Here is a 115,343-nt window from a genome sequence, read left to right as displayed (position 1 = left end):
GCGATGTGACCAGCGTGGCGCCCGACAGCACCATCCGCGAAGCGGCAGAAATGATGGACGACCTCGACGTGGGCGCCCTGCCCGTCACCGAAGGCCGGCGCCTGGTCGGCATGGTCACCGACCGCGACATCACGGTGCGCGCCACCGCTGCCGGCCTGGGGCCGGAAGAAACCTTGGTCAGCGAAGTGATGACCGAGGATATCTGCCACTGCTACGAAGACCAGGACGTGGACGACGTCATGCAGGACATGCGCGACATCCAGGTGCGCCGGGTGCCGGTGGTCAGCCGCGACGAGCACCTGTTGATCGGCATCGTGGCGCTGGCCGACCTGGTGGACGCCGGCGCCGGCACCGACGCCGAGGACACTGCCGCCACGCTGCGCGATATTTCGTCGCCCGAACCGACCGGCGAGGCCCACCTGCGCAGCTGACGGCCCTGCGCGTTCTCGTGTAACGAACGCTCTCAAGCGGGCGGATTAGTGATAATCTCCCACGCTTCGACTCGGCTCGCCTGCGGGCCTTGTCATCTTTACACGAGGCTGCAAACGATGATCAAGACAAAACTCGCGCTGGCGGCGGTGATGGCGGCCCTCGCCTTTGCCCCGGCCAGCGCCGCAACCCAGAAAAAATCCGGCAAGACCAGCAAAACCAGTAAAAAAAGCACCGTCAAGCATACTGCGGCCAAGGCCGCTCCCGCAGCGGTGCTGGCCGAGCGCTGGCAAGACCGCCAGTTCGATTTGCTGAGCAACCAGTTCCTCAACGCCCAGTGGCGCATCGACTCGGAAAGCGCGATCTACGCCGGCAAGTACGATACCGCCGCCACCCTGTTCATCCCCGACCAGGCCGGCATCGCCAGCGAACTGGCCTTCATCGACGAATGGCTCGACCGCTTCGGCAAGGTCAACGCCAAGCAGCTGGCGGCCAAGCAGCGCACCGATCTGCAACTGCTGCAGAACAAGCTCGAGGGCGACCGCTGGCGCCTGACCACGCTGCGCGAATACGAGTGGAACCCGGCCAGCTACAACGTGGCCGGTCCCTTGGACCTGATCCTCAATACCGAATACGCGGCGCGGCCGCAGCGGCTGCGCACCCTGCTCAAGCGCATCACCAGCATTCCCGCCTATTACGCCGCCGCGCGCGCCAACATCGTCAACCCCACGCGCGAGCACACGCGCCTGGCGATCAAGCAGGCGCCGGGCGTGAAAGCGGTGCTGGTGGAAGCGAACAAGACGGCGCAGACGTCGATCCTGAACGCGGCCGAGAAGCAGCAGTTCGCGCTGCGCGTCGATGCAGCGCTGGCGGCGGTGGACAACTACGTTGCCTACCTGACCGAGCGCGAAAAGCTGATGACCACGAACGGCCGCCGCAGCTTCCGCCTCGGCAAGGAACTGTACGAGAAAAAATTCGCCTACGACATCCAGTCCGGCAGCACCGCCGAACAGACCTACCAGAAGGCGCTGGCCGCGCGCGAAGAGCTGCTGGCCAATATGGACCGCCTGTCCGACGAACTGTGGGACAAGTACCTGCCCGGCGTGGCCAGGCCGGCCGACCGCTATGCCAAGATCGGCATGATGATCGATAAGCTGTCCGAGCGCCACGTGGGGCGCGAGAACTTCGTCGCCGAGATCCGCCGCCAGATTCCCGAGCTGCAGGCCTGGGTGATCCAGCACGACCTGCTCACGCTCGATCCGGCTAAGCAGCTCGAAGTGCGCGCCACCCCGGCCTACCAGGCGGGCGTGGCCGGCGCCAGCATCGACGCGCCCGGCCCCTACCGTCCGCAGGACCGCACCTATTACAACGTCACCCCGCTCGACGGCGCCACGCCCGAAGCGGCCGAGAGCAGCCTGCGCGAGTACAACCACTGGATCCTGCAGATCCTCAATATCCACGAAGCGATTCCCGGCCACTACGCCCAGCTCATCTACGCCAACAAGTCGCCCTCGATCGTCAAATCGATCTTCGGCAATGGCGCCATGGTCGAAGGCTGGGCGGTGTACGGCGAGCGCATGATGCTTGAATCGGGCTACGGCGACAATGCGCCCGAGATGTGGCTCATGTATTCGAAGTGGAACCTGCGCAGCGTGACCAACACCATCCTCGACTACAGCGTGCACGTGCTGGGCATGACCGAGGACCAGGCCATCGATCTGCTGACGCGCCAGGCCTTCCAGACCCGCAGCGAAGCAACCGAAAAATGGCACCGGGTGCAGGTGTCGTCGGTGCAGCTGACCAGCTACTTCAGCGGCTACAGCGAAATCATGGCGCTGCGCGAAGAACGCAAGCAGGCGCTGGGCAGCAACTTCAATCTGAAGCAGTTCCACGAACAGTTCCTCAGCTACGGCAGCGCACCGGTGCGGGTGATCCGGGAACTGATGATCAACAAGTAATCAGCCGCACAATGCAAAAGCCCCGCAGTTCACCACTGCGGGGCTTTTTTGCCAGCAGGGCAAGACGCTGCAACGCGCTTGTGGCGAGGCGCGGCGTCGCAGACAGTGCGCTAGCACGGCAAGACGCCGCAACGACGCCACGGGCGCGTTTCAGCAGTCATCAGGCCTTTTCTTCGGGGGCGGTGGACATCTTCACGAACATCGGCGCAACGATCAGTCCCAGTTCGAACAGCAGCCACATCGGAATGGCCAGCGAGAACATCGACATCGCGTCCGGCGGCGTGACGATGGCGGCCACCACGAAGGCGCCCACGACCGCGTACGGACGGATTTCCTTGAGCTTGGCCACCGACACCAGCCCGGTGCGCACCAGGATCACCACCACCACCGGCACCTCGAAGGTGGCGCCAAAGGCCAGGCACATCGACATCACGAAGTCGAGGTAGTTTTCGATATCGGGCGTGACCGCGATCGACGTGGGCGAGAACTGGGCGATGAAGTGAAACACGCGGCCGAACACGAAGAAGTAGCAGAACGCCACGCCGGCCATGAACAGCAGCGACGACGAAATGACCAGCGGCGCCACCAGGCGCTTTTCATGCGTGTACAGGCCGGGCGCAACGAACGCCCACATCTGGTACAACACCCACGGCAGCGCGATGATAATACCGAGCACGAAGGTCACCTTCATCGGCACCAGGAACGGCGACGTCACGCCGGTGGCGATCATCTTCGAGCCCAGCGGCAGCGAATTGATCATCGGCTGGGCGATGAAGTCGTAGATCTGCGCCGGACCTGGCCAGAAAAACAGCGCCAGCACCACCACCGCGATGCCGATCGATGCCTTGACCAGGCGGTTACGCAGTTCGACCAGATGGGAGATGAAGGTCTCTTCGCCTGAGTTTGGGGTAGTCATCAGTAAAACGAGTTCCGGGTATTGTCACGAGGGCGGAACCGCGCCACGCGGGCCGCGCCCGACGTCACGTGCAGCTTGCCGCCGTGGCGTTGCTTGTACCAGGCCGGCACGGCCGAACTGCGGACCAGCTTTTTGCGGCGGAATTCACGCGCCTTGCGCGCCAGGTCGTCGCTGCTGACGGTGGAAAACGCGACGGGGGCCGACGAGATGTCCTCGATGGCCGGTGTGTCGTGCCAGGCATTCTGCACATCCTCGAGGTTTTTCGAAATCGAGTTTTCGACCTCGCTCTTGATGTCGTGCGCCGCTTCCTGCACTTCCTTCTGCAGGTTGCGCAGCTCTTCGAGCTCGATTTCGCGCGTGACTTCGGATTTGACGTCGTGCAGGTAGCGCTGGGCGCGGCCGTACAGCGTCCCGGCCATGCGTGCCACCTTGGGCAGCTTTTCGGGGCCGATGACGATCAGCGCAACCACGCCGATCACCGCCATTTTGGTAAGACCGAGATCGATCATAGGACAGAAGCGTCAGCTCGCGCGGCCCGGCATGGCAGGCCGCTGCGGCTTACAGCTTGTTTTTCTCTTTGACGTCGACGTCGATGGTGCTCGGGGTGACCGGATTGACCGGTGGCGCAGGTGGCGCAGGTGGCGTTACCGGCTTGTCCTCGTCGCTGCCCTTGACGCCATCCTTGAAGCCTTTGACAGCCTTGCCAATGTCGGACCCCATATTGCCCAGTTTTTTGGTGCCGAAAATCAAAATCACGACCACCAGCACAATCGCCCAGTGTATCCAGCTCATCGAACCCATCTTATTCCCCTTGGCGGCGCAGTGCGCCCGTTATCCGTTGATCCATCGTTCATTCAAGACTGCCAGCGACAGTATACGTCAAGCGCCGACCGTCATGTGTCTGTCATGCAGCCAGCCTAACGTTCACCGCGCCACGGGTGGGCGCCGCCGATCACGTGCAGGTGCAGATGGTACACCTCCTGTCCGCCGTCGGGTCCGCTGTTGATGACCGTCTTGAAGCCGGCCGCCGGCCGGCCCTGCTCATCATAGCGGACCGCGCAACCGAATTCTTCTGCAAGACGGGGGGCCAGCGCCAGCATTTTACCGAGCAGCGGCGCATCCTCCAGCGTGCAGTCGGACAGCGTGGAAAAATGCTGTTTCGGTATCACCAGCAAATGCACCGGTGCGTGCGGGTTGATGTCCTTGAACGCGTACAGGTCATCGTCTTCATAGACGGCGGTCGAAGGAATTTTCTTTTCGGCTATCTTGCAAAACAAGCAGTTTTCCATGGGGGCTCCACAGTATCGTTGGCTGCCGAGTCGTCATCCCTGCGCATTCGGGATCGCATTTGCGCGAGCAAACGTGACGCGGCGAAATTGGATTCCCGCCTGCGCGGGAATGACGGATGTCAGGTTAGTGGTGCTCATCCTTGCGTGCGTTTTTTTCTGCGATGCCGGACACGCCTTCGCGGCGCGCCAGCTCGTCGAGCACCTGCTGCGGGGTCAGGTCGAACTGCGCCAGCAGCACCAGCGTATGGAACCACAGGTCGGCCACTTCGTACAACACTTTGTCGGGCTCGCCGGACACGCGCGCGTCCTTGGCGGCCATCACGGTCTCGGTGGCTTCCTCGCCGATTTTTTTCAGAATGGCATCGTCGCCCTTGGCGTACAGCTTGGACACGTAAGAGGTGGCGGGGTCGCCGCCGTTGGCCAGCTTGCGCGATTCCATCAGCGCGGCCAGGCGGTCCAGGATAGTGCTCATCGGCTTAACTCGTTTTCGGTTTGGTGTAGATGTCGGCCGGCGCCTTGATGACCGGCTCGGCGTTGTGCCAGTCGCCGCCTTCGGCGTCGCCCTCGAATTTCTGGTAGAAGCACGAGTGACGGCCGGTATGACAAGCGATGCCGCCGGCCTGCTCGATCTTGAGCAGCACCACGTCTTCGTCGCAGTCGAGGCGGATTTCCAGCACTTTTTGCGTGTGGCCCGATTCCTCGCCCTTGTGCCACAGCTTCTTGCGCGAGCGGCTCCAGTACACGGCTTCGCCCAGCTCGACCGTCTTGGCCAGCGCGTCGCGGTTCATCCAGGCAAACATCAGCACGTCGTTGCTGCCCGCTTCCTGGGCGATGACGGGCACCAGGCCGTTTTCGTCCCAGTGGATTTTTTTCAGCCATTTGGCCTTGGCAAGGCTGTTCTGTGGGGTGGACATGTGGTTTCCGCTGTGACCGTTAATCGAGGCGCATCGGGATGCCCTGCTCTGCCATGAAGCGCTTGGCTTCCTGCACCGTGTGCTGGCCGTAGTGGAAGATGCTGGCCGCCAGCACCGCATCTGCCTTGCCGAGCTTGATACCGTCGGCCAGGTCCTGCAGGCCGCCCACGCCGCCCGAGGCGATCACGGGAATGCCGATGGCGTCGGACACGCCGCGCGTCAGGCCCAGATCGAAACCGGACTTGGTGCCGTCGCGGTCCATGCTGGTGAGCAGGATTTCGCCGGCGCCCAGCTGTTCCATCTTGATGGCCCAGTCGATGGCGTCGATGCCGGTGGCCTTGCGCCCGCCATGGGTAAACACTTCCCACTTGCCGGGCGCCACCTGCTTGGCGTCGATCGCCACCACGATGCACTGCGCGCCGTGTTTTTGCGACGCCTCGTACACCAGCTGCGGGTTCGACACGGCCGACGAATTCATGCTGACCTTGTCCGCGCCGGCGTTGAGCAGGCGGCGCACGTCGGCCACCTCGCGCACGCCGCCCCCGACGGTGAGCGGAATGAAGACCTGCGAGGCCACGGCCTCGATGATCTCGAGGATCAGGCCGCGGTTGTCGCTGGTGGCCGTGATGTCGAGGAAGGTCAGTTCGTCGGCGCCCTGCTCGTCGTAGCGGCGGGCGATCTCGACCGGGTCGCCGGCGTCGCGCAGCTCGGTGAAGTTGACGCCCTTGACCACGCGGCCATCGGTGACGTCAAGGCAGGGGATGATGCGTTTGGCAAGCATGTCAGTCTTCCGGGTAGTCGGGCAGGTCGCCGCTCAGTTCGTCGGCGCGCAGTTGCGCTGCGGCCAGGTCGATCGTGCCTTCGTAAATCGAGCGGCCGCAGATCACGCCTTCGATGCCTTCGTCCTGCACCGCGCACAGCGCTTCGACATCGCCGATATTGTGCAGGCCGCCCGAGGCGATGACCGGAATCTTGACCGCTTGCGCCAGCTTGACGGTGGCCTCGATGTTGACGCCGCCCATCATGCCGTCGCGGCCGATGTCGGTGTAGATGATCGCTTCCACGCCGTACGCTTCGAACTTCTTGGCCAGGTCGATCACTTCGTGGCCCGACATCTTGCTCCAGCCATCGGTGGCGACCTTGCCATCCTTGGCGTCGAGGCCGACGATGATGTGGCCCGGGAAGGCGCCGCAGGCGTCGTGCAGAAAGCCCGGCTCCTTGACGGCAGCCGTGCCGATGATGACGTAGCTGATGCCGGCGTCGAGATAGCGCTCGATCGTGTCGAGGTCGCGGATGCCGCCGCCCAGCTGCACCGGGATTTCATCGAGGTCGTTCTCTTCCGCGAACTCCTGCACCACCTTGAGGATGGCCTTGACCGCGCCTTCGTTCTTCGGCTTGCCGGCAAAAGCGCCGTTCAGGTCCACCAGGTGCAGGCGGCGCGCGCCCTGCTGCAGCCAGTGCAGGGCCATGTCGGCCGGGTTTTCCGAGAAAACGGTGGCAAGTTCCATATCGCCTTGCTTGAGGCGAACGCAGTGACCGTCTTTGAGGTCGATGGCAGGAATGAGCAGCATGATAGGTATGGGGTCTGGGGGAGTTAGGATTAGGGGTTCCAGCGAACGAAATTACGGTACAGCTGCAGACCGGCCGCGGCGCTCTTCTCCGGGTGGAACTGCGTGGCAAAAATATTATCACGGGCGACCGCGCAGCTGAACGGCGCGCCATACACGGTTTGGCCGACGGTATGGGCGTGCTGTTCCGGCTGCGCGTAGTAGCTGTGGACAAAATAAAAATAGCTATTGTCCGCAATGCCATCCCACATCGGGTGAGACGCGTTTTGACGCACTTGGTTCCAGCCCATTTGCGGCACCTTGAAGCGCGAACCGTCGTCCTGCAGCTGGCCGTCGAGCTGGAAGCGCACCACCTTGCCGGGCAACAGGCCCAGGCCGGCGGCGTCGCCCTCCTCGCTGCCGTCGAACAGCATCTGCTCGCCGATGCACACGCCCATCAGCGGCTTGCTGCGCGCCGCGGCCAGCAGCGCGTCCTGCACGCCGGACTCGCGCAGGCTGCGCATGCAGTCGGGCATGGCGCCCTGGCCCGGCAGCACGATGCGGTCGGCGCTGTCGATGTCGGCAACCGTGCCGGAGATCAGCACCTCGGCCTCGGGCGCCACGGCGCGCAGCGCCTGCGCGACCGAGCGCAGATTACCCATGCCGTAATCAACTACTACGATTTTTTTCATGATAGTGGAGTCTTACAGAGTGCCCTTGGTCGAAGGGATAACGCCGGCAGCGCGCGGGTCGCGCTCGGACGCCATGCGCAGCGCGCGGCCGAAGGCCTTGAACACGGTTTCGCACTGGTGGTGGGCATTGGTACCGCGCAGGTTGTCGATGTGCAGCGTGACCAGCGCATGGTTGACGAAGCCGCGGAAAAATTCCAGCGTCAGATCGACATCGAAGCTGCCGATCATGGCGCGCGTAAACGGGATGTGGTACTCGATGCCCGGCCGGCCCGAGAAGTCCAGCACCACGCGCGACAGCGCCTCGTCGAGCGGCACGTACGAGTGACCGTAACGGACGATGCCCTTGCGGTCGCCAATCGCCTTGGCCACCGCCATGCCCAGCGTGATGCCGACGTCTTCCACCGTGTGGTGGTTGTCGATATGGGTGTCGCCGGTCGCCTCAACCTCGAGGTCGAACAGGCCATGGCGGGCGATCTGGTCGAGCATGTGGTCGAGGAAGGGCACGCCCGTGTTGAGCTGTTGCTTGCCGGTGCCGTCGAGGTTGATCGAGACGCGCACTTGCGTCTCGTTGGTATTGCGGGTGATTTCTGCGGTGCGGTTCATGAGGGGGCTCGCGAGGTTACTCAGGCTGCCAGCGATGCGGCGAAGGCATCGAGGAAGGTGGCGTTTTCTGCCGGGGTGCTGACCGTGATGCGCAAACAGTTGGTCAGCACAGCATGCATTTTACTCACATTTTTTATTAATACCTTGTGAGACAGTAGTTTGGCGTTGATGGCCTCGGCATCGGGCACGCGGACCAGGATAAAGTTCGCCGCCGACGGGAATACCTGCACACCGGGAAATTTTGCCAATGCAGCCATCAGATCGGCGCGTGCGGCGCGCAAGGCGGCCGCCTGCTGGTTCAGTACCCCGACGTGGTCGAGCGCGAATTCGGCCGCTGTCTGGGTCAGCACGTTGATGTTGTAAGGAGGCCGCACTTTGTCGAGCTGCGCCAGCAGCGCGGGCGCCGCCGACATGTAGCCGAGGCGGATGCCGGCCAGGCCCAGCTTCGATACCGTGCGCATCACGACCAGGCTGTCGTACTGCGGCAGGCGGTCCATGAAGGTCTGCTGGGCGAACGGCTCGTAGGCCTCGTCGACCACGGCCAGGCCGAAGCCGTCCAGCGCCTCGATGATGGCGACGATGTCGCTGTCGGCAAACAGGTTGCCGGTCGGGTTGTTCGGGTACGACAAGAACACCAGCGCCGGCCGGTGTTCGGCAATCGCCGCCAGCATGGCCGGCAGGTCGAGCGTGAGGTCGGCCTTGAGCGGCACGCCGACGTAATCCATGCCCGCGTACTGCGCCGAGCGCGCATACATCACGAACGACGGCGTGGGCGAAAGCACCACGGCGCGCCGGTCCTGGCGCGCGCAGGCCATGCACAGGATCGAGATCAGTTCGTCCGAGCCATTGCCGAGCATGACGTCGTAACCGGCCGGCACGCCGAGCGTGGCGCACACCTTCTGTTTCAGGGTATCGTAGGACGCGACCGGGTAGCGGTTCAGGGTGGCGGCAGCCAGGCGCGCACCGAGTTCCTGCAGCAGGGGCGCCGGCAGCTGGTACGGGTTTTCCATCGCATCGAGCTTGGTATAGCCGCTCGCGTCGGCCACATGGTAGCCATGCATGGCGACGATGTCCGGGCGGATGGCTAGGGCGATGAGGGTGTCGATGGCGGACATCTGGCAGGGCTCCTGTTCAGGCTACGATTAACGGTCGTTTGGCGGCTGCCCTGGGCTTGGCAACGGCGATTTTTCTGGGTGCGGCTTGCGGTGCAGCCTTGGGGACTGCCTCGGCTGCAGTCTTTGGTGATGCCTTGGCTGCGGTCTTTGATACTGTCGCAGTTGCTGCCTTCGTTGCTGCCTTCGTTGCTGCCTTGGTGACGGCCCTTGGTGCGGCTTTCGCTGCAGCCTTTGCGGCCGGCTTTGCGGGCGCCGGCTTCTTCTTGGCCACCGGCGGCAGCTCCAGCGCCGCCAGCCGTGCATCGATGATGGCGCAGTAGTCGGGATTGAGTTCGAAGCCGACGAAGCTGCGCCCGCAGCGGCGGGCGGCAATTGCCGTGGTGCCGCTGCCCATGAACAGGTCGAGCACCACGCCGTCGGGCGGGCACGAGGCCTTGATCATGCGCTCGATGATTTCGAGCGGCTTCTGGGTCGGGTGGTCGGCGCGTTCCGGGTGCTCGCGGTGCAGGCGCGACACGCTCCACAGATCCTTGGGGTTGTAACCGACTTCGAGCCACTTGGCGCCGATAAAGATCGAGCGCGAACGCGCCTTCTTGGTCTCGGCATCGTACGGAATCCGCACGGCGTCGAGGTCGAAATAATAATCCTTGCGGCGCACGAAAAAACCGATGGTGTCGTGCACCGACGAAAAGCTGCGCACGCTGCCGCCCATCGACGGCACGCGGCGGTCCCAGATGATCTCGTTCATCATCGTCATGCGCTGTTTCAGCAGCACGAAGATCTCGGGCGAAAAGCGCCACGTCAGAAAGATGTACAGGCTGCCGTTCGGTTTGAGCTTGGGCAGCGCCGCGTCGATCCACTGCTCGGTCCAGCGCAGATAGTCATCGACCGTCTGCTGGTCGGACGCGTTGCCGTAGTCCTTGCCCAGGTTGTATGGCGGGTCGGTCAGGATCAGGTCGATGGAACCGTCGGGGATGCGGGCCAGCCCGGCCAGCGCATCCTCGCAAAAGACCTGGTTGCGCCACTTGTCGGTCATTGCGTGTCGGTCCCGGCCTGCAGGCGCAGCTCGGCGCTGCGTGCGTGGGCCTGCAGGCCTTCGCCATACGCCAGTGCGGCCGCGATCTTGCCCAGGGTCTGGGCGCCCGCTTCGCTGACGTGGATGATCGACGAGCGCTTCTGGAAATCGTAGACGCCCAGCGGCGACGAGAAGCGCGCCGTGCGCGAAGTCGGCAGCACGTGGTTCGGGCCGCAGCAATAGTCGCCCAGCGACTCCGACGAGAAGCGGCCGAGGAACATGGCGCCCGCGTGGCGGATCTTGTCGGCCCACTGCTGCGGGTGTTCGGCCGAGATTTCCAGGTGCTCGGCAGCGATGCTGTTGGCGATCGCGCACGCTTCGTCCATGTCGCGCACCTTGACCAGCGCGCCGCGGTCGGTCAGCGACGTGCGGATCGTATCCTGGCGCGGCATGGTCGGCAGCAGCCGGGCGATGCTCGCCTCCACCCGGGCGATGTAGTCCGCGTCCGGGCACAGCAGAATGGCCTGCGCCAGTTCGTCGTGCTCGGCCTGCGAGAACAGGTCCATCGCCACCCAGTCCGGGTCGGTGGTGCCGTCGCAGATGACCAGGATTTCGGACGGACCGGCGATCATGTCGATGCCGACGATGCCGAACACGCGGCGCTTGGCAGCGGCCACGTAGGCGTTGCCGGGACCGACGATTTTATCGACCGGCGCGATGGTCTCGGTGCCGTAGGCCAGCGCGGCCACCGCTTGCGCGCCGCCGATCGTGATCACGCGCGTGACGCCGGCGATCGCGGCAGCAGCGAGCACCAGCTGGTTTTTCACGCCGTCCGGGGTCGGCACCACCATGATGATTTCCTGCACGCCCGCGACGTGGGCCGGAATCGCGTTCATCAGCACCGACGACGGATAGGCGGCCTTGCCGCCGGGGACGTAGATGCCGACGCGGTCGAGCGGCGTGACCTTCTGGCCGAGGATGGTGCCGTCAGGCTCGGTATAGGTAAAACCGTTCAGTTCCTGCTTTTGCCGTTCGTGGAACACGCGGATGCGCTGCGCGGCCACCTCGAGCGCTGCGCGCTGGGCGGCGGGGATGCCGGCCAGCGCCGCCTGCAGTTCGGCCTGGCCGATCTCGAAAGCGGCCATGCTGGCGGCGCCGCCGTCGGGAATGCGGTCGTAGCGGTTGGTGTAATCGAGCACGGCGGCGTCGCCGCGCGCCTTGACGTCGGCCAGGATGCCGGCCACGGCGCGCTCGATCGCCTCGTCGGTGCCTGCTTCAAATGCCAGCAAGGTGTGCAGGGACGTCTGAAAATCGGCTTGGGTGGAATCGAGCTTGGTAATCTGAATCGACATGATGGCTTCCGGCGTGTCAAACAAGGAGGTTATTTTTTGGCCGCGCGCTCGAACGCTGCGAGAATCGGCTGCAGGCGCTGTCGCTTGAGCTTCAGGGCGGCCTGGTTGACGATCAGGCGCGACGAGATGTCCATGATCGCTTCCACTTCCACCAGGTCGTTGGCGCGCAGCGTGTTGCCGGTGCTGACCACGTCGACGATGGCGTCGGACAGGCCGACCAGCGGCGCCAGTTCCATCGAACCGTACAGCTTGATCAGGTCGACGTGCACGCCCTTCTTGGCGAAGTGCTCGCGCGCGGTCTGCACGAACTTGGTGGCCACGCGCAGGCGCGCGCCCTGGCGCACGGCGGTCTCGTAATCGAAACCGTTCTTGACCGCCACCGACATGCGGCAGGCGGCGATATTGAGGTCGATCGGCTGGTACAGGCCTTCGCCGCCATGCTCGAGCAGCACGTCCTTGCCGGCCACGCCGAAGTCGGCCGCGCCATGCTGGACATAGGTCGGCACGTCGGTGGCGCGCACGATCAGCACGCGCACGCCGGGGTCGTTGGTGGCCAGGATCAGCTTGCGCGACGTCTCGGGATTTTCAGTGACGGTAATGCCGGCCGCTTCCAGCAGCGGCAGGGTGTCGTCGAAAATCCGGCCCTTGGACAGGGCGAGGATCAGTTGCTGGTTGTCTGGAAATGCGTTCATGATACGGTCCGTTTTTTTAGTGATCGCCCGCTCCGTCGTCCCCGCGCAGGCGGGGACCCAATTGGATTCCCGCCTGCGCGGGAATGACGTGCTGGCGTCCAGGCTGCTGCCTTACTTGATGCGCCTGATGTTCGCGCCCACCGCCGACAGCTTCACTTCCATCTGGTCGTAACCGCGGTCGAGGTGGTAGATGCGGTCGATCAGCGTTTCGCCGCGGGCGGCCATGGCGGCGATCACCAGCGACGCCGAGGCGCGCAGGTCGGTTGCCATCACCGGCGCGCCGACCAGCTGCTCGACGCCCTTGATGAAGGCGGTGTTGCCGTCGGTCTCGATGGCCGCGCCCAGGCGGTTCATCTCCTGCACGTGCATGAAGCGGTTTTCGAAGATGGTTTCGGTTACGCGGCTGGCGCCATCGGCGATGGTGTTGACCGCCATGAACTGCGCCTGCATGTCGGTCGGGAAGCCCGGGTATTCGGTGGTGCGGAACGTCACCGGGTGCGGGCGCTGGTCCATCTGCGCGCGGATCCAGTTCTCGCCCACGGTCAGTTGCAGGCCCATTTCGCGCAGCTTGTCGAGCGCCGCATCCATGATGTCCACGCGGGTGTTGCGGATCGTGATGTCGCCGCCGGTGGCCGCCACTGCGCACAGGAAGGTCGCCGCTTCGATCCGGTCCGAGATCACGGCGTGCCTGGCGCCGTGCAACTCGGCCACGCCCTGGATCACCAGGCGGTTGGTGCCGATGCCCTCGATCCGGGCGCCCATGGCCACCAGCAGGTTGGCCAGGTCGGTCACTTCCGGTTCGCAGGCGGCGTTTTCCAGCACGGTCTCGCCGTCGGCCAGGGTGGCGGCCATCAGCAGGTTTTCGGTGCCGGTGACGGTGATCATGTCGGTGACGATGCGCGCGCCCTTGAGCTTGGCGCACTTGGCGTAGATGTAGCCGGCCTCGATGTGGATCTCGGCGCCCATCGCCTGCAGGCCCTTGATGTGCTGGTCCACCGGACGCGAACCGATGGCGCAGCCGCCCGGCAGCGAGACCTTGGCCTGGCCGAAGCGCGCCAGCAGGGGACCGAGCACCAGGATCGAGGCGCGCATGGTTTTCACCAGCTCATATGGCGCTTCGAGCTTGTCGATGGCCGCACCGTTGAGGGTGACCTTGTCGGTGTCCTGGCTGACTTTCAGGCCCGTCTGGCCCAGCAGTTTCAAGATCGTGGCCACGTCGTGCAGGTGCGGCACGTTGGACAGTTCGACGTCGCCCGACGTCAGCAGGCCGGCGCACAGGATGGGCAGGGCGGCGTTCTTGGCGCCCGAGATCGTGATGTCGCCGTGCAGGCGGTGACCGCCTTCAATGAGAAGCTTGTCCATGCTTAGCCTTGGTATTCTTCCGGGGTGAGGGTTTTCATCGACAGCGCGTGGATTTCCTCGCGCATGCGGTCGCCCAGCGCCGCGTACACCAGCTGGTGGCGCTGGATCGGACGCTTGCCGGCGAACGCCGGCGACACGATGATGGCCTGGAAGTGCTGGCCGTCGCCGTCCACTTCGAGGTGCGTGCATTCGAGCCCGGCCGAGATATAGCCGTGGATCAGTTCTGGAGTGGTAGCCATGATGGGGTCCTGTGTTAAATCTGTTATCTGTAGTTGACGCATGGTGTTCAGCTTATGTTCAGCTTAGTGACGCAGCCGGTAGCCGCTGCGCAGCAGGCGGATCGCCGCCAGCGACAGCACCACCAAGAAGGCCGAGACGATGGCCAGGCTGGTCCAGGGGCTGGTGTCGGACTGGCCGAAGAAGCCGTAGCGGAAGCCGTCGATCATGTAGAAGAACGGGTTCAGGTGCGAGACCGTCAGCCAGAACGTCGGCAGCGAGTGGATCGAGTAGAACACGCCGGACAGGAACGTCAGCGGCATGATCAAAAAGTTCTGGAACGCGGCCAGCTGGTCGAATTTCTCGGCCCAGATGCCGGCGATCAGGCCCATGGTGCCGAGGATGGCCGCGCCCAGCAGGGCAAACACGATAATCCACAGCGGCGCTGCAAAGCTCATGTGGGCAAACCAGGCGGTGACGGCAAACACGCCCAGGCCCACGGCCAGGCCGCGCACCATGGCGGCGATCACGTAGGCCGAGAAGATCTCCCAGTGCGACAGCGGCGTCAATAGCACGAACACCAGGTTGCCGGTGATCTTGGACTGGATCAGCGACGACGACGAATTGGCGAACGCGTTTTGCAGCACGCTCATCATCACCAGGCCCGGAATCAGGAACGCGGTGTAGCTGACACCCTCGTACACCTGCACCCGCCCTTCGAGCACGTGGCCGAAGATCAGCAGGTACAGCATGGCGGTCAGGATCGGCGCGGCCACGGTCTGGGTGGCAACCTTCCAGAAGCGCAGCGTCTCCTTGTAGACCAGGGTGCGGAAACCGCTCGAGATGAAGTTCATACGGTCCCCTTGTCCATGATTTGCAGGAAGATGTCTTCGAGGTCGGCCTGCTGCAGCTGCATCTCGTCGATCACGGCGCCCGACTCGCGCAGGCGCGCCAGGATGCCCTCCACTTCCGCATACTCGTTGATGCGCAGGCTGTACTTGCGGCCATGGTCGGACACCTCGGGGTGCGTGACCAGGTGGCGCAGGTCCTCCGGCAGGTCGCCGGCCGTCATGTTGACGATCAGCTGCGAGCCCGAGATGCGGCGGATCAGCGCCGCCATCGAATCGAGCGCGACGACCTTGCCGCTTTTGAGCATGGCCACGCGCTTGCACATGGCCTGCGCTTCTTCCAGGTAGTGGGTGGTCAGCACCACCGTGTGGCCTTCGCGGTTCAGGCGCGAGATGAACTTCCACAGCGTCTGGCGCAGTTCCACGTCGACGCCGGCGGTCGGCTCGTCGAGCACGATCACGGGCGGCTTGTGCACCAGCGCCTGCGCCACCAGCACGCGGCGCTTCATGCCGCCCGACAGCGCGCGCATATTGGTGTCGGCCTTGCCGGTCAGGTCGAGGTTGTGCATCACCTCGTCGATCCAGGCATCGTTGTTGGGCAGGCCGAAGTAGCCCGACTGCAGGCGCAGCGTTTCGCGCACGGTGAAGAACGGGTCGAACACCAGTTCCTGCGGCACCACGCCGAGCTTGCGCCGTGCGGCGCGGAAGTCGCCGGTGACGTCATGGCCGTGGATGCTGACCGTGCCGGCGTCGGGCCGGATCAGGCCGGCGATGATGGAAATCAGTGTGGTCTTGCCGGCGCCGTTCGGGCCCAGCAGGCCGAAAAACTCGCCCTCCTCGATGGTGAGCGACACGCCGCCCAGTGCCTGGAGCGACTTGTAGCGCTTCTCGACATTCGTTATTTGGATTGCTGACATTCTCGACTTTAGGTTGTGCGGCGGCAGGGCCGGCGCTGGGTGCCCGCCAGCGGCCAAAACGGCGTGTGGCGGTGAATCCGGGAGCGCCACAGCTTGTAGCCGCGGCAACGTTCAATTATAGGGGAAATTCGGGTCGGTCGAGCCGGACCGGCGGTTATCGCAACGCTGACGACGGCGACCAGGTGTTACGGCCGGCGGCAACGGGAAGGGCGGAGGTCAATGATGGTGATGCTGGTCGGCAGGCGCAGCGGCCATGGCGACGGTGGTGTCTTGCGTTTCTTGTTGATCCGGAAATACCAGGCCGCACACGCCATACAGCTTGGTCAGGTTTTTCAGCGACGCCGGCAGGTTGCGCAGCGTGAGCTGCGTCCCGGCCGCGCGCGCGGCGCGCTGCCAGGACAGCAGGACCGACACGGCCACCGAGTCCACCGCTGTAACGTTGCTTAAATCAAACGTCCGCTGGCCGGCCTTGATGGCGGCCAGGCCGCGCTCTTGCGCCGCAGTGGCGTTGAGCACGGTCAGGGACGTGAGCGATTGCAGGTTGTCGGTGGCGTCGGTGGTCATGGCGGTGGCTTGGTACTGACTGGTGAGGGACTGGTTACTTGCCTGGCGTGGCAGGCTTGGTCGTGAGCGGCTTGCTGGCCAGGGACTTGTTCTTCTCGGCCAGGGTCTTGATCAGACCGTCGATGCCGCCCTTGTTGATCTCGGACGTGAACGTGCCCTTGTAGGTTTCCACCAGCCACGCGCCCATGACGTTGATGTCATAGATCTTCCAGCTGTCGCCAGCCTTGGCCACGCGGTAGTTCAGCAGTACCGGGTCGCCACGCGACATGTTGACTTGCGAGCGCACTTCGACGTCGGTGTCGGCCGCGTCGGCACGCAGCGGCTTGAAGGTGATGGTTTCGTTCTTGATCTGCGACAGCGCGCCCGAGTACGTGTACACCAGCAGCGTGCGGAACTGGTCCGACAGCGCTTTCTGCTGCTCAGGCGAGGCCTGGCGCCAGAAGCGGCCGGCCGCCAGCGCGGTCATGCGGTTGGAATCGACGTACGGCAGGATCTTGTTTTCGACCAGCGACATGATTTTTTGCTGGTTGCCGGCCTGGATATCCTTGTCGGACTTGGCGGTGTTGATCACGTCTTCGCTGATGCGCTTGACCAATGCATCGGGCGCCTCGGCCGCTTGCGCGTTCATGGTGAAACCCATCGTGGCGACGGCGGCGACTGCTATCAGTTGTTTGATCAGATTCATCGTTTATCTACCTTTAGTAAGTTCTTCGGGTCACAAGCTGGTGTCAATGTGCAGCTTGGGGGTCAGAGTTTAACGCGTTCGGGGCAGATTCCGCTGACACGGTTGGCGAAGTTTCCAGGGCGGCAACAGTTTGCACGGTGCTGACGGCAGGGGCAGCGTCCGCTTGCGGCGTAGCCGGCGCTGGTGCCTGGGCCGGTTCTGCTGCTGGCGCTGGCGTTGCTGCCGGAGCGGGCACTGCTGCCGGCGTCTGCTCGGTTGCCGGCGCCGGCGTTGCTGGGTCTGCGGCCGGTGCAGCTGGGCTGGCCGGGGCTGCTTGCCCGTCGGCCGGCTTGGCCGCGCCGCCGTCGTCTTCGCCATACGGATCGGCGTCCTGCTTTTTCTTGCGGGGATTGCCGTCCGGGAAGACCTGGTTTTCACGGCGCTGCAGATAGCCGTCGCGCATGAATTCGTAGCGGTCCAGGGCTGCCGCTTCAAACAGCGAACCGGCGTCCAGCAAACCGGCGCGGGTATCGACCAGGTTGATGCCGGTGCCGATGTTGCGCACGTGGACCGGGTCCTTGTAGCGCCACAGGTTGCCGGCGAAATCGGCCGGCAGGGCCACCGTGTCGCGCACGGTGGACGGCCCCAGCAGCGGCAACACCAGGTAAGGTCCCGGTTCCAGGCCCCAGACGCCCAGGGTCTGGCCGAAGTCTTCCTTGTGCTTTTCCAGGCCGGCCGGGGTGGCGATGTCGAACAGGCCCAGGATGCCCAGCGTGGAGTTCAGCGCAAAGCGGGTCAGGTCGGTCATGCCGTCCTCCCCCTTGCCTTGCAACAGGTTGTTGACGGCGCTCCAGGCATCGGAAATATTGCCGAAGAAGTTGCCCACGCCCGTTTGCACGAACGACGGCGTGACGTCGCGATAGACAGTAGCCACCGGCTTCAACGCGTAGGTATCGACCTTGTCGTTGAAGTTGAACATGGCGCGGTTATAGCTTTCGTAGGGGTCGCGCGGGTTGGGGCCGGCGCAGCCGGCCAGCATCATCGCGGTTCCCAGCACCAGCATGCCGGTGCGCAAGGCGTTTTTATTGCTTTTCATTTAGTCGTCCTTTTTACCTTCGGCAGCCTTGCTGTAGATGAACTGATTGATCAGGTCTTCCAGCACGGCAGCCGACTGGGTCCGTGCGATTTTGTCTCCGGCGACCAGGTTTTTCTCGTCGCCGCCGGCTTCGATGCCGACATATTGCTCCCCCAGCAGGCCAGCGGTCAGGATCTTGGCCGAGCTGTCCTTGGGGAATTTATAACCCTCATCCATGTTCAGGGTAACGAGCGCCTGGTACGTCTTGTCGTCGAAACTGATGTCGCCCACGCGGCCGATCACCACGCCCGACGCCTTGACCGCTGCCTGCGGACGCAGGCTGCCGATGTTGTCGAACTTGGCCGTGATGGCATAGGTCTTACCGAACGACAGGGAGCCGGTATTACTGGCCTTTAACACCAGAAACATCAGGGCCGCCACGCCGATGACGATAAACAGGCCGACCCAGACATCCAGAGATTTGCGTTGCATAACTATCCTCGTTAATTCTCATTAATCTTACAACTATTTGCTGAACATCAGCGCCGTCAACATGAAGTCCAGCCACCAGACCATCAGCGACGAAATCACGACCGTGCGGGTGGTGGCGCGCGCCACGTCTTCCGGCGTCGGCCGTGCCTGGTAACCCTGGTACAGCGCGATGAAGGTGATCGCCACGCCGAACACGATGCTCTTGACGAAACCGTTGAGCACATCCTTGAACAGGTCGACGCCGCCCTGCATCTGCGACCAGAAGGCGCCCTCGTCCACGCCAATCAATTGCACGCCGACCAGGTAGCCGCCCATCACGCCCACCGCGCTGAAGACCGACGCCAGCAGCGGCACCGAGATCACGCCGGCCCAGAAGCGCGGCGCCAGCACGCGCTGGATCGGATTGACCGCCATCATTTCCATGGCCGACAGTTGCTCACCGGCCTTCATCAGGCCGATTTCGGCCGTCAGCGAGGTGCCGGCGCGGCCGGCAAACAGCAGCGCAGTGATGACCGGCCCCAGCTCGCGCGTCAGGCCCAGCGCGACCAGCAGGCCCAGCGACTGCTCGGCGCCGTACTTGTTGAGCGTGTAATAGCCCTGCAGGCCCAGCACCATGCCGACGAACAGGCCGGACAGGGTGATGATGACCATCGAATAATTGCCGATGAAATGCAGCTGCTCGACCAGCAGGTGCGGGCGGCGGAAGATCAGGCCCGGCGACAGGCGCAGGATTTCGAGGAAGGTGCGCGCAGCGAAGCCGATGCCCTCGACGAAATCGCGCAGCGGCGCACCGAGCCGTGACAACAGGTTTTTGACACTCATGCTTTGACTCCCAGGCCCAGGTCGTCGGCCAGGGATTTGCCGGGATAGTGGAACGGCACCGGCCCGTCCGCTTCCGCGTTGACGAACTGGTGCACATACGGGTCGGTGGACGCCATCATGTCGGCCGGCGTGCCGTGCGCAACAATCTTGCCCTGCGACAGGAAATAAACATAGTCGGCGATCGCGAAGCACTCCTTGACGTCGTGCGACACCAGCACCGTGGTCGAGCCGAGCGCCGTGTTCAGGTTGCGGATCAGGTTGGCGGTGACACCCATCGAGATCGGGTCGAGGCCGGCGAACGGCTCGTCGTACATGATCAGTTCCGGGTCGAGCGCGATCGAGCGCGCCAGCGCCACGCGGCGCGCCATGCCGCCCGAGATTTCTCCGGGCTTCAGTGCCGCGGCATTGCGCAGGCCGACCGCGTGCAGCTTCATCAATACCAGGTTGCGGATCAGTTCTTCCGGCAGATCGGTGTGTTCGCGCAGCGGGAAAGCGACGTTTTCATAGACGGTAAGATCGGTAAACAGCGCGCCATGCTGGAACAGCATGCCCATCTTGCGGCGCAGCAGGTACAGCCCGGCCGTATTGAGTTTGTGGACCACCTGGCCCTGCACCTTGACCTGGCCCCGGCGCGGCACCAGCTGGCCGCCGATCAGGCGCAATACCGTGGTCTTGCCGCTGCCCGAGCCACCCATGACGGCGATCACTTTTCCACGTGGGAAATCCATGCTCAGTCCGGACAGGATGGCCCGTTTCCCATATGAGAAGTGTAAATCGCGAATTTCGACTAGATTGGACACGACGGAACTCTTTATTTTTGATGCCGTATTGTAGTGCAGAAAGGTCAATCCCTGCTGAAAGCACCTGCGTGCGTGGCAAAGTGACCAATGATGTATCGCAGATAATACAGTACTACTGAACACAAAGTCAGCAATTTACAGCAAGCGCGATTTGTTACACGTTCGGCATGCGCTCAAGCGACAAAAAACCCGGGCCGCGCGGGCGTGGCCCGCCCGTTCCCGGGTCTGGCGACAGGGTGTCGCGGTTCAGCGCGGCAGTTCCGAGCTGCCCATCAGGAATTCATCGACCGCGCGTGCGCACTGGCGTCCTTCGCGGATCGCCCACACCACCAGCGACTGGCCGCGCCGCACGTCGCCGGCAGCAAACACCTTGGCAGCCGAGGTTTTGTAGCAGCCTTCGCCATCGGTGGTGGCCTTGGCGTTGCCGCGGCCATCCTTGTCGACCCCGAAGGCGTCGAGGATGCTGGCCACCGGCGAGACGAAACCCATGGCCAGGAACACCAGGTCGGCCTTCATCTCGAATTCCGAGTTCGGCACTTCGACCATCTTGCCGTCTTTCCATTCGACGCGGCACGCCACCAGTTTTTCCAGCTTGCCGCCCTTGCCTTCCAGGCGCTTGGTGGCCACTGCCCAGTCGCGCTCGCAGCCTTCGTCGTGCGACGACGAGGTGCGCAGCTTGGTCGGCCAGTACGGCCATACCAGCGGCTTGTTTTCCTGTTCGGGCGGCATCGGCATCAGTTCGAACTGGGTGACCGAGGCGGCGCCCTGGCGGTTCGAGGTACCGACGCAGTCGGAACCGGTATCGCCGCCGCCGATCACCACCACGTGCTTGCCGGCCGCCTTGATCTGGTCCTTGACCTTGTCGCCGGCATTGACCTTGTTTTGCTGCGGCAGGAAGTCCATCGCGAAGTGCACGCCCTTCAGCTCGCGGCCCGGCACCGGCAGGTCGCGCGGCTGCTCGGCGCCGCCGGCCAGGACCACGGCATCGAACTCTTTTTCCAGGTCTTCGGGGAAGATGGTTTCCTTGGCCCAGTTGTTGACGTTGGCCGGGAAATCCTTGCCGATCAACACGCTGGTGCGGAACACGACGCCTTCGGCTTTCATCTGCTCGATGCGGCGGTCGATGTGCGACTTTTCCATCTTGAAGTCCGGGATGCCGTAACGCAGCAGGCCGCCGATGCGGTCCGACTTTTCAAACACGGTCACCGCGTGGCCGGCGCGCGCCAGCTGCTGGGCCGCCGCCAGGCCGGCAGGACCGGAACCGACCACGGCCACCTTCTTGCCGGTCTGCCGGGCCGCAGGCTGCGGCACTACCCAGCCGTGTTCCCAGCCTTCGTCGATGATCTTGTGTTCGATCGACTTGATGCCGACCGGGTCTTCGCTGATGCCCAGGGTACAGGCGGCCTCGCACGGCGCCGGGCAGATACGGCCGGTGAACTCGGGGAAGTTGTTGGTCGAGTGCAGCGTGTCGAGCGCCTCGCGGTAGTTGCCGCGATAAACGAGGTCGTTCCAGTCGGGGATGATGTTGTTGACCGGGCAGCCATTGTTGCAGAACGGGATGCCGCAATCCATGCAGCGCGCGCCCTGCACCTTGGCTTGCTCGTTCGTCAGGGGGATGACGAATTCGGCGTAGTTTTTCAGCCGCGTGGCAGGGGGCAGATAGCCTTCTTCCTGACGCTGGAATTCCATGAAACCGGTGATTTTACCCACGATTAAATCCTTTAGTTATTAGCTGAACCGAGGCTGTCCACAACCGTCGCTGCGGATCGCCGCGCCGTCACTGCCGCGCAGGCGGGCATGACGGACCTTGGGCTGCTGGATCGTTATGCCGCCACCGGCTGCACCACCGCCGCGTCGTTGGCCTTGTCTTCGGCCATCTCGGCCAGCACGCGCTTGTATTCGCTCGGGAAGACCTTGACGAACTTGCCGCGGCTGTCGGCCCAGTTGTCGAGCAACAGGCGCGCGCGGGTGCTGCCCGTGTGCTTGAAGTGGCGCTCGATCAGGCGTTTCAGGATGGCCTCGTCCGACTCGCGTCCGAGGTCCTTGTTCAGCACGTGGAAGGTGGCGCTGTCGGCGGCCTGGTCCTTGGTGCTCAGCACGCGCTCGAGCGTGACCATCGCCGTGTTGCAGCGCGAAGCGAAGTCGCCGTCCGGGTCGTACACGTAGGCGATACCGCCCGACATGCCTGCCGCGAAGTTGCGGCCGGTGGCGCCCAGCACCACCACGGTGCCGCCGGTCATGTATTCGCAACCGTGGTCGCCCGTGCCTTCGACGATTGCCGTGGCGCCCGAGTTGCGCACCGCGAAGCGCTCGCCGGCCACGCCGTTGAAGAACGCTTCGCCGCTGATGGCGCCGTACAGCACGGTATTCCCGACGATGATGTTGTTGACGGCCCAGCCGCGGAACTCGGTATTCGGCCGCACGATGATGCGACCGCCCGACAGGCCCTTGCCGACGTAGTCGTTGCCCTCGCCCACCAGGTCGATCGTGATGCCGTGCGCCAGGAAGGCGCAGGCCGACTGGCCGGCCGTGCCCTGCAGCTGGATATGGATGGTGTCGTCGGGCAGACCGGCGTGGCCGTAGCGCTGGGCCACTTCACCCGACAGCATGGTGCCGACCGTGCGGTTGACATTGCGCACCGGCGAGATGAACGACACGCGCTCACCCTTCTCCAGCGCGCCTTTCGCTTGCGCGATCAGCTTCAGGTCGAGCGCCTTGTCGAGGCCGTGGTCCTGGTCCATCGTGTGGTAGATGGCCTGGCCGCTCTGCACGTCGGGCTGGTGGAAGATGTTGGAGAAATCGAGGCCCTTGGCTTTCCAGTGCGAGATCGCTTTCGACTTGTCGAGCAGGTCGACCCGGCCGATCAGTTCGTCGTACGTGCGGATGCCGAGCTGCGCCATCAGCTGGCGCGCTTCTTCGGCCACGAAGAAGAAATAGTTGACCACGTACTCGGGCTTGCCCGAGAACTTGGCGCGCAGCACCGGGTCTTGCGTCGCCACGCCAACCGGGCAGGTGTTCAGGTGGCACTTGCGCATCATGATGCAGCCCTCGACCACCAGCGGCGCCGTGGCAAAGCCGATCTCGTCGGCGCCCAGCATGGCGGCGATCACCACGTCGCGGCCGGTGCGCATCTGGCCGTCGGCCTGGACGCGGATGCGCGAGCGCAGGCCGTTGAGCACCAGCGTCTGCTGGGTTTCGGCCAGGCCCAGTTCCCACGGCGTGCCGGCGTGCTTGACCGACGACAGCGGCGAGGCGCCGGTGCCGCCGTCATGGCCGGCCACCACCACGTGGTCGGCCTTGGCCTTGGTGACGCCGGCAGCGACGGTGCCGATACCGACTTCCGACACCAGCTTGACCGAGATCGAGGCGCGCGGGTTGGCGTTTTTCAGGTCGTGGATCAGCTGCGCCAGGTCTTCGATCGAATAGATGTCGTGGTGCGGCGGCGGCGAAATCAGGCCCACGCCCGGCACCGAGAAGCGCAGCGTGGCGATGTATTCCGACACCTTATGGCCGGGCAGCTGGCCGCCTTCGCCCGGCTTGGCGCCCTGCGCCATCTTGATCTGGATCTGGTCGGCCGAATTCAGGTAGGCGGCCGTGACGCCGAAGCGGCCCGAGGCCACCTGCTTGATGCGCGAGCGCAGCGAGTCGCCTTCCTGCAACGCGATATCGACCACCATCTGTTCCTGGCCCATGACCGAGGCCATGGTCTCGCCCTGCTTGATCTTGATGCCCTTGAATTCCTGCACGTAGCGCGACGGATCCTCGCCGCCTTCGCCCGTGTTCGATTTGCCGCCGATGCGGTTCATGGCCACGGCCAGCGTGGCGTGCGCTTCGGTCGAGATCGACCCCATCGACATGGCGCCGGTGGCAAAGCGCTTGACGATTTCCTTGGCCGGCTCTACTTCCTCGAGCGCGATCGCCTTGCTCGGGTCGATCTTGAATTCGAACATGCCGCGCAGCGTCAGGTGACGGCGGCTCTGGTCGTTGATGATCTGCGCATATTCCTTGTAGCTGGAAAAATTGTTGGCGCGCGTCGAGTGCTGCAGCTTGGCGATCGCGTCCGGCGTCCACAGGTGGTCTTCGCCGCGCACGCGGAACGCGTATTCGCCGCCGGCGTCGAGGTTGTTGGCCAGGACCGGATCGCTGCCGAAGGCGGCCGCGTGCAGGCGCAGCGCTTCCTCGGCCACCTCGAACACGCCGATCCCCTCGACCTTCGACGAAGTGCCCTTGAAGTACTTGTCCACCAGCGACTTGTTCAGGCCGACCGCTTCGAAGATCTGGGCGCCGCAGTACGACATATAGGTCGAGATGCCCATCTTCGACATCACCTTCATCAAGCCCTTGCCGACCGCCTTGGTGAAGTTGTAGATCGCTTTTTCGCCCGACAAATCGCCCGGCATGCCGTGCGCCAGGTCGATCAGGGTTTCCATCGCCAGGTACGGGTGGATCGCTTCGGCGCCGTAGCCGGCCAGCAGCGCGAAGTGGTGGGTCTCGCGGGCCGAGCCGGTTTCCACCACCAGGCCGGTGGAGGCGCGCAAGCCCTTGCTCACCAGGTGCTGGTGGATGGTGGACGTGGCCAGCAGCGCCGGAATGGCCACGCGGTCGGGGCCGATGCTGCGGTCGGAGACGACCAGGATGTTGTGGCCCGATTTGACGGCGTCCACCGCTTCCGCGCACAGCGAGGCCAGGCAGGCTTCCACGCCTTCCTTGCCCCAGGCCAGCGGGTAGCAGATGCCGAGCTCGTACGACTTGAACTTGCCGCCCGTGTGCAGGCTGATATTGCGCAGGCGCTCCATGTCGTCGAAGCCGAGGATCGGCTGCGACACCTCGAGGCGCATCGGCGGGTTGACGTTGTTGGTGTCGAGCAGGTTCGGCTTGGGGCCGATGAACGACACCAGCGACATCACCATCGCTTCGCGGATCGGGTCGATCGGCGGATTGGTCACCTGCGCGAACAGCTGCTTGAAGTAGTTATACAGCGGCTTGAGCTTGTTGGACATCACGGCCAGCGGCGAATCGTTGCCCATCGAGCCGGTCGCTTCTTCGCCTGCCGCAGCCATCGGCGCCATCAGGAATTTCAGGTCTTCCTGGGTGTAGCCGAATGCCTGCTGGCGGTCGAGCAGCGACGGCACGGCTTTTTCGCCCTGGGCCGGGGCGGCGGTCACGGTGGTGCCGGCGCCGTACTTGGCGCGGTTGTGCGCCAGCTGGCTCTCGCTGAGCTTGATCTCGTTGAGCTTGATGCGCACGGCGTTGATCCACGCCTTGTACGGCTTGGCGTTGGCGTAGGTGTCCTTGAGCTCCTTGTCGTCGATGATGCGGCCCGCTTCGAGGTCGATCAGGAACATCTTGCCCGGCTGCAGGCGCCATTTCTGGATGATCTTCGATTCCGGGATCGGCAGCACGCCCGATTCCGACGCCATCACCACCAGGTCGTCGTCGGTGACGATGTAGCGCGCCGGCCGCAGGCCGTTGCGGTCGAGCGTGCCGCCGATGTAGCGGCCGTCGGTGAAGGCCATGGCTGCCGGGCCGTCCCACGGCTCCATCATGGCGGCGTGATATTCGTAGAACGCGCGGCGATTGTCGTCCATCGTGCCATGATTTTCCCACGCCTCCGGGATCATCATCATCATTGCCTGGGCCAGCGGGTAGCCGGCCATCAGCAGCAGTTCGAGCGCATTGTCGAAGCAGGCGGTGTCGGACTGGCCTTCGTAAATCAAGGGGAACAGCTTTTTCAGATCATCGCCGAGCACGGCCGACTTCATCACGCCTTCGCGCGCGCGCATCCAGTTGAAGTTGCCCTTGACGGTGTTGATCTCGCCGTTGTGGGCGATCAGGCGGTACGGGTGGGCCAGCGGCCACTCGGGGAAGGTATTGGTGGAGAAGCGCTGGTGCACCAGCGCCAGCGCCGACACGCAGCGCGCATCCTGCAAGTCCTTGTAGTAGACGCCGACCTGGTCGGCCAGCAACAGGCCCTTGTAGACGATGGTGCGGGCCGACATCGAGGTAACAAAGAATTCCTTGCCGTGGATCAGGTTCAGCGCCTGGATCGCGTGGCCCGACGACTTGCGGATCACATACAGTTTGCGCTCGAGCGCGTCGGTGACCATGATGTCGGCGCCACGGCCGATGAAGATCTGGCGGATCACCGGTTCCTTGTCGCGCACGGTGGGCGACATCGGCATGTCGATATCGACCGGCACGTTGCGCCAGCCCAGCAGCACCTGGCCCTCGGCGCGCACGGCGCGCTCGATTTCCTGCTCGCAGGCGATGCGCGAGGCGTTTTCCTTGGGCAGGAACACCATGCCGACGCCGTACTCGCCCGGTGGCGGCAATTCCACGCCCTGCTTGGCCATCTCGTCGCGGTAGTACTGGTCCGGGATCTGGATCAGGATGCCGGCGCCGTCGCCCATCAGCGGGTCGGCCCCGACCGCGCCGCGGTGGTCGATGTTTTTCAGAATCATCAAGCCCTGCTCGACGATGGCGTGGCTCTTGTTACCCTTGATGTGGGCGACGAAGCCGACGCCGCAGGCGTCATGTTCATTGGACGGATCGTACAGACCTTGGGCTTGCATGAGAACTCTCCACTGGCAGATTTGGCGATGAGCATCGAGAGTAGAACAATCCCATACAAAAAACAATGACAATAATTAGGGTCGGAGTCGAATTAAATTATTAAATATTCTTAAAATTTTAAATTGGGGACAGAGTAGATGGCGTCCGAAAAAAACCGCAGCGACTGAATTTACTGCGGCGCTGCGGCGGTTTTTATGCGTTTTCTTGCTTGATCTTGGCTGGGCGCCCGCGCTTGGCAGGCAGTACGCGCCGCTTGACCTGATTCTGTAGCGCGGCCTTGAACTGGTCCGAGCCTAGCGGCCAGCCCTTGAGCAGGGCGTTGCCGATGCGGGCCAGGTCCTCGTTGCCCAGCACGGTATCGAACAGCGCCACGTAAGCAGCCTCGCGGTCGAATGGCGTATTGCCCAGCGCCCAGAACTTCGGATGGTCGACGATCAGCCCGTCCGGGCGGATGCCGGCGTGGTGACAGTAGCTGGACCAGCGGTAATCTTGCGGACGGGCGACCAGGCTGCTGCGCACCGGGTTCGATTCGATGTAACGGCTGCACAACATGAAATAGGCGTCGGCGTCAACCAGCGAGGTTTTGTAGCGGCCGTTCCACAAGGTGCCGCTGCGGCCGTATTTCTGGTTAAAGTAAGGCACGTAATAGCGGCCGACCCACTGCATCATCTGGCCCAGGCCGTCTTCGTCGGCAGGCGTGACCAGCAGGTGCAGGTGGTTGGGCATCAGCACATAGGCGTGGATCTGCACCTTGTAGGTCTTGGCCGCGGCGCGCAGCCAGCCGAGAAAGGCCAGATAATCGTCGTCGTCGTGGAACACCGCCTGCCCGTTATTGCCGGTCTGGATCACGTGATGGGGCTGGTGGGGAACGATGAGACGGGGCAGGCGGGCCATAATCGATGCAGGGTAATGCGCCCCGCCACGCCGGGCATGGCGCCGGGCGCGACAATCAGGACAGGTTGAAGCTGGCCGACAGGCTGTAGCCTTCGCCATAGGCGCTGCGCAGCGGCAGATCCTGGCCGAGACCGGTGCGGGCCTTCTTGCGCAGGCGGTACACCAGCATGTCCACCCGGCGTCCGGCATCGGGATCGTCGCCGCCGATGCCGGCCACGATCACCTGGCGCGGCACGGGGCGGGTGTTAATCGTCAGCAGGTGCAGGAAATTGCATTCCTTTTCCGTCAGCGTGATGGCCGTGCCCTGCAGTTCCAGCTGGCGGGCGCTGACGCGCAAGGTCCACTTGCTTGGCGCCGGCGCCGTTTCCTGCGGTCCTACGCGGCGGTCCAGCGCCTCGATGTGGGCGGCCAGTTCCGGGAACTTGATCGGCTTGGTCAGATAATGGTCGGCGCCCAGGCGCAGACCGAGGATGCGGTTGTCGAAGGCCACGCGGCCAGTCAGCACCAGCAAGCCGATCTGCGGGTACAGCTGGCGCATGCGCGGGATGACGTTGAAACCGTCTTCGTCGGGCAGACCGAGGTCCAGGACCACCACGCCCACGTTGCCATGGCTTAGCGCGGTCCACATATCGCTGGCGTTATTCGTGATGTGCACTTCGTGCTGAAGTTCAGTCAAGAAATCCGCCATTTCCTCGGCGTAGTCCAGATTGTCTTCCACGATCAGTATTTGCGTCATTGATGCGCCATTCGATGTTTTACGGACAAACTGCCCAGTGTGCTGCGTTGTTTCAGCCTGTATCTGAGGAATTATCACTGTTGCTACCCACTCGCGCAAGGCTTTTCCCGGGCTTGGCGGCTGCCGGCAACCAAATCCGGAATTCCGCGCCGCTTTCAGAAACATTTCGCACACTGACGGTACCGCCATGGACATCGGCAATCGAACGCGCCATGTACAGGCCCAGACCGGAGCCGGCCACGCCGGCGGCATTGGCGCCGCGCGTGCCGCGCCCGAAGATCGTGTCCAGTTCGGCCTCGGGCACCCCGGCGCCCTGGTCGCCCACCAGGAATTCGACGCCGCCCTCGGGCGCCATCCTGCCGCTCAAGGCCAAGGGCGTATCGGCCGGCGTGTACTTGATGGCGTTATCGATCAGGATGTCCAGGCACAGGCGGATCCCGGCCGGGTCGCAGCGCATCCATTGCGGCAGCGCCCCGATATGCAGGTCCACCCGGGCGCGGCGGGCGCGCGCGGCGTCGGCAACCGACTCGAGCAGGTTGGCCGGAGAAATCTCGTCCGGTTGGCGGGCGCGGCCAATGCTGGCCATGCGCTCGGGCGACAGGTACTCGTCGAGCATGGCCAGCATGCGATCGACCGCGGTCTGGATCTTGCGGTAGCGCTTGCGCGTGCCTTCGTCGTGGTGGGTGCCGGTCATTTCCAGCCGCTGCACGGCGCCGTCGATGGTGGACAGCGGCGTGCGGAATTCGTGCGAGAGCATCGACGCGAACTTTTTCTGCTGGTCGGCCAGTGCGCGCCGCTCGCGCAGGTCGCGCACCACGCCCAGCACCGAGACCGGCACGCCGTCGGCATCGAGCATCAGCGTCGATTCGATGGCCACCGGTACCGGGTGGCCGTCCGCGTGGGGCAGCTCGATTTCGCGCAGCACGCGACGGCGGCTGAGGTCGCCAGACTCGTAGCGTTCGAGCCGGGGCGCCAGTTCCTGCGCCAGGTCCCAGGCCAGCGGCCGCGCCGTCTCCAGCGTATAGCCGAACTGGCTCAGGGCGGCCTGGCTCAGCCAGGTGAGTTCGCCGCTGGCGCAATCGATCATCCAGCTCACTTCGCCGCTGTGGTCGAGCAGCTGGCGATAGCGCGCCGCCTCCTGTTGCGACGCGCGCAGTGCTTGTTCCAGCTGAGCGACGGTGGCCATGCTTACTCGACCAGCGGCGCGAAGATCTGTTGCAGGTCTTCTTGCGTGAGTGCCATTTTTTGCGACTCCCCTTCTGCCAGGATCGATTGCGCCAGGTCCGATTTCTTCTGTTGCAGGATCTGGATCTTTTCCTCGAGCGTGCCCTTGGCGATCAGTTTATACACGAATACCGGCTTGTCCTGGCCGATGCGCCAGGCACGGTCGGTGGCCTGGTTTTCCGCGGCCGGGTTCCACCACGGATCGTAGTGGATCACGGTGTCGGCTGCCGTCAGGTTCAGTCCGACGCCGCCAGCCTTCAGGCTGATCAGGAAAATCGGCACGGCGCCCTGCTGGAACGCCGCCACCTGCGCGCTGCGGTCCTTGGTGTCGCCGGTGAGCAAGGCGTACGGGATGTCGCGCGCCTCGAGTTCCTGCTCGATCAGTTCCAGCATGCTGGTAAATTGCGAGAAGACCAGGATCTTGCGCTTTTCTTCGAGCAGATCCTCGACCATCTGCATCAGGTCGGTGAGCTTGGCCGAGCCGGCCGCCTGCTTCTTCGACGACAGCGACTTCACCAGGCGCGGATCGCAGCAGACCTGGCGCAGCTTGAGCAGCGCTTCGAGGATCACGATCTGGCTGCGCGCCACGCCCTTGCGGTCGATTTCGTCGCGTACTTTCTGGTCCATCGCCAGGCGCACGGTTTCGTACAGGTCGCGCTGGGCGCCGGTCAGTTCCACGCGGCGCACCATCTCGGTTTTCGGCGGCAGTTCCTTGGCCACGTTGTCCTTGGTCCGGCGCAGCAGGAAGGGCTTGATGCGGCGGTTCAGCAGCGAGCGGCGCAGCGGATCGTCCTGGCGCTCGATCGGATGGCGGAACACGGTATTGAAGCCCTTCTCGTCGCCGAGCAGGCCCGGCAGCAGGAAGTGGAATTGCGACCACAGTTCGCCCAGGTGGTTTTCCAGCGGCGTGCCGGACAGGCACAGGCGGTGGCGCGCGCGCAGCAGGCCGGCACTCTGGGCGGCCTTGCTGCGGGTATTCTTGATGTAGTGCGATTCGTCCAGGATGACCAGGTGGAAATCATGCTCGCGCAGCTTTTCCTCGTCGCGCGGCAGCAGCGCGTAGGTGGTCAGCACCAGGTCGGCCCCCTCGATCTGGTCGAATTGCGCCATCCGGTCCTTGCCCTGCAACAGCAGCACTTTCAGGTCGGGCGCGAAGCGGGCCGCCTCTTCCTGCCAGTTGCCCATCAGGCTGGTCGGGGCGATCACCAGCGCCGGCGCGGTCAGGCGCCCTGCTTCCTTTTCCACCAGGATGTGGGCCAGCGTCTGCACGGTTTTGCCGAGGCCCATGTCGTCGGCCAGGATGCCGCCGAAATTGTATTCGCGCAGGAACTGCATCCACGACAGGCCGTCGGTCTGGTAGTCGCGCAGCGTGGCGCGCAGGCCGGCCGGGGTGGCGATGCGCTTGACGGCGCCGAACTGGTTCAGGCGCGCGCCCATCTCGCGCAACGCGTCGCCGCCGGTCCACGCCATCTCGACGTTGCGGGCCAGCTCATCGAGCCGTGCCGCATCGAGCGTGGCCATGCGCAGCGAGGTCTTGATCTTGTCGTTGAAATACAACTCGCCGAGCGTGCCCAGGATGGGCTTGATGCGCGCCCACGGCAGCGCCACCCGGGCGCCGTCCGGCAGCGTGGCCAGCATCTGGTCGTCGTCGCCGTGGTGGGCGATGGCCTTGGGCGTAAAATCGTTCGGTGCGCTGCGGATCAGCTGCACCAGCACCGGCAGCAGCGGCACCCGTTCCTGGTCCACCAGGATGCCCAGTTCGAGGTTGAACCAGGTCCGGCCGCCATCGGCCTCGTCGGGCGTGACGTCGGCGTACCAGTCGCCGACGTCGCGCAGGTCGTAGCGGTACTTGGCAGTCTTTTCCAGCTTCCAGCCCGCTGCGTTCAGTTCGGCCAGGCCGTCGCGCGCAAAGCGTATCCACTCGGCCTGGTCGGGCAACAGCAAACCACCCTTGAGGCTGCTGAGCGGCAGCGTGGTGGGCGCGGTAAACGCGCGGTCGGTCAGCATGGCCAGCGCCGCCGCTTCGGCCGCCTGGTCGCGCTCGATGATCTCGGTGACGTCACCCTTCTGGCGCACCACGCGCTGCGACGGGTCGAACGACACGCGCTCGCCGTCGTAGTCGAACGAGAGCACGGCAAAATCGTGCCAGCGCTGCAGCGAACCGTCGGCCAGCATGGCAGCGTCGAGCGTGAGCACAGGACGCGGCTTGACGTCGTCGCGCAGGCGCTGCGGCAGCGGCTGCGGCAGCGGCATCAGCTGCTGCAGGCCGTGGGCCAGCAGCAGTTGCGAGACGCGCATTTTTTCATGGTTGGTCAGCAGCGGCGCCTGCGCCACCAGCGCCTGCAGGTCGGCCAGCGGAATCTCGGTGCCGCCCTGGTTCAGCTGCAGCACGCCGCAGGACAGGTTGTCGATATACCACGGCGGATCGGTGGGCAGCATGTAATCGACCTGGTCGGCGCCGGCCTGGCCCGCATGGCGGGCGCCCGGCGCCGGCTGCACGGCCCAGCCCAGGCGCAATCCCTTGCCCTCTTCGCGCCACGCCAGGTTGGCTTCGCGCAGCACGCCGCCCTTCAATGGATAGACCAGGCCGTTGCCGACGTCGGCCCAGGAATTGGCCCACAACAGCTTGTCCTGCTCGGCCAGCATCTGCAGCAGCGCCGCGCCGATCTTGCCGCGCGGCTCGGTGGCCGAGCCGGTCTGCGAATTCTGGCCGCTGCGCATCGCCACGAAAAAGCGCACCAGGTCTTCGTCGCCGGGCACCAGGAAATTGGGCGGCGCCGACAGCAGCGAAAAGATTTCGCTGACCGGCGTGGCGGCCGCCACGTCGCCGTTCGAGCGCAAGCGCGCCTTGTACAGGCACAGCGCCACGTGACGGCCGCCGCTGGTGGGCGCGAGCACATAGATCAGGCGGTACTGGGTCTGCTTGGGGTCGGCATCGACCGGCGGCGGCGTGAGCTTGGCCTTCGGATGCGCTGCCGCGTCCACCCGCTGCAACCACGTGGCGACAGCGTACGAGAGTTGATTCGCTGGCGGCGTCAAACGTGCAGGGACGGCCGGCGCTGCCGGCGCGGCAGGAGCAGCTTTTACTTCGGAAGCGTCGTCGCGGGTAAAATCCATGGGTCGCATTGTTGTTCTAGGATGGTTCAAATACGGCAACAGGCGATATTATCAGCCATACACGGGTTCGTGTTTGCGGATTCTATCGAAAACCCGCTGTTCCATTGGTGTTTCGGCACGCTTAGCGGCGCAGGTGGTCCGGTTGCGCCACTGATTTGCGCTGTCAAGACTGGCAGATTGGCCCAGATTGCGTATGATTCCGGGCTTCACTGCTCAGGATGCCCCACATGTTGCCTTCGATCGAACAACGCCTCGCCCTGGAACTTGCCGCCAAACCGGCCCAGGTGTCCGCCGCCATCGCCCTGCTCGACGAGGGCGCCACCGTGCCCTTCATCGCGCGCTACCGCAAGGAAGCGACCGGTGGCCTCGACGACGTTCAGCTGCGTCTGCTGGAAGAGCGGCTGCGCTACCTGCGCGAACTGGAAGACCGCCGCGCTGCCATCGTGGCGTCGATCACCGAGCAGAACAAGATGACGCCGGACCTGCTCGATGCGGTCATGCACGCCGCGGACAAGACCCGCCTCGAAGACTTGTACCTGCCGTATAAACAGAAGCGCCGCACCAAGGCCCAGATTGCCATCGAAGCAGGCCTGGCGCCGCTGGCCGACGGCCTGCTGGCCGATCCCACGCGCAATCCGGACACCGAGGCGGCCAACTACCTGCGCGAACCGTTTACGACGACCGACGGCAACAATCCGGGCGTGGCCGATACCAAGGCTGCGCTCGACGGCGCGCGGCAGATCCTGATGGAGCGCTTTGCCGAAGACGCCACCCTGCTGCAATCGCTGCGCGAATACGTACAGGAGCATGGCATTGTCCAGTCGAAGGTTATTGAAGGAAAACAAGAAGAAGGCGAAAAATTCGCCGATTACTTTGATTATTCGGAACCCCTGGCCAGCGTGCCGTCGCACCGCGCGCTGGCGCTGATGCGCGGCCGCCGCGAGGGCATACTCGATGTCGCGCTGCGCCTCGACAGCGAACCGGAAAAACCGAAGTGGGACGCACCGCACAACCCGTGCGAGAGCCGCATCGCCGCCCGCTTCGGCATCAAGCCGCAGGGCCGCCCGGCCGACAAGTGGCTGGCCGACACCGCGCGCTGGACCTGGCGCGTAAAAAGCTTCATGCACCTCGACACCGAGCTGATGGGCGCACTGCGCGAAAAATCCGAGCTCGAGGCGATCAATGTCTTCGCGACCAACCTGAAAGCCCTGCTGCTGGCCGCGCCTGCCGGCCAGCGCGCCACCATCGGCCTCGATCCGGGCCTGCGCACGGGCGTCAAGGTGGCGGTGGTGGACGCCACCGGCAAGGTGGTCGATACCGCCGTCATCTATCCGCACCAGCCGAAAAACGACTGGGACGGCGCACTCCATACGCTGGCCAAGCTGGCCGCCAAGCATCACGTGTCGCTGATTGCGATCGGCAATGGCACCGCCTCGCGCGAGACCGACAAGCTGGCGCAGGACCTGATCAAGCGCCACCCCGAGCACAAGATGAGCAAGATCGTCGTCTCCGAAGCCGGCGCGTCGGTGTACTCGGCCTCGGAATTCGCTTCGCGCGAATTGCCGGACATGGATGTGTCGCTGCGCGGCGCGGTCTCGATCGCGCGCCGCCTGCAGGACCCGCTGGCGGAACTGGTGAAAATCGATCCGAAGTCGATCGGCGTGGGCCAGTACCAGCACGACGTGTCGCAGACGCAACTGGCGCGCACGCTCGACGCCGTGGTCGAGGATTGCGTCAATGCGGTCGGCGTCGATGTGAATACGGCGTCGGCGCCGCTGCTGGCGCGGGTGTCGGGCCTGTCGGCGTCGGTGGCGCAGGCGATCGTCACCTACCGCGATGCGAAAGGCGCGTTCACCTCGCGCAGCGCCCTGAAATCGGTGCCGCGCCTGGGCGACAAGACCTTCGAGCTGGCCGCTGGCTTCCTGCGCGTGACCGGCGGCGACAATCCGCTCGATGCGTCGGCCGTGCACCCGGAATCGTATCCGCTGGTGGAAAAAATCCTGGCCGACATCAAGAAGGATATCAAGGGCGTGATCGGCGAAGCGGCGCTGATCAAGTCGCTCAATCCGGCCAAGTATGCGGACGACAAGTTCGGCGTACCGACCGTCACCGATATTTTGAAAGAACTGGAAAAACCGGGCCGCGATCCACGCCCGGAATTTACCACCGCCACCTTCAAGGAAGGCGTCGAAGAGCTGCGCGACCTGCGCCCGGACATGATCCTCGAGGGCGTGGTGACCAATGTGGCCGCGTTTGGCGCGTTTGTCGACATCGGCGTGCACCAGGACGGCCTGGTCCATATCTCGGCGCTGTCGAACAGCTTCGTCAAGGATCCGCACACGGTGGTCAAGGCCGGCCAGGTGGTCAAGGTAAAAGTGCTCGAAGTCGATGAAAAGCGCAAGCGCATCGCCCTCACCATGCGCCTGACCGACAGCGCGCCGCAGCCGGGCAGCCAGCCCCAGCAACGCGCCGACCGCCACGACCGCAAGAGCATGGGCCAGCACCAGAAACAGGCTGCCCGCGAACAACCGGCCAGCGGCACCATGGCCGCCGCGTTCGCCAAACTGCGCGGCTAAACCGGCAGCGATACGCGGCAGGCGCATTTCTTATAAAATGTCGACATCTATTATTTCATTACCGAGGCAGCCATGAGCGACGTACAAACCTGGATCAAAGAGACCGTGACCAACACCCCGGTGGTGCTGTTCATGAAGGGCACGGCCCAGTTCCCGCAGTGCGGCTTTTCCGGCCGCGCCATCCAGATCCTGAAATCTTGTGGCGTTGAAAACATTGCCACGGTCAATGTGCTGGAAGATCCGGAAGTGCGCCAAGGCATCAAGGACTATTCGAACTGGCCGACCATTCCCCAGCTCTACGTCAAGGGCGAATTCATCGGCGGTTCGGACATCATGAACGAAATGTTCGAGTCGGGCGAGCTGAAAGCGCTGCTCAATGGCTGATCGCCCGCTGCGGCTGATCGTTGCCATCACCGGCGCCACCGGCGCCGTGTATGGCGTGCGCTTGCTGCAGCACTTGCAACACACGCCGGGCGTCGAAACCCATTTGCTGGTGTCCGACGCTGCCGTGCTGACGCTGCACCAGGAAACCGGCCTGCAGCGCCGCGAGGTGGAAGCGTTTGCCCAGGTCGTGCACAAGGTGCGCGATATCGGCGCGTCGATCGCCAGCGGTTCGTTCCCGTCGGACGGCATGGTGGTGGCGCCGTGCTCGATGAAAACGCTGGCGGCCGTGGCGCACGGCCTGTCGGACAACCTGATCACGCGGGCGGCCGACGTGGTGCTCAAGGAGCGCCGGCGGCTGGTGCTGATGGTGCGTGAAACCCCGTTCAACCTGGCGCACTTGCGCAATATGACGGCCGTGACGGAAATGGGCGGCATCATCTACCCGCCCCTGCCCGGCTTTTATCACCAGCCGCAATCGATCGAAGAAATGGTGGACCACACGGTGGGCCGCGTGATCGATCTGTTCGGCATCGACCAGGCGCTCACGCCGCGCTGGAGCGGCATGCAGTCTTCCGGCGACTGAGGCCTGTCCGCCGCCGCGACGTCCGTCGTGCGCCTCAGCGCGTACCGAACTGCAGACCGTCTTCCGCTTTCTTCAATTCCCTGGCTTCTTCCACCATGCGACGGTGGGCGATGCGTTTGCGCATGACCTCGGCGTGCTGGGCGGCCGTCATCGGCGGGGCCGTCATCAATTCCTTCAGCTGCGCGACGTTGCTGTAGTTGCTCTTCATATGGCTGCTCAAGGCTGGACTCCAGTTAATCACTACGACTGCAACCGTTCCGGTGGGGCTGGAGGCGGCAGCAAGTCAGCGATGCTGACGCCCTATTGTGCCTGAAATCCATTTAAGGACCGTGACAATTCGCAAACGTACTTCAAATAAAAAAGTAGCGTTGATCAACAGCAGCATGAAACCAGTTTTCCGAACAAAAAGCGGAAAAGTCATGAAACAAGATTCACACGGCAACAGTAAAACCGGCCTTTTCCGGTACCGTTACAACGTGTGACTTTATTACTTTTGGTAGTTGACCCTGACCAGCATGCGAATAAATTCGCGGGCGATCTGCTTGTGATGTTCGTCAAGACGCTGCAAATCGGCAATTAACTTGACGTCCGCCGATTCGAAACGCGCCACGCCGTTGGCGCTCTCGCCTTCGGTCGCGCAATGCTCGGCGCCACCGAAGCGCAGCCATTCTGCAGGCACGCCGAGCCACTGCGCGATCATGCGCAGCTTCTCCTGGGTCGGAATCGCCTCGCCCACCAGCCATTTACGGGCTGCGTGGACGGTGATCGGTCGGCCGTCGAAGCGGATATTGAACTCGCGTGCCAGCCGGGTGGGGCTGTCGGGAGAGTAGTGGGCATTCTTCAGCGCTTGCTGAAGGCGCTGGCTAAAGCTTTCGCGTTCATTTGAGGAATTCATCGTTGCACTATTTCATGTTGCGTCATGAAAGTCAGTCTCTTGAAGCTGAGCTCGGTTTGTAACGTGCCGCCTCGGCAAATTAACATTTGCATGCCTCCCAAAAGTCAGAGATGGCTCCGGGTTGGGCAAATTTTATTTTGTTTTTTGCTCCTGTGGAACACTAAACCGGGGGCGCAGAGAAAGCAAGAAATCTCGCAAGCGCCGGTAGCCGCGCTACAATGATCACTGACGTTAACGTCAGCGGAAATCCATCTATTATTTTGCCGATGTCCACCTATACCATTACCGAACTGGCCCGTGAATTCGACATCACGGCGCGCGCCATCCGTTTCTACGAAGACCAGGGACTGCTCAGTCCGTCCCGCGAAGGTACGGGCGGACGCAACCGGGTCTACACGCCGCGCGACCGCACCCGCCTCAAGCTCACCCTGCGCGGCAAGCGGCTGGGGCTGCCCCTGTCGGAAATCCGCGACCTGGTGGACATGTACGAGACGCCGAAAGACACCACGGTGCAGATGACCCATTTCCTCGGCGTACTGGCGCGCCACCGCGAAAATCTGGAACAACAGCGCGAAGACATCGACATGACGCTGGCCGAGATCACCGCCCACGAAGAGGAATGCAAACGGCTGATGGCCGCCGCCGCCCACAAGCCGGACTGAACAAGGCTGCCGGCACGGTTGACGTTTACGTTAACGTCACTCCAGGGTATCATCGGACATTCCAGGGAACGCCGATTTCCCGATCCCGCCCATGACAAGAATGAGGAAGAGACATGCTCGATCTGCCCGGACTGACTTTTGACCACGGCGAGGACATCGCCGCCCTGCGCGCAGCGGTGCAGCAGTTTGCCGCTGCCGAAATCGCGCCGCGCGCGGCCGAGATCGACCGCAGCGACCAGTTCCCGATGGACCTGTGGCGCAAGCTCGGCGACCTGGGCGTGCTGGGCGTGACCGTCGGCGAGGAATACGGCGGCGCCAACATGGGTTACCTGGCCCACATCGTGGCGATGGAAGAAATCTCGCGTGCCTCGGCCTCGGTCGGCCTGTCGTACGGCGCCCATTCGAACCTGTGCGTCAACCAGATCAAGCGCAACGGCAGCGAGGAGCAAAAGCAGCGTTACCTGCCCAGGCTGGTGTCGGGCGAACATATCGGCGCGCTGGCCATGTCCGAGCCGAACGCCGGTTCCGACGTGGTCAGCATGAAGCTGCGTGCCGACCTCAAGGGTGACCGCTGGGTATTGAACGGCACCAAGATGTGGATCACCAACGGTCCCGACGCCGACGTGCTGGTGGTGTATGCCAAGACCGACCTGGCGGCCGGTGCGCGCGGCATGACCGCGTTCCTGATCGAAAAGCACTTCAAGGGTTTCTCGGTCGCGCAAAAGCTCGACAAGCTCGGCATGCGCGGCTCGCACACGGGCGAGCTGGTGTTCGAAGACTGCGAAGTCCCGCTCGAGAACGTGCTGGGCGGCGTCGGCAAGGGCGTCAACGTGCTGATGTCCGGCCTCGACTTCGAGCGCACCGTGCTCTCCGGCGGGCCGCTCGGCATCATGCAGGCCTGCATGGACGCGGTCGTGCCCTACGTCCACGAGCGCAGCCAGTTCGGCCAGGCCATCGGCGAATTCCAGCTGATGCAGGGCAAGCTGGCCGACATGTATTCGACCATGATGGCCTGCCGCGCCTACGTGTACGCGGTCGGCCAGGCCTGCGACCGCGCGGTCACGCCCGAAGCCGTGCGCAACCTGCGCAAGGATGCGGCCGGCGCCATTCTCTACAGTGCCGAAAAAGCCACCTGGATGGCCGGCGAAGCGATCCAGGCGCTGGGCGGCAACGGTTATATTAACGAATACCCGGTCGGACGCCTGTGGCGCGACGCCAAGCTGTACGAAATCGGCGCCGGCACCAGCGAAATCCGGCGCATGCTGATCGGCCGCGAACTGTTCGCGGAAACCCGCTAGGGACGCGCAGGCGGCCCTGCCACCGTGGAATTGCCATGACCCAGGCCGCCTTCCCCAAACTGCTGCGCTCGCAAATCGCGTTCGACATCGCACGCGCGATACTCGACGGTTTCGACAAGCACTACCGGCTGTTCCGCCAGACCAGCCAGCAGGCCAAGCACCACTTCGAGCGCGGCGCCTGGGCCGAGGCCCAGCAGGCGGCGCGCGCGCGCATCGATTTTTACGACCGCCGCGTGCACGAATGCGTGCAGGAGCTCGAGGACACGTACAGCCAGGCCGAGCTGTCCGACGATGTCTGGCAGGAACTCAAGCTGCACTACATCGGCCTGCTGTCGGACCACGCCCAGCCGGAGCTGGCCGAAACGTTTTTCAACTCGGTCTGCTGCAAGCTGCTGCACCGCAGTTATTTCCATAACGCGTACATCTTCGTGCGACCGGTGATCTCCACCGAGTACATCGAGACGCGGGAACTGGCGCCCACCTACAAGGTCTATTACCCGGACGCGGACGGCATCCATTTCGCGCTCAAGCGCATCATCACCAATTACCAGCTGAGCACGCCGTTTGCCGACCTCACGCGCGATGTCGCGCAGGTAGAGCTGCGCCTGGCGCAACTGCTGGGCACTGCCGGTACCGAACCCAACCACCAGATACACGTACTGTCGAGCCTGTTCTTCCGCAACAAGGGCGCGTACATCGTGGGCAGGGTCATCAATGGCAACCGCGAATATCCGATGGTCGTACCGATCCTGCACGACAGCGCGGGCCGGCTCGTGCTCGACACGGTGCTGTTCGATCCCGAGCAGATCACCGTGCTGTTTTCATTTACCCGCGCCTACTTTTTGGTGGACATGGAAGTGCCGTCGTCGTACGTGCAATTCCTGCGCACGCTGCTGCCGCGCAAGCCGCGCAGCGAGCTCTACACGATCCTCGGTTTGCAAAAACAGGGCAAGACCCTGTTCTACCGCGACTACCTGCAACATTTAAAACACTCGTCGGACCGCTTCGACATCGCGCCCGGCATTCGCGGCCTGGTGATGCTGGTGTTTGCGCTGCCGTCGTTTCCGTACGTGTTCAAGGTGATCAAGGATTTTTATCCGCCGCCCAAGGACACCACGCGCGCGCTGGTCCAGCAAAAATATTTGCTGGTCAAGCACCACGACCGCGTGGGCCGCATGGCCGATACGCTCGAGTATTCCAACGTGGCATTCCCGCGCCACCGTTTCTCGGAGCGCCTGATCGCCGAGCTCGAACAGTTTGCGCCCTCGATGCTCGACATCGAGGGCGAGCAGCTGATCATCCGCCACCTGTACATCGAGCGGCGCATGGTGCCGCTCAATCTCTGGCTGGCCAATGCCGAGAAAAACGGCGACGATGCCCAGCTCGAACACGGCATCGTCGAGTACGGCAACGCCATCAAGGAGCTGGTGGCCGCCAACATCTTCCCCGGCGATATGCTGTATAAAAACTTCGGCGTCACGCGCCACCAGCGCGTGGTATTTTACGACTACGACGAAATCGATTACATCACCGACTGCCAGTTCCGCGACATCCCGCCAGCCCGTACCGACGAGGAAGAAATGGCGTCCGAGCCGTGGTACCCGGTCGGCAAGCACGATGTCTTCCCCGAACAGTTCGGCCAGTTCCTGCTCGGTCACCCCAAGATCCGCCGCTTCTTCCTGCACCACCACGCCGACCTGCTCACGCGCCAATACTGGCAGGCGCGCAAGGAGCGCATCCTCGCGGGCGTGGTGGAAGACGTGTACCCTTATCCGCAGCACCTGCGCTTTTTCCACCATGCAGCTACCCCTCCGGCAGTGATGCCGCCACCGTTTATGGAGATACTCGAAAATGAATGATCCTGTCGTGATCGTGGGCGCCGCCCGCACCCCCATGGGCGCCTTCCAGGGCGACTTTTCCGGCCAGGCCGCGCACGACCTGGGCGCGGTGGCAATTGCCGCTGCCGTGGCCCGCGCCGGCATCGACGGCCAGCTGGTCGAGCACGTCTATTTCGGCAATTGCCTGATGGCGGGCCAGGGCCAGGCGCCAGCGCGCCAGGCCTTGCTGAAGGCCGGCCTGCCCACGTCCACCGGCGCCGTCACGCTCTCGAAGATGTGCGGCTCGGCAATGCAGGCGGCCATCTTCGCCCACGACCAGCTGGTGGCCGGCAGCGCCGACGTGGTGGTGGCCGGCGGCATGGAATCGATGACCAATGCGCCGTACCTGGTGCCCAAGGCGCGCGGCGGCTACCGCATCGGCCACGGCATGCTGCTCGACCACATGATGTACGACGGCCTCGAAGACGCCTATTCGCGCAACGAGAAAACCGGCGAAGGCCGCTCGATGGGCACGTTTGCCGAAGAGTGCGTGGCCAAGTACCAGTTCACGCGCGAGGCGCAGGACAGCTTCGCCATCGAATCGGTCAAGCGCGCACAGACGGCCGCCAGCGAAGGCTGGTTCAAGTGGGAAATTGCCCCGGTCACCGTCAGCAGCCGCGCCGGCGACACCGTGATCGACCGCGACGAAGGCCCGCTCAAGGCCAAGCTCGACAAGATCCCTACCCTGCGCGCCGCATTCAAGAAGGACGGTACCATCACCGCCGCCTCGTCGTCGTCGATCAACGACGGCGCCGCCGCACTGGTAATGATGCGCGAGTCGACCGCCAACAAACTTGGCGCCAAGATCATCGCCCGCATCCACGGCCACGCCACCCACGCCCAGGCGCCGGACCAGTTCACCACGGCGCCGATCGGTGCCATCGAAAAGCTGTACAAGAAGACGGGCTGGGCCAGCCGCGACGTCGACCTGTTCGAAATTAACGAGGCGTTTGCGGCCGTGCCGATGGCAGCCATGCGCGACCTCGACATCCCGCACGACAAGATCAACGTCCACGGCGGCGCCTGCGCGCTCGGCCACCCGATCGGCGCCTCCGGTGCGCGCATCATCGTCACGCTGCTTGGCGCGCTCAAGCGCACCGGCGGCAAGAAAGGCGTGGCCGCGCTGTGCATCGGCGGCGGCGAGGCGACTGCCATGGCGATCGAACTGGTGGAGGCATAATGGCAACCGCCCTGATCATTGGCGCTTCGCGCGGCATCGGCCTGGAACTGGTCACCCAATACCGCGCCGACGGCTGGCGCGTGATCGCCACCGCGCGCAAGGCCGAGGATTGCGCGGCCCTGACCGCGCTCGGCGCCGAAGCGCACAAGCTCGACGTGACCGATGTCGAAGCGTGCGCCGGCCTGGGCTGGAAGCTCGACGGCGAGGAACTCGATGTCGCCATTCTCAACGCCGGCGTCTACGGCCCGCGCCACGACGGCTTCCCGCAGCAGGCCGAGTTCGACAACGTGATGCACACCAACGTGCTGGCCGCGATGCGCCTGCTGCCGATCATCGCGCCGATGGTGGCCAGCAAGCGCGGCAAGCTGGCCGTGCTGTCGTCGCACATGGGTTCGCTCAGCGAGCGCAGCAGCCCCAGCGGTTCGCTGTACCGCGCCAGCAAGGCGGCGCTGAACTCGGTGCTGATCGATACCGCGCTGGTGCATGGTCCGCAAGGCGTGACCTGCGTCGCCTTCCACCCGGGCTGGGTGCGCACCGAGATGGGCGGCGCCGGCGCCGATATGTCGCCGCAGGACAGCGTGACCGGCATCCGCCGCACGCTGGCCACCTTGCCGGCCTCGGACAAGGCTGTCTACCGCAATTACGACGGCAAGCCGATCGGCTGGTAATCGGTTGATAGCCGGCTGCTAATCGGCTGACAACGCAATCCCCCCGCACCGCCGCCAGCGGCCGTTGCGGGTTCCCACGATCATTACACGAGACACCATGATACTGAGCCAGGAACACGACATGATCCGCGACGCCCTGCGCGCTTTTGCGCAGGAGCGTCTGGCCCCCAACGCCGCCCGCTGGGACAAGGACCACCATTTCCCGAAGGAGCAATTGCAGGAACTGGCCGCGCTCGGCGCCTTCGGCGTGGCCGTGCCCGAGGCGCTCGGCGGCGCCGGCATGGATTACGTGTCGCTGGCGCTGGTGCTCGAGGAAATCGCCGCCGGCGACGGCGGCACGTCCACCATCATTTCCGTCAACAACTGCCCCGTGTGCAGCATCGCCATGATGTACGCCAACGAACGCCAGAAGGAACAATGGCTGCGTCCGCTGGCGCAGGGCGCGATGCTGGGCGCGTTCTGCCTGACCGAGCCGCACACGGGCAGCGACGCTGCCGCCCTGCGCACCACGGCCACCCGCGACGGCGACGATTACGTGCTCAACGGCGTCAAGCAGTTCATCACCAGCGGCAAGCACGCCGACGTGGCGATCGTGCTGGCCGTGACCGACAAGGCGGCCGGCAAGAAAGGCATCAGCGCGTTCTGGGTCCCGACCGCCACGCCCGGCTACATCGTGGCCGGGCTGGAACAGAAGATGGGCCAGCACTCGTCGGACACGGCGCAGATCGTCTTTGAAAACTGCCGCATCCCGGCAGAGAACCTGATCGGCGCAGAAGGCCAAGGCTACAAGATCGCGCTGTCCGGCCTCGAAGGCGGACGCATCGGCATTGCCGCCCAGGCGGTCGGCATGGCGCGTGCCGCATACGAGGCAGCGCTCGGCTACGCGCGCGAGCGCGAAAGCTTCGGCAAACCGATTTTCGAACACCAGGCCGTGCAGTTCCGCCTGGCCGACATGGCCACCCGGATCGAAGCGGCGCGCCAGCTGATCCACCATGCTGCCGCGATGAAGGACACCGGCTTGCCCTGCCTGAAAGAAGCAGCCATGGCCAAGCTGTACGCTTCCGAAATGGCCGAACGCGTCTGCTCGGACGCAATCCAGGTCCACGGCGGCTACGGCTATGTCAGCGATTTCCCGGTCGAACGCATCTACCGCGACGTGCGCGTGTGCCAGATCTACGAAGGCACGAGCGATATCCAGAAGCTGCTGATCGCCCGCGCACTGTAGGCGCGCAGGGAAAAAAGGCGCGCGGCTATACTGGGGCAACTATTGTTATTGAAAGCCACCATGAACCAGTATCTCTCTCCTGTCCCACTGGAAAAAGCCTATCGCCTGCTGACCCATGGTCCGACCGTGCTGGTGTCGAGCCGCCACGATGGCGTTGACAACGTGATGGCGGCGGCCTGGTCGTGCGCGCTCGACTTTGCGCCACCGAAGGTGACGGTGGTGATCGACAAGAGCACGGCCACCCGGGCGCTGGTCGAAGGCAGCGGCATGTTCGTGCTGCAAGTGCCGACCGTGGCGCAGCTGCAGCTGACCGAGCAGCTGGGCACCACCAGCATGGCCAAGGATGCGCACAAGCTGCAACACGCGCATGCCGAACTGTTCCACATCGACGGCTACGACCTGCCGTTCGTGGCCGGCTGCTCGGCATGGCTGGCGTGCCGGCTGGTGCCGGAGCCGCACAACCAGCAGACCTACGATTTATTCATCGGCGAAGTCGTGGGCGCATGGTCCGACACGCGCGCCTTCAAGGATGGCCACTGGCAATTCGAACACGCCGATCCGGCCTGGCGCAGCCTGCACCACGTGGCAGGCGGGCATTTTTATGCGATCGGCGAGCCGCTGGCCGTCACACCGGCAACATAGCCGGACTGCCGCCTGGCCCTGCTGCAGGTCGTCGAGGCTGCAGACGAAAAAAAAGCCCGCGAGCATCATGCTGGCGGGCTTCGTTCCAATGTATAACCAATGCTTGTATCGTACCGGGCTCCAGGGCTATCTGCCAAGTGAGGCGGTGTTCCCGGGCGCCCATGCTATCTGCATGGTGCCCCCGGCGTGTAAGTCGACCAACGTATTCGAAAGACAGCTGCGGCATCTGCGTCACCAGCGGTCGGAACTTACACTGTTCGTCGCGCGGCGCATCTGCCAGAGGTGGGACTGCCGGCGCGGAACGCGCAAACCTCAACCACAAACGCAGTATAGCACAGCTTTTGTGCAGCGCACAAATTATTTCATCGGTGTTGTTTCCGTGGTCAGCGGACGCACGGTCTTGCGCGGCTTGTGACGGCAGGCGCGCTCGAATTCCGAAATGACCTGGGCGCCGAACAGCAGCAGGGTGGCGCCGATCTCCAGGCTGAACATGACGATGATGGCCGTCGTCATCGAGCCGTACACGACATTCACCTGCGACAGCGTGGTGAAATACCACACCAGGATGTGGCGCGCGCATTCCCACAGCAGCGCTGCCGTCACGCCGCCGATCAGCGCGTGCGACAGCGACAGCCGTCCGACCGGCATCACCAGGTAGATCGACGTCAGCACCAGCACCTCGCCTGCAAAGCCGAGCATGTACAGCAGCACGCCCGAGACGCCCTGCAGCGACCACTCGTAGCCGAACAGCGACACGCTTTCCTCGCCCATCACCTGCAGACTGCCGGCCACGAGCGTGACCAGCAACATGCCGGCGCCCAGCGACAGGATGTAGCAATAGGGCATGATCGCAGAAATCAGGAAGCGCCGGCGCTTGACCTCCACCCGGTGCTTGAAGATGACCGACATGGCGTTTTCCAGTACCGTAAACGCGAGCGAGCTGAAAAAGATCATGCTGACCAGCAGCACCCCGCCGACCACGTCGCGATGGTCGAGGAAATGCGCGACCTCCTGCACGATCGGGCCGGCATGGCCCGGTACCAGCCAGCCCAGGTAGCGGCCGACGGTATCGAGCAGCACGGTCTCGTCGATCACGTGGGACAGCGCCACCACCACCAGCATCAGCAGCGGCACGATCGACAGCAAGGAGTAATAGGCGACCGCGCCCGCCAGCAGCAAGCCCTGGTTGGCGCGAAAGCCCTTCAGGCATTGCACCAGGAAAGCCATGGGGTGCGTGATGACGTACACCAGCCCCCTGCGATTGAGAAATTTCATTGCTTTATTTTACGCACAAGCGGCGCGCCGATCTGTGCGCCGTCACCCAGATCCCGACGCCGGTAGACGCCAGCGCTCGCCATAGCGCCACGTGGCGCGCGGCAGGCTTCCGCCGCTATACTGCGGCTATCGCCTACTGATTTCAGGAAAATACGCTTCCATGTCGCTTACCTATATCTGGTCCGGATTTTTCGTGGTCGGCCTGCTGGCCGCGCTGCTGCAGTTCTTTTTCATGGGCGACACCGAGATTTTCAAGCGCATCGTTGACGGCACCTTCGTCTCTGCCAAGTCGAGCGTGATGGACATCGCGCTGCCGCTGGCCGGCGTGATGACCTTGTGGCTGGGCATCATGAACGTCGGCGAAAAGGCCGGTGCGGTCAACCTGCTGGCGAAGATCATCGCGCCTTTCTTTTCGCGCATCTTTCCGGGCGTGCCGTCCAACCATCCGGCCAACGGCCACATGGTGATGAATTTCTCGGCCAATCTGCTGGGCCTGGACAATGCCGCCACGCCGTTCGGGCTGAAGGCGATGGAAAGCCTGCAAACCCTGAACCCCAAGGCCGACGAACCGACCGACGCCCAGATCATGTTCCTGGTACTGCACACGTCGGGCCTGACGCTGATCCCGGTCGCCATCATGGCGCAGCGCTCGATCATGGGCGCGGCCGATCCGGCCGACATCTTCATTCCCTGCCTGATCGCCACCTATGTCGCCACCGTGACCGGCATCATCGCCGTCTCGATCCGCCAGCGCATCAACCTGATCAACCGCGTGGTGCTGGGCTGGCTGGGTGGCCTGACGGCCGCCATCCTCGGCATGATCTGGTACTTCACCGCATACCTGAGCAAGGCCGAGATCCAGAAGTTTTCAACCGTGTTCAGCAACCTGCTGCTGTTGCTGGTGATCGTCGGTTTCATCCTCGGCGCCCTGCGCAAGAAGGTCAATGTCTATGATGCCTTCATCGAGGGCGCCAAGGGCGGCATCGACACCTCGATCAAGGTGATTCCGTACCTGGTCGGCATGCTGGTGGCGATCAGCGTGATCCGCAACGCCGGCGTGTTCAACTTCGTGGTACAGGGTTTTACCTGGGTGTTTACCCACCTGGGCCTGAACACCGACTTCGTGCCGGCGTTGCCGACCGCGCTGATGAAGCCGCTCAGCGGCAGCGGCGCCAAGGCCATGATGATCGACACCATGCAAACCTACGGTCCCGATTCCTTCGTCGGCCGGCTCGCGTGCGTGTTCAACGGCTCGGCCGATACCACGTTCTACATCGTCGCGCTGTATTTCGGCTCGGTCGGCATCCGCAAGACGCGTTATGCGATCTCGTGCGGCCTGATCGCCGACTTTGCCGGCGTGGTGACTGCCATCGCGGTCGCTTACCTCTTCTTCCATTGATCGGGCTGCCCATGTTGCGTCGTCTCCTGCTTGCCGCCCTGCTGTTGATCGGCACTGTCCATGCCGCCACCTTGCCCGAGCCAGTCGCGCGCTTGATGCAGGCGGCCAAGATCCCCGAGTCTGCGGCCGGCATCGTCGTGCTGCGCGGCGACACCGTGCTGCTGTCGCACAATGCCCAGCAGCCGATGCAGCCGGCTTCGACCATGAAGCTGTTCACCACGCTGACGGCGCTGGACACGCTGGGGCCGGTGTTCCGCGGCCGCACCGAGCTGCGCAGCAGCGCCCCCGTGGTGCAGGGCGTGCTGCAGGGTGACCTGATCGTGCGTGGCGGCGCCGACGCCGACTTCAACGAAGACGTGCTGATCCACATGCTGCAGGCGCTGCGCAACCAGGGCATCACGACCATCCAGGGCGACGTCATTCTCGACCGCACGCTGTTCCAGCCCGCGCGGCTCGACCTCGGCCAGCCGCCGTTCGACGAATACCCGTGGGCCTATTACAACGTGATCCCCGACGCGCTGCTGGTCAATACCAACCTGCTCAAGCTCGAATTACGCTCGGTGGCCGGCCAGCTGTCGATCATCACCATACCCGAGCTCGACAACGTCACCGTGCGTTCCGACCTGCGCCCGGTCGCTGCCGGCTGCGCCCAGTGGGAACAAGGATGGCGCACGCCGGACTTCGTGCGCAGCGGCGACCGCATCGACGTGGTGCTGCACGGCAGCTTCCCGCGCGATTGCACCAGAACCGTCAACATCAACGTGCTCGATCCCCACGATTACCTGGCGCGGCTGCTACGGGCCACGTGGCGCAGGCTCGGCGGCGCGATCAGCGGCACGGTCCGCGAAGCAAGCGCGCCGGCATGGCCATCGACGGCACCGGCATCGGCGCCGCCGATCACGGCGAGCGTCGGGCCACAGGCGGCGCAGACGACTTCATCGACCACTGCAGGGGCGGTGTCGCAGAGCGCATCGGCGGTAGCGACCGGTACGGTGTCGCCAGGCGCATCGCCGGCAACGGCAGGCGCGGTGTCGCAGGGTGCATCGGCGGCAACGGCGGGCGCGGTGTCGCCAGGCGCATCGCCGGCAACTGCGGGCGCAATGTCGCAGAGCGCATCGGCGGCAACTGCGGGCGCAATGTCGCAGAATGCATCGCCGGCAACGGCGGGTACGATGCCGCAGGGCGCATCGCCGGCAACGGCGGGTACGGTATCGCCAGGCGCACCGCCGGCAACGGCAGGAGCGGCTGCGGCAGGCGCAGGTCGTTCCGCTTCCGCCGGCACGGCGCCGGCCAGCGCTGAAACGCCTCAGACGGGGTCCGCCAGCGCGGCGGAGGCGCCGGTGCCAACGCGCTTGCTGGCCGAACACGTGTCGCGTGCGCTGCCGGAGGTGCTACGCGACATTAACAAGAACTCCGACAACACGCTGGCGCGCACCATCTTTCTCAGCCTGGGCAGCCTCGCAGCGGATCCGCTGCTCGGCAGCCGGCCGCTGCCGCCCGACGGCCTCAACCTGACCAGCAGCGCTCGCGCCGAGGCCGTCATCCGCGCCTGGCTGCAGCAGCACCGGATCGACAGCGCCGGCCTGGTGCTCGACAACGGTTCCGGCCTGTCGCGCAGCGAACGGGCCACCGCCGCCCAGCTGGCCGGCGTGCTGCAGGCCGGCTTGCACAGCAACTGGATGCCGGAATTCTTGTCGAGCCTGCCGATCGCAGCCACCGACGGCACCATGCGCCGCCGCCTGCAGGACAGTCCTGCCGCCACCCGCGCCCGCATCAAGACGGGCAGCCTGAACGGCGTGATCGCCATCGCCGGCTATGTGCAGGACGCCAACAATCAGCCGCTGGTGGTCGTGGCCATGCTCAACGATCCGCACGTGGCCGGTGGCGCCGGGCGGGCCGTGCTCGACGCCTTGATCGACTGGGCGGCGCGGCAGTAAGCACGACAGCGATGAAACCGGCGCCCTTGCCCCAGGGCGCCCGTCCGGATGGGCAAATACCGGCCCTGGTCGCCAGGCGGCGCCAAGCGTGGGGCAAGCGTGCAAGGCAGGACGCCAATGAAAACGGCTGCTTCTGAACCGTTACGGTCACTCTAGGTCTGCTCGCAACGTCCGGACACGGCAGATTGCGTGATCGTGGGGCGCAATGTCCGCGCTACCGGGCGCCGCGTCGTCACATCCAGACGGTTCGCGCCAGGCAACGCTAGCTGATGCACGATATCGCCCCTGCTGTACAGCGAGCAATGCTTACTCCGCCGGCGCAGTCTCGCCGGCGGCTGGCACGAGCACAGGCGCCGGTGCCGGCAGCACCGGCAGCGGGCTGGTCAGCACGTCGAGCAGGGCCGCCGTTTCGGCGTCCGGCGTGCCGTCGAACAGCGCCGGACGGTACTTGGTCTGGAACACCGACAGCACGTTGCGGGTCGCGGTATCGAACACGCCGGTCTGCGGCACGGCGTAGCCGATCTGGGCCAGCGTGCGCTGGAACCAACCGATGTCGGGCAGTTGCTGCTGGTAGCCGGGCAGACGGGCTGCCACGCGGCTCGGCTCGGGCCAGGTGATCAGGCCTTCGTCGGCCAGGCGCTTCCACGGGAACATCGGGCCCGGATCGAGCTTGCGCTGCGGCGCGATTTCGTTATGGCCGAGGATGTTTTCGGGGCGGATATGGTGGCGCTTGACGATGTCCTTGAGCAGCAGCACCAGCTGGTCGATCTGCGCCGGCTTGAACGGATACCAGACCCGCCCTTCCGGCGTGTCCTTGTAGCCGGGATTGACGATCTCGATGCCGATCGATGCGGCGTTGAGCTGGTTGTAGATTTTCCAGTTGCTGTAGCCGGCATGGTTGGACTGGCGCGACTCGTCCACCAGGTTGTAGACGGTGGGCTGGTCGGCGTCGGTTACCAGGTAGTGGGCGCTGACATCCTGGGTGGTCAGGATATGGATCGAGCGCGGCAGGTCCGACACCGTGTAATGGACGATGATGTACTTGACGCGGTCGCTCTGGCCGCGCGCGCTGAGGGTACGGTCGATGGTCAGCCCTGCCGGTGGCGGCGGCGGCGTGGAAGCACAGCCGGCCAGCGCCAGCAGGGTGGAGAGGATGGTCAGCGTGGCGAGTTTCATTGGCGGTCTCGGGGATGCGGTTGTAGCAACATGCTCATGCGTGGGAGTGTAGTGCAATCCGCGCAGCCGCGTGGTGCGCGGGCAGACTTATTTGCGTCAGTGAAAGCTCGGCCGGCAAGGCCGCGCGCATCGCCGCCATGATGGCCGGATGCAGGGTCGCCGCGCGTCCGCTGACCGCGATCGGCCGCGCGCCATAACGCCCCACCAGCGCCAGCGCGATGCGCGCCAGCTCGCGCCCCGCCTGCTCGAGGATGGCGCGCGCCACCGGGTCGGCATCGGCTGCCTGCGCCACTGCCAGCGCCAGCCGGCCGACCGCACCGCGCTCCTGCCCGTAGATGAACTGGCGCGAGCATGCCCAGTCGCTGCCGCCGACAAACGCGAACACGGCGTGCGCCAGCGGCGACTGCTGCCACGCGCCCGGTTGCTCATCTTCGCGGCGCCAGATGTGGCGCATGGCTGCGCGCGCGATCCAGAAGCCGCCGCCGCCGTCGTCGAGGGTCACGCCCCGGCCACCGGCGCGGTGCAGCACACCCTCGGCGTCGATCCACGCCGCGATCGACCCGGTGCCAGCGTACACCAGGTACCCCGCACCGGGCGCAAAGCTGGCCAGGTAGGCGATTTCGATATCGCTGTGCACCGTTACTGCTGTTGGCGCCACGCCAAGCGCTTCGGCGAGCAGCCAGCTCGGAGAATGATCGTTGCCGACGAAGCCATCAAGGCTATCGCCCGTGGCTGTCGCTGCCAACTCGCTGCGCGACACTTCTGCCTGCGGCGAGGCCAGATTGCCTGCGCGGCCATTGCTGCCAGCGATCGTTACGACATCGCTGCGTGACTGTTCAGCGAGCGCTAAAGCCGGATCACCTGCGACGCCATTGTCGCCGGCGATCGTTTCGCGATCGCTGCGTGACTGTTCGGCGAGCGGTAAAGCCGGACCACCTGCGGCGCCATTGTGGCCGGCGATCGCGACACAATCGCTGCGTGAAGCGTCGACCAGCGGTAAAGCCGGACCACCTGCGGCGCCACTGTGGCCGGCGATCGCGACGCAATCGCTGCATGACTGTTCGACCAGCGGTAAGGACGGATCACCTGTGGCGCCAGTGTCGGCGTCGTTCGTTACGCAATCGCTGCGTGACGTTTCGGTCCTGGGCGCGGCCAGCGCTTCGGAAGCCGCAGCCGCAACTGCAGCGCCAACGCCGACGGCTGCCGTGACAGAACCGCTGTGCGGCGCAACGACCATCGGCGCGGCAGTGGCGCTACTGAATCCGGTCAGCCCGGCGCATACCCGTGCAGGCTTGCCGGCCGCCAGCACCTGCGCTGCCAAATCGGCCAGCACGGCGCGCACCGACGCCACGCCAGCGGCAGAACCCAGCTGATTGACAGACAGGCCGGCGACAGCGCCTTCGGCCACGATGGCGCCGGCACCATCGGCCAGCGCCCAGCGCGTTTGCGTGCCGCCGGCATCGATGCCGAGCGCGGTGGCGGGCGCAGGCGCCAAAAATGGCGCGGATATCGGAGCAGATATCGGAGCAGATAAGGACTCTGATAACGCAGCAGGTGCCATCGCGGTCGGCTTCACGTTCACGCTCACGCCCGTATGGCAACGGTCACACGCGCGCTCTCGTTGCCGAGCCGGTCGACCGCGCTCACCACCACCGCCTGGGCGGCGCCGGCGGTCGCGTCGTCGGGCAACAGCAATACCGGGCGCGACGCGGGCGCCACCGCGAAGCGCCATTCGGCGCCGTAGCGCGACCAGATCGCGTAATGGCTTACCGGCTTGCCGGCACCGGCCGTCAGGCGCAAGCCGGTGCCGCCGGCCTGGCGGCGCGCGGCCGCCCCCGGCGCCGGCGGCAGATCGGCGCCCAGCCACGGCGTGGCCGGCGCCAGCGCCGCGCTCTGGTAGGCGCGCACGCGCAACTGGTCGGTCACCCCCTTGCGGTTCTCCATCAGTGGCGCGATGCTGAAATGGACATGGCCGCGGGCGCCAGCGCGGGTGCGCGTGACGCCGATCTGCTTGACGATCTCGTCGGGCGTAAATGCCTTGGCGCTGTTGTCGATGCGGCTCGTGTACAAGCCCGGCCAGACGTGGCGCGCCTGGGTGTTTTGCGCCAGCCAGTAGTCGAGCAGTACACCGAACGCCTGCGGCGCCTGCGCCACCGGCCAGTACAGCTGCGGCGACAGGTAGTCGAGCCAGCCATTCCTGAGCCACAGTTCGACATCGGCATACAGCTTGTCGTACTGGCTGAAGCCGACGATGCCGGCCGGCCGGCGGTCGGGGCGGCCGATGCCGAACGGGCTGATCCCGAAGCGCACCCAGCTTTTTTCGCGGTGGATGCCCTGGTACAGCGCCTCGATCAGGGTGTTGACGTTCTGGCGCCGCCAGTGCGGACGGTCGAGTGCGCCGCCGCCGAGCAGGTAGCGCTGCCACGAGGGTTCGTCCGGAAAATCGAGTTCCCTGCGGCCGGCGCCAGCGCCATTGAGCGCAGCCCCTTCACCGCCGGCAACGCTGGGATTGTCGATCGGGTAGGGATAGAAATAATCGTCGATGTGGACGCCGTCGATATCGTAGCGGCGCACCACGTCCAGGATCACGTCGCGCGTGCGCTGGGCGGCGGCCGGCTCGCCCGGGTCCATCCACAGGTAGCGGCCGTAGGTTTTCACCGCCTCGGGATGGGTGGTGGCGAAGTGGTTGCGCGCCAGCGGCGTTCGGGCGGCAGGATCGCGCGCGCGGTAGGGATTGAACCACGCATGCAGTTCCAGTCCTCTCGCATGGGCTTGCTCGATCCAGAATTGCAGCGGGTCGTAGTTCGGTGCGCGGCCCTGCTGGCCGGTCAAAAATTCCGACCACGGTTCGAGCGCGGACGGATAGATGGCGTCGGCGCTGGGCCGCACCTGCAGCACGATGGCGTTCAGGTTCAGCAACTTGCAGCGGTCGAGAATGGCAATGGCTTCGGCCTGCTGCTTGTCGGCCGTCAGGTTGCTGCGGCTGGGCCAGTCGATATTGGCCACCGTGGATATCCAGGCGGCGCGGAATTCGCGCGGCGCCGGTGGCGGCGTGACCAGGTCGGTGGCCGCCGGGGCGACCGGCGGCGGCAACACGCCCGGGGCCGGCGGCGCAGCCGGATCCTGGGGCACGACCGCCGTCGGCGTGCTGGAACAACCCTGCATGATGGCGGCCACGGCGCCGGCCAGGCCAGCGGTCAGGGTCAGCCGTTTTTTTGCATTGAATACCAAAACATTCCCCGCATCTGTAGAGCGTCGTATTGTAATGGGAACCCCGGGACAGCCGCCGCGCAGCAGGTTTGCCGGTGCCGCGCCCGCTATTGGTCTTGCCGCTTGCCAAATCCCGGCTGGATCTCCACCAGCGCGGTCATCACGAATGCGGGCAAGGTCGAGATGCAGGCCCAGATGAAAAAGTGCTGGTAGCCGAGCCACTGCTGCAGCTTGCCGCTGATCATTCCGGGCAGCATCATCCCCAGCGCCATGAAGCCGGTGCAGATCGCGTAATGGGCGGTCTTGTGCTCGCCGTCGGCCACCATGATCATGTACAGCATGAAGGCGGCAAAACCGAAGCCATAGCCGAACTGTTCGATCGCCAGGCAGGCGGCAATCACGGTAATGTTCTCGGGCATGGCCGTAGCCAGGTACACGAACACCAGGTCCGGCACATGCATGACGAACAGCATCGGCCAGATCGCTTTTTTGAGGCCGAAGCGGGCGATCGCCATGCCGCCAGCAATGCCGCCCACCACCAGCGCCACCACGCCGATGGTGCCGTACACGAGGCCGAACTCGGACGTGGTCAAGCCCAGTCCGCCTTGGGCGCGCGGATCGAGCAGGAACGGCGCCGCCATCTTGAGCAGCTGCGCCTCGCCCAGCCGGTACAGCAGCAGGAAGCCGATGACGGGCACGATGCCGGGCTTGCGGAAGAAGCTGCGGAACGTGTCGATAAAATCGGTCCACAGAGCGCCCGTCGTCCCCGTGCGGCGGTCGCCCTGCGGGCGCGGCAGCACCAGCTGGTGGTAGCCGCACAGCGCCAGGAAGAGCGCAGCCGTGAGGCCGAACACCACCGACCAGGCGTGGACCGGGTCCTTGCCCGCGGCGATCAGCGCGCCGGCAAGATAGACCAGCCCGCCCTGCCCGGCAATCATGGCCAGCTTGTAGAACGCGCTGCGCACCCCGACAAAGGCGGCCTGCTGGTGCTGCGACGGCAAGCCCAGCATGTAATAGCCGTCCGAGGCGATGTCGTGCGTAGCCGAGGCGAACGCCATCAGCCACAGCACGGTGAGACTCAGCGCAAAAAACTGCGGCAGGTGCAAGGTCAGCGCCACCGCCGCCAGCGCCATGCTCGCGACCAGCTGCATCAGCACGGTCCAGCGGCGCTTGGTGCCGAACAGGTCCACGACGGGCGACCACAGTGGCTTGATCACCCACGGCAGGTACAACCACGACGTGTAAAACGCCAGGTCGTCGTTGGCAACGCCCAGGTTCTTGTACATCACGGTCGAGAGCAGCATCACGGCCACGTAGGGCACGGCCTGGCTGAACGAGATACTGGGCACCCAGGCCCACGGGCTGCGGGGCGGCGTCATGGCTGCGCCGCCACGGCGGTACTGCGTCGTTTCATACAATTCTCCTCACCGTGCCAGTGTAAAGGCGTGGCGCTGCGCTGTGCACCGATGCCGTCCTTATTTTCTTCCCCGCCATCTATTCACCTGGTGTAAGTTGCGATGGGCGCAAGCGCGCCATTTGACGGATAATGCACGCTTGTCAGACCTGCTCACCGCGTATCCATGTCCAAGAAGTCCCCTGCTCCCGCCGGCTGCCCCTGCGGCGGTCCTGCACTGGCCAGCTGCTGCGGCCCCTATATAGACGGGTCCGCCATCGCGCCCACGGCCGAAGCGCTGATGCGCTCGCGCTACACGGCTTACAGCCTGTGCAACGAACCGTATCTGCTGGCCACCTGGCACGTCAGCACCCGTCCGACCGCGCCATTGTTTAGCGCGGAGGAAAAATTGCAGTGGCTGGGACTTGAGGTAAAATCTGCTTTACGTTTACGTCAACGTAAAGCAGCGGATACCGACCAGGACCGCGACACGGTGGAGTTCGTTGCGCGCTGCAAGATCAACGGCCGCGCGCAGCGCCTGCACGAAGTGAGCAACTTCGTGCGCGAGGCCGATCCCGCCGATGGCGTCCCGCGCTGGTTTTACGTTGACGGACATTTTCCGCAATAAACCGACACGACGCGTACGAGACCACGCGCAAAGGACAACCATGCCGCAGATCGACACCAAGCTCAATCCTCGCAGTGAAGACTTCAGGACCAACACCGCCGCCATGCAGGCCGTGGTGGACGACCTGCGCGCCAAGGTGGCCGCCATCGCCCAGGGCGGCGGCGCGGCGGCCAGCGCCAAGCATGTCGCGCGCGGCAAGCTGCTGCCGCGCGACCGCGTGCAGATGCTGCTCGACCCGGGCACACCGTTCCTCGAACTGTCGCAGATGGCCGCCTACGGCATGTACCAGGACGCCAGCGGCGTCGATGCAGCGCCGGCCGCCGGCATCATCACCGGCATCGGCCGCGTGGCCGGCCAGGAATGCGTGATCGTCTGTAACGACGCCACCGTCAAGGGCGGCACCTATTACCCGGTCACCGTCAAAAAACACCTGCGCGCGCAGGAAATCGCCGACCAGAACCACCTGCCCTGCATCTACCTGGTCGATTCGGGCGGCGCCAACCTGCCCAACCAGGACGACGTCTTCCCCGACCGCGACCACTTCGGCCGCATCTTCTACAACCAGGCCAACCTGTCGGCCAAGGGCATCCCGCAAATCGCCGTGGTGATGGGATCGTGCACGGCCGGCGGCGCCTACGTGCCGGCCATGAGCGACGAGTCGATCATCGTCAAGGAGCAGGGCACGATCTTCCTCGGCGGCCCGCCGCTGGTGAAAGCGGCCACCGGCGAAGTGGTCACGGCCGAAGACCTGGGCGGCGGCGACGTCCACACCCGCCTCTCCGGGGTGGCCGATCACCTGGCACAGAACGATCTGCACGCGCTGTCGCTGGCGCGCACCATCGTCGCCAACCTCAACCGCATCAAGCCGCAGCAGGGCGCGCTGCGCCCGGTGGTGGCACCGAAGTACCCGGCCGAAGAACTGTATGGCGTCATTCCGGTGGACACCCGCAAACCGTTCGACGTGCGCGAAGTGATCGCCCGCATCGTCGACGGCAGCGAGTTCGACGAATTCAAGGCCCGCTTCGGCGCCACGCTAGTGTGCGGCTTTGCCCACATCTTCGGCATGAAGGTCGGCATCATCGCCAACAACGGCATCCTGTTTTCGGAGTCGGCCGTCAAGGGCGCCCACTTCATCGAGCTGTGCGCCCAGCGCAAGATCCCGCTGGTGTTCCTGCAAAATATCACCGGCTTCATGGTCGGGCGCAAGTACGAAAACGAGGGCATCGCCCGCCATGGCGCCAAGATGGTGACGGCCGTGGCCACTGCCGCCGTACCGAAATTCACGGTGATCATCGGCGGCAGCTTCGGCGCCGGCAACTACGGCATGTGCGGGCGCGCCTTTTCTCCGCGCTTCATGTGGATGTGGCCCAATGCGCGCATCTCCGTCATGGGCGGCGACCAGGCGGCCAGCGTGCTGGCCACGGTCAAGCGCGACGGCATCGAGGCCAAGGGTGGCAGCTGGTCGGCCGAAGAGGAAGCCGCGTTCAAGCAGCCGATCAGGCAGCAGTACGAGGAACAGGGCCACCCGTACTACGCCACCGCGCGCCTGTGGGACGACGGCGTGATCGATCCTGCCGACACCCGCACCGTGCTGGGCCTGGGCCTGTCGGCCGCACTGAACGCACCGATCGACGACACCCGCTTCGGCGTGTTCCGGATGTGAGGAGCAGGCATGAACCATGAAAATATCGCTGTCGCTCGCGACGGCCACACCGCCACCGTTACCCTGAACCGCCCCGACGTGCGCAACGCCTTCAACGAGACCACGATCGCCGAACTGACGCACGCATTTCGCGCACTGGGCGCCGACGACACGGTGCGCGCCGTCGTCCTGGCCGCCAACGGCCCGGCGTTTTGCGCCGGCGCCGACTTGCACTGGATGAAGAAGATGGCGGGCTACACGCACGCCGAAAACCATGCCGACGCGCTGCAGCTGGCGACCATGCTGCGCACGCTCTACGCGTGCCCGCAGCCGGTGGTGGCGCGCGTGCAGGGCGACTGCTATGCCGGCGGCATGGGGCTGGTGGCCGCCTGCGACATCGTGGTCGCGGTCGATGCGGCGCAGTTCTGCCTGAGCGAGGTAAAACTGGGCTTGATCCCGGCCACCATTGCACCGTACGTGATCAAGGCCATGGGCGAGCAGGCCGCGCGCCGCTACTTCCTGACGGCCGAGCGCTTTGACGCCGCCACCGCGCTGCGCACCGGTTTTGTCCACGAAGTGGTGAGCGGCGACGCGCTCGACGCCAAGGTGGGAGACATCGTCAAGGCGCTGGTGGGCAACAGCCCGCACGCCGTGCGCCAGGCCAAGACGCTGGTGCGCGAGGTGGCCGGACGCACCGTGGACGACGCCCTGGTCGAGGACACGGCAGCGCGCATCGCCGGCATCCGCGCCTCGGCACAGGGCCGCGAAGGCGTGGCGTCATTCCTGGAAAAGCGCAAACCGGGCTGGCTCAGTTAGCGCGCCAATCGTCATTCCCGCGCAGGCGGGAAACCAATGGCGCGGTGCCGCCAGTAGTGCTGGCAAACACCGGGAAACACGGAGTGCAGCTCGAAAAGCACAGGTCATCAACATATTGGAGTTGTTTTGGAATCAAATCATCAAAGCGCGTGGGTCACGCGCAGCCTGCACAGCGTCTGGCATCCGTGCACCCAGATGCAGCACCACGAAACCGTGCCGCTGATCCCGGTGCGGCGCGGCCAGGGTGCGTGGCTGTACGACCACGAGGGCCGGCGTTATCTCGACGCCATCAGCTCGTGGTGGGTCAACCTGTTCGGCCACGCCAACCCGCGCATCAACGCCGCCTTGAAAGACCAGCTCGATACGCTGGAACACGCGATGCTGGCCGGTTTTACTCACGAGCCGGTGATCGAGCTGTCGGAAAAACTGTCGGCGCTGACCGGCCACGTGCTGGGCCACAGCTTTTATGCCAGCGACGGCGCCTCGGCCGTCGAAATCGCCCTGAAGATGAGTTTTCACGCGTGGCGCAACCACGGCAAGACCGACAAGCAGGAATTCGTCTGCCTGCAGGGCAGCTACCACGGCGAGACCATCGGCGCGCTGGCCGTCACCGACGTCGCCCTGTTCAAGGATGCCTACGGACCGCTGCTGCGCGCCGCGCAGACGGTGTTGTCGCCCGATGCGCGCCAGGCGCGCGATGGCGAAACGGCCGCCGACGTGGCGCGCCGCGCTGCCGCCGATGTCGAGCGCCTGTTCCAGCAAAAAGCGGACAGGATCGCCGCCATCATCATCGAGCCGCTGGTGCAGTGCGCTACCGGCATGGCCATGCACGACCCGCTGTACCTGCAGCTGGTGCGCGCGCTGTGCGACCGCTATGCGGTGCACCTGATCCTCGACGAGATCGCCGTCGGCTGCGGCCGCACCGGCACCTTCTTCGCCTGCGAACAGGCCGGCATCTGGCCCGACTTCGTGTGCCTGTCCAAGGGCATCAGCGGCGGCTACCTGCCGCTCTCGCTGGTCATGACGCGCGACGACATCTACCAAGCCTTCTACAGCAGCGATGTCCGGCGCGGTTTTCTGCACTCGCACTCGTACACGGGCAACCCGCTGGCCTGCCGCGCCGCGCTGGCCACGCTGCAGATCTTCGCCGACGACGATGTGCTGGCCGCCAACCGTATCAAGGCGGCCACGCTGACGGCCGCCCTGCAGCCGCTGGCGCAGCACCGGCAGGTGCGCAACTTCCGGCAACAGGGCATGATCTGGGCCTTCGACGCGATCGATGCCACGCCCGACTTTTCGCGCCGCTTTTTTGCCACCGCGGTCGAACACGAACTGCTGATGCGCCCGATCGGTTCCACCGTGTACCTGATGCCGCCGTACATCCTCGACGACGCGGAAATTGCCGGCCTGGCCGCCAGCACGCTGACCGTGTTCGACCAGACCATGGCAGGCTGAGATGGAACTGCTCGACCGCCTCTCCGGGCAGCTGCAAGCGCTCGATGCGCACAGCCTGATCCGCCGCCGCCGCACGGTGGACTCGCCGTGCGGTCCGCGCGTGCAGGTCGATGGCCGCGAACTGCTGGCCTTTTGCAGCAACGACTACCTGGGCCTGGCGAACCACCCGCAGCTGGTGGCAGCACTGCGCGACGGCGCGGCGCGCTATGGCGCCGGCAGCGGCGCTTCGCACCTGATCAGCGGCCATGCACGACCGCACGCGCTGCTCGAAGACCGGCTCGCCGATTTCGTCGGCGCGCACCTGGAGCGGCCCCGCACGCTGACCTTCTGCACCGGCTACATGGCCAACCTGGCCCTGATTGCCGGCCTGACGGCAGGCGAGCGCGAAGCCGACATCTTCTCGGAGGCGCTCAACCACGCCTCGCTGATCGACGGCGCCCGCCTGTCGCGCGCGCGCGTGCACGTGTATCCGCATGCCGACCTGGCCGCGCTCGAGGCCATGCTCAAGGCCAGTCATGCCACGACCAAGCTGGTGGTCACCGACAGCGTGTTCAGCATGGACGGCGACCTGGCGCCGCTGCCGGCGCTGCTGGCCCTGTGCGAGCAGCACAATGCCTGGCTGGTGGTGGACGATGCCCACGGCTTCGGCACGCTGGGCGCGCGCGGTCATGGCGCACTCGAACACTTCGACCTGCGCTCGCCCTACCTGGTGTACATGGGCACCCTGGGCAAGGCGGCCGGCGTCGGCGGGGCGTTCGTGGCAGCCCACGAAACCGTGATCGAAACGCTGCTCCAAAAGGCGCGGCCATACATCTTCACCACCGCCGCGCCGCCGGCCCTGGCCCACGCGCTGCTGACCAGCCTGGACCTGATCGAAGGTGACGAAGGCGTGCAGCGCCGCGCTCACCTGCAGGCATTGGTGGCACAATTGGACGATGCGCACAGCGGCCTGCAGTTGCAACGCTGGCAACGCCTGCCATCGGCCACCGCGATCCAGCCGATCCTGATCGGCGATAATGCCGACACCCTGCGCGCCGGCGCGGCCCTGTATGCGCAGGGACTGTGGGTGGGCACGATCCGCCCGCCGACGGTGGCACCCGGCACGGCACGCCTGCGGGTGACGCTGTCCGCCGGCCATCGCGCCACGGAAGTGGCGCAACTGAGCGCCGCAATCAATGCACTGGAAAAGGAAGCCCCATGAACCTCGACACTCCCGTCATCGTCGATACGCCTGCCGACACCGACGTCGCCGGCGCGGCCGTTGCCGTGCCCACGGACGACGCGGCCGATGCCGACCTGGCCAACGCCCAGACCGCCGCCAGCGCCGTGGTGGCGGCAGCGGCGCTGCCGCCGCGCTTTGCCTGCTTCGTCACCGGCACCGACACCGAGATCGGCAAGACCCTGATCTCGTCGGCCATGCTGCACGCGCTGGTGCAGGCCGGCGCGCGCGCCTGCGGCATGAAGCCGGTCGCTGCCGGCGCCGACCTGCGCGACGGCGCTTGGCGCAACGACGACTGCGACCAGCTGGCCGCTGCCGGCAATGTCCACCTGCTGCCGTCGATCACCACGCCGTACCTGCTGCGCGAACCGGCCGCGCCCCACATCGCCGCCGCGCTGGAAGGCGTGCAGATTTCGCCGGTGCCGATCCTGGCCGCCTACGTCGAAATCAACGCTGCGTCCGACGCCGTGGTGGTCGAAGGCGTGGGCGGCTTCCGCGTGCCGCTCAACGACGAATTCGACACCGCCGACCTGGCCGGCCAACTGGGCCTGCCGGTGGTGCTGGTGGTGGGCCTGCGGCTGGGCTGCATCAGCCACGCGCTCTTGACGGCCGAAGCGATCGTCGCGCGCGGCCTGGTGCTGGCCGGCTGGGTGGCCAACGAAACACAAGCCGACATGGCGTTTGCCGACGAGAATATCGCCGCGCTCGCGGCGCGCATCCCGGCGCCGCTGCTGGGCCGCGTGCCCCGCCTGGAGCAGCCGACCGCGCAGGCCGCCGCCGCCCATCTCGACTTTACCCTGCTGCCGGACTGGCCGGCACCAAAGAACACCTGAACCGCACACCCGATTTACGAAGGAAAACCGATGTCCACCACTACTCTCCAAGAACCGCAAGTCGTCGCCCTGCACCGCCCGGTGGCCGCCATCACGCTGCCGCCGGCCGCCACCTGGCCGGTGGCCGACGTGCTGGCGCTGTTCGAGCTGCCGTTCAATGACCTGATGCTGCGCGCCCAGCAGACGCACCGCGCCCACTTCCCGGACGGCGACGTCGAACTGGCGACCCTGCTGTCGATCAAGACCGGCGGCTGCGAAGAAGACTGCGGCTACTGCCCGCAGGCGGCGCGCTACGACACCGGCGTCGAGGCCAAGAAAATCCTCGACATCGACACCGTGCTGGCAGCAGCCCAGCAGGCCAAGGACAACGGCGCCACCCGCTTCTGCATGGGCGCCGCCTGGCGCAGCCCGAAAGAGCGCGACATGGACAAGGTCGAAGAGATGGTGCGCGAAGTGAAGGCGCTGGGCCTGGAAACCTGCGCCACGCTGGGCATGCTCGAAGAAAAGCAGGCGCAGCGCCTGAAAGACGCCGGCCTCGATTACTACAACCACAACCTCGACACGGCGCCCGAGTTCTACGACAACGTGATCTCCACGCGCGACTACCAGGACCGCCTCGACACGCTGGGCCACGTGCGCGAAGCAGGCCTCAAGGTGTGCTGCGGCGGCATCGTCGGCATGGGCGAGACGCGCCTGCAGCGCGCCGGACTGATCGCGCAGCTGGCCAACCTCAATCCGTACCCGGAATCGGTGCCGGTCAACCACCTGGTGCAGGTGGAAGGCACGCCGTTGTACGGCATCGATCCGCTCGATCCGTTCGAGTTCGTGCGCACCATCGCGGTGGCGCGCATCACCATGCCGAAGGCGCGCGTGCGCCTGTCGGCCGGCCGGCGCCAGATGGGCGAAGCGGTGCAGGCGATGTGCTTCCTGGCCGGCGCCAACTCGATCTTCTACGGCGACAAGCTGCTCACCACCGACAACCCGGAAGCGAACGACGACCGCGCGCTGCTGGCCAAGCTGGGCCTGAAAACCCGTGGCGCCGTGCTGGACTCGGCGCCGAAGGAGAAGTGCGGCTGCTGATACGCGCAATCGCGCTGGCGGTGCCCTGCGGCGCCGTCGCGAGGCGCCTCCCGTTTGACCTCCATAAAAAAACTTCCAGCCACGCGCTGCAAAGAGAGAGACGATGTTTACCAAAATTCTGATCGCCAACCGCGGTGAAATCGCCTGCCGCGTCGCCGCCACCGCGCGCCGCCTCGGCATCAAGACCGTCGCCGTGTATTCGGAGGCGGACGCTAACGCGCTGCACGTGGCCAGCTGCGACGAAGCGATTTTGATCGGCCCCGCGCCGGCCAAGGAAAGCTATCTGTGCGGCGAGCGCATCATCGCTGCCGCCAGGGAGACCGGCGCCCAGGCCATCCACCCCGGCTACGGCTTTTTGTCCGAGAACGCGGAATTTGCCGAAGCCTGCGTGGCGGCCGGCCTGGTGTTCATCGGTCCGCCGGCATCGGCCATGCGCGCCATGGGCTCGAAGTCGGCCGCCAAGACGCTGATGGAGCAGGCCGACGTGCCGCTGGTGCCCGGCTACCACGGCGAGCAGCAGGACCCGGACTTCCTGCAGGCGCAGGCCGACCGCATCGGCTACCCGGTGCTGCTGAAAGCCTCGGCCGGCGGCGGCGGCAAGGGCATGCGCGTGGTGGACAGTGCGGCGCAGTTCAAGGAGGCGCTGGCCTCCTGCAAGCGCGAGGCGATCAGCTCGTTCGGCAACGACCAGGTGCTGGCCGAAAAATACCTGCAGCGCCCGCGCCACATCGAAATCCAGGTATTTGCCGACACCCACGGCAACTGCCTCTACCTGTTCGAGCGCGATTGCTCGGTGCAGCGCCGCCACCAGAAAGTGCTCGAAGAAGCGCCGGCGCCGAACATGCCGCCCGAGCGCCGCGCTGCCATGGGCGAGGCGGCCGTCGCTGCCGCGCGCGCGGTCGGCTATGTCGGCGCCGGCACGGTGGAATTCATCGCCAACCAGGACGGCTCGTTCTACTTCATGGAGATGAACACGCGCCTGCAGGTCGAACACCCGGTCACCGAAATGATCACCGGCACCGACCTGGTGGAATGGCAGCTGCGCGTGGCGGCCGGCGAACCGCTGCCGAAAACCCAGGAACAGCTGGCGATCCACGGCCACGCCATCGAGGCACGCATCTACGCCGAAAATCCGGACAAGGGCTTCCTGCCGTCGATCGGCACCTTGCGCCACCTGGGCACGCCGGCCTCGGTGATGTTCGAACTCGGTGGCGACGCCAAGGCGCCGGCGCCGGTGCGCATCGACGCCGGCGTGCGTGCCGGCGACGCCATCTCGCCGTTCTACGACCCCATGATCGCCAAGCTGATCGTCTGGGGCGCCAACCGCCAGCAGGCGCTGGCGCGCATGGCGCAGGCGCTGTCGCAATACCAGGTGGTGGGCCTGACCACCAACGTGGCCTTCCTCAAGCGCCTGGTGCAAAGCACGGCGTTCGCCAGCGCCGATCTCGATACGGGGCTGATCGAGCGCAACCACGACACGCTGTTTACCGCCGCCCACGCAGCGCCCGCCGCCGCGCTGGCGCTGGCCTGCGCGGCCCTGATGGCGTCCGAACAGGCGCAGGCCGCCAGCGAAGGCCGCCACCGCGGCGATCCGTGGAGCAGCGCCACCGGCTGGCGCCTGAACCAGCCCTACCTGCGCGCGCTGTCGTTCAGCGACGAATTCGACTACACGGTCCACCTCAGTTACCGCGCCGACGGCTGGCTGTTCAGCATGGGCCACGCCACCGGCACAGAGGGCAGCAACAGCAGCAGCGGCAGCAGCGACAGGGACAAGGACAAGAACAGTGCGGACGGCGACGCGCCTGCTGCGCAGCTGCTGCACCTGAGCGCGCACCACGGCGACGACTATGCGATCCGCCTCGGTGAGCAGACCGTCCACGGCGTGGTGCGGCGCGACGACGACGTGCTGCACGTGTTTACCGGCGGCGCCCACTACCAGCTCGCCTATCACGATCCGATGGCCCACGCGGGCGAGGCGGAACTCGACACCGGCCGCCTGACGGCGCCGATGCCGGGCAAGGTGGTGGCGGTGCTGGCGGCCAAGGGCCAGCAAGTCAAACGTGGCGAGGCGCTGGTGATCATGGAGGCGATGAAGATGGAGCACACCATCGCCGCACCGCACGACGGCGTGATCGAGGAAGTCCTGTACGCGGTGGGCGACCAGGTCGCGGACGGCGCGCCGCTGCTGGCCTTCCGGGCCTGACCGCCATCATCGAGCTGGGAGCACCGATGCGCATCCTCCTGCACCGCGCCGATGGCAAGACCGAACCGTGGCTCAAGGATTTTTCAAGCTGCCTGCCCGAAGCGGAACTCGCGATCTGGCACGCCGGCGAAAAAAACCCGCCGTGCGACTACGCGGTGGTGTGGTCGCCGCCCGAGGCCATGCTGCCCGAGCTGGCCCAGGTCAAGGCCATCTTCAACACCGGCGCCGGGGTCGATGCGCTGCTGCGCTATGGCGACGCCATTCCACGCGAGATTCCGATCGTGCGCCTCGGCGACGCCGGCATGGGCCTGCAGATGGCGGAATACGTGACCCACGCGGTGCTGCGCTACTTCCGCCGCTTCGACGACTACGAACGGCAGGCGCGCGCCGGTGTCTGGGCGGCGCTGCCGCCGTACCGGCGTGAAGACTTTGCCGTCGGCGTGCTGGGACTGGGCACGCTGGGCACGCGCGTGATCGAGGCGCTGGCGCCGTTCGGCTTCCCGCTGCACGGCTGGAGCCGCACCGAAAAGCGCCTGGACGGCGTGCAGTGCTACCACGGCGCCAACAGTCTCGACACCTTCTTGCGCGCCAGCCGGGTACTGGTGTGCATGCTGCCGCTCACGCCCGAGACCGGCAATCTGCTCGACCGCAGCAACCTGGCCAAGCTGCCGGCCGGCGCGTACCTGATCAACGTCGCGCGCGGCGCCCACCTCGCCGAGCCGGAACTGCTGGCGATGATCAGGTCGGGCCAGATCGCCGCCGCCACGCTGGACGTATTCCGCAACGAGCCGCTGCCGGCCCAGCATCCGTTCTGGCAGGAGCCGCGCATCACCATCACGCCGCACGTGTCGGCGCTCACCCTGCGGCGCGAAAGCGTGCAGCAGATCGCCGACAAAATCCGCCGCCTCGAGCGCGGACAACCGGTCGCCGACATCGTCGACCGCAACCTGGGATACTGATATGGGCAACTTGCCGCAACAAGTGAAAATCGTCGAAGTCGGGCCGCGCGACGGCCTGCAAAACGAGCAGGCGAACGTGCCGGCCGCCATCAAGACGGCGCTGGTCGACCGCCTGTCGGCCGCCGGTTTCCGCAACATCGAGGCGGCAGCGTTCGTCTCGCCCAAGTGGGTGCCGCAAATGGCCACCAGCACCGAGGTGATGGCCGCCATCGCGCGCCGGCCCGGTACCATCTACTCGGCCCTGACGCCCAACCTGCAGGGTTTTGACGCGGCGCTGGCCGCGCGCGCCGACGAGGTGGTGATCTTCGGCTCGGCCTCGGAAGCGTTCTCGCAAAAGAACATCAACTGCTCGATCGCCGAATCGATCGCCCGCTTCGAAGGCGTGGCGCAAGCGGCCAGGCAGCACGGCCTGCGCCTGCGCGGCAGCATCAGCTGCGCCTTCGGCTGCCCGTACCAGGGCGAGGTGTCGCCCGAATCGGTGGCCGACGTGGTGCGCCGCATGCGCGACCTCGGTTGCGACGAGATCGACATTGCCGACACCATCGGCGTGGCCACCGCGCGCCAGACGCAGACGGTGATGGAACGCGCCGCGCGCGAGTTTGCCATCGACGCCCTGGCCGGCCACTTCCACGACACCTACGGCCAGGCGCTGGCCAATATCTACGCCAGCCTCGAAGTGGGCATCTCGATCTACCACGCGTCGGTGGCAGGCCTGGGCGGCTGCCCGTATGCCAAGGGCGCCACCGGCAACGTCGCCACCGAAGATGTGCTGTACCTGATGCAGGGCCTCGGCATCGAGACCGGCATCGATCTGGGCCAGGTGGTCGATGCCGGCCAGTTCATCGCCCAGTTCCTGGGCCGCTCGAGCGCGAGCCGGGCCGGCAAGGCGCTGGCGGCCAAGCGCGCGGGCTGACGTGGTGCATGACGACAGCCCGGTTTGCCGGGCCGTTTAGTGCAAGCGAGGCACCACCGGCGCCGCAATGGAAAAATCCCGCCTGACGTTGCCATCAGGCGGGATTTTAGATATTGGTCGGAGTACAAGGATTCGAACCTTGGACCCCCTGGTCCCAAACCAGGTGCGCTACCGGGCTGCGCTACACTCCGAAGAAGCAAGATAATACAAGCCGCCAGCGATTCCGTCAAGCGCAGCTGCAATATTTATCGCGCTGCCGGTCAGTCCGCCTGCTTGAGCTGCAGGGCGCGGTCGTACAGGGCGTTCTTCTTGCGGCCGGTGATCTGCGCCGCCAGCGCAGCGGCCTGCTTGACCGGGCACTCGGTCAGCAGGATCTTGAGGATGCGCTCGGCCTCGGCGTCGTTGTCGCCGTCGTGCGCGGGGGCGCCGGCCAGCAGCACCACGAATTCGCCCTTTTCGCGGTGGGCGTCGGCGCGGATCCACGCTGCGGCGGCCGCCAGCGGGCAGCGGTGGATTTCCTCGAACATCTTGGTCAGCTCGCGCGCGAACACCACTTCGCGCTCGGGCTCGAATACGGCAGCAAGCGCGGTGGCGCAGTCGAGGATGCGGTGCGGCGCCTCGTAGAACACCATGGTGGCGGTCACCGTGCGCAGGCTGGCAAGCACATTCTCGCGCTGTTTGGCCTTGGCCGGCAGGAAGCCGACAAAGTAGAACTGGTCGTTGACCAGGCCGCTGGCCGACAGCGCCGTCACCGCCGCCGAGGCGCCCGGCAGCGGCAGCACGCGCAGGCCGGCCGCGCGCACGGCCTCGACGATGCGCGCGCCGGGGTCGGAGACGGCCGGGGTGCCGGCGTCGGACACCAGCGCGATCCGTTCGCCGGCCTGCAGGCGCGCGATCAGGGTCTCGGCCACTTCGCGCTCGTTGTGCTGGTGGGCGGCGATCAGCGGACGGTGCAGGCCGAACCGCGTCATCAGCTGCGCAGTGTTGCGGGTGTCTTCGCAGGCCACCGCATCGACCAGGCTCAAAACGTGCAATGCGCGCACACTGATGTCGGTCACATTGCCGATCGGGGTCGCCACGACATACAAGGTTGCGCTAGGATAGGTCTGGTGCGCTGTTTCTTCCAGGACAGGAAGGGCGGAAATGGCGCGGGAAGTAATGTCAGACATGGCGTGGTCCGTGATCGCAATGAGGGGGTAGCATGAAAAAAATACGAGTGTGTGCGGTGGTCGCCGTGTGGGCGGCGCTGGCAGCGATGAGCGGGTGCGGCTCGTCTGTGCCCATCATTATAAGCCCGCCGCCGCTCCCGGCGCCGGTGCCGCTGCCCCCGCCGCCGCCGGAGCCGCCGCCACCGGCAGCGGAAGTGTTTGCGGTCGAGATGCCGGGCGCGGCCGCCACGCCCACCCGCGCGCCCGATACGCAAACGCTGCGCACCGAAAACGCGGTCGGCTACCCGATGGCTGGCGACGACGTCCTGCCAGCGACGGCGCCGGTGCGGATCGGCCTGATCCTGCCGCTGCGCTCGGAAACGTTGGGCGCCGCCGCCGAAGCGCTGCGCGCCGGCTTCATGGCCGCCTGGGAGCGCGACCGCGACAACATCACGGTCACCGTAGTGGAAACCGGCGACGTGGCGCAGGACAGCCTGGCCAGCTACGCCCAGACGCTGGAGGGCGTGGACCTGGTGGTCGGTCCGCTGGCGCGCTCGGCGGTGACTGCCGTGGCCAACAGTGCGCTGGTCACCAAGCCCACCATCGCCCTCAATTCCCCCGAAAACGGTGCGGGCGCCGGCGCCGCGCCGCTGCCGCAGCAGATGCTGGCCATGGGCCTGTCGATCGAGGAAGAGGCGCGCCAGGTGGCGCAATGGGCAGCTGCCGAACAGCCGGGCGCCAGCGCCATGATCGTCACCACCAGCACGCCGTGGCAGCGCCGCATTGCCGCCGCGTTTGCCGCCCACTGGCAACAGCTGGGCCAGCAGGTGCGCATGGTGGAGCTGAGTGCGCCCAACAACTACCTGAGCGACCCGGACCTGGTGCAACTGCGCGCGCGCCTGCAACAGGATCCGCCGGGTCTGCTGTTCTCGGCCATGGGCGCCGACCAGACCCGCCAGCTGCGCGGCGCCCTGACTAACGGCCTGGTGCATGAATCGGACGAGCCGGTCATCAGCACCGCCGACGGCTTGCCGGCAGCGCCGACGACGCCGACCGTCGCCAGCGGTTTTGCCGCCCTGCCCCTGTACGGCACCTCGGCGCTGAACGCCGGCAGCGGCATGAATTCCCCGACCAACGAGCTCGATGGCGTGCGCCTGCTCGACCTGCCCTGGCAGGTGCAGCGCGACCACCCGGCGGTGATGGTCTATCCGCATCCGGTGCAGGCCGGCACGGCCGACATGGAACGCCTGTATGCGCTCGGCATCGACGCCTATCGCGTGGCGCGCAAGATCAGCCGCCAGCCGGCCGGCCGTTTCCAGATCGACGGCGTGACGGGCCGGCTGACGGTGGATTTCGGCCAGGGGCCGTCCCGCTTCGAGCGGGTCGAGCAGCCGGCCGTGTTCCGCCACGGCGCGCCGCAGGCCGTCCAGCAGTAAGCCCGCCATGGCGCCGCCCCGCGCGCCGAGCGGACGGCGCACCGCGCAGCAGCAGCTGGGCCAGCTCGGCGAAGACCGCGCCCTGGCCTACCTGCTGGCGCAGGGACTGGTGCTGGTCGAGCGCAATTTCCGCTGCAAGGCCGGCGAGATCGACCTGATCATGCGCGATGGCGCCCACCTGGTGTTCGTCGAGGTACGGCGCCGCGCTGCCGGCAGCTTCGGCGGAGCCGCTGCCAGCGTCACGGCGGCCAAGCAGCAGCGCCTGGTCCACGCCGCCCAGTTCTACCTGCTGCGCCAACGCCCGCTGCCGCCGTGCCGCTTCGACCTGGTCGCCCTCGATGGCGACAGGCTCGCCTGGCTGCGCCACATCATCACGCTTTAAGGGAACCTCGAAAATCCTACTGCGCGACGCGCTATCGCCTCTCCGTTGCTCAGCGTACCTCCGTACGCTTGCGCTACTCAAGACGATATCGGGCCGCTCGCTACGGTTTTTCGAGGTCCCTAACACTGCCTTTGTAAGCATTTTTAACAGCACTTGTCAGGGCATATGAACGACTGCACTATAATCAGCACACTATGACAAATCAACGCATCCTGGCGCACTTCCACGAAAGTGCCGAACTGAAAATCCAATCGGCCACCGTGCTGGCGCCCCCCATCGCCCAAGCCATCGAGATGATGTTTGCGGCCCTGTCCAACGGTAACAAGATCCTGGTCTGCGGCAACGGCGGGTCCGCTGCCGACGCCCAGCACTTTGCCGCCGAGCTGGTCGGGCGCTTCGAACGCGAGCGCTTCCCGCTGCCAGCCATCGCCCTCACCACCGACACCTCGATCCTGACGGCAGTCGCCAACGACTACAGCTACCGCGAGATCTTTTCCAAGCAGGTGCAGGCATTCGGCCAGGCCGGCGATATCCTGCTGGCGTTTTCCACGTCCGGCAACTCGGGCAACGTGGTGGCCGCCATCGAAGCGGCGCTCGAGCGCGAAATGCGCGTGGTGGCGCTGACCGGCAAGGGCGGCGGCGAGATCGGCAAGATGCTGACCGACGCCGATGTCCATATCTGCGTGCCCGCCGACCGCACCGCCCGCATCCAGGAAGTGCACCTGGTGTGCATCCACAGTATCTGCGACGGTATCGACGTCGCCCTATTCGGAGGAGATGTGCATGAATAATTCCCGTACCCGTTGGGCCAGCCTCAAGCGTCCGCTTGCCATGAGCGTGCTGTGCCTGGCCACCGCGGCCACCTTGTCCGGCTGCGTGGCGCTGGTTGCCGGCGGCGCCATCACCGGCACGCTGGCGGCATCGGACCGCCGCACCTTCGGTGCGCAAACCGAGGATACGTCGATCCAGCTCAAGGGCGGGAACAAGCTGCGCAACGTGCTGCCCGGCGACGCCCACGTCAATATCAACAGCTTCAACCGCCGCGTGCTGCTGACCGGTGAAGTGCCGGACGAGGCCGCGAAAGCGACGGCCGAGCGCGAAATGGCGGCGGTCGAGGGCGTGCTGTCGGTCATCAACGAGCTCGACATATCGGGCCCCGCCAGCTACACCTCGCGCTCGAACGACACCATCATCACCGGCAAGGTCAAGGCCAGCCTGGTGGACGCCAAGGATATCTCGGCCAACTCCTACCAGGTGGTGACCGAGCGCGGCGTGGTGTACCTGATGGGCCGCGTGACCCAGCGCGAGGGCCAGATCGGCGCCGACATCGCGCGCGGCGTTTCCGGTGTGAGCAAGGTCGTCAAGGTGTTCGAATACATTTCCGAAGACGAGTGGAAGTCGTACCAGCCGAAACCGGCTGCAACGGCGCAGTGATGCCATGACCACCTCTGCTGCCACCGCCCACACCCCGGGCGCCTCGCGGGCCTGGGTCAAACCCGTGCTCGCCGCGCTGGCCCTGGCCACGGTCGGCGCGGTGGCCTACGTTACCCTCAGCAAGCGCCCGGTGGCGCCCGACGTCACCTTCGTGACCGTTCAGGGCGACAAGATCGCGCCGGATGCCTTGCGCGGCAAGGTGGTGATGGTCAATTTCTGGGCCACCTCGTGCGCCACCTGCGTGGCCGAAATGCCGCAGATGGTCGAGACGTACAACAAGTTCAAGGACGAGGGCCTGGAATTCGTGGCCGTGGCCATGAGCTACGACCCGCCCAACTACGTGGTCAACTATGCCGATACGCGCAAGCTGCCGTTCAAGGTGGCGCTCGACACCGACGGCTCGGCCGCCAAAGCCTATGGCGACGTGGCGATGACCCCCACCACCTTCGTCATTGCCAAGGATGGCAAGATCCTTAAAAAATACGTGGGCCAGCCCGACTTCCCGGCGCTGCACCAGTTGCTGGCAAAATCGCTCAAAAGCTAGTCAGAAGCCGGTCTGCACCGACAGGTACAGGCCGTGCTGGGTCTTGGGATTGAACACCGTGATCTTGCCCAGGTTGGCATACGCGGCCGTCACCGACACGTGCTTGGTCGGGAACCACGCCACGAAGGCATCGACGTAGGCTTTCTCCGGATCGACCGCCAGGTTGTGCGGCTTGCGCCGGTACTCGGCGCCCAACACCAGCTGGCGGCTGACCAGGTAGGCCGCCGACACTTCCGGCATCAGCTTGCGGCGGTCGCTGCGGTCGCCCCCGAAGCCCAGCAGTCCCATCTGGTTGGCCCTGGTGGCGCGCACGGTCACATTCAGCAGCAGGCTGTGCTCGAGCAGCAGCTTGGTGGCCGCCACATAGTAGTCGTAGCCGTGCTCGTCCGCCGCACCCAGTTGGGTGACCTTGCTCACGCCCAGCGCGCCCAGTCCTTTGATCCCCTTGTTGTCCTTATACATGACGCCTGCTGCGATCTGCGGCAGCCAGCGGTCCTGTTCATAGACGGCGTCGCCGGCCAGCCTGACCTTGAGGCCGAGGATGTCCTGCTTGATGTTGAGCTGGTCGAGCGGCGCCAGGCTGCCCTGGAAGGTCTGGCTGGCCACCGACAATTCCACGCGGTCGGCCAGGCCGATCGCCACGCCATAGGTATCGAGCCGGTAGTCCTGGGTGCTGACATGGGTGTAGTGGGCGTTGGCGCCCCAGCTGTCGCGGGTGCCGTAGCCGGTGATCAGCGCCCACGGCACGATGCCGCCGCCGCCGGCGCCTTCCACCTGGCTGACGCCGCCGGTGGCCAGCAGCTTGCCCATGTCGGGCCCGGCCTGCGCTGGCGGTTGAGATTGGGCTGCAGCGCTGCCGGCGGCCAGCGTCGCCAGCACCAGCAGGGCAAGCGCTGTCCTTGCGGTGGGGCATGTCATGGAGGACTCCTGGCGGCGGCTCATTGGGTGACGATGGCGCGCTGCATGGGCGCCAGCTTGGCCACCAGCTTGTTGGCGACACTGTTGGGCACGTTGTGGCGCTCCATGGCCAGCTGCAGGTCTTCGGTCAGCGCATTGAACATGGCGTTGGTGATCTTCAGGTCCTGGTGCACGGTGGTCATGTCGCGCACGGTGCCGACGCCATCCATGGTCTTGTCGCGGTATTTGCCGGTGTAGCGGCACGGCCCCCCGGCAAACTCGCACAGCTGCTCCTGCAGGCGCACGCTCAGCTGCGCCATGTCGAAGTCGGCGAAATTGTCCTTGATGCGCGGATCGGCCAGCACCAGCGGAATGAAGGTATCGACGATTTTTTGGATGCCTTCCTTGCCGCCCAGTTGCCGATAGACGGCATCATCCGTATAAGGGGTTTGCGCCACGGCCAGCGCTGACGCCAGCAGCAAGCCCGCCATGCCGGTCGCTGCGCGGATCAATCGTTTCATGTCGGGTCCTTGACTGGAGTGTTACTCCGACAATCTACCAGCTTCCGGACCGCAAACTGCCTTTTGTTTGCCTGAAAACAAGACTTTCGAACTGCCAGTTGTTGCTTTAAAGCACGCGCACGATCGCTGACGCCTCGGTGGCGTCAGCCCCAGCGGATTGGCGCCTTGCCGTGGGCGGCCAAGTAGGCGTTGGTGCGCGAGAACGGCTTGCTGCCAAAAAAACCCTTGTGGGCCGAGAACGGCGAAGGATGGGGTGACGTGATCACCAGGTGCCTGCCGGGATCGATCAGGCTGCGCTTGGCGATCGCGTAACTGCCCCACAGGATGAATACCAGTCCCTCGCGCTGATCGGCTAAGCGAGCGATGGCGCTGTCGGTAAAGGTTTCCCATCCCTTGTTCGCGTGCGAGCCGGCCTGGCGCGCGCGCACGGTCAGCACGCTGTTGAGCAGAAACACACCCTGCACGGCCCAGTCGCTCAAGTCGGTCTGGCGCCGCTCGATGCCGAGGTCGTCGCGCAACTCCTGGAAGATGTTTTGCAGACTGGGCTGCGCACGGTGTCCATCCGGCACCGCGAAGCAGAAACCCATGGCTGCACCGGGCGTGTGGTACGGGTCCTGGCCGAGGATGACCACCTTGACGTCGTCAAACGGCGTCAGGTCAAAGGCGCGGAAGATGTTCTTGCCAGCGGGGCAGCAAGGCCCGGCGGCGTACTCGTCCTTCACGAACGCGGTCAGCGCCTGCCAGTATGGCTGGTCGAACTGGTCCTGCAGCTGCGCTTTCCAGGACGCTTCGATGCGCACGGTCATGGATGCAGCGGTGGCGGCAACGATTGTGCGACCGGTCTGGCCATCCAGATGTTTCCGCTCAGCGCATCGCTCTGGCGTGGTGCCGGTGCGGCTGCCAGCGCAGGCAGTCCCAGGCCGGGATTGACGATGACGATCTCCTCGCCGTAGGCGGCGCGGTTGATGCGCTCATCCGGCTGAAATTTCGCGGGCTGACACAGTGCTTCAGGGGTCATGACGACTGGCATACATCCTCCAAGGGCAAGCGCCTGAATATAGGGCAGCCGAGGGGGCGGTGCAAGCGGGGCAAGGCGCGCGACGGCGCCCTTGTGCGCGCTGGCGCACGGCCAGCGCGTTTTTTTACGCTGCGCTCAACCGGCTGCCGCCAGCACGTTGTGCGCCTGCACGTCCGCATGGTACGAGCTGCGCACCATGGCGCCCACGGCAGCGTGACCGAAGCCCATCTTGTACGCTTCTTCCTCGAACATCTTGAACACGTCCGGGTGCACGTAGCGGCGCACCGGCAGGTGGCTGTTCGAAGGCGCCAGGTACTGGCCGATGGTCAGCATGTCGATATCGTGCTCGCGCATGTCGCGCATCACCTGCAGGATTTCTTCGTCGGTCTCGCCCAGGCCCACCATCAGGCCGGACTTGGTCTTGACGTTCGGGTACAGGGCCTTGAAGTCCTTGAGCAGCTTGAGCGAGTGCAGGTAGTCGGCGCCGGGGCGCGCTTCCTTGTACAGGCGCGGCACGGTTTCGAGGTTGTGGTTCATCACGTCGGGCAGGCCGTCGGCGAAGATCGCCAGCGCCTTGTCGAGGCGACCGCGGAAGTCGGGCACCAGCACCTCGATCTGGGTCAGCGGCGACAGATCCTTGGTCTTGGTGATGCACTCGACGAAGTGGCCGGCGCCGCCGTCGCGCAGGTCGTCGCGGTCCACCGAGGTGATCACCACGTAGTTCAGGCGCAGCTTGGCGATGGTGTTGGCCAGGTTGATCGGCTCGTTAGCGTCGAGCGGATCGGGACGGCCGTGGCCGACGTCGCAGAACGGGCAGCGGCGCGTGCACTTGTCACCCATGATCATGAAGGTGGCCGTGCCCTTGCCGAAGCATTCGCCGATGTTCGGGCAGCTCGCCTCTTCGCACACGGTCACCAGCTTGTTCTCGCGCAGGATGTCCTTGATCTCGTAGAAGCGGCTCGACGCCGAAGCACCCTTGACGCGGATCCACTCCGGCTTTTTCAGCCGCTCCACCTGCTCGACCGGCACGATCTTGATCGGGATGCGCGAGGTCTTGCTGGCGCCTTTTTGCTTTTCGCTCGGGTTGTAAGCGGGAGTGCTGGAGGTGGTCTCGGTAGTCATATGGCTGCACGCCCTCGCGGGCTGGATTGGTTATCTAAGGTTGTACGGCAACAACGTCTAAGGCGGTTACGGATGCGGGGCGGTCTGGTCCAGCGCAGCAGCGAACACCCGTATCAATTCCTCGGCCAGCCGCTGCTGCACCTCGGCCAGTGTTGCCTGGGCGCCGACGGTGCGCATGTCGACCGTCTCGAGGCCGGCGTAGCCGCAAGGATTGATCCACGAAAACGGCGTCAGGTCCATCGCCACATTGAGCGACAAGCCATGATAGGTGCAGCCGTTGCCGCGTACTTTCAAGCCCAGCGCGGCAATCTTGGCGCCGCGCCGGGGGCCGTCCGCCATGTAGATGCCGGGCGCGCCGTCGATGCGCTCACCGGCAAGATTATACGCCGCTAATACACTGATGATCGCCTGCTCGATTTTATGGACGAACTGGCGCGCATACAGCTTGCCGCCGGGCTTGTTGCGACGCAGGTCCATCAGCAGGTAAATCACGACCTGGCCCGGGCCGTGATAGGTCACCTCGCCGCCGCGGTCGGTCTGGACCACGGGAATGGCAGCAGCACCGGCCAGCAGGTGGCCGCGGTCGGCGCCCAGCCCCAGCGTGAACACCGGCGGGTGCTCGACGATCCACAACTGGTCGCGCGTATCGGGCGTGCGGGCATCCGTGAACGCGCGCATGGCGGCAAACGTGGTGTCGTAATCGGCAACGCCGAGGTGGCGGATCTCGGGGGTGGTGGGGGACGTCATCGCGCCATTATAAATCAGCTGGCGTCGCCGCATCCGGCCAAGGCCGGCCCGATGCCGTCCCGGCCCCGGGTTCTGGTTAGTTTTGTTCACATGGTAAACATTGCTGTAGCGCCTACAGCTGCGGTATATTCGCTGTTTCTTGCGAGTTTTACTCACAAAGTTATCCACAGATCGATGAGCGCCAGCCGCCGCCTGCCGAATTTTTCCGCCCTGCGTGCTTTCGAGGCGGCGGCCCGCCACGAGAATTTCTCGCGCGCGGCTGACGAATTGCGCCTGACGCACGGCGCGATCAGCCACCAGGTGCGGGCGCTGGAACAGGACCTGGGCCGCCCGCTGTTCGTGCGGCATGGCAGACAAGTGAAAATAACTCACGAGGCACGACAGTTCGCCGAGTTTCTCGGCAAGACCTTCGAGGCTATCGGCAGCGCTGCCGATGCCCTGCGCCCGCCCATCGGCGCTGCGGCCACGCTGACGCTGGCGGCGCCCGCCTGGTTTGCCGCGCGCTGGCTGACCCCGAGGCTGGGAACCTTTATCGAGCAATATCCCGAGATCGCACTGGTATTGCAGACCAGGCCGGCGCCGCCGGACCTGGCGCGCGCGGGCATCGACGCGGCCATCGTGTTCGACCGGGGACGGCATCCGGGCATGGTGGTGGTGCATCTGATGGACGAAGTCTGCGACCGCGTGGCAGGTGTGCACCATGCCGCACGGGTGCAGGCGTTGCTGTCGCCGGAGCCGGCGGGTGCGGATTTGCTGGGCGCCGTATTGGCAGGGAAAGGAGAGGCGCTGTTGCACCGCGTGATGGCGGCGCCGGAGATTGCTGCTGGCCGCCTGGTCCGGCGTCCTGGCACGGCCACGCCGTGCGCAGAAGCCTATTACCTGGTGTCGCCGCAGGACGCGGCCGCCACAGCGCAGGTGGCGGCGCTCAGGCACTGGCTGGACGGCGAAGTCGCCGCCTTCCAGCGCCAGCAGAACATTACATGACGACCTTGACCATCGGGTGTGCCGACAGCTCGGCGTAGAGCGCGTCGAGCTGCGCGCGGCTGGTGGCGCGCACGGTCACGGTCAGGCCGGTGAAGTTGCCTTTCGACGAAGGCCGCACTTCCATTTTGCCTTCATGGAAATCCTGGTCGTGCTTTTGCACCACCAGCACGATGGTCGGTGCGAAGTCGATATGAGTCGGCCCCATCACCTTGATCGGAAAGTCGCTCGGGTACTCGATGAGGGACTCGGACGGTGGGATCGCTTGCATAATCATTCCAATCTATTAAGAAAACCGGCAGACATCAACGTGACGCCGCCAGCGAGCATTGTAGCCAAGTTGCCGGCCACGGGGCCAGACACCCATATGGGACCGCCGCGCGCAAAAAAAAGCCAGCCCGCAGGCTGGCAAAAACTATTTTCTCGGGAACACTGAAAATAGTCGGGGCAAACGGAGACGCAACAAGGTGCGGCGCGCAGCAGCCGCAGCAGGCAATGGCCGCGTGGCGCGGCGCCGAGCGATGGGATAACAGTAGGCAAAGTGTGACCGACCCGCCACCGGAATGTGACGAACCGCGTTGTCGGCCGTCTGAAACGCAGGATTCGGGGTTGAACCGTCAGCCGGTGCACGGCCCAATGGCAGCGACTGGCTACATCAGATTGCCGCGCAGACGATCGGGCCGGTTCTGGCGGACCGGGCAGGTTCACTGCGCGGCTGCGGCTGCGCGGCCGGCGGCGGGGCCGGGCGCGGGGTTGAAGATGCTCCTGCTGCTGGAGACATGGCCGCTGCAGCTGCGGCAGCTGGTCTTGCTGCGGCTTCGGCTGATCTTGTGGCGGCTGGAAGCATGGCCGCTCCAGTCGTCACGGCCAGCCCCGTGGCCGCTGGAAACGGGCTACATCAGGTTCTCGCACGGACGATTGGCCCGTTCTGGCGGACCGGGCTGGTTCATTGCGCGGCTGCGGGGCCTGGCGCGGGTTGAAAATGCTTCTGCTGCTGAAGACATGGCCGCTGCGGCTGCGGCAGTCGCGGCCGGTCCCGTGGCGGCTGGAAACGGGCTACATCAGGTTCTCGCGCGGGCGATCGGGCCGGTTCTGGCGGACCGGGGCTGGTTCACTGCGCGGCTGCGGCTGCGCGGCCGGTGGCGGGGCCTGGCGCGCGGGCTGAGGACGCTCCTGCTGTTGTGGACGCTCCTGGGGTGGCTGGAAGCGTGGTCGCTCAGGCTGCTGCGGACGGTCCTGTGACGGCTGGAAGCGTGGCCGCTCGGGTGGTTGCGGCCGATCCTGCGACGGCTGGAAGCGCGGCTGTTCCTGCTGCTGAGGTCGGTCTTGCGACGGCTGGAAGCGTAGCCGCTCCGGCGGTTGCGGCCGGTCCTGCGACGGCTGGAAGCGTAGCCGCTCCGGCGGTTGCGGCCGGTCCTGCGACGGCTGGAAGCGCGGCCGCTCCGACTGCTGCGCTGGTAGCAGCTGCGGCGGCTGCTGGGATGAGGGTTGCTGTTGCGAACGCCTGTCTTGCCAGCGCTGGCGACGGTCGTCCTCGTCGCGGCGGCGACGTTCCTCGTCCTCGCGCTGGCGGCGGTCGTTGTCATCGCGCTGGAAGCGATCGCGGGTATTACCGATCTCCAGCACCGGCGCCGGCATCCCTGCGCCAGTACCGGGACGTCCGCCATTGGGACGGGTGCGGATTTCGAGACCGACGTCGCGCGGGTTGATGGTCTGCGCCGGCGCGTCGGGGGTGCCGATCTGGTTCGGCGGCAAGGTACCGATGGTTTGCGGCCGGCCCTGACCACGCGACCAGCCCGGCTGTGGTTGCGGTTGCAGCTGTGGTTGCGGTTGCCCCTGTGCCGGTGGTTGCTGCGGTTGTACCTGCAGCGGTGCGGTCGAAATCACGCGGCCCGGGCGGGTGTCGTTGCGCAGCCCGTCGGTGCGGGGGGGATCGTCATCGCGCGGATGGCTGCCGTTGCGCGGCCATGCACCACGCGCATCCTCATTGCGCACGGTGTTGTCAGTGCGCGGGTTGCGGCTGCCCACCCATTCATTGCGCGGCCCGTCACCACGTGGATTGCTGCCGTTGCGCGGGTCGTTGTCGAACCGGTCGGGACGACCATCACCGTCGCGGTCTTGCCCGGCGCGACCGGCATCGAACCGGCCCGGACGGCCATTGCCGTCGTGGTCTTGCCCGGCGTGGCCGGCATCGAACCGGTCGGGACGACCATCACCATCGCGGTCTTGCCCGGTGCGACCGGCATCGAACCGGCCGGGACGACCATTGCCGTCACGATCTTGCCCGGCGCGGCCATGACTGTCGCGGTCCTGGCCAGCACGGCCGGCATCGAACCGGTCGGGGCGGCCATCGCCATTGCGGTCTTGCCAGGGGCGGCTGGGCTGGAGGCGGTCCGGGCCGGGCGGACGCGGCGGCGTGACCGGTGTGACCAGGCCGGGCTGCTGCGCGCGCGGCACCAAATGATCGCCGCGGTTGACGCGGATGATATGGCTTCCTTCGAACTGCGCGCGCGGCAGCACGGTCAGGCCGTTGCGATGGTCGCGCAGACGGTCGTCGCCACGGGGCGCGAACGACTTGCCCTGGTAGCTCCAGGCCAGGCGCTGTTCGTAGAAGGGAGGAACGCGGTAGGTCGGCACGAAGCGGTCGCGCGGTGTCAGCGGGTACCAGCCCAATCCGGGACCTGGCCCCTGGTGCGGATGACTGACGCCGCCCACCCAGCCGACCAGCGCCGGCGCCCACACGGGCCGGCCGGCCGGGCGGCCCGGTGCCCAGTACCAGCGCTGGCGCACCGTCACCCAGCGGCCGTAGTGCGACGGCGCATAGCCCCATGGCGCGTTATCGACCCAGGTCCAGCCCCACGGCGCCAGCCAGGTCCAGCGGCCGTCGCGGTAAGGCGCCCAGTCGGCGGCAACATTGCGCGGCGCCCACAAGGGACCGTACTCGACGCTCTGGGTCCAGCTGCCGTGGCGGTCCAGTTCTTCGTAGCCGGTGATGCCGGTGGAAATGTACTGGGTGGTGACCACGACCTCGGCCAGCCGGTCGCGCTCGTCGGCCCAGACGTCGAAGCCGTCACGGCGCGCCACCCGGGTGCGCACGTCCGCGCTGGTAATGTCCACCTGGCGGCCCGGATCGACGGTGACCGACGATCCGGCGCCATCGACCCGGGCGGTGCCGGCCAGCAGGCTGACCTCGGTAGTGTCGGGTACCCGCTCCACGTCCACCCGCAGCAGGCCCGGTTCGATCATGGTGATGCGCGCCTGCGGCGTGGTCAGCTCGAAGTCGCGCAGCAGGTCGGCATTGCGCACCCGGATGCTGACGCTGCCGTAGTTGAGGCGCAAGCGCAGCAGATTGTCATCGAGCTCGGCAATTTCGAGATCGGTGTCGCCGTCCAGCCGCACTGCCGTGGACCCGAGGCGAAACTCGGTGCGGGCGCCACTGGCAGTCACCAGGTGGCTGCCGGCCGTCACCGGCCAGTTGAGGCTGGCAACTACCGGCTGGTCTGCGCCGTTCAGGGTCACCTGGCCCTGGACGGCAGAAATCCGCCCCACCGCTGCCGGCAGGTCGATGTCTGCCTGGGCCTGGGCCTGGGCCTGGGCCTGGCTGCTCCAGCCGACCAGGGCGGCCAGCGCAAGAGTGGGGATGAAGTTCATGGCGTCTCCGGCGGTCGATATCGATTTAACGCTGCAACTCCCGGTTCGCCGACACCGGTTACAAATAATTTCAACTTTGGACCTGTACGCCGACGATCAGCCTGCCGCCGCACCGGCCCGTTTGACGAAGAACAGCGCCGTGCCCACCGCCATCAGCAAGCCGCCGAAGACGCGGTTCTGCTGCTTGACCGCGCGCGGGTCGCGGAAGAAGCGCTGCATCGACGCGGCCAGCAAGGCGTAGCCGTGCATCACCACCAGGTCGATCGCGCACATGGTGGCGGCCAGGATCAGCAGCTGCGGCAACAGCGGCGCGCCCTGGGTGATGAACTGCGGCAGCACCGCTACCATGAAGATGATGCCCTTGGGATTGGTGGCATTGGTCAGGAAGCCGGTCAGGAAGCGCTTGCGCGGCGACGGCACCACCACTTCGAGCTGGGCCGGCTGGGCGCCGACAGCCACCCGGGCGCGCCACTGCGCCAGGCCCAGGTAGATCAGGTACAGCGCGCCGATGGTCTTGACTACGTTGAACGCCACCTCGGACGCCATCAGCAGCGAACCGACACCGGCGCCGGCAATGAAAAAGATCAGCAGCAAACCGGTCTGCAGGCCGAGGATGGTGGTGCTGGCGCGCCGCAGCCCGTAGGACAGCCCGTGCGACATCGACAGCACGGCGCCCGAGCCGGGGGAGATGGCAATAATGCAGGCAGCAACAAAAAATCCCAGCCAGACGGCAAAGCTCATGATGTGGTTCCAGTCCCGTAATCGACGCCCCCGGCAGCGAAATGCTGCGCGGTAACGCACATTGTAGCGGTGCTGCCATATCGTTGCCGGGTTGGCTTGGGTTAAACTTGTCGCTTCTATAAGGATAACGCGATGACCACTACCACCCTGCCCTCTGCCGAAGGAAGCCGCTGATGGCCGGCACCAGCCTGTTGGCGCTGCTCGACGACATCGCCACCATCCTCGACGACGTCACCGTGATGAGCAAGGTGGCCGCCAAGAAAACCGCCGGCGTGCTCGGCGACGACCTGGCGCTCAATGCGCAGCAGGTCAGCGGCGTGCGCGCCGCCCGCGAACTGCCCGTGGTGTGGGCAGTGGCGGTCGGTTCGCTCAAGAACAAGGCGATCCTGGTGCCGGCGGCGCTGGCGATCAGCGCCTTCCTGCCGCAGGCGATCACGCCGCTGCTGATGGTGGGCGGCCTGTACCTGTGCTTCGAGGGTTTCGAAAAAATCGTCCACAGCGTGCTGCACAAGGAGGAAAAGGCCGCGCGCAAGCAGCAGCTGGTGGCGGCCGTGGCCAATCCCGAGGCCGACCTGGTGGTGCTCGAGCAGCAAAAGATCAAGGGCGCCGTGCGCACCGACTTCATCCTGTCGGCCGAGATCATCGTCATCGCGCTCGGCAGCGTGGAAGGCAAACCGTTCCTGGAACAGGCGCTGGTGGTGGCCATGATCGCCATAGTGATGACGGTCGGCGTGTACGGCATCGTGGCCGGCATCGTCAAGATGGATGACGCCGGCCTGTACCTGAGCAAACTGGGCAGCGCCGTCGTGCGCGCGGTGGGCCGCTTCCTACTGAACGCCGCGCCGGTGCTGATGAAAATCCTGTCGGTGGTCGGCACGGCTGCCATGTTCATGGTCGGCGGCGGCATCCTGGTGCACGGCATACCGGGCAGCCACGACCTGCTGCACCACGCCCAGCAGGCCGCAGGCGCCGTGGCAGGGCTGGGCCCGGTACTGGCCCTCCTCGCCGAGCCCGTCATCAATGCCGTGGCCGGGCTGGTGGCCGGCGCGCTGGCGCTGGCGGTGGTCGGCGGGGCCGGCAAGCTGTGGCGCTCGGTCCGGCGGGCCGGCTAGCGGCAGCAAAAAATCCGAACCTTGACGGAACGTTCCGACGGCCCGTCGCTCCAATCCCGATAGCACCGGGGAGGAGCAGATGGATGACAGGCATTTACGGCTGGCGCTGAACGCGGCGCGGATGACGATCTGGGACAGCGTCATCGGCGATGGCACGGTGCTGGGCAGCACCGTCCATTGGCAGGCCGGGGGCACAGCCCTGCTGGGCCTCCCCCCCGCGCCGCTGGCGCAGGCGTTTGCCGATTTCCTCACCTTCGTCCATCCCGACCACCGGGCCGAGCTGCTGCGCACCATGCAGGACGCGGTGGACCAGCGCACCGGCTACGACGTCGAATACCGCGTGGTGTGGGACGACGGCAGCATCCACTGGCTGGCCGGCAATGCGCTGGTGGCGTGCGACGAATCGGGCGCGCCGACCGGCACGCTGGGCATCGTCTGGGACATCACCGAGCGCAAGCTGACCGAGCAGGCCACTGCGCGCGACCGCGAAATGGCAGCGGTAACGCTGCGTGCCATCGGCGAAGGCGTGATCACCGTCGATGCGCTGGGCCGGACCGAGTACCTGAACCGCAGCGCCGAACAGATGACCGGCTGGGGCAACGACGAGGCGCGCGGCCAGGCCATCGCCGTCACCCTGCCGCTGGCCGACCAGGCCGGCGTGGCGCTGACCGAACACGTGGCGCTGCAATGCCTGCGGCTGCAACAGACAGTGACGCCGGCAGCGGACAACCAGCTGCTCACGCGCGAGGGACGGCGCATCGCGGTCGAAGAATCGGCCTCGCCGATCTGGTCCGACGGCGGCGCCCTGCTGGGTGCGGTGGTGGTGTTCCGCGACGTCAGCCACGAGCGCAAGCTGACCCGGCAATTGTCTTGGAACGCCAGCCACGACACCCTCACCGGCCTCATCAACCGGCGCGAATTCGAGGCGCGCATCGCCGAGGCGCTGCGCAGCGCCAAGGAGGAGGACCATGTGCACACCATCCTGTACATGGACCTCGACCAGTTTAAGATCGTCAACGACACCTGCGGCCACGCCGCCGGCGACCTGCTGCTGCAACTGCTGGCGCGCATGCTGCAAACCCATATGCGCCATGCCGACACGCTGGCGCGCCTCGGTGGCGACGAACTCGGCGTGCTGCTGCCGCGCTGCCCGATCGACCAGGCGCGCCAGCTCGCCGACAAGCTGCGCCAGTCGGTGCGCAATTTCCGCTTCGCCTGGCAGGGCCACACGTTCGAGCTCGGCGTAAGCATCGGCATGGTCGCGGTGACGCGGCACAGCAAGTCGATGACGGCACTGCTGGTCGCGGCCGACCAGGCCTGCTACCTGGCCAAGGAAAGCGGACGCAACCGCGTGCACGAGTACCGCGAATCGGACCAGCGGCTGGTGCGTCGGCTGGGCGAAATGCAGTGGGTGTCGCGGCTGAACCAGGCGTTCGAACAGCAGCACTTTCGCCTGTACACGCAGCCGATCGTGGGATTGAACGAGCGCGGCCACGACCACGTGGAAGTGCTGATCCGCCTGCAGCCCGCTAGCGGCGGCCTGATCAAGCCCGGCGCCTTCATTCCGGCGGCCGAGCGCTACGACCTGATGACCGCCATCGACCGCTGGGTGATCCGCGCCGTCTGTCGCCATGTGGGCCATGCTGCCGCCGGCGAGGTGATGCCGCTCGATTACTCGATCAACCTGTCCGGCAGCTCGCTCGGCGACGAGGACTTGCATGACTACATCGTCGCCCAGTTCCGCGAATTTCGCGTGGCGCCGCACCACATCTGCTTCGAGATCACCGAGACGGCAGTGATCGCCAACCTGATGCGGGCCCAGGATTTCATGGGCAAGCTGCGGGCCCTGGGCTGCCGCTTTTCGCTCGACGACTTCGGCAGCGGGCTGTCGTCGTTTGCCTACCTGAAAGCGCTGCCGGTGGACTTTCTCAAGATCGACGGCGTGTTCGTGCGCGACATCGCCACCAATTCCGTCAACCGCGCCATGGTCAGGGCGATCAACGAGGTGGGCCACGTGATGGGCCTGCGCACGGTGGCCGAATACGTGGAAAACGCTGCCACGCTGGCCGTGGTGCGCGAACTGGGCCTCGATTACGCCCAGGGTTACGCGGTCGGCACCCTGCAGCCGCTGGCAGCGTGACAACCCAAGGCACGCATGATGCCGCGCCGGCAATCCGGCCTATTTTGATCTACATCAATAAATTTGCGCGCCGGACTCCGTACACTGGTCACACTTATTGTGATAGAGCAACAACCGCCGGAGAGTCAGATGCGCAACAACCAACCCGTCAGCCACCGCGAAGTGGATGTCCTCGACGATCAGGCGATCGTCTCCAAGACCGATTTGCAGGGCAATATCGTCTATGTCAATCCGTACTTCGAACAGATCAGCGGCTACACGGCCGAAGAGCTGATCGGCGCGCCGCAAAACATCGTGCGCCATCCCGACATGCCGGCGGCCGCGTTTGCCGACCTGTGGGCATCGATCAAGAGCGGCACGCCGTGGACCGGCATCGTCAAGAACCGCTGCAAGAACGGCGACCATTACTGGGTGCGCGCCAACGTCACGCCGATCCGCGAACACGGCAAGACCATCGGCTATATGTCGGTGCGGGTCAAGCCCGAGCGGCGCCAGGTGGCCGAAGCCGAGCAGGCCTACCAGGCCCTGCGCGAAGGCGGCAGCGGCAGCGGCAGCGGCAGCCGCATCCGCATCAGGAACGGCCAGCTGATCCGGTCCGGCCTGGTGCACCTGCTGGCGCGGCTGTCGCACGTGTCGCTGGCGATGCGCATCTGGCTGGCCACCAGCGTGGTCAACCTGCTGCTGCTGGGCGTGTGCGTGGCAGCGCTGCTGGGCAGCGAGGGCCACCGCTACGCGATTTTCGGCGCCACCTTCGTCGGCCTGCTGATCAATGTCTTCCTGTGGTACACGCTGCGGGTGTCGATGCTGGTCCCGCTCAAGCAGGCGCTCGACGGTGCGCGGTCGATCGCAGCCGGCGACCTGACGGCATCGTTCGACACCGACGCCACCGACGAGGTGGGCCAGCTGCTGCGCGCGCTGCAGCAGATGAACAGCAACCTGATCGCCACCATCCGCGACGTGCGCATCAACGTCGAGACCATGGCCGTGGCCACGCGCCAGATCGCCGCCGGCAACGCCGACCTGTCGGGCCGCACCGAAGCACAGGCCGCCAGTCTTGAAGAAACGGCGTCGTCGGTCGAGCAGTTCTCGGCCACCGTCAAGCAGAATGCCGACAATTCGGCGCAGGCCAACGCACTGGCGGTGAGCGCGTCCGAGGTCGCCGTGCAGGGCGGCGAGATCGTGTCCGACGTGATTGCCACCATGGATGAAATCAACACGGCGTCGCGCAAGATCGTCGACATCATCGGCCTGATCGAAGGCATCGCGTTCCAGACCAATATCCTGGCGCTGAACGCCGCCGTGGAAGCGGCGCGCGCCGGCGAACAGGGCCGCGGCTTCGCGGTGGTGGCCGGCGAAGTGCGCAACCTGGCCCAGCGCAGCGCCACCGCCGCCAAGGACATCAAGCATCTGATCGATGTCTCGGTCGGCAAGGTCAGCGCCGGCATGGTGCAGGTGGACCGCGCCGGCGCCACCATGCAGCAGGTGGTGACGGCCGTGCAGCAGGTGACCGCCATCATGCGCGACATCTCGGTCGCCTCGCACGAGCAGAGCATCGGCGTCGACCAGGTCAACTCGGCGATCGCCCACATGGACCAGGTGACGCAGCAGAATGCGGCGCTGGTCGAGGAGGCGGCAGCGGCCACCGCCAGCCTGGCCGTGGAAGCGGGCAGCCTGACGCAGGCGGTCAGCCTGTTCAAGTTCGGACGGGCGCCGTCGCGGGCCAGGGCTGCTGCGGGCCAGGGCGCCCGGACGCCGGCCGCACAACGCCGCCTGGCCGCTTGAGCGTCATCATGTCTGCCGCCAGCTCCACCGCATCGGCTGTCGATGCCATCGAATTCGACGCCACCATCATCGCCAAACTGAGTCAGTCGGGGCCGCGCTACACCTCGTATCCGACCGCCGACCGGTTTGCGTCCGACTTCGGCTACGGCCAGTTCCTGGAAGCGGTGGCGGGCCTGCGCCTGCGCCGCAGTCCGCGCCCGCTGTCGCTGTACATCCACGTGCCGTTCTGCGACACCATCTGCTACTACTGCGGCTGCAACAAGATCGTCACGCGCGACCGCAGCAAGGCCGCCACCTACCTCGGCTACCTGAAGCAGGAACTCGACATGCAGGGCCGCCTGTTTGCCGGCATCGGCCAGGTCGAGCAGCTGCACTTTGGCGGCGGCACGCCCACCTACCTGAACGATCGCCAGATGGGCGACCTGATCGACCATCTGCACCGCAATTTCGATTTTGCGCCCGATGCGCTGGGCGAGTATGCGATCGAGATCGACCCGCGCACCGTCACCCCGGCGCGCATCGGCGTGTTGCGCGCGCAAGGCTTCAACCGCATCAGCCTGGGCGTGCAGGATTTCGAGCCCGACGTGCAGCAGGCGGTCAACCGCATCCAGCCCGAGGCCGACACCCGCGCCGTGATGGACGCTGCGCGCGACGCCGGCTTCCGCTCGATCAGCATCGACCTGATCTACGGCCTGCCCAGACAGTCGATCGACAGCATGGCGCGCACGCTGGACAAGGTGATCGCCGCCAGCCCCGACCGCATCGCGCTGTACAACTACGCCCACCTGCCCCACCTGTTCAAACCGCAGCGCCGCATCGCGGCGGCCGAGCTGCCCAGCGCCGCCGTCAAGCTCGAGCTGCTGGCGCTGTGCATCGGCCGCCTGTGCGCGGCCGGCTATGTGTACATCGGCATGGACCATTTTGCCAAGCCCGGCGACGAGCTGGCCGTGGCCCAGCGCCAGGGCCGTCTGCAGCGCAATTTCCAGGGCTATTCCACCCGGGCGGAGGCCGACCTGATCGCCTGCGGCGTGTCGGCCATCAGCGCCATCGGCGCCACCTACAGCCAGAACGAGAAGACGCTCGACGCCTATTACGAAAAACTCGATGCCGGCGTGCTGCCGGTCACGCGCGGGGTCCGGCTCGATCACGACGACCTGCTGCGCCGCCTGGTGATCCAGCGGCTGATGTGCCATTTCGAGCTGTCGGTGGCCGCGCTGGAACAGGCGTTTCCGATCACGTTCAGCCACTACTTCGCGGCCGAGCTGGAACGGCTGCAGACGTTCGTGGACGATGGCCTGCTTACCATCGACCGCCAGTGGCTCAGTGTCACGCCCAGGGGGCGGCTGGTGATCCGCAATATCTGCATGGTGTTCGACCGTTACCTGGCCACGGCGCACCCCGACGGCGCCCGGCCGCTGCGCTATTCGACTACCATCTGACCACCATCTGAGCGGCGCGAGCCGCCGGCTCAGAGTTCCGTTCGGAGCTCGAACAGTTCGGGGAACAGCACCACGTCGAGCATCTTGCGCAGGTAGTTGACGCCGTCCGTGCCGCCCGTGCCCATCTTGAAGCCGATCACGCGCTGCACGGTGGTCACGTGGCGGAAGCGCCACAGCCGGAACGCCGTTTCCAGGTCCACCAGCTTTTCGGCCAGCTCGTACAGCGGCCAGTACCGGTCGGTATTGCGGTACACGGTGGTCCACGCGGCCTTGACCGACGCATCTGAGCGTATCGGCTGGTCCCATGGCCCGGCCAGACGGGCGGCATCGACCGCCAGGCCGCTGCGGGCCATCACCAGGATGGCCTGGTCGTAGATCGACGGCTGCGCCAGCGCGCGCTCAAGCAGCGTGTATGCCTCGGGCTTGTGCCGGTGCACTTGCAGGTGGGTGGCGTTCTTGTTCCCGAGCAGGAATTCGATCTCGCGGTACTGGTGCGACTGGAAGCCCGACGAGGCGCCCAGATAGGGGCGGATCGCCGTGTATTCGGGCGGCGTCATGGTGGCCAGCACATCCCAGGCGTGCACCAGCTGGTTCATGATGGCGGCCACGCGCGCCAGCATCTTCATGGCGGCCGGCAGCTGGCCGGCGGCGATGTTGTCGCGCGCGCCGTGCAGTTCGTGCAGCATCAGCTTCATCCACAGCTCGCTGGTCTGGTGCTGGATGATGAACAGCAGCTCGTTGTGCTCGGGCGAGCGCGGGTGCTGGGCGGACAGGATGGTGTCGAGCGACAGGTAGTCGCCGTAGCTCATGTCCGCGCTGAAGTCGAGCTGCGCGCCGTGATAACCGGCGGCCGGCGCAGCGGCGTCCGAGGTATCGGCTGCATCGCCGGCGGCGACGCCGGAAGATAACGGGCATGTCATGGCGTGCTCCCGGGCTCAGGTCACGGCGCCGCGTGCGGCGTCGATCTGGTAGTCGCTGCGGTCCAGGATATCCTTCAACACCATCACCGCCTGCCACACGTCCTGGTACGTCGTGTACAGCGGCGTAAAGCCGAAGCGCATCACGTGCGGCTCGCGGTAGTCGCCGATCACACCGCGTGCGATCAGGGCCTGCATCACGGCATAACCATGCGGGTGCATCACGCTGACCTGGCTGCCCCGCTCGGCGTGCGCGCGCGGCGTGATCAGTTCGAGCGGGTGGCCGGCGCAATATTGTTCGAGCAATGCGATGAACAGGTCGGACAAGGCCAGCGACTTGGCGCGCAGCGCGGCCATCGACGTGTGCTGAAAAATCTCCAGGCCGCATTCGACCAGCGCCAGCGACACCACCGGCTGGGTGCCGCACAGCGCCCGGCCGATGCCGGCCACCGGCGCGTACGACGGCTGCATGGCGAACGGCTGGCGGTGGGTCCACCAGCCGGTCAGCGGTTGCGAAAACCGTGCGTGGTGGCGCCGGGGCACCCAGATGAAGGCCGGCGCGCCGGGGCCGCCGTTCAGGTATTTATAGGTGCACCCGACCGCGAAGTCGGCGTTGGCGTCGTTCAGCGCCACCGGCACCGCGCCGGCCGAATGGGCCAGGTCCCAGATCGCCAGTGCGCCGGCCGCGTGGATCTGCGCCGTGGTGGCGGCCATGTCGAACATGCGGCCGGTACGGTAGTTGACGTGGGTGAGCATCACCACCCCCACCTGCGCCCCGGCCTCGCCCGACAGCGCTTGCGGCAGGTCGGCCCACGAATCGAGCAGCTTCAGCTGGTAGCCGCGCTCGAGCCAGCCGAGCAGGCCTTCGGCCATGTACAGATCGCTGGGAAAATTGTCGCGCTCGGTAACGATCACGCGCCGGCCCGCGCGCGCCGGATCGTCGGCCTGCAGCTTGATCGCGGCCGCCAGCGCCTTGAACAGGTTGACCGACGTGGTATCGGTGACCACCACCTCGTCCGCCTCGGCGCCCACCAGCGGCGCCAGCAGCTTGCCGAGCCGACGCGGCAGATCGTACCAGCCGGCCGTATTCCAGCTGCGGATCAGATCGTCGCCCCACTCGGCAGTAATCACCTGCTGGGCCCGCTGCAGCGACGCCCTGGGACGCGCGCCCAGCGAATTGCCGTCGAGGTAAATCACGCCATCAGGCAAGGCAAATTGTGCGCGCTGGCCCGCCAGCGGATCGGCCGCATCGAGCGCCAGGCAATCTTGTTCGGTGGTCATCAACAATCCCGTCATCACTATGGAAACCCTATTGTAAAACCTCGTTCGCGGTCAGCTCCGCCATCTGGACCCGCGCCCGTCGCCAATCTACCCCAGTCCTGCGCGCGGCGTCGACATGTCCGCCACACTGGGTCCCCGCCTGCGCAGGGACGACGCTTTTTGGCCAACAACATCAATACTTTTCTCTTCACTTAACCGCATGAGGATCTGCCCCCGAGGTGATGGCTTTCAGGGTGTGCGGTTCGAGCAGCGTGATGTCGCGGTTGCTCACGCGGATCAGTCCCTCCTTCTTGAATTTCGACAGCAGCCGACTGATGCTTTCGATGGTCAGGCCCAGGTAGTTGCCGATTTCTTCGCGCGACATGCGCAGCTGGAAGGCGTTGGGGGCATAGCCGCGCGCTTCGTAGCGCGACGACAGGTTGACCAGGAAGGCGGCCAGACGGCGCTGGGCCGCCATATTGCCGAGCAAGAGCATCACGCTTTGTTCGCGCGTGATTTCCTGGCTCATCATGCGGTGGAAGTGGCGCAGCAGGGTCGGCATCTCGGCCAGCAGCTGCTGCAACGTGGCGAACGGGATTTCGCACACCTCGCTGTCTTCCAGCGCCACCGCCGTGCAATGGTGCAGATCGGTGCTGATGGCGTCCATGCCCAGCAGCTCGCCGGCCATCTGGAAGCCGGTGATCTGCTCGGCGCCATCGCGGTTGACCTGGCTGGTCTTGAAGTGGCCGAGGCGGATCGCGTACAGGTTCTGGAAGCCATCGCCGGTGCGAAACAGCGGCTGGCCGCGCGCGACCTTGCGGCGCCGGCCGATGATCTGGTCGAGCCGGTCCATGTCTTCGTTACCCAGTCCCATGGGCAAGCACAGCTGATGCATGCTGCAGGTGGCGCAGCTGGCCTTGAGGATGTCGAGTGTGGCGCCGGGCAGCACCAGCGACGGCAGGTCTCTGATCATGACCGATAGTGTAGTCCATCAGCGGTAATTGTTGGGCGATGGCGCAGCATCGCCTGGGGGTATTGCCGTGCTTTCGACACTTGCACGATGCCAGTAACAGCGGGGAAAAAATATTCCGGCAGCATGCACCGTCGTGCGGCCGGCCGATGCGCTAGACTGCTTGCCGTTGTTGCCGATTCCTGCACACCCGCACAAGAGATGATGACCATGAAGCTACGCCGTTGCGCCGTGTTGTACCTCGAACCCCGCGAAGAACTGGACATCGACTGGGCCGCCCTGTTTGCCGGCACCAGCACGCTGGCGGCCAGCACCCGCTGGCTGGCGCTGGCGCCCCACCTGGACCGCGAGATCGAGGTCGATGCGGCCGACCTGGCGGCCCTGGGCGCTGTCGGCGCTTCGGTCTGGACCGAGCGCGACACTGTCCTGCGGCACCACGACGCCGCCGTCGTGGACCGGCTGCTGGGCCATGGCCTGCTGCTGGCGCAGGCGCAGCAGGAACAGGAACAGGAACAAGCAAGCCAGCAGGAGCAGTCTGGCGCCGGTCCGCTCGACATCCTGCGCGCACGCGACGAGACCCTGCGCGCGCAGCACTGGCGGCCGCTGGCGGCGCTGGCCCATACGTTCTCGCGCTGGCGCGACGTGCGCAGCGATACCGGCATGGAAGCGCCGAGCTTTGACGAACTGCTCGCCCGCCACGGCAATCCGCCGCCGCCGGTGCAGCAGGTGACGGGCAGCGCGCCGGCGGTGCCGCTGCCTGCGGCCGAGCCCGGGGTACTGGACGCGGTGCTGCTGCGCCGTTACACGGGACGCAACTACGACACCGGCGCCAGCCTGCCGCTGGCGGTGGCGGCGCGCCTGCTGCAGCGCACCTTCGGCGCCCAGGAGCTGCGCCACGTCGGCCCGCACGCCAACGTCCTGAAAAAGACCAGTCCGTCGGGCGGCGGCCTGCATCCGGTCGAGGCCTTCGTGCTGGTGCAGCGGGTCGCCGGCCTGGCGCCGGGCCTGTATCACTACCATCCGCTCGACAACACGCTGCTGCCGCTGCGCGCCGCCACGCCGGAGCAGGCGGCAGCGCTGGCAATGCAGATGGTGGCCGATCAGCACTGGCTGGCCGACGCGGCGCTGCAGGTGGTGATGGTGGGACGGGTGGAGCGCTCGTTCTGGAAGTACCGCAATCACCAGAAAGCCTACCGCGCCATGTCGCTCGACGCCGGCCACCTGTCGCAGACGTTTTATCTGCTGGCGGCGGAAGCCGGCTTGCCGGCGTTTATCACGGCCGCCATCAACGACATCGATATCGAGAACATGCTGGGACTGGACCATCTGCGCCACGCGGTGATCGCGGTGTGCGGCTGTGGCGTGGCCACGACCGGCGCGCGCGAGATGGTGGAACTGCGCTATGGTGAAACGGGACTCGGCCAGGCAAGCGCCTAGCCGGGCGACCTCAGGAAGCCAGGCGCGCGGTCGAGATGCCCGACAGCAGGAACAGCACCATCGACCGTTCGCCGGCCTGCTTGCTTTCGAGCGCAGCATGGTCGGCAGCGACGAGCTGCTTGGCAGGCAGGGTGCGCGCGGCTGGCACCTTGGCCGGATCGAGCTCGATGCCGAGCGCGCGCAGGGTGCGCACGGGATCGCCCAGCATGCGGTCGCGGAAATCGTCATCGGTGGCCAGCTTTGCCAGCATGGCGCTGAGTTGATCGACAGTTTTTTTCATGATCGGTTGCTCCATAAGGGGTGGATAAAGACAACGCGGTACGTCCTCATGCTACCGCGAACGTGCTGCCCTTTACAACGCATTTAACTGTCGCGGGCCAGATGGTCGCGCACCGCCGCCAGGACCGCCGTCAATGCCGCATCGAATGCCGACAGCGCGTCGGCCACCTGGTCCGGGGCATTGCGCAACCGCGATTCGAGGGCGTCGCTACACTGGTGCAATGCGCCCATCGACAAGTTGGCGGCCGCGCCCTTGACCTTGTGCGCCAGCAGTACTGCATCGTCGGGATGGCCGTCGGCGATCGCGGCCGCGAGTTGCGCCGGCAGCGTTGCAAATTCCTCCGCAAATTTTTGCAGCAACACCGCCAGCAGCGGGCGGTTGCCGCCCAGGCGCGCCAGCGCAGCGCCGGTATCGATCACGCTCGCGCTGCCCTGCCCCTGCCCCTGCCCCTGACCCTGCATCTGCTCCGGGCCGTGCTCAAATGCCGGCCCCTGCACCGCGCCGTGCTCGAATCCCTGACCCTGCACCGGGCCGTGCCCCGATGCCTGCGCCGGACCGCGCGCCGACGACGATGCCGCGCCGTCCTGCGGTGCCGGCGGCGACGGCGGTGCTGCGCGGCCGCCGATCCAGCCGGCCAGCACCTCGAACAGCCGTTCCGGCTCGACCGGCTTGGTGATGTAATCGTTCATGCCCATGGCCAGGCTGTTTTCGCGAAAGCCCGGCACCGCGTGCGCCGTCATGGCGATCACCGGCAGGTGCGCCGCCGAATGCCGTGCACGGATCAGCGCAGTGGCTTCGTAGCCATCCATTTCCGGCATCTGGATATCCATCAGCACCGCGTCGTACCGGCCGGCTTCGACCATGCGCACGGCCTCCATGCCGGTGGCAGCCAGGTCCACCTGCACGCCGCCGCCGACCAGCACCTCGCGCGCCACCTGCTGGTTGATCGGATTGTCGTCGACCACCAGCACGCGCGCCCCCGCCAGGCGCTGCGCCGCTACCGACAACGCACGCGCTGGCGGCGGCAGCGCCGGCGCGGTGGCGGCCAGGCCCAGTGCCTGCGCCAGTGTGCGCAGCATGCGCAGGCGGCTGACCGGCTTGGCCAGGAAGTGCTCGATACCGAGCTGGCCGGCGCTGCGCATGGCTGCCTCGCGGCCGTATTCGGCCGACATCACCACGATCGCAGGTGCCCCGCGCGCCTGGCGCAACCGCTGCACCATGGCGCCGCCCTCGGTCGCCGGCAGGTCCCAGTCCAGCACCACCACGTCCACCGGCGCTGCCAGCGTCGCCATTTCCTCTGCTGCCGCATCGGCAGAGGCGGCGGTGGTCACCAGCAGGCCGGCGTCGCGCAGCTGCTGGTCGAACATGGTCCGCACCATCGCGCTGTCATCGACCACCAGCACCCGCGTGCCGGCCAGCGCCGCCAGCAGGGCTGGCGGGTCGCCGTCATGCGCCGGCAGGCCGGGCAAGGCGATGGCGAAATCAAAACGGCTGCCGCGCGCCGGCGTGCTCTCGACGCCGATCACGCCGCCCATGGCGCGCACCAGCTGCTGCGAGATCGCCAGTCCCAGCCCGGTGCCGCCATACAGGCGCGTGGTGCTGCTGTCGGCCTGGCTGAACGCGTGGAACAGCGCTTGCTGCTGCTCGGCGCTGATGCCGACGCCGCTGTCGGTCACGCTGAAGCGCAGGCGGTCCGCAGCGGCACCGGCGTCCCGCGTGACCTGCAGCGCGATCTCGCCGCGCGCGGTGAACTTGAGGGCATTGCCGACCAGGTTGATCAGCACCTGGCCCAGCCGCAGCGGATCGCCGGCCAGGCGGCGCGGCACATCGGGCGCGGCCCAGACCACCAGTTCCAGGCCTTTTTCTGCCGCGCGCCACGAAAACAGGTCCGCCACCTGCTCGAGCACGTCCGCCAGGTCGAACGGCACGCTTTCCAGTGTCAGCTTGCCGGACTCGATCTTGGAGAAATCGAGCACGTCGTCGATGATGCCGAGCAGGTTCTTGCCGGCGCGGTTGATCTTGTGGAAGTAGTCGCGCGGCTTGGCGGCCAGGTCGAGCTGCGCACCGAGGCCGGCAAAGCCGAGGATGGCGTTCATCGGGGTGCGGATCTCGTGGCTGATATTGGCCAGGAAGTGGCTCTTGGCCCGGGTGGAGGCCTCGGCATCGGCGCGCGCCTGCTCGATGGCGCGGATCGCATCGGCCTTCTGGAAGGCCGAGATGAACGGTTCCCTGAGCGCCTTGAACATGTCCAGGTCGGCCGCGGCGAACGGCTGCTGCTGGGCAAACACCAGAAAGCCCTGCACCTGCTCGCAGCTGCCGATGCGCAGGGCCAGCACGGTGCCGCCCTGGCTCAGGTACATGCCCGCCATCACCGTCTCGGCGCCATCGACCAGCAGCGCTCGGGCCTCGGCCAGGCTCATGGCCGCGCCCGCCGCCACCGGGCCGCGCTGCCAGCTGGCCTGCACCTGCAACTGCTCGGCGCCCGGCGCGCGGATCAGTGCACAGGCGCCGCTGACGACGCCAATGGTGCTGGACTCGCGCAGGATGGTCTGCAGCAGCGCATCGACATCGAGCTGGTCGTTGATCGACTTGACGATGGCATATACCCGCGCCAGGTGGCGGGTGTGGGCGCGCACTTCGTGCTGCAACTGGATCTTCGCGGACTCGAGCTGGCGGATGCGCCAGCGGTACAGTCCCCAGCCCAGCAGCACGATGCCCAGCGCCGCGCCGGTGCGCGCCCACCAGGTCTGGTACCAGGCCGGCAGGAAGTGCAGCGTCATGGTCAGTTCGTGCGGGCTCCAGACCCCTTCGCGGTTGCTGCCGCGCAGGTGCAGGCGGTAGGTGCCCGGCGCCACGTTGGCGTAGGTGGCCACGCGGTGGCTGGCATCGGCTTCGACCCAGTCCTGGTCGTAGCCTTCGAGGCGAAACCCATAACGGTTGCGGCTGCTGGCGGAATAGTCGAGCGAGGCGAGTTCAATGTTGACATTGCGGGTACCGGCCGGGATTTCCAGGCCGCGGCTGCCTGCTGCCAGCAACGGCGCGGCTGCCACCTGGCGGTAGTCGAGCTCGACGCTGCTGACCGCCAGCTGCGGCTGATACGTCCAGCGCTGTACCGGCGCCTGCTGCGCCACCACGTAGCCGCCCGACGTGCCGAACACGGTCTCGCCCTGGGCGGTGCCGGCGCCGGCGCCGCCGAAATAGGCCTGGAACACCAGGCCTTCGGCACGCCCGAACAGCGCGACGCGCAGCGTCTCCGGATCGATCCGGGCAATGCCGTTGCCGCCCGATGCCCACATCTGGCCGCTGGCATCGCGCCGCAGGAAACTGGCGACCCTGCCGGGCAGGCTGTTGCCGAGCGCCAGACGCAGAAAGCGCGGCGTGCCGTCGGCAGTGCGGCCGTCGAGGATGGCGATGCCGCCGCTGTTGCTGGCCACCCACAGCCGGCCGCGGCCATCATAAGCGAGCGCATTGATCAGGCCCGCCGGCAAACCGTCGCTGCGCGCGGGCGCCACCGCGATCTGCTCGGCGCGGCCGGTGGCCGGATCGAGAAGGTTCAGGCCGTTGCGGGTGCCGACCCACAGCTTGCCTTCGGGCGCGGCCAGCAGGGCGGTGATGCGGCTGTCGGTGAGGGCGCCGCTGGCGGCAGGCCCCTGGTGGTAGGCCGTGACCGTGGCGGCGCGCGGATCGTAGCGCAGCAGGCCGTTTGGCGTGCCCAGCCATAATTCGCCGTCACGGCGCAGGATGCTGCCGATGCGCGGCAGCGGCTCCTGGTAGGGCAGCGGCACCTGCCGTACCCGGCTGCCCAGGCCGCTTGTGTGGTACAGCCCGCCAAGGGTGCCGATCCACGCCTCGTTCGGCTCGGCTTCGGTCATGGCCAGGACCAGGCTGCCGGGCAGGGCGGTGGCGGGCTGCGCCGGATCGGGCCGCAGGCCGGCGCGCCGGCTGCCGTCCGCTGCGATCAGGTCGATGCCCTGGTCGGCCAGCGCCACCCACAAGCGCCCGCTGCTGTCGTTCATGAAGGCCGAGGCGGAAATCTCCGGCAAGCCGACGCCGTCGAAGATGGTGCTGAAGGTGCGGTTGCGCGGATCGTGGGTATCGACCCCGCGCTCGTTGGCGACCCACACCAGCCCGCTGCGGTCGCGCCACAGCGCCGCCACCCGGTCGCTGGCCAGGCTGACCGCCACTGCCGGCCGGTGCGTGATGCGGCGGCGGATGCCGCTGGTGTCGAATTCGATCACGCCGTCGCCGTACGTTGCGGCCCACCACTGGCCGGGCGCCGTGGCCACCAGCGACAGCACCATGGCCTGACGCCGGCCCGGGTCGGCCAGCGCCAGCAGCCGCGCGCCGGCCGTGGCGGCGTCCTGGCCGGCAAAGCCGACGCCGCTGTGAAAGGTGCCGAACACCACGCCGCCCTGCGGCCCGGCGGTCAGCGCCAGGACCGCGTCGCCGACGCCGGCGATATCGTCGATGCGGCCGTCTGGCATGCGCCGCGCCAGCCCCGCGTCCGAGCCGATCCACAAGACGCCGTCGTCAGTGCGCAGCAGGGAGCGGATCTGGTTGACGCGCTGATCGCCCGCCGCCGCCGGGCGCGGGTGGTGCCGCACCACGCCGGCGGCATCCACGTAATCGAGGCCGGCCAAGGTGCCGACCCATAATCCTCCCTGGTCATCGCTGGCAAGCGCATGGATGGAAGGACTGGACAGGGCGCCCACCGCCACCCGCTCGAACCGTTCGTGCTGCTTGTCATACCAGGCCAGCCCGTCGGTGCTGGTGCCGACCCACAGCCGGCCCTGGCGGTCGACATGCAGGGTCTGGATGAAATCGCCGGGCAGCGCATGCGGATCGTTGGCGTCGAAATAGAAGTTACGCATGCGGTAACCGTCCCAGCGGCCGAGTCCGGTTTGGGCGCCGAGCCAGATGAAGCCGTCGCTGTCCTGGACCACGCTCATCACGACCGGCCCGGGGAAATCGCGCTCCGCCGGGGACAGGTGCTCGAACACCACCGGCGCCAGCGTATGCCAGCGGTCGGGGTCGGGCGCCGCACGCACGGGGGCAGCAGCCAGTCCGGCCAGCAGCACAGCGGTCGCAGTCATCAGGACGGTTGGCATCAGATCGATGTAAAAAAAACCCGTTAACTTACCCCACGCCAAGTTGCGGAGGGTAGTGCATCCTAAAGCAAAGCCTGCGCTTGCGCCATGGCAGCTCATGCGTGCAAGTCACGCGCAATTGAATCGTGTGCCCTACGCAACGCTGTTGCCACTTTTGAACTTTGATAGGAAAATTCCTACAACTAATGGTTTTTCACCCGCAGCCCTGGACAAGGACGACATGAAACCACTCGGCATCAAGACGAAAGTTGCACTGGCGACCAGTGTCACCTCGATCTTGATGATCGCCCTGGTCACCGTGGCGCAGATACAACGGGTGAAACAGGACTTTGCGCGCGTGCTGTTTACCCAGCAAACCGCGCTGATCGGCCGCACCGCCGAAGAGCTCGACGACAAGCTGATGACGCTGCTGGACCTGGTGGCGTTTTCCGCCCGCAAGCAGCCGCCCGAGCTGGGCACGTCGCCCGAACGCTTGCGCGCCTACTACCAGGACCGCGCCATGCTGGCCCTGTTCGACGAGCTGGTGATCTACAGCGCCGAGGGCAAGGCGATCGCCGATCTGCCGGCCGTGCCGGGCCGCACCGGCATGGACGTGTCCGACCGCGACTACTACAAGCAGGTGATGTACAACCGCAAGCCGATGATTACCGAGCCGGTGCTGGGCAAGTACCAGCGCGAACCGATCGTCCAGATCATCGCCCCCGTGCTCGACGAGCGCGGCGAGGTGGTGTGCATCGTGTCCGGCGTGCTGCGCTTGTACAAAAATAACTTCCTCGGCCACCTGCGCCATGCCACCGTGGGCGCCAGCGGCTATTACTTCGCCCTCACGCGCGGCCCGCGGCCGGTGTACGTGTTGCACCCCGATCCCAACCGTCTGCTGCAACCGCGCGGCGGCCAGCTCAACGACGCGACCACGCGCGCGCTGGCCGACGGTTTCGAGGGCACCATGGACAGCATCGATACCGAAGGCCGCGAGGTTCTCAACAGCTACAAGATGCTGAAATCGGTGGACTGGGTGCTGGGCATGTCGCTGCCGGCCACCGAAGCCTACGAGGCGTTCGACGGTGTGCTGGCGCGTCTGCTGCTGTGGAGCGGCCTGGCTGCGCTGCTGACGGCGATCCTGATCGGCAGCCTGACGGCCCGCCTGCTGGCGCCGCTGGTCCGGCTGCGCGACGCCATCGCCGCGCTGCGTGGCGTGCCGGCTGCCGCCGGCTATGTGCCGCTGCCGGCGCACGCCGACGACGAGGTGGGCCAGCTGACCACCGCCTTCAACCACCTGATGCACGAACGGCAGGCCGCCGACCAGCGCCTGCAAAGCGTGCTCGAATACGCCCCGAACGCGATCCTGGTGGTGGGCATGGACGGCCGCATCGAGACCGTCAACCGCGAGGGCGAGCGCTGCTTCGGCTACCCGCGCGAGGAGCTGCTCGGCCGCGAGGTCGAGCTGCTGGTGCCGGCGCCGCTGCGCGCGCGCCACACCGCCCACCGCGCGCATTTTTTTGCCGAGCGCCTCAGCGCCGAGCCCTTGCGCATGGGCGGCGGCGCCGTGCTGCACGGGCGGCGCCGCGACGGCACCGAGTTCCCGGTCGAGATCAACCTCAGTGCGGTGCGCACCGACCAGGGCACCCGCGTACTGGCGGTGATCGCCGACGTTACCGAGCCGCAGCGACTGCGCCAGGAAGCGGCGGCGCGCGCCGAAGAGCTCGAGCGCGAACGCGACCGCGCGGAAGCGGCGAACCGGGCGAAAAGCGAATTCGTCGCCAACATGAGCCACGAGATCCGCACGCCGATGAATGCGGTGCTGGGCATGGTGTATTTGCTGGGCAACACCGAGCTGACACCGCAGCAGCGCAAGTACCTGAACATGGTGCGGGTGTCGGGACAGTCGCTGCTGGCCATCCTCAACGACGTGCTCGACTATTCCAAGATCGAGGCGCGCCACATGGCGCTGGCGCCGGTGGCGTTCAACCTCGACGACACCATGCAGTCGCTGGCCACCACCATGACCATGAACGCGGGCGACAAGGAAATCGAACTGGCGATCGCAGTCGATCCGGACGTACCGCGCCACCTGCGCGGCGACGCGCTGCGGCTGCAGCAAATCCTGGTCAACCTGGCCGGCAACGCCATCAAGTTCACGGCGGCCGGCGAAGTGGTGGTGTCGGTCGCGCTGGCCACCGGGCCGGCGCCGGGCCCGGACACGGTGCGGCTGCAGTTCGAGGTGCGCGACACCGGCATGGGCATGACCGAACAGCAGCTGGGCCAGCTGTTCAGCGCCTTTTCCCAGGGCGATCAGAGCATCACGCGGCGCTTCGGCGGCACCGGCCTGGGCCTGGCCATCACGCGCCGCCTGATCGCGCTGATGGGCGGCGAGATCGCCGTCAGCAGCAGCGAAGGGCAGGGCTCGCGCTTCTGGTTCACGCTGCCGTTCGAGGTGCTGCCGGCACCGCCCGAGGCACGGCGCAAGCCCGCGCTTGGCGCCCTGCGCCTGCTGGTGGCCGACGACAGCGACACCAGCCGCGCCCTGATCGCACGGCTGATCCGCGCCTGGGGCTGGCAAGCCGACGAAGTAGCGTCGGGCGCCGAGGCGCTGGCCATGTTCCGCGCCAGCCTGGACGCGCAACAACCGTACGACGCGGTGCTGGCCGACTGGCACATGCCGGGCATGGACGGACTGGCCACCGCGCGCGGCATCCGCGCTGCCGCCCCCGGCGGCGGCCAGCCGGTGCTGGTGATGGTCAACGCGTTTGCGCGCGACCGGCTGCAGGCGATTTCCGCAGCGCCCGAGGTGAACGTGGTGCTGGTCAAACCGATCACCAGTTCCAGCCTGTTCGACGCGCTGCACGAAGTGCTGGTGAGCAGCGGCGACAGCGGCGTACAGACGGCGTCCGAGTACGGTATCGAAGGCACGCTGGCCGGCTGCCGGCTGCTGCTGGTGGAAGACAATGCCGCCAACCAGGCGGTGGCATGCGGCATGCTGGAGCTGGCCGGCGCCACGGTGGACGTGGTGGACGACGGCCAGCAGGCGGTAGACCGCATGAGCACGCGCCAGGCCGAGTACGACGCGGTGCTGATGGACATGCAGATGCCGGTGATGGACGGTTTTACCGCCACCCGCATCCTGCGCCAGGAACTCAAGCTCACGCTGCCGATCGTGGCGATGACGGCCGGGGTGCTGGAAACGGAGCGCGAACGCAGCGTGACGGTCGGGGTGACCGCCTTCATCCCGAAACCGATCGAGGCCGACCAGATGGTGGCCGTGCTGCTGCGGCACCTGCCGAAAAAACCGGCTGCCGCGCCGACTGCGCCCGGTGGTCCCGACCACCACCAGCCTGGTCACGGCGGCAGCGGCGGTGGCGGTAGCAGTGGCGGTGACAACAGCGGCAGCAGCAGCAGGAGCAGTGGCAGCGGCGCTGACAACAGCGGCGGCAGCGGCAGGAGCAGTGGCGGCGGCGCTGACAACAGCGGCGACAGCGGCACGAGCAGTGGCAGCGGCGCTGACAACAGCGGTGGCAGCGACACGAGCAGTGGCGGCGGCGCTGACAACAGCGGCAGCAGCAGCAGGAGCAGTGGCGGCGGCAGTGACGGCAATGGCGGCAGCGGCGCCGCACGGCCGTCTGCCGCACCGGCCTCAGTCATGCCGTCGTCGTCGTTGTCGTCGTCGTCGTCGTCTTCATTGTCGTCGCCATCGTCCGCCTCGTTGCCACCGCCACTGTCGCCGCCACCGGCAGTCGCGGCCAGGCTGGTGGCAGCGACCGCGCCGGCGCCCGGCAGCGAAGCCGACGTGTTCAACGTCGACAAGCTGATGCGGGTAATGGGCAAGGACGCCAAGGGCAGGGCGGTGATGCTGAAGATGGTGCGCGGCGCCATCGCGGGCGGCATGACGCCGGCCGATGAGGCCGAGCGCGCCATTACCGACGGTCGCCTGCCGGACGCCGCCCGCCAGTTCCACAGTCTGCGCGGTGCGGTGGGCGTGCTCGGCGCACGGCGCCTGATCCAGGCTACCAAGGATGCCGAGGATGCCATCGCCAGCGCCGAGCAGGCCGCGATTGTCGCCAGTAGCCAGGCCGTACGCGAGGCGCTGCAGGCCACGCTGGAACAGGCCCGCGCCTGGCTTTCGCTTCAGCACGATGGACAGTAGAAAACCCACAAAAAATTACAGAAACACCACAAGTAAACGCTATTGATAATAATTCGCATTTACTGATCGGCGATTAATCGTTACAATCTCTCACGTTTATCAAATAACAAAGCGGCACAGCCGCCCAACCTGAACGAGAGATTCTGTAATGACCGAAAGCCGTATCAAGAGCCGCAAGCACGCACCGTCGCGCTCGAACAAACACATGAGTCAACACATGAGCGCAGCACTGGCCGCGATGCTGCTGCCGGTGGCAGCCCACGCCGCTACCGCTGCCGACGAGCTGGCGCAGACGCCGCAGACCCTGCCCGCAGTGACGGTGCAGGGCACCGCCGAAGAAACATTCAAGGCAGAGCGCGCGAGCTCGGCGAAGTACACCGAAAAGCTGGTGGACACGGCCCAGACCCTCACGGTGATCAAGAAGGAACTGATCGAACAGCAAGGCGCGGTCTCGCTGACCGAAGCGCTGCGCAACACGCCGGGCGTGGGCGCCTTCTTCCTCGGCGAAAACGGCAACACCAATACCGGCGACGCCATCTTCATGCGCGGCTTCGATACCTCGGGCAGCATCTACGTGGACGGCGTGCGCGACGTGGGCTCGATCACGCGCGACATCTTCAACATCGAGCAGATCGACGTGCTCAAGGGTCCGGCCGGCACCGACAACGGCCGCAGCGCACCGACCGGCTCGGTCAACCTGGTCAGCAAGCGACCGCAGCTGGAAAACGCCTATCTCGGTTCCGTGACCGTCGGCAGCGCCAGCAAGAAGCGCGCTACTGCCGACCTCAACCAGGTGATCAACGCCGACAGCGTCAGCGCCTTCCGCCTCAACGTGCTGGCGCAGGACAGCGACAACCCGGCGCGCGACGTGGTCAAGAACAAGCGCTGGGCCGTGGCGCCATCGCTGGCATTCGGCCTCAACAGCGATACCCGCTTCACCCTGAACTACCTGCACGTCAAGCAGGACAATATTCCCGACGGCGGCGTGCTGACCATCGGCCTGCCCGGCTATACCCCGCCATACCTGGCGCCGGGCACCACGGCCAACTCGATCGCGGCCGCTGCCGCCGACCGCGTGCGCCTGGCGCCGCTAACCACGGCCGCCCCGGTCCGTTCGCGCAATTTCTACGGCTCCACGCTCGACCACGACAACGTCACCGCCGACCAGTTCACGGCGCGCCTGGAACACGACTTCGCCAACGGCGTCAAGCTGCAGAACACCACGCGCTACGGCAAGAACCAGCAGGATTACCTGCTGACGGCGTTCATGGCCACTTCCGGCAACCTGGTCGTCACCGGCGCCCCCGACACCTGGACCATGGCGCGCACCAACATGACCTTCAAGGACCAGAGCAACAAGGTACTGACCAACCAGACCAATGTCACCAGCGAATTCGGCACCGGCGCAGTCAAGCACACGCTGGTGGCCGGGCTGGAATTCATCACCGAAAAGCAAACCAACTACACCATCGCGGCCCTGCCCGGCAGCACCGGCCTGACCCGCACCAGCATCTACCATCCGGATCCGACCACGCCGCAGAACGTCGCCTTTGCCCGTAACGGCGCCCAGGCCGTGGGTAACACCGACACCCAGGCCGTGTACCTGTTCGACACCGCCAAGTTCGGCGACTGGATCGTCAATGGCGGCCTGCGCCTGGACCACTACAGCACCACCTACGATGCGGTGGCGATCCAGGGCACGGCCACGCCGCAAACGATACCGGTCGGCACCCGTACCGCGACCAACCTCAAGGTCGGCGACACGCTGGTCAACGGCAAGCTGTCGGCGCTGTACAAGCTGACGCCGGAGAGCAGCGTGTATGCGCTGGCGGCCAGCTCGAAAGCCCCGCCGGGCGGCACCAACTTCTCGCTCAGCGCCAGCGCCAACAGTGCGGCCAACCCCAACTACGATCCGCAGGAAACCACCAACTATGAAATCGGCGGCAAGTGGGATCTGCTGAAGCAGAAGCTGTCGCTGTCGGCCGCGCTGTACCGCACCACCGTCAAGAACGAAGTCGAGCAGGACGCCACCACCGGCACCTACTTCCAGACCGGCGAGAAACGCAACCAGGGCGTGGAACTGGGCGTCACCGGCGAACTCGCCCGTGGCTGGCTGGTCAGCGCAGGCTATACCCGCATGTCGGCCAAGGTCACCAATGGCCGCGCAGTGGCGGCTGACGGCGAAGTCTACCTGGCCTACACGCCGAAGCAGTCGTTCACGTCGTGGACCTCGTACACCCTGCCGTTCGGCCTGACCATCGGCGGCGGCGTGCGCTTCAACGACAAGCTGCTGCGCGGCACCGACGGCGCGGTCGGCACGCCGGCCTACATCGACTCGTACTGGGTGGCCGACGCCATGGCCAGCTACCGGATCAACAAGCACGTCGATCTGCGCCTGAACGTGTACAACATCGCCGACAAGAACTATGTTGCGGCAATCAACAAGTCCGGTTACCGTTACACCCCGGGCCAGCCGCTGTCGGGCAGCCTGACGGCCAACATCACGTTCTGAGCATCGCCCAGACTGATCGGCCCCGCCCCACCGGCGGGGCTTTTTTCATTGGAAGGAGTTGTGTATGTTGTTGCATATCCCTGGCGTACTGGACCGCGAACAGGTGGCTGCCATGCGTGCCCGCCTCGACACCACCGGCTGGGTCGATGGCCGCACCACGGTCGGCGCCCAGGGCGCCCAGGTCAAGCGTAACCGCCAGCTCGGCGACACCTCGCCGCTGGCCATCGAGCTGGGCCAGGTGATACTGACGGCGCTGGCGAACCATCCGCTGTTCTTTGCTGCCGCGCTGCCGCTGCGCACGATACCGCCGCTGTTCAACAGCTATGCCGGCGGCGAGCACTACGGCGCCCACGTGGACGGCGCCATGCGCCGCCTCCCGGGCAGCGGCGCCTGGGTGCGCACCGACGTCTCGAGCACGCTGTTCTTGAGCGCCCCCGAGGACTACGATGGGGGCGAGCTGATCATCACCGACGTGTACGGCGAGCACGAGGTCAAGTTGCCTGCCGGCGACCTGATCCTGTATCCGTCCACCAGCATCCACCGCGTGGAACCGGTCACGCGCGGTGCGCGCGTGTGTTCGTTCTTCTGGACCCAGAGCATGGTGCGCGACGACCTGCGACGCGCCATGTTGTTCGAGCTGGACCAGAACATCCAGAGCCTGCGCGCGCGCCTCGGCGACTGCCCGGAACTGGTGGGACTGACCGGCCATTATCACAACCTGTTGCGCCAGTGGAGCGAAGCTTAGCCGCCAGGAAAAGCTGCCGCCGTGCGGCGTTGTTTTTATGATCGGCCTTGTGTCTTCGGGTGCAACAAACGGTCGATCCTGAAAAAACCTTGATTACAATTGCCGCTACGGGCGGCTGACACGCGATCGCACTGGCATCGGTGCACGGCCTCCCACTTCAGGGAGGCAATCATGGCATGCAACCGTCAGGCCTTAGGGCCGCTTTCGTCTGCTTCATCTGCTTCATCCATTTCGTCTTCGTCATCTCCTTCAACGTACGCCCACAGTCCATCCCTGCCATTGCAGCAGCCGCGCAGCACGGTGCGCGCGCGCGGGTGGACCGGCCTCGGAACCGGTGTGCGCGCGCGCTTGCATTGGCTGGCGCTGGTTGGCGCCGCCTGCTGCAGCAACGCGCTGGCGGTGGAGGTGGTCTACCAGGGGCCGCCCGGCAGCAGCGGCCTGGCTGGTGCCACGCCCGGCGCGCCCGGTAGCGCCGGCAGCGCCGCGCCACCGGCGACGTATGGGCTGTTCGGCGCCGATCCGACCAACCTGCTGGTGGTACAAGGCGGCGCCGGCGGCAAGGGCGGCAATGGCGCCAACGGCATGACCGGCCAGACCGGTGGTGCAGCCGGCGCCGGCGGGGCCGGGGCCCGCGCCTCGGCACAGTTGTCGGTGACGGCGCCCGCCACCGGCGGCAGCCTGGCCGTCACCGCCGACGGCGGAGCCGGTGGCAACGCAGGCCAGCCCGGCAGCGGCGCCGCAACCGGGGCCGGTGCGGCGGGCGGCGCCGGTGGCGCAGCCTTCGCCAGCGGGGTATTGATCAGTCACGCCGGCAGCAATGGTGATGGCAACGGCGGCGGTAGCGGCAGCGGTGGTAGCGACGGCAGCGGAAACGGCAACAGCGATGTCATCGGCAGCGGTGGTGGTGGTAGAAACGGCGGCAATGGCAGCAGCGGACGCGGCAGTGGTGGACATGGCGGCAGCCATGTCAGCAGCAGCGCCGGCAGTGGAAAAGGCAGCAGCAGCAGCAACGCCAGCGGAAAAGGCAGCAGCAGCAGCGACCGCAGCGGAAAAGGCGGCAGCTATGGCAGCGGCAGCGGCGCGAGCGGCAAGAATGGGGCAGCGGTGGTGGACGGCGTGGCACAAGCTCGCGGCGGCCAGGGCGGCCGCTCCACGGGCGTACAGAACGGCGCTGACGGCGGCGCGGCACTGAGCAACCTGACGATGATAGCCACCGGCCGCAGTGCGGCGCAGGTACGCTCCCTCGCCACCGGCGGCCGGGGAGCGGACGCCACCGGTGACGGCACCATGGGCGGCCGAGGCGGCGATGCATTGGCCACGGCCGGCATCGGCAATCCGAATGCCACGCTGTCCGCCTACCGCCAGGCGGTGCACGCCACCGGCGGCGCCGGCGGCCATGCCAACCTCGATGCTGAGAACGCCCGTTACGCCTACGGCGGCCGGGGCGGGGATGCCGCAGCGACCACCAGCAGCGCGGCCAACACCCGCAGCACCACCCTGGTGCTGGTACAGAGCGCCACCGGCGGTGCCGGCGGCGACACCGTGTTCGGCTTCGCCGGACGCGGCGGCAACGCCAGCTCCACCATCAGCAAGGGTCTCGATGGTGCTCTGGCCGTCAACGTGGCCAGTACCGCCACGGGCGGCGCCGGCGGCAGTGGCGCTGGCAATCCCTTCACCGACCCGCTTTCGGGCACGCCCGGCGCGGGCGGCGACGCCGATAGCACTGTTTCGCTCGGCATGCCGCTCACCGGTACCGCGCCAGGCGCCGGCAGCTGGAACGCAGTCATTGCCGCCAGCAGCACGGCGCAAGCCGGCCGGCCCGGTACCGGCGCCTTCTCGGGGCCGGGCGGCAGCGCCGACGCCAGCGTGACGGTGGCCGGGTACGGCCGGGTCAGCGGCACGGCGCTGGCCACCGGCGGCTACGGCGGCGACCAGGGCGGCGGCGCCACGGCGCGCGCCACGGTGGCGTCCAACTACAGTGCAGCGGCCAGGGCCACCGCCAATGGCGGCGGCGCCTTTTTCAATCCGGGCGCACCCGCTGTCGCGCGTGCTGACGCTACCTCGGCCTGGCATGCCAGCGCTGACGCGGTCGCCATGTCCGGCAGCGGCCGCTTTGGCAATACGGAACCGGCTTCGGCCGTCGCCCAGGCCTCGGTATCGCGCGCACCCGCTGCGCCGCTGCCGCCGCCGACCATGGCGCGGCTGGCGCCCGAAGCGCGCGCCCATGCGCAGGCCAGCTTTCGCGGCGGCGAGGTGCTGGCCCGCAGCAGCTACCGCGACACCAGCCGGGACGCCTCGGTGGTCGCCACCGCCGGTACTGCCCAGCCGGCAAACGGCTACCAGCCGGAAGCCTACAGCGCGGCCAATATTGGCGGTCCTGCATATGGACCGTGGACGCCCGATGCCACCGTCGGCATGGTGGCGTCGTACGCCAGCGCGCTGCCGAACCGGGCTTCGCTGGCGCCGTTGCTGACCGCCTCGCCCGCCATCGCGGCCGCATTCGCCGATGCCCAGCTGCTGGGCGCGGGCACCATGGGGGCGCTGTTCTTCCCGTTCACCGGCACGGCGCAGTTCGGTGTGCCGTTCACGGCCGGCCGCCATTTGCTGCTGGGCCTGGGGCTGCCGTTCCGCTCCGACTACGACACCGCCAACTTCACCTTCTCGGTCAGCAACGGCGCCACCGAACTGGTGGCCGGCAGCTTTACGACACCGGGCGAGGCGGCGCTGTTCTTCTCCGACAGGGTCATCGACCTGGGCGTGTTCGATGGCAGCACGCTGGATCTGCTGGTGCGGTTCTCGTTCAACGGCGGCATCTACGGTTTCAGCTACGTGCTGGGCGCCGGCGACGCGCTGACGGCCGTGCCGGAACCGGGCGCCTGGCTGTCGCTGCTGCTCGGCCTGGCATTGGGCGCGCTGGTGCTGGCCCGACGCAGCGGCATGGTGGCTGTGTCACCGGCACGCGTTTAATCTGCGGCAAACTCCGGGTGTGGCAGGCGCCGGGGCTGAGGCCGACGAGGACACTCTGCTGCTGCCACTTGCCGGGCGCATGCCGGGCAAGCAGCAGCCGCCGCAGGTGCACCGTTAAAAACAATACATATTATTTATACTATTAATACTATTTATATAGTATATTTTATATAAACAATAAATTGCTGGTTTTTCAGCAAACGAGAAATTGGCGAAATCGTACGATTCCGACATCATTTTCATTTGATGTGCCGGTGTTATGTCGCTTACACTGCATGCCATACCGCGCCACCGGTGCTGTCAGCTCAGGGAATTCACATTGCCACATTCGATTGCCACCGTCGCCGCCGACGATTCCGTCTTCTGGAATGCCATCGGCGCACATTACGCGCCTTGCGCCGATTTCATCAACCTGGAAAACGGCTATTTCGGCATGCCGGCCAACCCGGTGCGCGCTGCGTTGCGCCGCTACCAGGACCAGGTGGATGTCGAGAACAGTTATTTCCTGCGTGAGCGCTGGCCGGAACGGCTGGCGCAGGTATGCCGGGCACTGGCGGCATTTACCGGCGTCGAGGCCGAAGAACTGCTGATCACGCGCAGTGCCGTGGAGTCGCTCAATATCGTGCTGCAGGGCTATCCTTTTGCGCCCGGCGACGCCATCGTCTACGCCCACCACGATTACGACAGCGCACTCGATATCGTCGCCCAGCTTGCAGCCCGGCGCGGGGTGCACGCGGTGGCGGTCGATGTGCCGCTGGACCCGGTCAGCGATGCCGCCATCGTGGCGGCCTATGCGTGCGCGATCACGCCGCGCACGCGGGTGCTGCTGCTGACCCATATCGTGCATCGCACCGGCCAGATCATGCCGGTGGCGGCGCTGGCCGCCATGGCGCGCGCGCGCGGCATCGATGTGATCGTCGATGCCGCCCACTCGCTGGCGCAGCTCGACTACCGGGTGCCGCAACTGGGTGCGCAATTTGCCGTGTTCAACCTGCACAAGTGGGTCGGTGCGCCGCTGGGGACGGGACTGCTCTACATCGCACGCGAACGGATCGCCGATATCGCGCCGCTGTACGCCGACAGCAGCCACCGGGCAGACGATATCGACAAGCTCGGTCACGTCGGCGCCGTGCCGCCGGCACCGGTGATGGCGATCGAAGATGCACTGGCCTTCCACGCGCAGATCGGCACGGCCAACAAGGAAGCGCGCCTGCGCTGGCTGGCGCGGCGCTGGATGGATGCAGTGCGCGACGTGCCCGGTGTGCGCCTCTATACGCCCAGCGATCCGCAGCGCCACTGCGCGCTGGCCGCCTTCGGCATCGACGGTCTGTCGGCAGCGCAGGTGGCGCGACGGCTGCTGGAAGACCACCGCATTTTCACGGTCGTGCGCCAGCTGGGAAGCGAGCAAATCGTACGGGTCACGCCGCACGTGTACACGCGTGCGCACGATGTCGATGCGCTGGCGGCGGCGATCGTGGCGCTGGCCCGGCGGTAACGGCCAGCGGCCGAGGTCGGCAGTTACAGTCTGCGGGTCGACAGCCTGGGTCCGCCTTGACGCTGGCCGTGACGATACGCCATCGGGGCTGCCATGCGCCGGTGCGACATAACGGCGCCCACGCCAATCAAGGCTGTCGAACAGGCTGGCGGACTTCTAGTCCTTGAGGTCGGCCGGCACCTTGCCGCCGTTTTCGGCCAGCTTGTTCATGACCTGGCGGTGCAGCCAGATATTCATCTTGGCCGAGTCGCCGGTGTCGCCGCTGTAATGCAGTTCCTGCGCCAGGTCCTTGCGGGCTTGCAGGCTGCTGTCGAGGTCGAGCAATTTCAGCAGGTCGACGATCGAGGTGCGCCAGTTGAGCGGCTGCCCCGCCTGCTGCGCCTTGCCGTTGAGGATGGCTTCCACATCCACTTCCGACAGGTGGACGCTGGCCGGCGCGGCGGTGGTTTCCGCAGCAGGCACGGCTGAGGATGCGGGCGCGGCAGGCACGGCAGCAGGATTGGCTGGCGCCGGCACGGTCGTGCCTTGCGGCGCTTCGGCGATGACCGGGTGCGACGCCGGGAAAATTTTGTGGAAGATGTTGCTCAGCATGCCCATGTCGGATCTCCTTCGGAGTAAGTGAAAAGGTTCAGGATACGGATTTGCGCGGGAGGGTCTGTGCGGGAGCTAACGGCTTGGCGACCGGCTTGCGCGCTGCGGCTATACTCGCTCCCCATGAAACAGACCGATAACGAGACGCCCGTGCGCATCCGCCGCCGCCAGCAGCTGTCCCTGCTGCTGCTGGTCATCTGCGGCGTGATCAACTACCTCGACCGCGCCACCCTGGCCGTGGCCAATGAATACATCCGCGCCGACCTCGGTCTGTCGCTGGGGCAGATGGGACTGCTGCTGTCGGCGTTCTCCTGGAGCTACGCACTATGCCAGCTGCCGGTGGGCGCGCTGGTGGACCGGATCGGTCCGCGCTGGCTGCTCGGCAGCGGACTGGTGGTGTGGTCGCTGGCGCAGGCGGCCGGCGGCTTCGCAGCCACGTTCGGCTACTTCGTGCTGGCGCGCATCGTGCTCGGGTTCGGCGAAGCGCCGCAGTTTCCGGCAGCGGCGCGCGTGGTCAGCAACTGGTTCCCGGCACACGCCCGCGGCACCCCGACCGGCATCTACAACTCGGCCTCGCCATTGGGCGTGGCGCTGGCGCCGCTGATACTGGCGCCCCTGATCGCCGCGACCAGCTGGCACTGGGCCTTCTTCATCACCGGCGCCATGGGCCTGATCGCGGCGCTGGTGTGGGTGGCACTGTACCGCGACCCGGTGCCGGCAACCATGAGCGCCGACGAGAGGACTTACTTGGCGGGGCAGGCGATGGACGTCTCGCACCAGGTGACGCCTGCCGCAGCGGCAAGCGGGTTCCCGGCGAACGGGTTCCCGGCCGCTGGACTGCCGGTCACCGAGTTGTCGGCCACTGAGTCGCCGGCCCCCGGAGTGCCGGCGGCCGCTGTCACGGCGACCGCTTTCACGGCGACCGCTTTCACGGCGACCGCGTTCACGGCGACCGTTGTCACGGCGACCGCTTCCTCCTCCTGGCTGACGCTGTTCCGCTACCGCGTTACCTGGGGCATGATGTTCGGCTTTTTTGGCTCGGTGTACCTGAACTGGGTGTTTCTGACGTGGCTGCCCGGCTATCTGCGCACCGAGCGCCACATGGACCTGGCCTACGCGGGCATCGCCGCATCGGTACCGTTCCTGTGCGGCTTTGCCGGCGCGCTGATCGCCGGCTGGGCTTCCGACCGCGTGGCGCGCACGGCAGCGTCGCCCGTAGCGGGCCGGCGCAACGCGGTGGTGGTCGCCACGCTGGGCATGGTGGTGTTCACCATACCGGCCGCGCTGGTCGACAACAACCTGGCTGCCGTGGCCTGCATCGCGGTCGTGATCTTCCTGGCCAACGCCTCATCGGCCTGCGCCTGGTCGCTGGCCACGGTGGCAGCACCGCCCGGCCGCGTGGCCTCGCTCGGCGCCCTGCAGAATTTCGGCGGCTTTTTGGGTGGTGCCCTGGCGCCGATACTGACCGGCTACATCGCCCAAACCTGGTCGTTCGTGCCGGCCCTGCTGGCAGGAGCGGCGATTGCGTTTCTGGGGGCGATGGCGTATTTGTTGTTGGTGACGGGGGCGATACCGGAGTGAGTGCCGGAGAATTTGGTCTGCTACCGCAATTTCACCAACCTGTACCTGCTGCAGAGCATTTAACGAAGCATCGAGCTGCCCCGGTGCGAGCTTTATCCGAGCCGTTGATGATGGCGATGCGTGCCAACTGTCTGAAGAGGTGCTTCGCCGCGGGAGAGGCCGAAACGATCCCAGATTTCTTGAGGACTGTTGAAGACATGATTGTCATTCAAAGTCTCGGCGGGAACGTGAGGGAGGTCACGCTGGAAAGGTAGTATGCTGGTATGCCATCGGGCGTCGGAGAACAATGCCTCAGTGATCGTGCAAAACCCGGCCGCATACCATCTTTGCGAAGGACGACGCTGCTCATCCCTTCGCGCAGTACGGCGCACAGTGCGTTGCAATGACGATAGCTGGCTGCCGGAACACCTTGGCCAGGCGGCACACCGCACCGCGCTGCTGTATGATGCGCTGGAACAGCTGGCGCAGGCCAAGGAGTTGGCTATTCTGGCCGCGCACCCGGCACTTACCTACCGCGCTGAAACACACCATGTCCGCTCCAACCATGCGCAACGCCTTGCGCCTCAATCCCGACAAACTCCTGCGCAGCAAATGGACTGCGGTCACCCCGACCAACCGGGAGAAGCACTTCATCGTGACCGCTGTGATCAAGCCCGACGTCCCCGGCACCGAGGTCGACATGATTACCATGGAAGCGGTGCTGACGCGGCGTAGCTTCGAGGTGCGCTGGCGCGAGCTGAACGACAGCAGCCTGTGGTTGCAGGGCTGGCGCTAAGCAGTTGCGAGTGCGGTATCGCGACGTCGATCTCGGCAACGAACATTCAATCAGCGTGATGAGAGCAAATAAAGTTGGTCGGGATCACGAAGGTTAAGTACTTGATTTCATTGGCCCGAGAACACAAAGAAAAGTTGGTCGGAACCTGCAAGTTAGTAGGGTGCGCGATGGAACCTGGAAATATAGTTGGTCGAGGCCGGGCGATGCAAAATTTTCCCAAGCATTAGCTCAGCTGGCTCAGGCTTTATCTGATACAAACTGTCAAATGAAACAGAGTTTTAAGAGACGCCTATAGGCTCAGCGCTCGCAGCCGTTCAGCCGCGCGAACCGCCCTCGATGTCCTGCTCGAGATCGGAAGTCTCGCGTCTGATTCGCCGCTTAAACGCCCGGTTGGTTTGCATATCGGTCATGGTATCGACGTTTTCCATCCCATACAACTTAAGCAACTCACGCTGATCATCGATAGATGTCGTGTCGAAGTTGGGGATGTATTGGTGCATGAGACTGCTTCGTTTGGCCTCGTGAAAGCTACGTGCAAACGACTTCAATTCACCCTTCGCAGCATGAAAGGCAAACCGATTGCACAACACTGTAGTGGTCAACCCATCCCGGACACTACGTTAAGTTTTTCTTCGGCGACAGCCGGCGCCAGTCCCTGGTTGAACTGATGCGGTCGTATCCAGTTATACNTGTAGTGGTCAACCCATCCCGGACACTACGTTAAGTTTTTCTTCGGCGACAGCCGGCGCCAGTCCCTGGTTGAACTGATGCGGTCGTATCCAGTTATACCGGTGCATCAGGTAATAGCTGATGTCCCGTTGTGCCTCTCGTGCCGTCATGTAACCAGTTGACGGCAGCCACTCCGTTTTGAAGCTGCGGAACAGCCGTTCCATCGGGGCATTGTCCCAACAATTTCCCCTACGGCTCATACTTTGTTGTATCCGATAGCGCCATAATCGCTGACGGAATTTTCGGCTGGCGTACTGACTACCCTGATCCGAATGAAACAGCAGCCCTTGGGGGCGACCGCGCTGCTCGAAGGCCATTTCCAGCGCTTGCACGACAAGGTCGGCATCGGGCCGTAGCGAGAATGCCCAGCCCACCGCTCGGCGAGCGAACAAATCCAACACCACAGCCAAGTAATACCATCGCCCCTGCGCCCAAACATAGGTGATATCGCCGCACCAGACGTGATTTGGCGCCTCCACTGTGAACTCACGGTTGAGATGATTCGGAATGTCGATCCGCTCCACCGTGGCCYGCTTGTAGGCGTGCCTGCCAGGTTGTTTGCAGACYAGCCCCAACTCCTCCATCAGACGACTAACTTTGAAGCGGCCAATGGCCGTGCCTTCCTCGCGCATCATGTCCATGATGCTTCGGCTCCCCGCTGAACTGCGGCTCTCAACGAACAGCTCGTGGACGCGGCTACGTAATGCCACGCGTTCAACATCAATGTGTCGCACGCGCTCCCGATGTGCATACAGGCATGATCGCGCGACGTCGAACACCGCGCAAATCAACTCGATTGATTCGTCACCACAAATCTCATCGATTACCTCGTACGTTCTATTCCTTCCGACATCAAGAGCGCGGTAGCCTTTTTTAAAATAGATTTCTCCCGCTCGAGACGTTCAATGCGCGCCTCGAGTTCCTGTATTCGTTGCTGATCCGGCGTRATCGCCTTGCCCTGTGGCGTGACGCCTTGTCGCTCCAATTGAAGCTGTTGAACCCAGCGGCGCATCAGCGATTCTCCGACGCCGATCGATCGACTGGCCTCCACGTGGCTGTATCCCTGATCCAATACCAAGCATGCTGCCTGCTGCTTGAGCCAGCGGCGCATCAGCGATTCTCCGACGCCGATCGATCGACTGGCCTCCACGTGGCTGTATCCCTGATCCAATACCAAGCATGCTGCCTGCTGCTTGAACTCAGGGGAAAATGTACGTCTTTGCTTGCTCATCAAACACCTCTCCATGGCGAGCATTCTCGCCTAAATCAGTGTCCGGGTACATTAGACCACTACACTTCGGCTATTAGGCCCAAGCCAATTTGCGCTGCGGATTAGTTGGGAATCGTCACCACATCACCCCGCACACTACTTACTGAATCAGTCCAGCCGCAGTCTGATTATTCATCATATACATCAGATTTGCAGACGTGAGAATCCATGTATTTTTCAGATGAGCAAGATGCTATCCTTTGTGGCATCGTCTGGCAAAAGACACAAGGAGCTAGAACCTGAAATGAAAATTCAATCCGTTCGTATCAAGAACTTCCGCACGTTGAAAGACGTGATGATCCCCTTCGATTCTGTCACAACATTCATCGGGCCGAATGGAGCCGGCAAGTCAACTGTACTTCGTGCGCTCGATTGGTACTTTAACGGCAAGCTTGGTTCGTTGACTGAGAAAGACTGTTTGAATCGCCACAAGTTTTCTAGACACTCGCAAGCCGCTGGAAATACTGCTTTTCATATTCGACTGGCGACAAGTCATTGCTGAAGCTGTGCCGGCGC

Annotated in this window: 97 protein-coding genes, 1 tRNA gene and 1 pseudogene (1 of these 99 running past the window's edge); 43 read left to right on the top strand and 56 right to left on the bottom strand. The window is 65.7% G+C overall.

What is annotated here, in order from left to right; genetic code table 11:
• Both ASF61_RS21950 and ASF61_RS21945 read left to right on the top strand, forming a co-directional pair.
• A protein-coding gene (locus tag ASF61_RS21950) for a CBS domain-containing protein (RefSeq protein ID WP_056160927.1) crosses the window boundary here: on the top strand, positions 1-431 show its 3' portion. Its footprint begins 28 nt before the window's first position; only the last 431 of its 459 coding nucleotides appear in the window; its start codon lies off the left edge, out of view; it ends in the stop codon at positions 429-431.
• 117 nt (positions 432-548) lie between these two features.
• Positions 549-2,387 (top strand): DUF885 domain-containing protein, encoded by a 1,839-nt coding sequence (locus ASF61_RS21945; protein ID WP_056160925.1) that lies wholly within the window; start codon positions 549-551, stop codon positions 2,385-2,387.
• Between the two features lie 160 nt (positions 2,388-2,547).
• Here ASF61_RS21945 and tatC read toward each other — a convergent pair whose 3' ends face one another.
• The 30 genes from tatC to ASF61_RS21795 all read right to left on the bottom strand — a co-directional run bounded on the left by tatC (position 2,548) and on the right by ASF61_RS21795 (position 32,826).
• A complete protein-coding gene (gene tatC, locus ASF61_RS21940; protein ID WP_056160923.1) occupies positions 2,548-3,303 on the bottom strand; it encodes a twin-arginine translocase subunit TatC in 756 nt (251 codons plus the stop codon).
• Positions 3,303-3,812 carry a Sec-independent protein translocase protein TatB gene (gene tatB / locus ASF61_RS21935; RefSeq protein WP_056160921.1) on the bottom strand — a complete coding sequence of 170 codons (510 nt, stop codon included), beginning with the start codon at positions 3,810-3,812 and terminating at the stop codon, positions 3,303-3,305. The genes tatC and tatB overlap by 1 nt, the downstream gene beginning before the upstream one ends.
• A 49-nt stretch (positions 3,813-3,861) precedes the next feature.
• A complete protein-coding gene (tatA, locus tag ASF61_RS21930; protein WP_056160919.1) occupies positions 3,862-4,104 on the bottom strand; it encodes a Sec-independent protein translocase subunit TatA in 243 nt (80 codons plus the stop codon).
• 116 nt (positions 4,105-4,220) lie between these two features.
• A complete protein-coding gene (locus tag ASF61_RS21925; RefSeq protein WP_056160917.1) occupies positions 4,221-4,592 on the bottom strand; it encodes a histidine triad nucleotide-binding protein in 372 nt (123 codons plus the stop codon).
• Positions 4,593-4,716: 124 nt separating this feature from the next.
• Complete coding sequence (locus tag ASF61_RS21920; protein WP_056160914.1) at positions 4,717-5,064, bottom strand: phosphoribosyl-ATP diphosphatase; 348 nt, start codon at positions 5,062-5,064, stop codon at positions 4,717-4,719.
• A gap of 4 nt (positions 5,065-5,068) precedes the next feature.
• Complete coding sequence (hisI, locus tag ASF61_RS21915) at positions 5,069-5,506, bottom strand: phosphoribosyl-AMP cyclohydrolase (RefSeq protein ID WP_056160910.1); 438 nt, start codon at positions 5,504-5,506, stop codon at positions 5,069-5,071.
• A 19-nt stretch (positions 5,507-5,525) separates the two neighbouring features.
• A complete protein-coding gene (gene hisF, locus ASF61_RS21910; RefSeq protein WP_056160909.1) occupies positions 5,526-6,287 on the bottom strand; it encodes an imidazole glycerol phosphate synthase subunit HisF in 762 nt (253 codons plus the stop codon).
• A gap of 1 nt (position 6,288) precedes the next feature.
• A complete protein-coding gene (hisA, locus tag ASF61_RS21905) occupies positions 6,289-7,077 on the bottom strand; it encodes a 1-(5-phosphoribosyl)-5-[(5-phosphoribosylamino)methylideneamino]imidazole-4-carboxamide isomerase (protein ID WP_056160907.1) in 789 nt (262 codons plus the stop codon).
• Positions 7,078-7,106: 29 nt separating this feature from the next.
• Positions 7,107-7,745: an imidazole glycerol phosphate synthase subunit HisH gene (gene hisH, locus ASF61_RS21900; protein ID WP_082491881.1), complete on the bottom strand. Its 639-nt coding sequence runs from the start codon at positions 7,743-7,745 to the stop codon at positions 7,107-7,109.
• A gap of 12 nt (positions 7,746-7,757) precedes the next feature.
• Positions 7,758-8,348 carry an imidazoleglycerol-phosphate dehydratase HisB gene (gene hisB, locus ASF61_RS21895; RefSeq protein ID WP_056160902.1) on the bottom strand — a complete coding sequence of 197 codons (591 nt, stop codon included), beginning with the start codon at positions 8,346-8,348 and terminating at the stop codon, positions 7,758-7,760.
• Positions 8,349-8,368: 20 nt separating this feature from the next.
• On the bottom strand, positions 8,369-9,463 hold the full coding sequence (gene hisC / locus ASF61_RS21890) for a histidinol-phosphate transaminase (RefSeq protein WP_056160901.1): 1,095 nt from the start codon (positions 9,461-9,463) through the stop codon (positions 8,369-8,371).
• Positions 9,464-9,479: 16 nt separating this feature from the next.
• Entirely contained in the window at positions 9,480-10,499 is a 1,020-nt protein-coding gene (locus ASF61_RS21885; protein ID WP_056160899.1) for a site-specific DNA-methyltransferase, read from the bottom strand.
• Positions 10,496-11,830: a histidinol dehydrogenase gene (hisD, locus tag ASF61_RS21880; RefSeq protein ID WP_056161115.1), complete on the bottom strand. Its 1,335-nt coding sequence runs from the start codon at positions 11,828-11,830 to the stop codon at positions 10,496-10,498. Before hisD ends, ASF61_RS21885 begins: the two co-directional genes overlap by 4 nt.
• A gap of 29 nt (positions 11,831-11,859) precedes the next feature.
• Positions 11,860-12,522, bottom strand: coding sequence for an ATP phosphoribosyltransferase (hisG, locus tag ASF61_RS21875; protein WP_056160896.1), 663 nt, complete (start codon positions 12,520-12,522; stop codon positions 11,860-11,862).
• 111 nt (positions 12,523-12,633) lie between these two features.
• The gene (murA, locus tag ASF61_RS21870; protein WP_056160894.1) at positions 12,634-13,884 is read right to left on the bottom strand and encodes a UDP-N-acetylglucosamine 1-carboxyvinyltransferase; all 1,251 of its coding nucleotides are present in this window, start codon (positions 13,882-13,884) and stop codon (positions 12,634-12,636) included.
• A 2-nt stretch (positions 13,885-13,886) separates the two neighbouring features.
• Entirely contained in the window at positions 13,887-14,123 is a 237-nt protein-coding gene (locus tag ASF61_RS21865) for a BolA family protein (protein WP_019924129.1), read from the bottom strand.
• Between the two features lie 63 nt (positions 14,124-14,186).
• Complete coding sequence (locus ASF61_RS21860) at positions 14,187-14,954, bottom strand: ABC transporter permease (protein ID WP_056160892.1); 768 nt, start codon at positions 14,952-14,954, stop codon at positions 14,187-14,189.
• Positions 14,951-15,865, bottom strand: a complete 915-nt coding sequence (locus tag ASF61_RS21855; protein WP_056160890.1) for an ABC transporter ATP-binding protein — start codon at positions 15,863-15,865, stop codon at positions 14,951-14,953. Before ASF61_RS21855 ends, ASF61_RS21860 begins: the two co-directional genes overlap by 4 nt.
• Positions 15,866-16,081: 216 nt before the next feature.
• A complete protein-coding gene (locus tag ASF61_RS21850; RefSeq protein ID WP_056160888.1) occupies positions 16,082-16,429 on the bottom strand; it encodes a lipid asymmetry maintenance protein MlaB in 348 nt (115 codons plus the stop codon).
• A gap of 34 nt (positions 16,430-16,463) precedes the next feature.
• A complete protein-coding gene (locus tag ASF61_RS21845; RefSeq protein ID WP_056160886.1) occupies positions 16,464-17,114 on the bottom strand; it encodes a phospholipid-binding protein MlaC in 651 nt (216 codons plus the stop codon).
• A 43-nt stretch (positions 17,115-17,157) separates the two neighbouring features.
• Positions 17,158-18,189, bottom strand: coding sequence for a VacJ family lipoprotein (locus ASF61_RS21840; protein WP_056160884.1), 1,032 nt, complete (start codon positions 18,187-18,189; stop codon positions 17,158-17,160).
• Positions 18,190-18,660, bottom strand: a complete 471-nt coding sequence (gene mlaD, locus ASF61_RS21835) for an outer membrane lipid asymmetry maintenance protein MlaD (RefSeq protein WP_056160882.1) — start codon at positions 18,658-18,660, stop codon at positions 18,190-18,192.
• A 33-nt stretch (positions 18,661-18,693) separates the two neighbouring features.
• On the bottom strand, positions 18,694-19,482 hold the full coding sequence (gene mlaE, locus ASF61_RS21830) for a lipid asymmetry maintenance ABC transporter permease subunit MlaE (protein WP_056160879.1): 789 nt from the start codon (positions 19,480-19,482) through the stop codon (positions 18,694-18,696).
• Complete coding sequence (locus ASF61_RS21825; RefSeq protein WP_082491880.1) at positions 19,479-20,282, bottom strand: ABC transporter ATP-binding protein; 804 nt, start codon at positions 20,280-20,282, stop codon at positions 19,479-19,481. The genes mlaE and ASF61_RS21825 overlap by 4 nt, the downstream gene beginning before the upstream one ends.
• A gap of 246 nt (positions 20,283-20,528) precedes the next feature.
• Positions 20,529-21,992: a glutamate synthase subunit beta gene (locus ASF61_RS21820; protein WP_056160876.1), complete on the bottom strand. Its 1,464-nt coding sequence runs from the start codon at positions 21,990-21,992 to the stop codon at positions 20,529-20,531.
• Positions 21,993-22,105: 113 nt separating this feature from the next.
• Positions 22,106-26,854, bottom strand: coding sequence for a glutamate synthase-related protein (locus ASF61_RS21815; protein ID WP_056160874.1), 4,749 nt, complete (start codon positions 26,852-26,854; stop codon positions 22,106-22,108).
• Between the two features lie 193 nt (positions 26,855-27,047).
• A complete protein-coding gene (locus ASF61_RS21810) occupies positions 27,048-27,749 on the bottom strand; it encodes a transposase (RefSeq protein WP_056160872.1) in 702 nt (233 codons plus the stop codon).
• A 55-nt stretch (positions 27,750-27,804) separates the two neighbouring features.
• Positions 27,805-28,485 carry a response regulator transcription factor gene (locus ASF61_RS21805; RefSeq protein ID WP_056160870.1) on the bottom strand — a complete coding sequence of 227 codons (681 nt, stop codon included), beginning with the start codon at positions 28,483-28,485 and terminating at the stop codon, positions 27,805-27,807.
• 52 nt (positions 28,486-28,537) lie between these two features.
• Complete coding sequence (locus tag ASF61_RS21800) at positions 28,538-29,671, bottom strand: PAS domain-containing sensor histidine kinase (RefSeq protein WP_056160869.1); 1,134 nt, start codon at positions 29,669-29,671, stop codon at positions 28,538-28,540.
• A 2-nt stretch (positions 29,672-29,673) separates the two neighbouring features.
• Positions 29,674-32,826, bottom strand: coding sequence for a DEAD/DEAH box helicase (locus ASF61_RS21795; protein WP_056160866.1), 3,153 nt, complete (start codon positions 32,824-32,826; stop codon positions 29,674-29,676).
• A 227-nt stretch (positions 32,827-33,053) separates the two neighbouring features.
• On the opposite strand from ASF61_RS21795, the gene ASF61_RS21790 reads away from it, so the two are divergent.
• The 3 genes from ASF61_RS21790 (at position 33,054) to ASF61_RS21780 (ending at position 36,369) form a co-directional block, all read left to right on the top strand.
• Positions 33,054-35,402: a Tex family protein gene (locus ASF61_RS21790; RefSeq protein ID WP_056160865.1), complete on the top strand. Its 2,349-nt coding sequence runs from the start codon at positions 33,054-33,056 to the stop codon at positions 35,400-35,402.
• A 72-nt stretch (positions 35,403-35,474) separates the two neighbouring features.
• Complete coding sequence (grxD, locus tag ASF61_RS21785) at positions 35,475-35,786, top strand: Grx4 family monothiol glutaredoxin (protein ID WP_056160863.1); 312 nt, start codon at positions 35,475-35,477, stop codon at positions 35,784-35,786.
• A complete protein-coding gene (locus ASF61_RS21780) occupies positions 35,779-36,369 on the top strand; it encodes a UbiX family flavin prenyltransferase (RefSeq protein WP_056160861.1) in 591 nt (196 codons plus the stop codon). Before grxD ends, ASF61_RS21780 begins: the two co-directional genes overlap by 8 nt.
• Positions 36,370-36,403: 34 nt before the next feature.
• Here the strand turns inward: ASF61_RS21780 and ASF61_RS23535 are convergent, their stop codons facing one another.
• Positions 36,404-36,589 (bottom strand): hypothetical protein, encoded by a 186-nt coding sequence (locus ASF61_RS23535; RefSeq protein ID WP_156369688.1) that lies wholly within the window; start codon positions 36,587-36,589, stop codon positions 36,404-36,406.
• Between the two features lie 267 nt (positions 36,590-36,856).
• Complete coding sequence (locus ASF61_RS21775) at positions 36,857-37,264, bottom strand: hypothetical protein (RefSeq protein ID WP_056160859.1); 408 nt, start codon at positions 37,262-37,264, stop codon at positions 36,857-36,859.
• Positions 37,265-37,530: 266 nt separating this feature from the next.
• On the opposite strand from ASF61_RS21775, the gene ASF61_RS21770 reads away from it, so the two are divergent.
• The 7 genes from ASF61_RS21770 (at position 37,531) to ASF61_RS21740 (ending at position 44,816) form a co-directional block, all read left to right on the top strand.
• Positions 37,531-37,926, top strand: coding sequence for a MerR family DNA-binding transcriptional regulator (locus tag ASF61_RS21770; RefSeq protein WP_056160856.1), 396 nt, complete (start codon positions 37,531-37,533; stop codon positions 37,924-37,926).
• A gap of 113 nt (positions 37,927-38,039) precedes the next feature.
• On the top strand, positions 38,040-39,224 hold the full coding sequence (locus tag ASF61_RS21765; RefSeq protein ID WP_056160854.1) for an isovaleryl-CoA dehydrogenase: 1,185 nt from the start codon (positions 38,040-38,042) through the stop codon (positions 39,222-39,224).
• A gap of 35 nt (positions 39,225-39,259) precedes the next feature.
• A complete protein-coding gene (aceK, locus tag ASF61_RS21760) occupies positions 39,260-41,083 on the top strand; it encodes a bifunctional isocitrate dehydrogenase kinase/phosphatase (RefSeq protein WP_056160852.1) in 1,824 nt (607 codons plus the stop codon).
• A complete protein-coding gene (locus tag ASF61_RS21755) occupies positions 41,076-42,281 on the top strand; it encodes an acetyl-CoA C-acyltransferase (RefSeq protein WP_056160849.1) in 1,206 nt (401 codons plus the stop codon). Before aceK ends, ASF61_RS21755 begins: the two co-directional genes overlap by 8 nt.
• Positions 42,281-42,949 (top strand): SDR family oxidoreductase, encoded by a 669-nt coding sequence (locus tag ASF61_RS21750; protein WP_056160847.1) that lies wholly within the window; start codon positions 42,281-42,283, stop codon positions 42,947-42,949. Before ASF61_RS21755 ends, ASF61_RS21750 begins: the two co-directional genes overlap by 1 nt.
• A 97-nt stretch (positions 42,950-43,046) precedes the next feature.
• A complete protein-coding gene (locus ASF61_RS21745) occupies positions 43,047-44,174 on the top strand; it encodes an acyl-CoA dehydrogenase family protein (RefSeq protein ID WP_056160845.1) in 1,128 nt (375 codons plus the stop codon).
• A gap of 60 nt (positions 44,175-44,234) precedes the next feature.
• The gene (locus tag ASF61_RS21740; protein WP_056161113.1) at positions 44,235-44,816 is read left to right on the top strand and encodes a flavin reductase family protein; all 582 of its coding nucleotides are present in this window, start codon (positions 44,235-44,237) and stop codon (positions 44,814-44,816) included.
• A gap of 357 nt (positions 44,817-45,173) precedes the next feature.
• Here the strand turns inward: ASF61_RS21740 and ASF61_RS21735 are convergent, their stop codons facing one another.
• Positions 45,174-46,091 (bottom strand): YihY/virulence factor BrkB family protein, encoded by a 918-nt coding sequence (locus ASF61_RS21735; protein WP_056160843.1) that lies wholly within the window; start codon positions 46,089-46,091, stop codon positions 45,174-45,176.
• A gap of 160 nt (positions 46,092-46,251) precedes the next feature.
• Here ASF61_RS21735 and ASF61_RS21730 point away from each other — a divergent pair, with 160 nt between their 5' ends.
• Both ASF61_RS21730 and dacB read left to right on the top strand, forming a co-directional pair.
• Complete coding sequence (locus ASF61_RS21730; protein WP_056160840.1) at positions 46,252-47,490, top strand: nucleoside recognition domain-containing protein; 1,239 nt, start codon at positions 46,252-46,254, stop codon at positions 47,488-47,490.
• 11 nt (positions 47,491-47,501) lie between these two features.
• Positions 47,502-49,427 carry a D-alanyl-D-alanine carboxypeptidase/D-alanyl-D-alanine-endopeptidase gene (gene dacB, locus ASF61_RS24280; RefSeq protein WP_229205968.1) on the top strand — a complete coding sequence of 642 codons (1,926 nt, stop codon included), beginning with the start codon at positions 47,502-47,504 and terminating at the stop codon, positions 49,425-49,427.
• 306 nt (positions 49,428-49,733) lie between these two features.
• On the opposite strand, the gene ASF61_RS21720 is transcribed toward dacB, so the two are convergent.
• From ASF61_RS21720 to ASF61_RS21705, 4 genes are all read right to left on the bottom strand, one after another.
• Positions 49,734-50,603: an N-acetylmuramoyl-L-alanine amidase gene (locus ASF61_RS21720; protein WP_056160838.1), complete on the bottom strand. Its 870-nt coding sequence runs from the start codon at positions 50,601-50,603 to the stop codon at positions 49,734-49,736.
• Positions 50,604-50,637: 34 nt separating this feature from the next.
• On the bottom strand, positions 50,638-52,098 hold the full coding sequence (locus ASF61_RS24475; protein WP_156369687.1) for a hypothetical protein: 1,461 nt from the start codon (positions 52,096-52,098) through the stop codon (positions 50,638-50,640).
• Between the two features lie 89 nt (positions 52,099-52,187).
• Positions 52,188-53,768: a glycoside hydrolase family 10 protein gene (locus tag ASF61_RS21710; RefSeq protein ID WP_229205976.1), complete on the bottom strand. Its 1,581-nt coding sequence runs from the start codon at positions 53,766-53,768 to the stop codon at positions 52,188-52,190.
• A 152-nt stretch (positions 53,769-53,920) separates the two neighbouring features.
• On the bottom strand, positions 53,921-55,192 hold the full coding sequence (locus ASF61_RS21705; protein WP_056161106.1) for an MFS transporter: 1,272 nt from the start codon (positions 55,190-55,192) through the stop codon (positions 53,921-53,923).
• A gap of 201 nt (positions 55,193-55,393) precedes the next feature.
• Here ASF61_RS21705 and ASF61_RS21700 point away from each other — a divergent pair, with 201 nt between their 5' ends.
• The 10 genes from ASF61_RS21700 to ASF61_RS21655 all read left to right on the top strand — a co-directional run bounded on the left by ASF61_RS21700 (position 55,394) and on the right by ASF61_RS21655 (position 66,954).
• The gene (locus ASF61_RS21700; RefSeq protein ID WP_056160836.1) at positions 55,394-55,834 is read left to right on the top strand and encodes a YchJ family protein; all 441 of its coding nucleotides are present in this window, start codon (positions 55,394-55,396) and stop codon (positions 55,832-55,834) included.
• A 40-nt stretch (positions 55,835-55,874) separates the two neighbouring features.
• Positions 55,875-57,497: a carboxyl transferase domain-containing protein gene (locus ASF61_RS21695; RefSeq protein ID WP_056160834.1), complete on the top strand. Its 1,623-nt coding sequence runs from the start codon at positions 55,875-55,877 to the stop codon at positions 57,495-57,497.
• 9 nt (positions 57,498-57,506) lie between these two features.
• Positions 57,507-58,292, top strand: a complete 786-nt coding sequence (locus tag ASF61_RS21690; RefSeq protein WP_056160831.1) for an enoyl-CoA hydratase/isomerase family protein — start codon at positions 57,507-57,509, stop codon at positions 58,290-58,292.
• Positions 58,293-58,418: 126 nt separating this feature from the next.
• Positions 58,419-59,747, top strand: coding sequence for an adenosylmethionine--8-amino-7-oxononanoate transaminase (gene bioA / locus ASF61_RS21685; RefSeq protein ID WP_056160829.1), 1,329 nt, complete (start codon positions 58,419-58,421; stop codon positions 59,745-59,747).
• 1 nt (position 59,748) lies between these two features.
• A complete protein-coding gene (gene bioF / locus ASF61_RS21680; protein WP_056160827.1) occupies positions 59,749-60,948 on the top strand; it encodes an 8-amino-7-oxononanoate synthase in 1,200 nt (399 codons plus the stop codon).
• Complete coding sequence (bioD, locus tag ASF61_RS21675) at positions 60,945-61,799, top strand: dethiobiotin synthase (protein WP_082491879.1); 855 nt, start codon at positions 60,945-60,947, stop codon at positions 61,797-61,799. Before bioF ends, bioD begins: the two co-directional genes overlap by 4 nt.
• 30 nt (positions 61,800-61,829) lie before the next feature.
• Complete coding sequence (bioB, locus tag ASF61_RS21670; protein ID WP_056160825.1) at positions 61,830-62,879, top strand: biotin synthase BioB; 1,050 nt, start codon at positions 61,830-61,832, stop codon at positions 62,877-62,879.
• A 103-nt stretch (positions 62,880-62,982) separates the two neighbouring features.
• Positions 62,983-65,082, top strand: coding sequence for an acetyl/propionyl/methylcrotonyl-CoA carboxylase subunit alpha (locus ASF61_RS21665; RefSeq protein WP_056160823.1), 2,100 nt, complete (start codon positions 62,983-62,985; stop codon positions 65,080-65,082).
• A 26-nt stretch (positions 65,083-65,108) separates the two neighbouring features.
• Positions 65,109-66,041: a glyoxylate/hydroxypyruvate reductase A gene (locus tag ASF61_RS21660; RefSeq protein ID WP_056160821.1), complete on the top strand. Its 933-nt coding sequence runs from the start codon at positions 65,109-65,111 to the stop codon at positions 66,039-66,041.
• 1 nt (position 66,042) lies between these two features.
• A complete protein-coding gene (locus tag ASF61_RS21655) occupies positions 66,043-66,954 on the top strand; it encodes a hydroxymethylglutaryl-CoA lyase (RefSeq protein WP_056160819.1) in 912 nt (303 codons plus the stop codon).
• A gap of 114 nt (positions 66,955-67,068) precedes the next feature.
• Here ASF61_RS21655 and ASF61_RS21650 read toward each other — a convergent pair.
• A tRNA-Pro gene (locus tag ASF61_RS21650) sits at positions 67,069-67,145 on the bottom strand.
• 69 nt (positions 67,146-67,214) lie between these two features.
• A complete protein-coding gene (gene rsmI, locus ASF61_RS21645) occupies positions 67,215-68,123 on the bottom strand; it encodes a 16S rRNA (cytidine(1402)-2'-O)-methyltransferase (protein WP_056160817.1) in 909 nt (302 codons plus the stop codon).
• A 32-nt stretch (positions 68,124-68,155) separates the two neighbouring features.
• On the opposite strand from rsmI, the gene ASF61_RS21640 reads away from it, so the two are divergent.
• From ASF61_RS21640 to ASF61_RS21620, 5 genes are all read left to right on the top strand, one after another.
• Positions 68,156-69,538 (top strand): penicillin-binding protein activator, encoded by a 1,383-nt coding sequence (locus ASF61_RS21640; RefSeq protein WP_229205967.1) that lies wholly within the window; start codon positions 68,156-68,158, stop codon positions 69,536-69,538.
• Between the two features lie 7 nt (positions 69,539-69,545).
• Positions 69,546-69,920, top strand: a complete 375-nt coding sequence (locus tag ASF61_RS21635; protein ID WP_056160814.1) for a YraN family protein — start codon at positions 69,546-69,548, stop codon at positions 69,918-69,920.
• Positions 69,921-70,114: 194 nt separating this feature from the next.
• A complete protein-coding gene (locus tag ASF61_RS21630) occupies positions 70,115-70,711 on the top strand; it encodes a phosphoheptose isomerase (protein WP_056160812.1) in 597 nt (198 codons plus the stop codon).
• Positions 70,704-71,354 (top strand): BON domain-containing protein, encoded by a 651-nt coding sequence (locus ASF61_RS21625; protein ID WP_056160810.1) that lies wholly within the window; start codon positions 70,704-70,706, stop codon positions 71,352-71,354. Before ASF61_RS21630 ends, ASF61_RS21625 begins: the two co-directional genes overlap by 8 nt.
• Positions 71,355-71,358: 4 nt before the next feature.
• The gene (locus tag ASF61_RS21620) at positions 71,359-71,898 is read left to right on the top strand and encodes a peroxiredoxin (RefSeq protein ID WP_056160808.1); all 540 of its coding nucleotides are present in this window, start codon (positions 71,359-71,361) and stop codon (positions 71,896-71,898) included.
• Here ASF61_RS21620 and ASF61_RS21615 read toward each other — a convergent pair whose 3' ends face one another.
• From ASF61_RS21615 to lipB, 6 genes are all read right to left on the bottom strand, one after another.
• Entirely contained in the window at positions 71,899-72,816 is a 918-nt protein-coding gene (locus ASF61_RS21615) for a DUF3034 family protein (protein WP_056160806.1), read from the bottom strand.
• Between the two features lie 20 nt (positions 72,817-72,836).
• The gene (locus ASF61_RS21610; protein ID WP_056160804.1) at positions 72,837-73,316 is read right to left on the bottom strand and encodes a group 1 truncated hemoglobin; all 480 of its coding nucleotides are present in this window, start codon (positions 73,314-73,316) and stop codon (positions 72,837-72,839) included.
• Positions 73,317-73,459: 143 nt separating this feature from the next.
• Complete coding sequence (locus tag ASF61_RS21605) at positions 73,460-74,122, bottom strand: uracil-DNA glycosylase (protein WP_056160802.1); 663 nt, start codon at positions 74,120-74,122, stop codon at positions 73,460-73,462.
• Entirely contained in the window at positions 74,119-74,334 is a 216-nt protein-coding gene (locus ASF61_RS21600; RefSeq protein ID WP_056160800.1) for a hypothetical protein, read from the bottom strand. The genes ASF61_RS21605 and ASF61_RS21600 overlap by 4 nt, the downstream gene beginning before the upstream one ends.
• 135 nt (positions 74,335-74,469) lie before the next feature.
• Positions 74,470-75,456, bottom strand: coding sequence for a lipoyl synthase (gene lipA, locus ASF61_RS21595; protein ID WP_056160798.1), 987 nt, complete (start codon positions 75,454-75,456; stop codon positions 74,470-74,472).
• 66 nt (positions 75,457-75,522) lie between these two features.
• Positions 75,523-76,203, bottom strand: a complete 681-nt coding sequence (lipB, locus tag ASF61_RS21590) for a lipoyl(octanoyl) transferase LipB (RefSeq protein ID WP_056161099.1) — start codon at positions 76,201-76,203, stop codon at positions 75,523-75,525.
• A gap of 174 nt (positions 76,204-76,377) precedes the next feature.
• On the opposite strand from lipB, the gene ASF61_RS21585 reads away from it, so the two are divergent.
• The gene (locus tag ASF61_RS21585) at positions 76,378-77,187 is read left to right on the top strand and encodes a LysR substrate-binding domain-containing protein (protein ID WP_056160796.1); all 810 of its coding nucleotides are present in this window, start codon (positions 76,378-76,380) and stop codon (positions 77,185-77,187) included.
• On the opposite strand, the gene ASF61_RS21580 is transcribed toward ASF61_RS21585, so the two are convergent.
• The 3 genes from ASF61_RS21580 to ASF61_RS21570 all read right to left on the bottom strand — a co-directional run bounded on the left by ASF61_RS21580 (position 77,180) and on the right by ASF61_RS21570 (position 81,576).
• On the bottom strand, positions 77,180-77,455 hold the full coding sequence (locus ASF61_RS21580; protein WP_056160794.1) for a DUF493 family protein: 276 nt from the start codon (positions 77,453-77,455) through the stop codon (positions 77,180-77,182). The genes ASF61_RS21585 and ASF61_RS21580 overlap by 8 nt on opposite strands.
• 785 nt (positions 77,456-78,240) lie before the next feature.
• Positions 78,241-80,835: a DUF6600 domain-containing protein gene (locus ASF61_RS21575; RefSeq protein ID WP_056160792.1), complete on the bottom strand. Its 2,595-nt coding sequence runs from the start codon at positions 80,833-80,835 to the stop codon at positions 78,241-78,243.
• 96 nt (positions 80,836-80,931) lie between these two features.
• Positions 80,932-81,576 (bottom strand): LysE family transporter, encoded by a 645-nt coding sequence (locus ASF61_RS21570; RefSeq protein ID WP_056160790.1) that lies wholly within the window; start codon positions 81,574-81,576, stop codon positions 80,932-80,934.
• Positions 81,577-81,749: 173 nt separating this feature from the next.
• On the opposite strand from ASF61_RS21570, the gene ASF61_RS21565 reads away from it, so the two are divergent.
• From ASF61_RS21565 to hemN, 4 genes are all read left to right on the top strand, one after another.
• A complete protein-coding gene (locus ASF61_RS21565; protein ID WP_056160789.1) occupies positions 81,750-82,688 on the top strand; it encodes a DUF808 domain-containing protein in 939 nt (312 codons plus the stop codon).
• Between the two features lie 79 nt (positions 82,689-82,767).
• A complete protein-coding gene (locus ASF61_RS21560; RefSeq protein ID WP_056160787.1) occupies positions 82,768-84,828 on the top strand; it encodes an EAL domain-containing protein in 2,061 nt (686 codons plus the stop codon).
• Between the two features lie 129 nt (positions 84,829-84,957).
• Positions 84,958-86,610 carry a PAS domain-containing methyl-accepting chemotaxis protein gene (locus ASF61_RS21555; RefSeq protein ID WP_056160785.1) on the top strand — a complete coding sequence of 551 codons (1,653 nt, stop codon included), beginning with the start codon at positions 84,958-84,960 and terminating at the stop codon, positions 86,608-86,610.
• A gap of 8 nt (positions 86,611-86,618) precedes the next feature.
• On the top strand, positions 86,619-88,049 hold the full coding sequence (gene hemN / locus ASF61_RS21550) for an oxygen-independent coproporphyrinogen III oxidase (RefSeq protein ID WP_156369686.1): 1,431 nt from the start codon (positions 86,619-86,621) through the stop codon (positions 88,047-88,049).
• 29 nt (positions 88,050-88,078) lie between these two features.
• On the opposite strand, the gene kynA is transcribed toward hemN, so the two are convergent.
• The 3 genes from kynA to fnr form a co-directional block, all read right to left on the bottom strand.
• Positions 88,079-88,969, bottom strand: coding sequence for a tryptophan 2,3-dioxygenase (gene kynA / locus ASF61_RS21545; protein WP_056160783.1), 891 nt, complete (start codon positions 88,967-88,969; stop codon positions 88,079-88,081).
• A gap of 15 nt (positions 88,970-88,984) precedes the next feature.
• Positions 88,985-90,247, bottom strand: coding sequence for a kynureninase (gene kynU, locus ASF61_RS21540; protein WP_056160782.1), 1,263 nt, complete (start codon positions 90,245-90,247; stop codon positions 88,985-88,987).
• 187 nt (positions 90,248-90,434) lie between these two features.
• A complete protein-coding gene (gene fnr / locus ASF61_RS21535; RefSeq protein ID WP_056160780.1) occupies positions 90,435-91,199 on the bottom strand; it encodes a fumarate/nitrate reduction transcriptional regulator Fnr in 765 nt (254 codons plus the stop codon).
• 207 nt (positions 91,200-91,406) lie between these two features.
• On the opposite strand from fnr, the gene ASF61_RS21530 reads away from it, so the two are divergent.
• Positions 91,407-92,633 (top strand): putative peptide maturation dehydrogenase, encoded by a 1,227-nt coding sequence (locus tag ASF61_RS21530; protein ID WP_056161094.1) that lies wholly within the window; start codon positions 91,407-91,409, stop codon positions 92,631-92,633.
• Between the two features lie 10 nt (positions 92,634-92,643).
• On the opposite strand, the gene ASF61_RS21525 is transcribed toward ASF61_RS21530, so the two are convergent.
• The gene (locus ASF61_RS21525; RefSeq protein ID WP_162242017.1) at positions 92,644-92,913 is read right to left on the bottom strand and encodes an NHLP-related RiPP peptide; all 270 of its coding nucleotides are present in this window, start codon (positions 92,911-92,913) and stop codon (positions 92,644-92,646) included.
• A gap of 83 nt (positions 92,914-92,996) precedes the next feature.
• The gene (locus tag ASF61_RS21520) at positions 92,997-98,006 is read right to left on the bottom strand and encodes a response regulator (protein WP_056160777.1); all 5,010 of its coding nucleotides are present in this window, start codon (positions 98,004-98,006) and stop codon (positions 92,997-92,999) included.
• Between the two features lie 235 nt (positions 98,007-98,241).
• On the opposite strand from ASF61_RS21520, the gene ASF61_RS21515 reads away from it, so the two are divergent.
• From ASF61_RS21515 to ASF61_RS21495, 5 genes are all read left to right on the top strand, one after another.
• Entirely contained in the window at positions 98,242-102,162 is a 3,921-nt protein-coding gene (locus ASF61_RS21515) for a response regulator (RefSeq protein WP_229205966.1), read from the top strand.
• A 148-nt stretch (positions 102,163-102,310) separates the two neighbouring features.
• Positions 102,311-104,674 carry a catecholate siderophore receptor Fiu gene (locus ASF61_RS21510; RefSeq protein ID WP_056160775.1) on the top strand — a complete coding sequence of 788 codons (2,364 nt, stop codon included), beginning with the start codon at positions 102,311-102,313 and terminating at the stop codon, positions 104,672-104,674.
• A gap of 64 nt (positions 104,675-104,738) precedes the next feature.
• Positions 104,739-105,419: a Fe2+-dependent dioxygenase gene (locus tag ASF61_RS21505; protein WP_056160774.1), complete on the top strand. Its 681-nt coding sequence runs from the start codon at positions 104,739-104,741 to the stop codon at positions 105,417-105,419.
• A gap of 336 nt (positions 105,420-105,755) precedes the next feature.
• Positions 105,756-108,386, top strand: a complete 2,631-nt coding sequence (locus tag ASF61_RS21500) for a PEP-CTERM sorting domain-containing protein (RefSeq protein ID WP_156369684.1) — start codon at positions 105,756-105,758, stop codon at positions 108,384-108,386.
• 319 nt (positions 108,387-108,705) lie between these two features.
• Positions 108,706-109,881, top strand: a complete 1,176-nt coding sequence (locus ASF61_RS21495; protein ID WP_056160770.1) for an aminotransferase class V-fold PLP-dependent enzyme — start codon at positions 108,706-108,708, stop codon at positions 109,879-109,881.
• Between the two features lie 156 nt (positions 109,882-110,037).
• Here ASF61_RS21495 and ASF61_RS21490 read toward each other — a convergent pair whose 3' ends face one another.
• Positions 110,038-110,478 carry a DUF3597 domain-containing protein gene (locus ASF61_RS21490; RefSeq protein ID WP_056160769.1) on the bottom strand — a complete coding sequence of 147 codons (441 nt, stop codon included), beginning with the start codon at positions 110,476-110,478 and terminating at the stop codon, positions 110,038-110,040.
• Between the two features lie 117 nt (positions 110,479-110,595).
• Here ASF61_RS21490 and ASF61_RS21485 point away from each other — a divergent pair, with 117 nt between their 5' ends.
• Positions 110,596-112,053, top strand: a complete 1,458-nt coding sequence (locus tag ASF61_RS21485) for an MFS transporter (protein WP_056160767.1) — start codon at positions 110,596-110,598, stop codon at positions 112,051-112,053.
• Positions 112,054-112,582: 529 nt separating this feature from the next.
• Entirely contained in the window at positions 112,583-112,828 is a 246-nt protein-coding gene (locus tag ASF61_RS21475; protein ID WP_229205965.1) for a TIGR02450 family Trp-rich protein, read from the top strand.
• A 314-nt stretch (positions 112,829-113,142) separates the two neighbouring features.
• On the opposite strand, the gene ASF61_RS21470 is transcribed toward ASF61_RS21475, so the two are convergent.
• On the bottom strand, positions 113,143-113,328 hold the full coding sequence (locus tag ASF61_RS21470) for a hypothetical protein (protein WP_056160760.1): 186 nt from the start codon (positions 113,326-113,328) through the stop codon (positions 113,143-113,145).
• 198 nt (positions 113,329-113,526) lie between these two features.
• Positions 113,527-114,788, bottom strand: a protein-coding gene (locus ASF61_RS21465) for an IS3 family transposase (protein WP_156369692.1) whose coding sequence is annotated in 2 segments (ribosomal slippage) — positions 113,527-114,434 and positions 114,434-114,788 — 1,263 coding nt in all. Because the reading frame shifts where the segments join, the coding sequence is not laid out codon by codon here.
• Between the two features lie 283 nt (positions 114,789-115,071).
• On the opposite strand from ASF61_RS21465, the pseudogene ASF61_RS23030 reads away from it, so the two are divergent.
• Positions 115,072-115,245 (top strand): annotated as a pseudogene (locus tag ASF61_RS23030) (AAA family ATPase); the annotation flags it as partial.
• Positions 115,246-115,343: the final 98 nt, after the last annotated feature.

This window comes from Duganella sp. Leaf126 (genome assembly GCF_001423125.1).
In the GTDB taxonomy this organism is placed as follows: domain Bacteria; phylum Pseudomonadota; class Gammaproteobacteria; order Burkholderiales; family Burkholderiaceae_D; genus Rugamonas.
This window is presented reverse-complemented; position numbering and strand designations above follow the sequence as displayed.

Bases quoted from the DNA above. Each gene is read 5' to 3' on its own strand.
- lipB (WP_056161099.1), bottom strand. From the start codon at position 76,203: ATGACGTCCCCCACCACCCCCGAGATCCGCCACCTCGGCGTTGCCGAT.
- bioF (WP_056160827.1), top strand. From the start codon at position 59,749: ATGGAACTGCTCGACCGCCTCTCCGGGCAGCTGCAAGCGCTCGATGCG.
- ASF61_RS21490 (WP_056160769.1), bottom strand. From the start codon at position 110,478: ATGGGCATGCTGAGCAACATCTTCCACAAAATTTTCCCGGCGTCGCAC.
- ASF61_RS21690 (WP_056160831.1), top strand. From the start codon at position 57,507: ATGAACCATGAAAATATCGCTGTCGCTCGCGACGGCCACACCGCCACC.
- ASF61_RS21710 (WP_229205976.1), bottom strand. From the start codon at position 53,768: ATGCAGGGTTGTTCCAGCACGCCGACGGCGGTCGTGCCCCAGGATCCG.
- ASF61_RS21780 (WP_056160861.1), top strand. From the start codon at position 35,779: ATGGCTGATCGCCCGCTGCGGCTGATCGTTGCCATCACCGGCGCCACC.
- ASF61_RS21505 (WP_056160774.1), top strand. From the start codon at position 104,739: ATGTTGTTGCATATCCCTGGCGTACTGGACCGCGAACAGGTGGCTGCC.
- ASF61_RS21695 (WP_056160834.1), top strand. From the start codon at position 55,875: ATGCCGCAGATCGACACCAAGCTCAATCCTCGCAGTGAAGACTTCAGG.
- ASF61_RS21565 (WP_056160789.1), top strand. From the start codon at position 81,750: ATGGCCGGCACCAGCCTGTTGGCGCTGCTCGACGACATCGCCACCATC.
- hemN (WP_156369686.1), top strand. From the start codon at position 86,619: ATGTCTGCCGCCAGCTCCACCGCATCGGCTGTCGATGCCATCGAATTC.
- ASF61_RS21735 (WP_056160843.1), bottom strand. From the start codon at position 46,091: ATGAAATTTCTCAATCGCAGGGGGCTGGTGTACGTCATCACGCACCCC.
- ASF61_RS21515 (WP_229205966.1), top strand. From the start codon at position 98,242: ATGAAACCACTCGGCATCAAGACGAAAGTTGCACTGGCGACCAGTGTC.
- ASF61_RS21585 (WP_056160796.1), top strand. From the start codon at position 76,378: ATGAGCGCCAGCCGCCGCCTGCCGAATTTTTCCGCCCTGCGTGCTTTC.
- ASF61_RS21510 (WP_056160775.1), top strand. From the start codon at position 102,311: ATGACCGAAAGCCGTATCAAGAGCCGCAAGCACGCACCGTCGCGCTCG.
- ASF61_RS21740 (WP_056161113.1), top strand. From the start codon at position 44,235: ATGAACCAGTATCTCTCTCCTGTCCCACTGGAAAAAGCCTATCGCCTG.
- hisF (WP_056160909.1), bottom strand. From the start codon at position 6,287: ATGCTTGCCAAACGCATCATCCCCTGCCTTGACGTCACCGATGGCCGC.
- ASF61_RS21865 (WP_019924129.1), bottom strand. From the start codon at position 14,123: ATGGCTACCACTCCAGAACTGATCCACGGCTATATCTCGGCCGGGCTC.
- fnr (WP_056160780.1), bottom strand. From the start codon at position 91,199: ATGATCAGAGACCTGCCGTCGCTGGTGCTGCCCGGCGCCACACTCGAC.
- ASF61_RS21855 (WP_056160890.1), bottom strand. From the start codon at position 15,865: ATGTCAGCAATCCAAATAACGAATGTCGAGAAGCGCTACAAGTCGCTC.
- kynU (WP_056160782.1), bottom strand. From the start codon at position 90,247: ATGACCACCGAACAAGATTGCCTGGCGCTCGATGCGGCCGATCCGCTG.
- ASF61_RS21840 (WP_056160884.1), bottom strand. From the start codon at position 18,189: ATGAAAAGCAATAAAAACGCCTTGCGCACCGGCATGCTGGTGCTGGGA.
- tatC (WP_056160923.1), bottom strand. From the start codon at position 3,303: ATGACTACCCCAAACTCAGGCGAAGAGACCTTCATCTCCCATCTGGTC.
- ASF61_RS21555 (WP_056160785.1), top strand. From the start codon at position 84,958: ATGCGCAACAACCAACCCGTCAGCCACCGCGAAGTGGATGTCCTCGAC.
- ASF61_RS21615 (WP_056160806.1), bottom strand. From the start codon at position 72,816: ATGACATGCCCCACCGCAAGGACAGCGCTTGCCCTGCTGGTGCTGGCG.
- ASF61_RS21520 (WP_056160777.1), bottom strand. From the start codon at position 98,006: ATGACTGCGACCGCTGTGCTGCTGGCCGGACTGGCTGCTGCCCCCGTG.
- ASF61_RS21525 (WP_162242017.1), bottom strand. From the start codon at position 92,913: ATGAAAAAAACTGTCGATCAACTCAGCGCCATGCTGGCAAAGCTGGCC.
- ASF61_RS21750 (WP_056160847.1), top strand. From the start codon at position 42,281: ATGGCAACCGCCCTGATCATTGGCGCTTCGCGCGGCATCGGCCTGGAA.
- lipA (WP_056160798.1), bottom strand. From the start codon at position 75,456: ATGACTACCGAGACCACCTCCAGCACTCCCGCTTACAACCCGAGCGAA.
- ASF61_RS21530 (WP_056161094.1), top strand. From the start codon at position 91,407: ATGAAGCTACGCCGTTGCGCCGTGTTGTACCTCGAACCCCGCGAAGAA.
- ASF61_RS21730 (WP_056160840.1), top strand. From the start codon at position 46,252: ATGTCGCTTACCTATATCTGGTCCGGATTTTTCGTGGTCGGCCTGCTG.
- ASF61_RS21600 (WP_056160800.1), bottom strand. From the start codon at position 74,334: ATGACCCCTGAAGCACTGTGTCAGCCCGCGAAATTTCAGCCGGATGAG.
- ASF61_RS21720 (WP_056160838.1), bottom strand. From the start codon at position 50,603: ATGAAACTCGCCACGCTGACCATCCTCTCCACCCTGCTGGCGCTGGCC.
- ASF61_RS21770 (WP_056160856.1), top strand. From the start codon at position 37,531: ATGTCCACCTATACCATTACCGAACTGGCCCGTGAATTCGACATCACG.
- dacB (WP_229205968.1), top strand. From the start codon at position 47,502: ATGTTGCGTCGTCTCCTGCTTGCCGCCCTGCTGTTGATCGGCACTGTC.
- ASF61_RS21635 (WP_056160814.1), top strand. From the start codon at position 69,546: ATGGCGCCGCCCCGCGCGCCGAGCGGACGGCGCACCGCGCAGCAGCAG.
- ASF61_RS21610 (WP_056160804.1), bottom strand. From the start codon at position 73,316: ATGAAACGATTGATCCGCGCAGCGACCGGCATGGCGGGCTTGCTGCTG.
- ASF61_RS21605 (WP_056160802.1), bottom strand. From the start codon at position 74,122: ATGACCGTGCGCATCGAAGCGTCCTGGAAAGCGCAGCTGCAGGACCAG.
- ASF61_RS21575 (WP_056160792.1), bottom strand. From the start codon at position 80,835: ATGAACTTCATCCCCACTCTTGCGCTGGCCGCCCTGGTCGGCTGGAGC.
- bioB (WP_056160825.1), top strand. From the start codon at position 61,830: ATGTCCACCACTACTCTCCAAGAACCGCAAGTCGTCGCCCTGCACCGC.
- ASF61_RS21470 (WP_056160760.1), bottom strand. From the start codon at position 113,328: ATGCACCAATACATCCCCAACTTCGACACGACATCTATCGATGATCAG.
- ASF61_RS21625 (WP_056160810.1), top strand. From the start codon at position 70,704: ATGAATAATTCCCGTACCCGTTGGGCCAGCCTCAAGCGTCCGCTTGCC.
- ASF61_RS21660 (WP_056160821.1), top strand. From the start codon at position 65,109: ATGCGCATCCTCCTGCACCGCGCCGATGGCAAGACCGAACCGTGGCTC.
- rsmI (WP_056160817.1), bottom strand. From the start codon at position 68,123: ATGTCTGACATTACTTCCCGCGCCATTTCCGCCCTTCCTGTCCTGGAA.
- ASF61_RS21665 (WP_056160823.1), top strand. From the start codon at position 62,983: ATGTTTACCAAAATTCTGATCGCCAACCGCGGTGAAATCGCCTGCCGC.
- hisB (WP_056160902.1), bottom strand. From the start codon at position 8,348: ATGAACCGCACCGCAGAAATCACCCGCAATACCAACGAGACGCAAGTG.
- ASF61_RS21800 (WP_056160869.1), bottom strand. From the start codon at position 29,671: ATGGCCACCGTCGCTCAGCTGGAACAAGCACTGCGCGCGTCGCAACAG.
- ASF61_RS21795 (WP_056160866.1), bottom strand. From the start codon at position 32,826: ATGGATTTTACCCGCGACGACGCTTCCGAAGTAAAAGCTGCTCCTGCC.
- kynA (WP_056160783.1), bottom strand. From the start codon at position 88,969: ATGACATGCCCGTTATCTTCCGGCGTCGCCGCCGGCGATGCAGCCGAT.
- bioD (WP_082491879.1), top strand. From the start codon at position 60,945: ATGAACCTCGACACTCCCGTCATCGTCGATACGCCTGCCGACACCGAC.
- ASF61_RS21700 (WP_056160836.1), top strand. From the start codon at position 55,394: ATGTCCAAGAAGTCCCCTGCTCCCGCCGGCTGCCCCTGCGGCGGTCCT.
- ASF61_RS21850 (WP_056160888.1), bottom strand. From the start codon at position 16,429: ATGACCACCGACGCCACCGACAACCTGCAATCGCTCACGTCCCTGACC.
- hisC (WP_056160901.1), bottom strand. From the start codon at position 9,463: ATGTCCGCCATCGACACCCTCATCGCCCTAGCCATCCGCCCGGACATC.
- ASF61_RS21805 (WP_056160870.1), bottom strand. From the start codon at position 28,485: ATGACGCAAATACTGATCGTGGAAGACAATCTGGACTACGCCGAGGAA.
- ASF61_RS21475 (WP_229205965.1), top strand. From the start codon at position 112,583: ATGTCCGCTCCAACCATGCGCAACGCCTTGCGCCTCAATCCCGACAAA.
- ASF61_RS21655 (WP_056160819.1), top strand. From the start codon at position 66,043: ATGGGCAACTTGCCGCAACAAGTGAAAATCGTCGAAGTCGGGCCGCGC.
- ASF61_RS21815 (WP_056160874.1), bottom strand. From the start codon at position 26,854: ATGCAAGCCCAAGGTCTGTACGATCCGTCCAATGAACATGACGCCTGC.
- hisG (WP_056160896.1), bottom strand. From the start codon at position 12,522: ATGAACGCATTTCCAGACAACCAGCAACTGATCCTCGCCCTGTCCAAG.
- mlaD (WP_056160882.1), bottom strand. From the start codon at position 18,660: ATGCAACGCAAATCTCTGGATGTCTGGGTCGGCCTGTTTATCGTCATC.
- mlaE (WP_056160879.1), bottom strand. From the start codon at position 19,482: ATGAGTGTCAAAAACCTGTTGTCACGGCTCGGTGCGCCGCTGCGCGAT.
- ASF61_RS21775 (WP_056160859.1), bottom strand. From the start codon at position 37,264: ATGAATTCCTCAAATGAACGCGAAAGCTTTAGCCAGCGCCTTCAGCAA.
- ASF61_RS21810 (WP_056160872.1), bottom strand. From the start codon at position 27,749: ATGGCCCGCCTGCCCCGTCTCATCGTTCCCCACCAGCCCCATCACGTG.
- hisA (WP_056160907.1), bottom strand. From the start codon at position 7,077: ATGCTGCTCATTCCTGCCATCGACCTCAAAGACGGTCACTGCGTTCGC.
- murA (WP_056160894.1), bottom strand. From the start codon at position 13,884: ATGGACAAGCTTCTCATTGAAGGCGGTCACCGCCTGCACGGCGACATC.
- ASF61_RS21920 (WP_056160914.1), bottom strand. From the start codon at position 5,064: ATGAGCACTATCCTGGACCGCCTGGCCGCGCTGATGGAATCGCGCAAG.
- hisI (WP_056160910.1), bottom strand. From the start codon at position 5,506: ATGTCCACCCCACAGAACAGCCTTGCCAAGGCCAAATGGCTGAAAAAA.
- ASF61_RS21860 (WP_056160892.1), bottom strand. From the start codon at position 14,954: ATGAACTTCATCTCGAGCGGTTTCCGCACCCTGGTCTACAAGGAGACG.
- ASF61_RS21845 (WP_056160886.1), bottom strand. From the start codon at position 17,114: ATGAATCTGATCAAACAACTGATAGCAGTCGCCGCCGTCGCCACGATG.
- aceK (WP_056160852.1), top strand. From the start codon at position 39,260: ATGACCCAGGCCGCCTTCCCCAAACTGCTGCGCTCGCAAATCGCGTTC.
- ASF61_RS21630 (WP_056160812.1), top strand. From the start codon at position 70,115: ATGACAAATCAACGCATCCTGGCGCACTTCCACGAAAGTGCCGAACTG.
- grxD (WP_056160863.1), top strand. From the start codon at position 35,475: ATGAGCGACGTACAAACCTGGATCAAAGAGACCGTGACCAACACCCCG.
- hisH (WP_082491881.1), bottom strand. From the start codon at position 7,745: ATGAAAAAAATCGTAGTAGTTGATTACGGCATGGGTAATCTGCGCTCG.
- ASF61_RS21755 (WP_056160849.1), top strand. From the start codon at position 41,076: ATGAATGATCCTGTCGTGATCGTGGGCGCCGCCCGCACCCCCATGGGC.
- hisD (WP_056161115.1), bottom strand. From the start codon at position 11,830: ATGTCGATTCAGATTACCAAGCTCGATTCCACCCAAGCCGATTTTCAG.
- ASF61_RS21945 (WP_056160925.1), top strand. From the start codon at position 549: ATGATCAAGACAAAACTCGCGCTGGCGGCGGTGATGGCGGCCCTCGCC.
- ASF61_RS21640 (WP_229205967.1), top strand. From the start codon at position 68,156: ATGAAAAAAATACGAGTGTGTGCGGTGGTCGCCGTGTGGGCGGCGCTG.
- ASF61_RS21745 (WP_056160845.1), top strand. From the start codon at position 43,047: ATGATACTGAGCCAGGAACACGACATGATCCGCGACGCCCTGCGCGCT.
- ASF61_RS21885 (WP_056160899.1), bottom strand. From the start codon at position 10,499: ATGACCGACAAGTGGCGCAACCAGGTCTTTTGCGAGGATGCGCTGGCC.
- ASF61_RS21580 (WP_056160794.1), bottom strand. From the start codon at position 77,455: ATGCAAGCGATCCCACCGTCCGAGTCCCTCATCGAGTACCCGAGCGAC.
- ASF61_RS21705 (WP_056161106.1), bottom strand. From the start codon at position 55,192: ATGACGCCGCCCCGCAGCCCGTGGGCCTGGGTGCCCAGTATCTCGTTC.
- tatA (WP_056160919.1), bottom strand. From the start codon at position 4,104: ATGGGTTCGATGAGCTGGATACACTGGGCGATTGTGCTGGTGGTCGTG.
- ASF61_RS21560 (WP_056160787.1), top strand. From the start codon at position 82,768: ATGGATGACAGGCATTTACGGCTGGCGCTGAACGCGGCGCGGATGACG.
- tatB (WP_056160921.1), bottom strand. From the start codon at position 3,812: ATGATCGATCTCGGTCTTACCAAAATGGCGGTGATCGGCGTGGTTGCG.
- ASF61_RS21790 (WP_056160865.1), top strand. From the start codon at position 33,054: ATGTTGCCTTCGATCGAACAACGCCTCGCCCTGGAACTTGCCGCCAAA.
- ASF61_RS21620 (WP_056160808.1), top strand. From the start codon at position 71,359: ATGACCACCTCTGCTGCCACCGCCCACACCCCGGGCGCCTCGCGGGCC.
- ASF61_RS21925 (WP_056160917.1), bottom strand. From the start codon at position 4,592: ATGGAAAACTGCTTGTTTTGCAAGATAGCCGAAAAGAAAATTCCTTCG.
- ASF61_RS21485 (WP_056160767.1), top strand. From the start codon at position 110,596: ATGAAACAGACCGATAACGAGACGCCCGTGCGCATCCGCCGCCGCCAG.
- ASF61_RS21570 (WP_056160790.1), bottom strand. From the start codon at position 81,576: ATGAGCTTTGCCGTCTGGCTGGGATTTTTTGTTGCTGCCTGCATTATT.
- ASF61_RS21765 (WP_056160854.1), top strand. From the start codon at position 38,040: ATGCTCGATCTGCCCGGACTGACTTTTGACCACGGCGAGGACATCGCC.